The 113,595-nt window shown below is 66.0% G+C and carries 103 protein-coding genes and 1 riboswitch (1 of these 104 only partly in view); of the genes, 46 read left to right on the top strand and 57 right to left on the bottom strand.

The window, feature by feature from the left end:
- Both LMF57_RS02460 and LMF57_RS02455 read right to left on the bottom strand, forming a co-directional pair.
- A protein-coding gene (locus LMF57_RS02460; RefSeq protein ID WP_229290700.1) for a HAMP domain-containing sensor histidine kinase crosses the window boundary here: on the bottom strand, positions 1–616 show its 5' portion. Its footprint begins 857 nt before the window's first position; only the first 616 of its 1,473 coding nucleotides appear in the window; it begins with the start codon at positions 614–616; the stop codon falls past the left edge of the window.
- Entirely contained in the window at positions 613–1,332 is a 720-nt protein-coding gene (locus tag LMF57_RS02455) for a response regulator transcription factor (protein ID WP_229290699.1), read from the bottom strand. The genes LMF57_RS02460 and LMF57_RS02455 overlap by 4 nt, the downstream gene beginning before the upstream one ends.
- Positions 1,333–1,476: 144 nt before the next feature.
- Between LMF57_RS02455 and msrB (LMF57_RS02450) the strand changes: the two genes are divergently transcribed.
- From msrB (LMF57_RS02450) to LMF57_RS02435, 4 genes are all read left to right on the top strand, one after another.
- Complete coding sequence (msrB, locus tag LMF57_RS02450; RefSeq protein ID WP_229290698.1) at positions 1,477–2,052, top strand: peptide-methionine (R)-S-oxide reductase MsrB; 576 nt, start codon at positions 1,477–1,479, stop codon at positions 2,050–2,052.
- 2 nt (positions 2,053–2,054) lie between these two features.
- Positions 2,055–3,818, top strand: coding sequence for a cytochrome c biogenesis protein DipZ (locus LMF57_RS02445; protein ID WP_229290697.1), 1,764 nt, complete (start codon positions 2,055–2,057; stop codon positions 3,816–3,818).
- A gap of 14 nt (positions 3,819–3,832) precedes the next feature.
- Positions 3,833–4,570, top strand: coding sequence for a peptide-methionine (S)-S-oxide reductase MsrA (msrA, locus tag LMF57_RS02440; protein WP_229290695.1), 738 nt, complete (start codon positions 3,833–3,835; stop codon positions 4,568–4,570).
- A gap of 169 nt (positions 4,571–4,739) precedes the next feature.
- Entirely contained in the window at positions 4,740–6,188 is a 1,449-nt protein-coding gene (locus LMF57_RS02435; protein ID WP_117309444.1) for a PLP-dependent aminotransferase family protein, read from the top strand.
- Between the two features lie 65 nt (positions 6,189–6,253).
- Here LMF57_RS02435 and bioD read toward each other — a convergent pair whose 3' ends face one another.
- Complete coding sequence (gene bioD, locus LMF57_RS02430) at positions 6,254–6,946, bottom strand: dethiobiotin synthase (protein WP_229290691.1); 693 nt, start codon at positions 6,944–6,946, stop codon at positions 6,254–6,256.
- Between the two features lie 67 nt (positions 6,947–7,013).
- Here bioD and LMF57_RS02425 point away from each other — a divergent pair, with 67 nt between their 5' ends.
- Both LMF57_RS02425 and LMF57_RS02420 read left to right on the top strand, forming a co-directional pair.
- Positions 7,014–7,496, top strand: coding sequence for a GAF domain-containing protein (locus tag LMF57_RS02425; RefSeq protein WP_117309442.1), 483 nt, complete (start codon positions 7,014–7,016; stop codon positions 7,494–7,496).
- A complete protein-coding gene (locus LMF57_RS02420; RefSeq protein ID WP_025878429.1) occupies positions 7,493–7,855 on the top strand; it encodes a TfoX/Sxy family protein in 363 nt (120 codons plus the stop codon). The genes LMF57_RS02425 and LMF57_RS02420 overlap by 4 nt, the downstream gene beginning before the upstream one ends.
- Before the next feature lie 90 nt (positions 7,856–7,945).
- On the opposite strand, the gene LMF57_RS02415 is transcribed toward LMF57_RS02420, so the two are convergent.
- Positions 7,946–8,524, bottom strand: coding sequence for a histidine phosphatase family protein (locus LMF57_RS02415; RefSeq protein ID WP_117309440.1), 579 nt, complete (start codon positions 8,522–8,524; stop codon positions 7,946–7,948).
- A gap of 176 nt (positions 8,525–8,700) precedes the next feature.
- Positions 8,701–8,922: riboswitch (cobalamin riboswitch) on the top strand.
- Positions 8,923–9,038: 116 nt separating this feature from the next.
- On the opposite strand from LMF57_RS02415, the gene btuB reads away from it, so the two are divergent.
- Complete coding sequence (btuB, locus tag LMF57_RS02410) at positions 9,039–10,880, top strand: TonB-dependent vitamin B12 receptor (RefSeq protein ID WP_229290690.1); 1,842 nt, start codon at positions 9,039–9,041, stop codon at positions 10,878–10,880.
- Between the two features lie 78 nt (positions 10,881–10,958).
- Here btuB and gph read toward each other — a convergent pair whose 3' ends face one another.
- Genes gph through LMF57_RS02395 form a run of 3 tightly spaced genes read right to left on the bottom strand, consistent with a single transcriptional unit; the run spans position 10,959 to position 13,394 of the window.
- Positions 10,959–11,627, bottom strand: coding sequence for a phosphoglycolate phosphatase (gene gph, locus LMF57_RS02405; protein WP_093821394.1), 669 nt, complete (start codon positions 11,625–11,627; stop codon positions 10,959–10,961).
- Positions 11,628–11,676: 49 nt separating this feature from the next.
- The gene (locus LMF57_RS02400) at positions 11,677–12,468 is read right to left on the bottom strand and encodes a class I SAM-dependent methyltransferase (RefSeq protein ID WP_229290689.1); all 792 of its coding nucleotides are present in this window, start codon (positions 12,466–12,468) and stop codon (positions 11,677–11,679) included.
- Entirely contained in the window at positions 12,465–13,394 is a 930-nt protein-coding gene (locus tag LMF57_RS02395; RefSeq protein WP_025878424.1) for a LysR family transcriptional regulator, read from the bottom strand. The genes LMF57_RS02400 and LMF57_RS02395 overlap by 4 nt, the downstream gene beginning before the upstream one ends.
- Positions 13,395–13,500: 106 nt before the next feature.
- Between LMF57_RS02395 and LMF57_RS02390 the strand changes: the two genes are divergently transcribed.
- Both LMF57_RS02390 and LMF57_RS02385 read left to right on the top strand, forming a co-directional pair.
- A complete protein-coding gene (locus tag LMF57_RS02390) occupies positions 13,501–14,139 on the top strand; it encodes an NAD(P)H-binding protein (RefSeq protein WP_229290688.1) in 639 nt (212 codons plus the stop codon).
- A gap of 173 nt (positions 14,140–14,312) precedes the next feature.
- Positions 14,313–15,224: an MBL fold metallo-hydrolase gene (locus LMF57_RS02385; protein ID WP_229290687.1), complete on the top strand. Its 912-nt coding sequence runs from the start codon at positions 14,313–14,315 to the stop codon at positions 15,222–15,224.
- Between the two features lie 1,123 nt (positions 15,225–16,347).
- Here LMF57_RS02385 and dinB read toward each other — a convergent pair.
- Complete coding sequence (gene dinB, locus LMF57_RS02380; RefSeq protein WP_229290685.1) at positions 16,348–17,442, bottom strand: DNA polymerase IV; 1,095 nt, start codon at positions 17,440–17,442, stop codon at positions 16,348–16,350.
- Positions 17,443–17,633: 191 nt separating this feature from the next.
- Between dinB and fabA the strand changes: the two genes are divergently transcribed.
- Both fabA and fabB read left to right on the top strand, forming a co-directional pair.
- Positions 17,634–18,149, top strand: coding sequence for a 3-hydroxyacyl-[acyl-carrier-protein] dehydratase FabA (gene fabA, locus LMF57_RS02375; RefSeq protein ID WP_025878420.1), 516 nt, complete (start codon positions 17,634–17,636; stop codon positions 18,147–18,149).
- Positions 18,149–19,357 (top strand): beta-ketoacyl-ACP synthase I, encoded by a 1,209-nt coding sequence (fabB, locus tag LMF57_RS02370; RefSeq protein ID WP_025878419.1) that lies wholly within the window; start codon positions 18,149–18,151, stop codon positions 19,355–19,357. Before fabA ends, fabB begins: the two co-directional genes overlap by 1 nt.
- A 272-nt stretch (positions 19,358–19,629) precedes the next feature.
- Here fabB and LMF57_RS02365 read toward each other — a convergent pair whose 3' ends face one another.
- Genes LMF57_RS02365 through LMF57_RS02355 form a run of 3 tightly spaced genes read right to left on the bottom strand, consistent with a single transcriptional unit; the run spans position 19,630 to position 22,078 of the window.
- Positions 19,630–20,313 carry an HAD family phosphatase gene (locus LMF57_RS02365; RefSeq protein ID WP_117309434.1) on the bottom strand — a complete coding sequence of 228 codons (684 nt, stop codon included), beginning with the start codon at positions 20,311–20,313 and terminating at the stop codon, positions 19,630–19,632.
- Positions 20,310–21,011 (bottom strand): 16S rRNA pseudouridine(516) synthase, encoded by a 702-nt coding sequence (locus LMF57_RS02360; protein WP_117309433.1) that lies wholly within the window; start codon positions 21,009–21,011, stop codon positions 20,310–20,312. Before LMF57_RS02360 ends, LMF57_RS02365 begins: the two co-directional genes overlap by 4 nt.
- Positions 21,008–22,078 carry a class I SAM-dependent methyltransferase gene (locus LMF57_RS02355; protein WP_229290683.1) on the bottom strand — a complete coding sequence of 357 codons (1,071 nt, stop codon included), beginning with the start codon at positions 22,076–22,078 and terminating at the stop codon, positions 21,008–21,010. Before LMF57_RS02355 ends, LMF57_RS02360 begins: the two co-directional genes overlap by 4 nt.
- Positions 22,079–22,234: 156 nt before the next feature.
- Here LMF57_RS02355 and LMF57_RS02350 point away from each other — a divergent pair, with 156 nt between their 5' ends.
- Positions 22,235–22,498, top strand: a complete 264-nt coding sequence (locus LMF57_RS02350) for a hypothetical protein (RefSeq protein ID WP_080150143.1) — start codon at positions 22,235–22,237, stop codon at positions 22,496–22,498.
- A gap of 87 nt (positions 22,499–22,585) precedes the next feature.
- Here the strand turns inward: LMF57_RS02350 and LMF57_RS02345 are convergent, their stop codons facing one another.
- On the bottom strand, positions 22,586–22,876 hold the full coding sequence (locus LMF57_RS02345; protein WP_117309431.1) for a DUF3247 family protein: 291 nt from the start codon (positions 22,874–22,876) through the stop codon (positions 22,586–22,588).
- Between the two features lie 44 nt (positions 22,877–22,920).
- Complete coding sequence (locus tag LMF57_RS02340; protein WP_229290681.1) at positions 22,921–24,909, bottom strand: ATP-binding protein; 1,989 nt, start codon at positions 24,907–24,909, stop codon at positions 22,921–22,923.
- A gap of 247 nt (positions 24,910–25,156) precedes the next feature.
- Here LMF57_RS02340 and LMF57_RS02335 point away from each other — a divergent pair, with 247 nt between their 5' ends.
- Positions 25,157–25,723 carry a DUF3016 domain-containing protein gene (locus LMF57_RS02335; RefSeq protein WP_208081656.1) on the top strand — a complete coding sequence of 189 codons (567 nt, stop codon included), beginning with the start codon at positions 25,157–25,159 and terminating at the stop codon, positions 25,721–25,723.
- Here the strand turns inward: LMF57_RS02335 and LMF57_RS02330 are convergent.
- From LMF57_RS02330 to LMF57_RS02320, 3 genes are read right to left on the bottom strand one after another with little or no spacing between them, the layout of a single operon-like run.
- The gene (locus LMF57_RS02330; RefSeq protein WP_229290678.1) at positions 25,654–26,238 is read right to left on the bottom strand and encodes a hypothetical protein; all 585 of its coding nucleotides are present in this window, start codon (positions 26,236–26,238) and stop codon (positions 25,654–25,656) included. The two genes, LMF57_RS02335 and LMF57_RS02330, sit on opposite strands and share 70 nt — an antisense overlap.
- Before the next feature lie 42 nt (positions 26,239–26,280).
- Positions 26,281–27,351, bottom strand: a complete 1,071-nt coding sequence (gene alr, locus LMF57_RS02325; RefSeq protein WP_117309428.1) for an alanine racemase — start codon at positions 27,349–27,351, stop codon at positions 26,281–26,283.
- Positions 27,330–28,634: a D-amino acid dehydrogenase gene (locus LMF57_RS02320; protein WP_229290677.1), complete on the bottom strand. Its 1,305-nt coding sequence runs from the start codon at positions 28,632–28,634 to the stop codon at positions 27,330–27,332. The genes alr and LMF57_RS02320 overlap by 22 nt, the downstream gene beginning before the upstream one ends.
- Before the next feature lie 149 nt (positions 28,635–28,783).
- Here LMF57_RS02320 and LMF57_RS02315 point away from each other — a divergent pair, with 149 nt between their 5' ends.
- Positions 28,784–29,263 (top strand): AsnC family transcriptional regulator, encoded by a 480-nt coding sequence (locus LMF57_RS02315; RefSeq protein ID WP_025878409.1) that lies wholly within the window; start codon positions 28,784–28,786, stop codon positions 29,261–29,263.
- Positions 29,264–29,320: 57 nt separating this feature from the next.
- Here LMF57_RS02315 and LMF57_RS02310 read toward each other — a convergent pair whose 3' ends face one another.
- Both LMF57_RS02310 and LMF57_RS02305 read right to left on the bottom strand, forming a co-directional pair.
- Positions 29,321–29,479: a lana protein gene (locus LMF57_RS02310; RefSeq protein WP_229290676.1), complete on the bottom strand. Its 159-nt coding sequence runs from the start codon at positions 29,477–29,479 to the stop codon at positions 29,321–29,323.
- A 418-nt stretch (positions 29,480–29,897) separates the two neighbouring features.
- Positions 29,898–30,272, bottom strand: coding sequence for a hypothetical protein (locus LMF57_RS02305; RefSeq protein WP_032977053.1), 375 nt, complete (start codon positions 30,270–30,272; stop codon positions 29,898–29,900).
- A 138-nt stretch (positions 30,273–30,410) separates the two neighbouring features.
- On the opposite strand from LMF57_RS02305, the gene msrB (LMF57_RS02300) reads away from it, so the two are divergent.
- The 5 genes from msrB (LMF57_RS02300) to LMF57_RS02280 all read left to right on the top strand — a co-directional run bounded on the left by msrB (LMF57_RS02300) (position 30,411) and on the right by LMF57_RS02280 (position 33,883).
- Positions 30,411–30,878, top strand: coding sequence for a peptide-methionine (R)-S-oxide reductase MsrB (msrB, locus tag LMF57_RS02300; RefSeq protein WP_025878406.1), 468 nt, complete (start codon positions 30,411–30,413; stop codon positions 30,876–30,878).
- 101 nt (positions 30,879–30,979) lie between these two features.
- A complete protein-coding gene (motA, locus tag LMF57_RS02295) occupies positions 30,980–31,834 on the top strand; it encodes a flagellar motor stator protein MotA (RefSeq protein ID WP_012509934.1) in 855 nt (284 codons plus the stop codon).
- 3 nt (positions 31,835–31,837) lie between these two features.
- Positions 31,838–32,812 carry a flagellar motor protein MotB gene (gene motB / locus LMF57_RS02290; protein ID WP_229290675.1) on the top strand — a complete coding sequence of 325 codons (975 nt, stop codon included), beginning with the start codon at positions 31,838–31,840 and terminating at the stop codon, positions 32,810–32,812.
- A gap of 272 nt (positions 32,813–33,084) precedes the next feature.
- Complete coding sequence (locus LMF57_RS02285) at positions 33,085–33,594, top strand: hypothetical protein (protein ID WP_132826065.1); 510 nt, start codon at positions 33,085–33,087, stop codon at positions 33,592–33,594.
- Positions 33,595–33,607: 13 nt separating this feature from the next.
- The gene (locus tag LMF57_RS02280) at positions 33,608–33,883 is read left to right on the top strand and encodes a DUF4031 domain-containing protein (RefSeq protein ID WP_059065859.1); all 276 of its coding nucleotides are present in this window, start codon (positions 33,608–33,610) and stop codon (positions 33,881–33,883) included.
- A gap of 78 nt (positions 33,884–33,961) precedes the next feature.
- On the opposite strand, the gene LMF57_RS02275 is transcribed toward LMF57_RS02280, so the two are convergent.
- A complete protein-coding gene (locus LMF57_RS02275) occupies positions 33,962–34,504 on the bottom strand; it encodes a hypothetical protein (protein ID WP_093821360.1) in 543 nt (180 codons plus the stop codon).
- Between the two features lie 90 nt (positions 34,505–34,594).
- On the opposite strand from LMF57_RS02275, the gene LMF57_RS02270 reads away from it, so the two are divergent.
- Positions 34,595–34,843, top strand: coding sequence for a DUF3297 family protein (locus tag LMF57_RS02270; RefSeq protein WP_025878401.1), 249 nt, complete (start codon positions 34,595–34,597; stop codon positions 34,841–34,843).
- Between the two features lie 78 nt (positions 34,844–34,921).
- Here the strand turns inward: LMF57_RS02270 and LMF57_RS02265 are convergent, their stop codons facing one another.
- The 3 genes from LMF57_RS02265 to LMF57_RS02260 all read right to left on the bottom strand — a co-directional run bounded on the left by LMF57_RS02265 (position 34,922) and on the right by LMF57_RS02260 (position 37,613).
- A complete protein-coding gene (locus LMF57_RS02265) occupies positions 34,922–36,565 on the bottom strand; it encodes a Na+/H+ antiporter (RefSeq protein ID WP_025878400.1) in 1,644 nt (547 codons plus the stop codon).
- A gap of 110 nt (positions 36,566–36,675) precedes the next feature.
- Positions 36,676–36,807 carry a hypothetical protein gene (locus tag LMF57_RS20155; protein ID WP_267491784.1) on the bottom strand — a complete coding sequence of 44 codons (132 nt, stop codon included), beginning with the start codon at positions 36,805–36,807 and terminating at the stop codon, positions 36,676–36,678.
- On the bottom strand, positions 36,804–37,613 hold the full coding sequence (locus tag LMF57_RS02260) for a class III extradiol ring-cleavage dioxygenase (protein ID WP_025878399.1): 810 nt from the start codon (positions 37,611–37,613) through the stop codon (positions 36,804–36,806). Before LMF57_RS02260 ends, LMF57_RS20155 begins: the two co-directional genes overlap by 4 nt.
- Positions 37,614–37,755: 142 nt before the next feature.
- Here LMF57_RS02260 and LMF57_RS02255 point away from each other — a divergent pair, with 142 nt between their 5' ends.
- On the top strand, positions 37,756–38,637 hold the full coding sequence (locus tag LMF57_RS02255) for a LysR family transcriptional regulator (RefSeq protein ID WP_229290673.1): 882 nt from the start codon (positions 37,756–37,758) through the stop codon (positions 38,635–38,637).
- A 139-nt stretch (positions 38,638–38,776) separates the two neighbouring features.
- On the opposite strand, the gene LMF57_RS02250 is transcribed toward LMF57_RS02255, so the two are convergent.
- Positions 38,777–41,839, bottom strand: a complete 3,063-nt coding sequence (locus LMF57_RS02250) for an EAL domain-containing protein (protein WP_229290672.1) — start codon at positions 41,837–41,839, stop codon at positions 38,777–38,779.
- A 174-nt stretch (positions 41,840–42,013) separates the two neighbouring features.
- Between LMF57_RS02250 and LMF57_RS02245 the strand changes: the two genes are divergently transcribed.
- The gene (locus LMF57_RS02245; RefSeq protein WP_229290671.1) at positions 42,014–44,125 is read left to right on the top strand and encodes a M13 family metallopeptidase; all 2,112 of its coding nucleotides are present in this window, start codon (positions 42,014–42,016) and stop codon (positions 44,123–44,125) included.
- A gap of 134 nt (positions 44,126–44,259) precedes the next feature.
- Here the strand turns inward: LMF57_RS02245 and LMF57_RS02240 are convergent, their stop codons facing one another.
- Positions 44,260–45,189 (bottom strand): oxygenase MpaB family protein, encoded by a 930-nt coding sequence (locus tag LMF57_RS02240; RefSeq protein WP_229290669.1) that lies wholly within the window; start codon positions 45,187–45,189, stop codon positions 44,260–44,262.
- 309 nt (positions 45,190–45,498) lie between these two features.
- Here LMF57_RS02240 and LMF57_RS02235 point away from each other — a divergent pair, with 309 nt between their 5' ends.
- Entirely contained in the window at positions 45,499–46,113 is a 615-nt protein-coding gene (locus LMF57_RS02235) for a hypothetical protein (protein WP_117309421.1), read from the top strand.
- 39 nt (positions 46,114–46,152) lie between these two features.
- On the opposite strand, the gene LMF57_RS02230 is transcribed toward LMF57_RS02235, so the two are convergent.
- The 9 genes from LMF57_RS02230 to LMF57_RS02190 all read right to left on the bottom strand — a co-directional run bounded on the left by LMF57_RS02230 (position 46,153) and on the right by LMF57_RS02190 (position 53,574).
- Entirely contained in the window at positions 46,153–46,497 is a 345-nt protein-coding gene (locus LMF57_RS02230; protein ID WP_229290666.1) for a hypothetical protein, read from the bottom strand.
- Positions 46,498–46,529: 32 nt separating this feature from the next.
- Entirely contained in the window at positions 46,530–47,300 is a 771-nt protein-coding gene (locus LMF57_RS02225) for a LytTR family DNA-binding domain-containing protein (RefSeq protein WP_229290665.1), read from the bottom strand.
- Entirely contained in the window at positions 47,290–48,549 is a 1,260-nt protein-coding gene (locus LMF57_RS02220) for a histidine kinase (protein ID WP_132826077.1), read from the bottom strand. Before LMF57_RS02220 ends, LMF57_RS02225 begins: the two co-directional genes overlap by 11 nt.
- Before the next feature lie 208 nt (positions 48,550–48,757).
- Positions 48,758–50,407 carry a M28 family metallopeptidase gene (locus tag LMF57_RS02215; RefSeq protein WP_229290664.1) on the bottom strand — a complete coding sequence of 550 codons (1,650 nt, stop codon included), beginning with the start codon at positions 50,405–50,407 and terminating at the stop codon, positions 48,758–48,760.
- 152 nt (positions 50,408–50,559) lie between these two features.
- Positions 50,560–51,822, bottom strand: coding sequence for an RNA polymerase sigma factor (locus LMF57_RS02210; RefSeq protein WP_229290662.1), 1,263 nt, complete (start codon positions 51,820–51,822; stop codon positions 50,560–50,562).
- A 45-nt stretch (positions 51,823–51,867) separates the two neighbouring features.
- Complete coding sequence (locus LMF57_RS02205; protein ID WP_229290660.1) at positions 51,868–52,224, bottom strand: DUF1428 domain-containing protein; 357 nt, start codon at positions 52,222–52,224, stop codon at positions 51,868–51,870.
- A gap of 23 nt (positions 52,225–52,247) precedes the next feature.
- Positions 52,248–52,658 (bottom strand): VOC family protein, encoded by a 411-nt coding sequence (locus LMF57_RS02200; protein ID WP_025878382.1) that lies wholly within the window; start codon positions 52,656–52,658, stop codon positions 52,248–52,250.
- A gap of 37 nt (positions 52,659–52,695) precedes the next feature.
- Positions 52,696–53,118, bottom strand: coding sequence for a VOC family protein (locus tag LMF57_RS02195; protein ID WP_025878381.1), 423 nt, complete (start codon positions 53,116–53,118; stop codon positions 52,696–52,698).
- A 39-nt stretch (positions 53,119–53,157) separates the two neighbouring features.
- A complete protein-coding gene (locus LMF57_RS02190) occupies positions 53,158–53,574 on the bottom strand; it encodes a YciI family protein (RefSeq protein WP_117309414.1) in 417 nt (138 codons plus the stop codon).
- Positions 53,575–54,298: 724 nt separating this feature from the next.
- Here LMF57_RS02190 and LMF57_RS02185 point away from each other — a divergent pair.
- On the top strand, positions 54,299–54,706 hold the full coding sequence (locus LMF57_RS02185; protein WP_049464203.1) for a YciI family protein: 408 nt from the start codon (positions 54,299–54,301) through the stop codon (positions 54,704–54,706).
- Here the strand turns inward: LMF57_RS02185 and LMF57_RS02180 are convergent.
- A complete protein-coding gene (locus LMF57_RS02180) occupies positions 54,684–56,768 on the bottom strand; it encodes a gluconolaconase (protein WP_229290659.1) in 2,085 nt (694 codons plus the stop codon). The genes LMF57_RS02185 and LMF57_RS02180 overlap by 23 nt on opposite strands.
- A gap of 149 nt (positions 56,769–56,917) precedes the next feature.
- Between LMF57_RS02180 and LMF57_RS02175 the strand changes: the two genes are divergently transcribed.
- Complete coding sequence (locus tag LMF57_RS02175; RefSeq protein WP_229290658.1) at positions 56,918–58,405, top strand: hypothetical protein; 1,488 nt, start codon at positions 56,918–56,920, stop codon at positions 58,403–58,405.
- 7 nt (positions 58,406–58,412) lie between these two features.
- Here the strand turns inward: LMF57_RS02175 and LMF57_RS02170 are convergent, their stop codons facing one another.
- A complete protein-coding gene (locus LMF57_RS02170) occupies positions 58,413–59,189 on the bottom strand; it encodes a lytic transglycosylase domain-containing protein (RefSeq protein ID WP_180831602.1) in 777 nt (258 codons plus the stop codon).
- Positions 59,190–59,945: 756 nt separating this feature from the next.
- On the bottom strand, positions 59,946–61,319 hold the full coding sequence (cycA, locus tag LMF57_RS02165) for a D-serine/D-alanine/glycine transporter (protein ID WP_229290657.1): 1,374 nt from the start codon (positions 61,317–61,319) through the stop codon (positions 59,946–59,948).
- A 229-nt stretch (positions 61,320–61,548) separates the two neighbouring features.
- Between cycA and LMF57_RS02160 the strand changes: the two genes are divergently transcribed.
- Positions 61,549–63,168: an EAL domain-containing protein gene (locus tag LMF57_RS02160; protein ID WP_208082099.1), complete on the top strand. Its 1,620-nt coding sequence runs from the start codon at positions 61,549–61,551 to the stop codon at positions 63,166–63,168.
- Between the two features lie 201 nt (positions 63,169–63,369).
- On the opposite strand, the gene LMF57_RS02155 is transcribed toward LMF57_RS02160, so the two are convergent.
- Together LMF57_RS02155 and LMF57_RS02150 are read right to left on the bottom strand one after the other, a co-directional pair.
- Complete coding sequence (locus LMF57_RS02155; RefSeq protein ID WP_229290656.1) at positions 63,370–64,554, bottom strand: MFS transporter; 1,185 nt, start codon at positions 64,552–64,554, stop codon at positions 63,370–63,372.
- On the bottom strand, positions 64,551–65,729 hold the full coding sequence (locus LMF57_RS02150; RefSeq protein ID WP_229290655.1) for a serine hydrolase domain-containing protein: 1,179 nt from the start codon (positions 65,727–65,729) through the stop codon (positions 64,551–64,553). The genes LMF57_RS02155 and LMF57_RS02150 overlap by 4 nt, the downstream gene beginning before the upstream one ends.
- A gap of 229 nt (positions 65,730–65,958) precedes the next feature.
- On the opposite strand from LMF57_RS02150, the gene LMF57_RS02145 reads away from it, so the two are divergent.
- Together LMF57_RS02145 and LMF57_RS02140 are read left to right on the top strand one after the other, a co-directional pair.
- Positions 65,959–66,858, top strand: a complete 900-nt coding sequence (locus tag LMF57_RS02145; protein ID WP_229290653.1) for a LysR family transcriptional regulator — start codon at positions 65,959–65,961, stop codon at positions 66,856–66,858.
- A 166-nt stretch (positions 66,859–67,024) separates the two neighbouring features.
- Positions 67,025–68,632, top strand: coding sequence for an ATP-binding cassette domain-containing protein (locus LMF57_RS02140; protein WP_229290652.1), 1,608 nt, complete (start codon positions 67,025–67,027; stop codon positions 68,630–68,632).
- A 125-nt stretch (positions 68,633–68,757) separates the two neighbouring features.
- Here the strand turns inward: LMF57_RS02140 and LMF57_RS02135 are convergent, their stop codons facing one another.
- A complete protein-coding gene (locus LMF57_RS02135) occupies positions 68,758–70,083 on the bottom strand; it encodes a GTP-binding protein (protein ID WP_229290650.1) in 1,326 nt (441 codons plus the stop codon).
- Between the two features lie 69 nt (positions 70,084–70,152).
- On the opposite strand from LMF57_RS02135, the gene LMF57_RS02130 reads away from it, so the two are divergent.
- A complete protein-coding gene (locus tag LMF57_RS02130; RefSeq protein WP_117309405.1) occupies positions 70,153–70,530 on the top strand; it encodes a MerC domain-containing protein in 378 nt (125 codons plus the stop codon).
- A gap of 76 nt (positions 70,531–70,606) precedes the next feature.
- On the opposite strand, the gene LMF57_RS02125 is transcribed toward LMF57_RS02130, so the two are convergent.
- Positions 70,607–70,891 carry a metal-sensing transcriptional repressor gene (locus LMF57_RS02125; protein ID WP_229290648.1) on the bottom strand — a complete coding sequence of 95 codons (285 nt, stop codon included), beginning with the start codon at positions 70,889–70,891 and terminating at the stop codon, positions 70,607–70,609.
- Between the two features lie 50 nt (positions 70,892–70,941).
- On the opposite strand from LMF57_RS02125, the gene dmeF reads away from it, so the two are divergent.
- Positions 70,942–71,919: a CDF family Co(II)/Ni(II) efflux transporter DmeF gene (gene dmeF / locus LMF57_RS02120; RefSeq protein WP_229290647.1), complete on the top strand. Its 978-nt coding sequence runs from the start codon at positions 70,942–70,944 to the stop codon at positions 71,917–71,919.
- A gap of 83 nt (positions 71,920–72,002) precedes the next feature.
- On the opposite strand, the gene LMF57_RS02115 is transcribed toward dmeF, so the two are convergent.
- The gene (locus LMF57_RS02115) at positions 72,003–72,221 is read right to left on the bottom strand and encodes a hypothetical protein (protein ID WP_208082091.1); all 219 of its coding nucleotides are present in this window, start codon (positions 72,219–72,221) and stop codon (positions 72,003–72,005) included.
- A gap of 90 nt (positions 72,222–72,311) precedes the next feature.
- Here LMF57_RS02115 and LMF57_RS02110 point away from each other — a divergent pair, with 90 nt between their 5' ends.
- The 3 genes from LMF57_RS02110 to LMF57_RS02100 all read left to right on the top strand — a co-directional run bounded on the left by LMF57_RS02110 (position 72,312) and on the right by LMF57_RS02100 (position 74,047).
- A complete protein-coding gene (locus LMF57_RS02110; protein WP_229290646.1) occupies positions 72,312–72,728 on the top strand; it encodes a hypothetical protein in 417 nt (138 codons plus the stop codon).
- Between the two features lie 75 nt (positions 72,729–72,803).
- Entirely contained in the window at positions 72,804–73,127 is a 324-nt protein-coding gene (locus tag LMF57_RS02105; RefSeq protein WP_229290645.1) for a hypothetical protein, read from the top strand.
- A gap of 44 nt (positions 73,128–73,171) precedes the next feature.
- Positions 73,172–74,047: an MnmC family methyltransferase gene (locus LMF57_RS02100; protein WP_205420723.1), complete on the top strand. Its 876-nt coding sequence runs from the start codon at positions 73,172–73,174 to the stop codon at positions 74,045–74,047.
- Positions 74,048–74,050: 3 nt separating this feature from the next.
- Here the strand turns inward: LMF57_RS02100 and LMF57_RS02095 are convergent, their stop codons facing one another.
- The 3 genes from LMF57_RS02095 to LMF57_RS02085 form a co-directional block, all read right to left on the bottom strand.
- A complete protein-coding gene (locus tag LMF57_RS02095) occupies positions 74,051–75,019 on the bottom strand; it encodes a polysaccharide deacetylase family protein (RefSeq protein WP_229290643.1) in 969 nt (322 codons plus the stop codon).
- An 88-nt stretch (positions 75,020–75,107) separates the two neighbouring features.
- A complete protein-coding gene (locus LMF57_RS02090) occupies positions 75,108–75,653 on the bottom strand; it encodes an RNA 2'-phosphotransferase (RefSeq protein WP_117309397.1) in 546 nt (181 codons plus the stop codon).
- A 56-nt stretch (positions 75,654–75,709) separates the two neighbouring features.
- Positions 75,710–76,354 (bottom strand): hypothetical protein, encoded by a 645-nt coding sequence (locus LMF57_RS02085; protein ID WP_117309396.1) that lies wholly within the window; start codon positions 76,352–76,354, stop codon positions 75,710–75,712.
- Positions 76,355–76,496: 142 nt separating this feature from the next.
- Here LMF57_RS02085 and LMF57_RS02080 point away from each other — a divergent pair, with 142 nt between their 5' ends.
- Positions 76,497–77,165 (top strand): hypothetical protein, encoded by a 669-nt coding sequence (locus tag LMF57_RS02080; protein ID WP_229290641.1) that lies wholly within the window; start codon positions 76,497–76,499, stop codon positions 77,163–77,165.
- A gap of 3 nt (positions 77,166–77,168) precedes the next feature.
- On the opposite strand, the gene LMF57_RS02075 is transcribed toward LMF57_RS02080, so the two are convergent.
- From LMF57_RS02075 to LMF57_RS02055, 5 genes are all read right to left on the bottom strand, one after another.
- Entirely contained in the window at positions 77,169–77,339 is a 171-nt protein-coding gene (locus tag LMF57_RS02075; protein ID WP_093820944.1) for a hypothetical protein, read from the bottom strand.
- A gap of 24 nt (positions 77,340–77,363) precedes the next feature.
- On the bottom strand, positions 77,364–78,176 hold the full coding sequence (locus tag LMF57_RS02070) for an alpha/beta hydrolase (protein ID WP_229290640.1): 813 nt from the start codon (positions 78,174–78,176) through the stop codon (positions 77,364–77,366).
- Between the two features lie 192 nt (positions 78,177–78,368).
- Positions 78,369–79,517 carry a YncE family protein gene (locus tag LMF57_RS02065; protein ID WP_229290639.1) on the bottom strand — a complete coding sequence of 383 codons (1,149 nt, stop codon included), beginning with the start codon at positions 79,515–79,517 and terminating at the stop codon, positions 78,369–78,371.
- Between the two features lie 386 nt (positions 79,518–79,903).
- Positions 79,904–81,328, bottom strand: coding sequence for a GAD-like domain-containing protein (locus tag LMF57_RS02060; protein ID WP_229290638.1), 1,425 nt, complete (start codon positions 81,326–81,328; stop codon positions 79,904–79,906).
- Positions 81,329–81,338: 10 nt separating this feature from the next.
- The gene (locus tag LMF57_RS02055; RefSeq protein WP_229290637.1) at positions 81,339–82,040 is read right to left on the bottom strand and encodes an Imm52 family immunity protein; all 702 of its coding nucleotides are present in this window, start codon (positions 82,038–82,040) and stop codon (positions 81,339–81,341) included.
- Positions 82,041–82,416: 376 nt separating this feature from the next.
- On the opposite strand from LMF57_RS02055, the gene LMF57_RS02050 reads away from it, so the two are divergent.
- The 3 genes from LMF57_RS02050 to LMF57_RS02040 all read left to right on the top strand — a co-directional run bounded on the left by LMF57_RS02050 (position 82,417) and on the right by LMF57_RS02040 (position 84,673).
- The gene (locus tag LMF57_RS02050; protein ID WP_229290636.1) at positions 82,417–82,638 is read left to right on the top strand and encodes a hypothetical protein; all 222 of its coding nucleotides are present in this window, start codon (positions 82,417–82,419) and stop codon (positions 82,636–82,638) included.
- A gap of 478 nt (positions 82,639–83,116) precedes the next feature.
- Entirely contained in the window at positions 83,117–83,485 is a 369-nt protein-coding gene (locus LMF57_RS02045; RefSeq protein WP_229290635.1) for a hypothetical protein, read from the top strand.
- Between the two features lie 396 nt (positions 83,486–83,881).
- Positions 83,882–84,673, top strand: a complete 792-nt coding sequence (locus LMF57_RS02040) for an HNH endonuclease signature motif containing protein (RefSeq protein ID WP_229290634.1) — start codon at positions 83,882–83,884, stop codon at positions 84,671–84,673.
- A gap of 60 nt (positions 84,674–84,733) precedes the next feature.
- Here LMF57_RS02040 and LMF57_RS02035 read toward each other — a convergent pair whose 3' ends face one another.
- The 5 genes from LMF57_RS02035 to aceE all read right to left on the bottom strand — a co-directional run bounded on the left by LMF57_RS02035 (position 84,734) and on the right by aceE (position 100,306).
- Entirely contained in the window at positions 84,734–86,401 is a 1,668-nt protein-coding gene (locus LMF57_RS02035; RefSeq protein ID WP_229290632.1) for an NERD domain-containing protein, read from the bottom strand.
- Between the two features lie 3 nt (positions 86,402–86,404).
- Entirely contained in the window at positions 86,405–92,578 is a 6,174-nt protein-coding gene (locus tag LMF57_RS02030) for a DEAD/DEAH box helicase (RefSeq protein WP_229290631.1), read from the bottom strand.
- 15 nt (positions 92,579–92,593) lie between these two features.
- Positions 92,594–95,572 carry a hypothetical protein gene (locus LMF57_RS02025; protein WP_229290630.1) on the bottom strand — a complete coding sequence of 993 codons (2,979 nt, stop codon included), beginning with the start codon at positions 95,570–95,572 and terminating at the stop codon, positions 92,594–92,596.
- A gap of 99 nt (positions 95,573–95,671) precedes the next feature.
- Positions 95,672–96,964 carry a DNA cytosine methyltransferase gene (locus LMF57_RS02020; RefSeq protein WP_229290628.1) on the bottom strand — a complete coding sequence of 431 codons (1,293 nt, stop codon included), beginning with the start codon at positions 96,962–96,964 and terminating at the stop codon, positions 95,672–95,674.
- Between the two features lie 654 nt (positions 96,965–97,618).
- The gene (aceE, locus tag LMF57_RS02015; protein WP_229290627.1) at positions 97,619–100,306 is read right to left on the bottom strand and encodes a pyruvate dehydrogenase (acetyl-transferring), homodimeric type; all 2,688 of its coding nucleotides are present in this window, start codon (positions 100,304–100,306) and stop codon (positions 97,619–97,621) included.
- Positions 100,307–100,943: 637 nt separating this feature from the next.
- Between aceE and LMF57_RS02010 the strand changes: the two genes are divergently transcribed.
- The 3 genes from LMF57_RS02010 to LMF57_RS02000 all read left to right on the top strand — a co-directional run bounded on the left by LMF57_RS02010 (position 100,944) and on the right by LMF57_RS02000 (position 102,971).
- The gene (locus LMF57_RS02010; protein ID WP_229290626.1) at positions 100,944–101,504 is read left to right on the top strand and encodes a PadR family transcriptional regulator; all 561 of its coding nucleotides are present in this window, start codon (positions 100,944–100,946) and stop codon (positions 101,502–101,504) included.
- 59 nt (positions 101,505–101,563) lie between these two features.
- Positions 101,564–102,361, top strand: coding sequence for a siderophore-interacting protein (locus LMF57_RS02005; protein WP_229290624.1), 798 nt, complete (start codon positions 101,564–101,566; stop codon positions 102,359–102,361).
- A 208-nt stretch (positions 102,362–102,569) separates the two neighbouring features.
- Positions 102,570–102,971 carry a hypothetical protein gene (locus LMF57_RS02000; RefSeq protein ID WP_229290623.1) on the top strand — a complete coding sequence of 134 codons (402 nt, stop codon included), beginning with the start codon at positions 102,570–102,572 and terminating at the stop codon, positions 102,969–102,971.
- 283 nt (positions 102,972–103,254) lie between these two features.
- On the opposite strand, the gene LMF57_RS01995 is transcribed toward LMF57_RS02000, so the two are convergent.
- Together LMF57_RS01995 and LMF57_RS01990 are read right to left on the bottom strand one after the other, a co-directional pair.
- Complete coding sequence (locus tag LMF57_RS01995) at positions 103,255–103,965, bottom strand: YceI family protein (protein ID WP_229290620.1); 711 nt, start codon at positions 103,963–103,965, stop codon at positions 103,255–103,257.
- Between the two features lie 85 nt (positions 103,966–104,050).
- Entirely contained in the window at positions 104,051–104,641 is a 591-nt protein-coding gene (locus tag LMF57_RS01990; RefSeq protein WP_117309371.1) for a malonic semialdehyde reductase, read from the bottom strand.
- A 122-nt stretch (positions 104,642–104,763) separates the two neighbouring features.
- On the opposite strand from LMF57_RS01990, the gene LMF57_RS01985 reads away from it, so the two are divergent.
- The 5 genes from LMF57_RS01985 to LMF57_RS01965 all read left to right on the top strand — a co-directional run bounded on the left by LMF57_RS01985 (position 104,764) and on the right by LMF57_RS01965 (position 108,715).
- Entirely contained in the window at positions 104,764–105,723 is a 960-nt protein-coding gene (locus LMF57_RS01985; RefSeq protein ID WP_208081580.1) for a mitochondrial fission ELM1 family protein, read from the top strand.
- Between the two features lie 150 nt (positions 105,724–105,873).
- Positions 105,874–106,722 carry a DUF2145 domain-containing protein gene (locus LMF57_RS01980; RefSeq protein WP_208081581.1) on the top strand — a complete coding sequence of 283 codons (849 nt, stop codon included), beginning with the start codon at positions 105,874–105,876 and terminating at the stop codon, positions 106,720–106,722.
- 136 nt (positions 106,723–106,858) lie between these two features.
- Complete coding sequence (locus LMF57_RS01975) at positions 106,859–107,374, top strand: hypothetical protein (RefSeq protein ID WP_208081582.1); 516 nt, start codon at positions 106,859–106,861, stop codon at positions 107,372–107,374.
- 74 nt (positions 107,375–107,448) lie between these two features.
- Positions 107,449–108,009, top strand: coding sequence for a queuosine precursor transporter (locus LMF57_RS01970; protein ID WP_208081583.1), 561 nt, complete (start codon positions 107,449–107,451; stop codon positions 108,007–108,009).
- A 118-nt stretch (positions 108,010–108,127) separates the two neighbouring features.
- The gene (locus tag LMF57_RS01965; protein WP_162887603.1) at positions 108,128–108,715 is read left to right on the top strand and encodes a hypothetical protein; all 588 of its coding nucleotides are present in this window, start codon (positions 108,128–108,130) and stop codon (positions 108,713–108,715) included.
- 132 nt (positions 108,716–108,847) lie between these two features.
- Here LMF57_RS01965 and glnE read toward each other — a convergent pair whose 3' ends face one another.
- Positions 108,848–111,643 carry a bifunctional [glutamate--ammonia ligase]-adenylyl-L-tyrosine phosphorylase/[glutamate--ammonia-ligase] adenylyltransferase gene (gene glnE, locus LMF57_RS01960; protein ID WP_229290619.1) on the bottom strand — a complete coding sequence of 932 codons (2,796 nt, stop codon included), beginning with the start codon at positions 111,641–111,643 and terminating at the stop codon, positions 108,848–108,850.
- Between the two features lie 365 nt (positions 111,644–112,008).
- Here glnE and LMF57_RS01955 point away from each other — a divergent pair, with 365 nt between their 5' ends.
- Entirely contained in the window at positions 112,009–113,523 is a 1,515-nt protein-coding gene (locus LMF57_RS01955) for an acetyl-CoA hydrolase/transferase family protein (protein ID WP_229290617.1), read from the top strand.
- Positions 113,524–113,595: the final 72 nt, after the last annotated feature.

The raw sequence follows: 113,595 nt of genomic DNA, 5'->3' as shown, positions 1-113,595 counted from the left end.
GCAGGGGCCGGGTCACCCAGTAGAAGGCCACCAGGCCGGCAAGCAGGCCCAGCCCGCCGATCAGCAGCACCGACCAGAGCGTGGTGTGCCATTGGCTGCCGGCGGCCAGATCGTCGGCCAGCATCTGCCGGTGTTCGCCCACCAGCACCACGTACACGTAACCCGCCTGCCGCCCCTGCACCACCAGCGGCGCGACACTGAACACCTTGCGGCCATCGGCACTGCGGGGATCGTCACCGAGGATCGGCAGCGGAGCACCGGACAGCAGGCGCCGCAGCGGTGCCACGTCCACCCGGCTGCGCACCAGGTGGCCGCTGGGTGCATCGTGGCCGAGGATGCGACCCTGCTCATCCAGCAGGTACACCTCGACACTGGGATTGACCGCCATCAGCTGGCCGAACAATGCGCGCACCGCCGCATCGCGCATGCCGCTGGTATCCATCAGCTCGCTGCGCTGGGCGATGTGCTCGGCCAACCCAAGCGACAGGCGCTGCACCACTTCCTGCTCATGCCGGGTATTGGTGCGCATCTGCCAGGCCAGCAGCGCCATGCAGCACGTCAGCATCAGTGCCGACATCACCAGCGCCAGTTTCTGCCACAGGTTCGGCTTGATCATGTGGCCGCCCCGGCCGGGTCGACCAGTTTGTAACCGCGCCCCCACACCGTCAGCAGGCGCCGCGGGTTGCCCGGGTCGGTCTCGATCTTGCTGCGCAGGCGGTTGATGTGGGTGTTGACCGTGTGCTCGTAACCGTCGTGCTGGTAGCCCCAGACCTGGTTGAGCAGTTCCATCCGCGCAAACACCTGGTCCGGGTGGCGGGCGAAGAACAGCAGCAGTTCGAACTCACGCGGGGTCAGTTCCAGTGCATTGCCATCGACGGCGGCAGTACGCGCGACCGGGTCCAACCGCAGCCCGCCGAGTTCGATCGCCCCGGCATCGATGCGCGCGTTCTGTGCCATCGCTTCGGCGCGGCGCAGCAGCGCACGCACGCGCGCCACCAGCTCCGGCATCGAGAACGGCTTGGCCAGGTAGTCGTCCGCGCCCAGTTCCAGGCCGACGATGCGCTGGGTTTCGCTGCCACGTGCGCTGATGATGATGATCGGCACGTAGCGCGCCATCGCGCGTGCGCGCTGGCAGACCTGCAGGCCGTCCACGCCCGGCAGCATCACGTCCAGTACCAGCGCATCCCACGGACCTTCCTGTTCGATCAGGCGCAGGCCGGTATCGCCGCTGGCGGCGTGTGCGACTTCATAACCCTCATCACCCAGGTGCATGCGCAGCAGGTCGGCGATGTGGGCATCGTCTTCAACGATCAGGACACGTTTGGCGGACATCGGCAGCTTCGGGCCAGTGGGGAGGCTGCCCGCATTGTGGCGCGGGAGCGACGTGGATACCTCACGAAAAATTGAATCCTGCGTGAGGATTCGTTGACCGGAGGGGGCGCAGCATGGCCCCGTCGCCCCTTCCCGGAGTCCACCATGTCCCTCACCCGCCGCCATCTGCTGGGCCTGGGCGGCGCTGTCACCGCCGCCGGCCTGCTGGGCCTGGGCGCGTGCAGCCGCGCGGCCCCGGCCGCTGCCGAGGCACGGCCTGCGCGACAGTTCGAGGTGGTCCGCAGCGATGCCGAGTGGCGCCGGCTGCTGAGCCCGGCGCAGTACGCCGTGCTGCGCCAGCAGGCCACCGAGCGCCCCTGGAGCAGCCCGCTGAACAAGGAACATCGGCGGGGCACGTTCGCCTGTGCCGGCTGTGCGTTGCCGCTGTTCTCTTCGTCCACCAAGTTCGAAAGCCACACCGGCTGGCCCAGCTTCTGGGCGCCGCTGCACAACGCCATCGGCGAGGACCGTGACACCACCTTCGGCATGGTGCGGGTGGAAGCACATTGCCGCCGCTGTGGCGGACATCTCGGCCATGTGTTCAACGACGGCCCGCGGCCGACCGGACTGCGCTACTGCATGAACGGCGCCGCGATGACGTTCATGCCCGGGACTGCGCAACAGGACGCCGCTGGCGGCTGGCGCGTGCCGGTCGGTTCTTCCCCTGCTTCTGGAGCCTGATGATGCTGCTGTTGCTGCTTGCCTATCTCGGCGGCGTGCTGACCCTGCTCAGCCCGTGCATCCTGCCGGTGCTGCCGTTCGTGTTCGCACGCGCTGATCGTCCTTTCCTGCGCAGCACCCTGCCGCTGCTGCTGGGCATGGCACTGACCTTCACCGTGGTCGCCAGCTTTGCCGCGGTCGGCAGCCAGTGGGTGGCGCAGGCCAACCAGGTCGGCCGCTGGGTGGCACTGGTACTGATGGCGGTGTTCGCCATCGCGCTGCTGTGGCCGACCCTGGCCGACCACCTGCTGGCGCCGTTCCAGCGCATCGGCGCGCGCCTGAGCGCACGTGCCGACGCCGCGGATGCGGCTGGCCGCGGCGGCGCCTGGACCTCGCTGCTGATCGGCATCGCCACTGGCCTGCTGTGGGCCCCCTGCGCCGGTCCGATTCTCGGCCTGGTGCTGACCGGTGCCGCCCTGAACGGCGCCAGTGCCGGCACCAGTTCGCTGTTGCTGGCCTACGCGCTGGGCGCCGTCACCGCACTGGCACTGGCGGTGTGGGTGGGCGGCCGTGTGTTCCGCGCGCTGCAGGCCCGGCTCGGCCTGGGCAATGTGGTGCGCCGGGTGCTCGGCGTGGCAGCGTTGCTGGCGGTTGTGGCGATCGGCCTGGGCTGGGACACCGGCCTGCTGACCCGCCTGTCCGCGGTCAGTACCGCACGCATCGAACAGGGCCTGCTGGATGCCGTGCCCGGCACGCAGCCGGCAGCACCACCGATGATGATGATGGCAGCCGGCCAGGCAGACGCGCCGCTGCCGGTGGAAGGAACGCTGCCCACGCTGGATGGCGCCACCGGGTGGCTCAACAGCCCGCCGCTGAGCCGCGAGCAGCTGCATGGCAAGGTCGTGCTGATCGACTTCTGGACCTATTCCTGCATCAACTGCCTGCGTGCGATGCCGTTCGTGCACGAATGGGCGCAGCGCTACCGCGACCATGGCCTGGTGGTGATCGGCGTGCACACCCCGGAATTCGCGTTCGAGCGCGACCCGCGCAACGTGATGAAGGCCGTGCAGCAGCTGAAGGTCGAGTACCCGGTCGCACTCGACAACCAGTATGCGATCTGGCGCGCGTTCAACAACCGCTACTGGCCGGCGCACTACTTCGTCGATGCGCAGGGCAACATCCGCGGGCATCAGTTCGGCGAGGGCAACTACGCGCACTCCGAACAGGTGATCCGCCGCCTGCTGGTGGAAGCCGGGCAGACCGAGCTGCCGCCGCCTGCTGATCCGGCCGCGGCTGACCTGCAGGGCGTGGCCACGCAGGCCGACATGGGCAACCTGCGCTCGCCGGAAACCTACCTGGGCCACGCACGTGCCGAGCAGTTCGCCTCGCCGGGCGGGCAGCGCGCCGACGCAGCATTCGGCTACACGCTGCCGTCCACCCTGGCGCTGAACCAATGGGGCCTGTCTGGACAGTGGCGGGTCAACGATGAGGCTGCACAACTGCAGCAGGCCGGCGGCCGCATCGCGTTCCAGTTCCACGCCCGCGACCTGCATCTGGTGCTGGCACCGGGCGAGGACGGCAAGCCGGTGCGCTTCCGCGTGCTGCTCGATGGCAAGCCACTGCCTGCGGCCGATGCCGGCGCCGACGTGGCCGCCGATGGCACCGGCACCGTCAACGAGCACCGCCTGTACCAGCTGATCCGCCAGCGCGGCGCGATCGGTCCGCATCGTTTCGAGATCGAATTCCTCGACGCAGGCGTGCAGGCCTACGCCTTCACCTTCGGTTGAACCGGGAGCACACGATGAAACTCTCCTTCGAACAGGGCATTGCCGCCGGCGTCGCCGGCCTGGTCGCCACCGCGCTGGTCGCAGGTGTGCTGCTGGTCGACCACAGCGCGATCGCCGCCCCGGCCGAGCCCACCGCGCAGCGGCAGGCACTGCCTGCGCCCAGCGGCGATGCGGCCTTCCGCGATGACGCCAGCCACGCCAGCGTGGTCTTCGCCGGCGGTTGTTTCTGGGGCGTGCAGGGCGTGTTCCAGCATGTAAAAGGGGTGAGCAACGCGGTCTCCGGTTACATCGGAGGCAGTGCCGCCGACGCCCGCTATGAACGCGTCAGCAGTGGCCGCACCGGCCACGCCGAAGCGGTGAAGGTGGACTACGACCCGCGCCAGGTCAGCTATGGACAGCTGATGCAGGTGTTCTTCTCGGTGGTGCACGACCCGACCCAGCTCAACCGTCAGGGGCCCGATCATGGCAGCCAGTACCGATCGGCGATCTTCGTCGAAGACGCGCGCCAGCAGGCAGCAAGCCGTGCGTACATCAGCCAGCTTGGCCGGGCGGGGAGCTACCGCGCGCCGATCGTGACCCAGGTGAGCAGCGGCCAGCGCTTCTACCCGGCCGAGAGCTATCACCAGAACTACATGAGCAACTACCCGCAGGCCGCGTACATCCGCTACTACGACGCGCCCAAGCTGACCGCGCTGGGCAAGCAGTTCCCGGCGTTGTACCGCCGCGAACCCGCGTTGGTGCCGATGCGCTGACACCCCATGGTGGGGCCGGCCGCTGGCCGCCACCACGGCATGAAAAAGACGCACGGCCACAGGGCCGTGCGCTTGGGAAGTATCGACCCGGCCCCGATCAAGCCCGGCCGACAACGACATGCTAGGCTCGTCAGCATCATGGGTACAGAACCAGATGCGGGCCGGATCGATGGATACAGAAGACGCCACCACGATGATTCCTCCCCGCTACCAGCGGCTGTCGGACGAGCTGGCTGAAGCCATCCACGGCGGGCGCCTGCCGGTCGGCAGCCGGCTGCCGTCGCTGCGGCAGATGGCATCGCAGCGCCAGCTCAGCCTGAACACCGTGATCGCGGCCTACCGTCAGCTGGAAGACGCCGGTCTGGTCATTCCGCGGCCGAAGGCCGGCTTCGAAGTCGCGCCGCGACTGTCGGTTCCGCAGCGCTCGCTGCGCGATGCGCCGTCCGCGCCCACCGCCCCGCTGCAGCAGGTGCTGATGGCGCGGGTGCTGGAAGCGCAGCGGCGCCCCGGCGTGATCGATCTCGCCTTTGCCGGCCCGCGTGGGCGCCAGTTCTACCCGGGTGCGCAGCTGGCCCGGCACACCGCGCAGGTGCTGCGCCACGGCCAGCAGACCGTGGAGACCTACGCCCGTCCCAATGGTTCGCCACGCCTGCTGGCGCAGATCGTGCGGCGTGGCCCGCGGATGGGCCTGCATACCCACCCCGAACGCCTGCTGCTGACCCATGGTGCGATGGAGGCACTGCAACTGGCGCTGCGCGCGGTCACCCGGCCCGGCGATGCGGTGGGAATCGAAGCGCCCTCGTACTTCAACCTGTATCCCCTGCTGACCACGCTGGGCCTGCAGCCGATCGAACTGCCCACCCATCCGCAGCGCGGCCTGGACGTGGATGCGCTGGAAGCACTGCTGGAGCACACCCCTCTTGCGGCGCTGGTGGTGATGCCGACCGTGCACAACCCGCTGGGCTGCACGATGCCGATCGCCGACAAGCAGCGCCTGGCCGAACTGGTCAACGCACGCCAGCTGCCGCTGATCGAAGACGCAGTGTATGCCGAACTGCAGTTCAGCGAGCCGCCGGCGCCCTTGCTGAAGGCGTTCGACCGCGACGGTTGGGTGATGGTGGTCGGTGGATTCTCGAAGACGCTGGCACCGGACTACCGCATCGGCTGGCTCGATGGCGGCCGCTTCGCCGAACGCATCGCGCTGCTCAAATTCCAGTCCACCGGCGGCGAACCGCAGCTGCTCGGTGATGCGGTGGCGGCCTACCTGGAAGCAGGCAGCTACGAGCACCACCTGCATCGCATGCGCCGGTTGTACCGCGAACAGGTCGGTCGCCTGCGGCAGCTGGTGGCCGAACATTTCCCGGCCGGCACCCGCGCCACCGAGCCGCAGGGAGGGTTCCTGCTGTGGCTGGAGTTGCCTGGCGTAGACACCCGGGAGCTGTTCGAGCGCGCATTGGCAGAGGACATCGTGTTCATGCCGGGCCAGGTGTATTCGCGTGGCGCGCGCTACCGGCATTGCCTGCGGTTGTCGTGCTGCCAGACCCTGGACGCGCGCTTCATCGCGGCGGTGGAACGGTTGGGTGCGATCGCACGGGAGCTGGTGGCGGCAACACGGTAGTGCCGGCCGCTGGCCGGCAACCTCGAGGTGGTAAAACGCGTGCAGTTGCCGGCCAGCGGCCGGCACTACCTGTGGTCGCTGTGCAGATACGCGCTCAAGGCTTCGCCATCGGCGCCCGGCAGATGTGGCAGCCGGCCCCAGCAGGGCATCGGCAGGCGCTGCTGCAAGGTCGCGAAATTCTCATCCTGGCGCTGCATCGACGGATCGATGTGGTTGCCGATCCAGCCCAGGCACTCCACGCCACTGGCCTGCAGCGCGTGTGCGGTCAACCGCGCGTGGTTGACGCAGCCCAGGCGCATGCCGACCACCAGCACCACCGGCAGCCGCAGCGCACGCACCAGGTCAAGCTGGTCCAACTGCGCCGACAACGGCGCCAGCCAGCCGCCCACGCCTTCGACCACCACCACGTCGGCCTGTGCGCGCAGGCGTTCGAAGGCCGCCACGATCGGGGCCGGTTCGATGCACACGCCATCCTCTGCAGCCGCCAGTTCGGGCGCCAACGGCTGGCGCAATGCGTAGGGGTTCAGATCGGCGTAGTCAGGCACCGGCAGGCTGGCGGCCTGCAATGCCAGCGCGTCGTCGTTGCGCAGCCCCTGCCCCGCGTCGTGGCTGCCGCTGGCCACCGGCTTCATGCCCACCGCGCGCAGGCCGCGCCGGCGCAGCGCGTGCAGCAGCGCGGTACTGGCAGCGGTCTTGCCGATCTCGGTATCGGTGCCGGTGACGAACAGGGCCGTCGGCAACGTGGCAGGCAGGGACATCACAGGCTCCAGCAGGGCAACAGAGCCCCCATTATCGCTGGCCCGGCACGCTTGCTAGACTGCGGCCATGTTCGCCAACGCCTCGCTCACCGGCAGCAAGCCGGAACAATACGCCCAGCTGCTGGAACAGGCCCGTGGCCTGGTCTACGGCGAGTCCGACCGCATCGCCAATGCGGCCAACCTCGCTGCACTGGTCTACCACGCCCTGCCCGACCTGAACTGGGTGGGCTTCTACCTGTACGACGGCAAGGAACTGGTGGTCGGTCCGTTCCAGGGCCTGCCGGCCTGCGTACGCATTCCGCTGGACAAGGGCGTGTGCGGTGCGGCCGCCAGCCAGCGCGTTACCCAGCGGATCGAAGACGTGGACGCCTTCCCCGGCCATATCGCCTGCGACGCCGCATCGCGCTCGGAACTGGTGGTGCCGTTGCTCCGCGGTGAGGAGCTGATCGGCGTGTTCGATATCGACAGCCCCATCGTCGGCCGCTTCGATGCCGAGGACCAGGCCGGCCTGGAAGCCATCGCCGAGGTGTTCGTCGGGGCGTTGGCGTGAGCGCGGTCAAGCTGCGCAACATCGGCCCGAAGAGTGCGGCATGGCTGCGCCAGGTGGGCCTGCGCAGCCGTGAGGACCTGGTTGCCATCGGTGCCGTCGGTGCCTTCGTCAAGGTCAAGCGTGCCGGCTTCAAGCCCAGCCTCAACCTGCTGTATTCGCTGGAAGGTGCGCTGCTGGACTGCCACTGGCAGGAATTGAGCGAGCCGCAGCGTACGGCACTGGTGCAGGACTACGAAGCGCGGATTGCCGTGCATCCGCTGAAGGCGGCAGGTCCGGCATCGGGCCCGGTGCATGAGCAGCGCTTCGACGCCGAGGATGATGGCGAAGAAAGCACGGCTGAAAGCGCCGACGAGGATTGACTGTTTGGTAGTGCCGGCCGCTGGCCGGCAAGCTCAGGAACGTTGCGAAGATCGTGCAGTTGCCGGCCAGCGGCCGGCACTACCGTCCGATCAGGGTTGCTGCAGCTCCAGCAGCTCGCCCACCAGCCCCGCTTCACCGCGCTCGACCCACACGCGCAGGCGCGTGCCGTGGTCGATGCGCAGCGCCCAGCACAGCGACATCGGCAGGCCACACACCTGCGACAGCACCATGCGCAGCGGGCCGCCGTGGCTGACCACGACCGTCGGCGGCGGGTCGTCGTCATCCAGCAGGCGATCCAGCGCGCGTGCGATGCGCCGTTCGAAGTGGCCCCAGCTTTCGCCATGCGGCGGCGGAAACGCGTGCGGATCAGCGTGGAACGCGGCCAACGCCTCTTCCGGCAGGTCGAACAACGATTGGCCATCCCAGTCGCCGAAATCCAGCTCTTCCCACTCCTCGTCGGCCTCCACGTCCAGCGCGCGCGGTGTGGCCAGCGCCATCGCCGTATGCAGCGAGCGCAGGCGCGGCGAACTGATCACCCGTTCCCACGACTGCCCGGCATAGGCATCGACCAGCTCCTGCGGCAGGCGGGCCAGCTGCGGCGGATCGCTGCGGCCATCGAGGAACTCATCGCGGCCATTACCTGCATGGCGGACCAGGTCGAGGATCATGCGCGTGCCCAGTCAGGGCGGCGCGGGAACAGCGGAAAACAGACGGACATCGGCAACGGCACCACGATAATTCGAGCTGCATTCTAGGCGCTGGCGCAGGTCTGCTGCACCGTGCGGTTGCATCCGCGCCTCTCCAGTCGTGCAGGTTCACTGCTACGGGCCGGCCGCGATGCCGTAGACTGCGCGCACTTCCAGGTGACCTGCGGCCCTGCCGGCAGGTTGAAACGGGAAGCCGGTGACGCGTGACAACACGCCATGCCGGCGCTGCCCCCGCAACGGTAAGCACGTCAGTTCCAGGCAACCCGCCACTGTGCCGCAGGCATGGGAAGGCGCCTGGACGGTGGCCTTGGGCCACCCGGCGGCGAGCCCGGAGACCGGCCCGGAAGCCTCAGGTCGCGATGCGGTGGGCATGGCGCTGGTTGTCTGCGGCGATGGCTGCGGCATCGGCGCGTGCCTGCCTGTTGTGACTCCTCCCCTTCGCTGCGCGGGCGTGCGCGGCACCTGGAGTCCCCCAATGAAACTGCAGTCCCGAATGCTGTCCCTGGCCGTGCTGGCCGCGCTTCCTGCATTGGCCCTGGCCGATGATGGCGCCGCCGACCTCGACCAGGTGCTGGTCACCGCTACCCGTACTCCGATCGCCCTGCAGGACAGCATTGCGCCTGCGCAGGTGATCGACCGCGCGCAGATCGAATCCAGCCAGGCCACCTCCCTGCAGGAACTGCTGCAGGGCCGCGCCGGCATCAACCTGACCAATGCCGGTGGTCTGGGCAAGCAGAGCTCGCTGTTCCTGCGTGGCACCAATTCCTCGCACACCGTGGTGCTGGTCGATGGCGTGCGCATCAACAGCGCCGACCTCGGCCTGGCGATGTACCAGGATCTGCCGCTGGCACAGATCGAGCGCGTGGAAATCGTGCGCGGCCCGCAGTCCAGCCTGTACGGTGCCGACGCCATCGGCGGCGTGATCCAGATCTTCACCCGACGCAACCAGGGTGATTTCGCTCCGCACTTCCGGCTGGGAGGCGGCAGCAATGGCCTGCGTGAAGCCAGCGGTGGCATCGGTGGCGGCACCGAACGCGGCTGGTTCGGTGCCGACATCGCCTACCAGCATTCGGATGGCATCGATGCCTGCCGCGGTTCGGCCACGCTGTTTACCGGCTGCTTCGCCGATGAACCCGACCGCGATGGCTACCGCAACCTGTCCAAGAGCCTGCGCGGTGGTTACAACCTGGGCGATCAGTGGACCGTGGAAGGCAGCGCCCTGCGTGCCGACGGCAAGAACCACTACGACGGCTACTACAACTACTCCGAGACCCGCCAGCAGGTACTGGCCGGCAAGGTGCGCTACACCCCGTCCGAGCAGTTGACGCTGACCGCCAACGTCGGCCGCAGCGACAACGAGTCCGACAACTTCGGTGATTTCGGTGCACGCGGCAGCGCACAGACGCACCGCGACAGCGCTTCGCTGCAGGCCGACATCGGTGTTGCCGAAGGCCAGCTGCTCAGCGCCGGCGTGGACTGGAGCGAGGACAACCTGGATGGCAGCAGCGCCGGTTACCTGGTCGACAGCCGTCGCAACACCGGCGTATTCCTGCAGTACCAGGCGCGCTTCGGCCGTCACCAGCTGCAGGTCAGCGCACGCAATGATGACAACCAGCAGTTCGGCAACCATGCCACCGGCAGCTTCGGCTGGGCGATGGAGCTGGGCCACGGCCTGCGCGTCAACGCCAGCTACGGCACCGCGTTCAAGGCACCGACCTTCAGCGACCTGTACGACCCGTGGAGCGGCGTGTCGACGCTGGACCCGGAAAAGTCCAGGAGTGCCAACTTCGGCATCTCGCAGCAGGGCCAAGGCTGGCGCTGGGGCCTGGACGTGTACGAAACCCGCATCGATGACCTGATCACCTACGACGCGGCCACCTTCCGCATGCAGCAGGTCGAAAAGGCACGAATCCGCGGTGCGGAACTGACCGGCGGCGCCACCGTGGCCGGCTTCGACATCAACGCGCAGCTGAGTTTCACCGACCCGCGCAACCGCACCAACGGCAGCGCGCAGTTCGACAACTGGCTGGCACGCCGTGCGCAGCAGACCGCGCGCCTGGACATCGACCGCCGTTTCGGTGATTTCCGCACCGGCCTGACCGTGCAGGGCGCGGGCAAGCGCTACGACGATGCCGCCAACGCGGTGAAGGTCGGCGGCTACGGCACGCTGGATCTGCGCGCCGAATACGCGCTGACCCCGGCATGGTCGGTGCTGGCGCGGGTGGCCAATGTGTTCGACCGCGAGTACGAAACCGTGGCGTGGTTCAACCAGCCAGGCCGCGAGTATCAGCTGAGCGTGCGTTACCAGCCCAGGTAAGTGGTAGCGCCGGGCCATGCCCGGCGCCGGGGCGCCAGATCGAAGGGCCGCCGGGCATGGCCCGGCGCTACCGGCAGGTCAGATCGCCGATACCGCAGCCAATCCCGGCAGTTCACGCAGGTCGTCGATTACCGCGACGGCCTGCGCGTTGTCCAGGTCCAGTCCTCGCGGATAGCCGTAGCGCACCAGCGCGATCGGCATGCCGGCGTCCTCGGCAGCACGATAGTCGGTGAGCGAATCGCCGACCATCAGGCACGCATCGACGGGCAGTTCGAAGTGCGCGGCGATATGCCGCAACGGCTCACCACTGGGCTTGCGCTGCGGCAGCGAATCACCACCCAGCACCAGCGCAAAGGCATCGGCGATGCCCAGGTGCTGCAGCAACGGCGGCACCAGCGCGGCCGGCTTGTTGGTGCAGATGGCCAGCGGCACGTTCAACGCGCGCAACTGCGCCAGCGCGTCCACCACACCTGCGAACAGCTGCGGGCTGCGCAGCAGGCATTGGCGGTAATGGACCATGAAGGTCGGCATCACCGCTGCCAGATCGATCTGACGCCCGGCGGCCTGCACGGCCTGTTCGACCAGCCGGCGTACGCCGTCGCCGATCCAGCCCAGCACGGTGGCTTCGGGTACGCGCGCCAGGCCGATGTCTTCCAGCGTGCGGTTCAGTGCTTCGGCGATATCGGCGGCGCTGTCGACCAGCGTGCCATCAAGGTCGAACACGACCAGCGGATAGGGATACGACAAGGGACGGCTCACTCGTGCAACGTGGGGCGTCCATTGTACGCCCGCGTCTTCAGCCGATCCGGCGTGCGCGGGTGGCCAGGAAGGTCGGCAGGTAACGGTCGATCAGGAAGCGCGGCTGCGGCTGCCAGTCTTCCATGAAGCGGTCGATGACGAACCCGGCATCCAGCTGCCCGGCGATCAGATCCCCCAGGCTGTGGCCGAATGTCAGCGCTTCGCCACGGGCCAGCTTGGCCTCGCGCGCGGCGGGCTCCAGGTCTTCCAGGTCGGAATAGGGAATCGCGTACTGCGGGCGGATCAGGCCCTGCTCGCTCAGCTGTGCATCACGCGCAGCAACGAACACCACCGGATTGTAGAAGCTGGCCATCAGCAGGCCATCGCGTGCCAGCACCCGGCGGCACTCGGCCCACACCGGACGCACGTCGGGCACGTACAGGTTCGATATGGGATGGAACACCACGTCGAAGCTGACACTGGCAAAGGCCTGCAGATCACGCATGTCACCCTGAACGGTGCGCAGCGACAGACCGTCGCGGTCGGCCACGGCGCGGTCCTGCGCCAGCTGCCCGTCGGAAAGATCGAACACGGTCACCTCGGCGCCTGCCGCGGCAAGCACGGGTGCCTGTTGGCCACCGGCCGAGGCCAGGCACAGGATGCGCCTGCCACGCACATCGCCCAGCCAATCCAGCGGCAACGCACGCGGCGTCAGATGTACCTGCCAGCGTCCCTCGCGTGCGGCGGCAATCGTTTCGGCATCCACCGGTCGCGACCACTCACGCACCTCGCTGGCCTGGCGGTCCCAGGCAGCACGGTTGTGGTCGATCAACGCCTGTCCATGGTTCATGTGTTCTCCTTGCCCGAAGGCCGCCAGTCCAGATCCTGGAAGGCCGGGCTGGCGAAGCACTCGGCAAGGAAATCCAGGAATCGCCGCATGATAACGGGCTGTTGCCGGCGCGAGGCGTACACGGCATGAATGCCCAGCTCGTCCAGGCTGTACTCGGGCAGCAGTTCGATCAGTTCGCCGCTGCGCAGCAACGGTGCAACCTGGTAGGTCGGCAACATGGCGATGCCGGCATTGGCGCGCACCGCCTCCAGCAGCAGCGATGCTTCATTGGCACTGATGTTGCCGCCCACCGCCACCGACAACGAGCGCCCTTCGCGATGCAGCTGCCACAGGCTTTTGCCGACGTAGTGATGGGTCAGGCAGTTGTGCACGGCGAGGTGTTCGGGTGCGGTCGGCGTGCCACGCGCCTGCAGGTAGGCAGGCGTCGCGCACAGCACCGAACGGCAGATCGCCAAGCGACGTGCGATCAGGCTGGGATCGATCTGCCGCGCGATGCGCACGGCCAGGTCGACGCGCTCCTCCACCAGGTTGACCATGCGGTCGACCAGCAGCAGTTCGATGCGTGCGGCCGGATGGCGTTGCACGAAGGCGGCCACCGCACGCGCCAGATGGCTCTGCCCGAACGACACGCTGGCGGTGATGCGCAGCGTGCCGTGCGGCTCGGGATCGTCGCTGGCCAGCTCGCCCTGCAGTTCCTCGCCGATCGCCAGCATCTGCCGGAAACGCGCCAGCGCGGCTTCACCGGCCCCGGTCAGGCTCACCCGCCGCGTGGTCCGGTGCAGCAGCCGCGCACCCAGCCAGCCCTCCACCTCGGCCAGGTAGCGGCTGACCATCGCCCGCGACATGTCCAGCACCTCGGCGGCGGCGGTCAGGCTGCCGCGCTCGGCCACTTCGACGAATACGGTCATGGCGGTCAATCGGTCCATCTGCTCGATCCATGCAACAAACAAGCGCGTTATACGCTGTTTTTCGAGCGACTGCAGCGGCCTACAGTGGCCCCATTCCCAGCCACCACCCCCACGGAGTCCTGCCATGAAGATCGCCCTCGTCGGTGCCACCGGCAACATTGGCCGCCAGATCGCCCGCCACGCGCTGGCCAACGGCCATCAACTGACCGTCATCGTGCGCAACGCGCAGGACCTGCCGGCCGAGCTGGCCGGCGCCCATCCGGTCATCGCCTCGCTGGATGACCAGGACGCCCTGGTCGCCGCCATCGCCGGCCACGATGTGCTGGCCAGCGCCTACGGCCCGCGCCCGGGCGACGACATCGGTCGCGTCGGCGAGGTTGCCGCACAACTGGCCAACGCCGCCCGCAAGGCCAACGTGCCGCGCCTGGTCGTGGTCGGCGGCGCCGGCAGCCTGGAAGTCGCCCCCGGCGTGCAGCTGGTCGACACACCCACTTTCCCGGAGGCCTACAAGCCCTACGCGCTGGCCCACCGTGAAGCGTTCAACCGCCTGCAGGCGGTGGATGACCTGGACTGGACCTTCTTCTCGCCGGCCGCCGAAATCGGCCCAGGTGAAGAGCGTGGGCAGTACCGCGTGCAGCCCAAGGCCTTCCTCGCCGATGCCAGCGGCCACAGCCGCATCAGCTACGCCGACTACGGCGCCGCGTTCGTCGCCGAACTGGAAGCGCACAAGCACCCCAGGCAGATCATCACGGCGGCGTACTGATCGCGCACTCGCCGGCCTGACCGCCCGCCGGGCATGGCCCGGCGCTACCCCCCTGTAAAGCCGAAGGCAACGGCAGGAGCCGTTGCCAACGTTGCTTGCGACGGCCCGTAGGGGGCCGGGCAAGGAAGCCCGGCATAGCCAACGCTCGGCTCGACACTCCAAGGACACCTCCCATGCGTACTGCTGCCCTGCTGCTTCCTCTCGCGCTGGCTGCCAGCTTCACCAGCGCCCCACTGCTGGCCGCACCGGCCGCGCCTGCACCCGCCAGCGCTGCCAAATCCCAGCTGCGCCTGCAGACCTTCCATCCCGGCCCGCAGGCAATGTTCTCGGTGTCCTCGGTGCTGATCGAAGGGCGCAACGACGCGATCCTCGTCAACGCGCAATTTGCTGCCGGCGATGCACGCCGGCTGGTCGAGCAGATCCGTGCCAGCGGCAAGCGGCTGACCACCATCTACATCAGCCATGGCGATCCGGACTATTACTTCGGCCTGGCCACCGTGCAGGATGCGTTCCCGCAGGCGCGCATCGTTGCCACCGCGCAGACCGTGGCGCACATCCGTGAATCCCAGGCCGGCAAGCTGGCGTACTGGGGGCCGAAGATGGGCGCCAACGCTCCCGCACGCATCGTGGTGCCCGCCGTGCTGGAAGGCGATGCACTGCAGTTGGAAGGCCAGCGCCTGCCGTTGATCGGCCTGGATGGACCGACGCCGGACCGCAGCGTGCTGTGGGTGCCGTCGCTGCGCGCGATCGTCGGTGGCATTCCGGTGGTGGCCGGCGAGCACGTGTGGATGGCCGATACGCAGACGCCGCAGTCGCATGCCGATTGGCTGCGCACGCTGCAGCAGCTGCAGGCGCTGAAGCCGAAGGTGGTGGTGCCCGGTCATTACGCGGAGGGTGCGGCACTGGATGCCAGTGCGCTGCGCTTCACCGCGGATTACATCCGTGCCTTCGATGTTGAAACCGCCAAGGCCAAGGACAGCGCTGCGTTGGTGAAGGCGATGCAGGCGCGCTATCCGCAGCTGGCGGGTGTGGCGTCGCTGGAGTTGAGTGCGAAGGTGGCCAAGGGCGAGATGCAGTGGCCGTAAGGTAGGGGGGTTCTTTTGCAGGGCTGCGCCCTGCACCCGCAGAGGCAACTGCAACAGCCGAAGCAACAGCAGAAGCTGGTTTTCTGAGGGTTAGCGGGGTGGGTCCGGTTGCGGGGGACGCCGTGAATACGTCCATGTAGGCTCGGTCGCGCCATCCATGGCGCTCACGCCCCCGCAACCGGACCCACCCCGCCTTCGACAGGTTCCCGCTGCGGTTGGTGGGTGCTGGCCGCTGGTCGGCACGCGGCTGTTGGTAGGTGTCGACCTTGGTCGACACATGTATCAGGTCCGTGGGGAATCGTTCGTTGCGTGCTCGAACAATTCGCCCTGCACCACGGCTTCCTTTTCGCGGAAACCGCCAAGGCCGACGCTGAGCTGGAATTGAGTGCGAAGGTGGCCAAGGGCGAGATGCAGTGGCCATAAGGCAGGGGTTCTTTTGCAGGGCTGCGCCCTGCACCCGCAGAGGCAACTGCAACAGCCGAAGCAACAGCAGAAGCTGGTTTTCTGAGGGTTAGCGGGGCGGGTCCGGTTGCGGGGGACGCCGTGAATACGTCCATGTAGGCTCGGTCGCGCCATCCATGGCGCTCACGCCCCCGCAACCGGACCCACCCCGCCTTCGACAGGTTCCCGCTGCTGTTGGTGGGTGCTGACCGTTGGTCGGCACGCGGCAGTTGGTAGGTGTCGACCTTGGTCGACACATGTATCAGGTCCGTGGGGAATCGTTCGTTGCGTGCTCGAACAATTCGCCCTGCACCACGGCTTCCTTTTCGCGGAAACCGCCAAGGCCGACGCTGAGCTGGAGTTGAGTGCGAAGGTGGCCAAGGGCGAGATGCAGTGGCCATAAGGCAGGGGTTCTTTGCAGGGCTGCGCCCTGCACCCGCAGAGGCAACTGCAACAGCCGAAGCAACAGCAGAAGCTGGTTTTCTGAGGGTTAGCGGGGTGGGTCCGGTTGCGGGGGACGCCGTGAATACGTCCATGTAGGCTCGGTCGCGCCATCCATGGCGCTCACGCCCCCGCAACCGGACCCACCCCGCCTTCGACAGGTTCCCGCTGCGGTTGGTGGGTGCTGGCCGCTGGTCGGCACGCGGCTTTTGGTAGGTGTCGACCTTGGTCGACACATGCATCAGGTCCGTGGGGAATCGTTCGTTGCGTGCTCGAACAATTCGCCCTGCACCACGGCTTCCTTTTCGCGGAAACCGCCAAGGCCGACGCCGACCAGCCGATAGCGGGTGTCGACGGGCAGGTCGACGCGGGCGCGCAGGGCCAGTGCGATGTCGCGCAGTTCTTCCATCGACTCGGGCGGGCGTTCGGGGGTGAAGCTGCGGGTGAGGATGCGGAACTGCGCGGTCTTCAGTTTCAGTACCACCGTGTGGCCGATGCGTTCGGTCTTGCGCGTGGCCTGCCAGGTCTTCCCGGCCAGCTGCACGATCGCCTCGCCCAGGTCTTCCAGCAGCAGGTCCTCGGCGAAGGTGTCCTCCGAAGAAATCGACTGCACCTGCTGGTCCGGTTCGACCGGCCGCTCGTCGACACCACGTGCGCGGTTGTACAGGCTGCGGCCGAAGCTGCCGAAGGCGTCTTCCAGGTCCGGCAGCGTCCATTGCCGCAGGTCGCCGCAGGTGACGATGCCGCGCGCCGCCAGCTTGCCTTCCATCACCTTGCCCACGCCGGGCACGCGGTTCACCGGCAGCGGCAGCAGGAATGCGTCCACCCGCTGCGGCGGAATCACGAACTGGCCGTCGGGCTTGCGCCAGTCCGAGGCGATCTTGGCCAGGAACTTGTTCGGCGCGATCCCGGCTGAAGCGGTCAGGTTGGTTTCCTCGCGGATCTGCGCGCGGATGGTGCGGGCGATGTCGGTGGCCAGTTCGATGCCACTCTTCGGCTCGGTCACGTCCAGGTAGGCCTCGTCCAAGGACAACGGCTCGACCAGGTCGGTATGGCGCAGGAAGATCTCGCGCACGTGGCGCGACACCGCCTTGTAACGCGCGAAGTCCGGCGGCACGAAGACCGCGTCCGGGCACAGGCGCTCGGCGCGCAGTGCCGGCATTGCCGAACGCACGCCGAACACGCGCGCCTCGTACGAAGCGGCACACACCACTGAACGCGCGCCGCGCCATGCCACCACCACCGGCTTGCCGCGCAGTGACGGATCGTCACGCTGCTCCACCGACGCGTAGAAGGCGTCCATGTCGACGTGGATGATCTTGCGCAGTGCGTTCATGGTTGGCCCACATGATACCCGCACCGTACCGGTCCAGACGCCGAAGTATGGTCGTTCTGCATCAACGGGATGCGTGGTTTCAGCTGAAAACACTACGCACGCGTACGGAGACGCGGTTTGATATCCGCCTGATCCGTCGTGCATCCTCGGGAACTCGTTGCCTTGTTTTCGCTTCCAGGATTGCGCTTTCCATGACTCGTCTCCACGCGTTCAACCGCGACCAGCTGCTGGCCAGCGCACGCGGTGAACTGTTCGGCGCTGCCGCCGGCCGGTTGCCCAACGACCCGATGCTGATGTTCGACCGCATCACCGAAATCCGCGAGGACGGCGGACCGCATGGCAAGGGCATGGTACGCGCCGAACTGGATATCCGCCCGGACCTGTGGTTCTTCGGCTGCCACTTCATCGGCGACCCGGTGATGCCCGGCTGCCTGGGCCTGGATGCCATGTGGCAGCTGACCGGCTTCTTCCTGACCTGGCTGGGTGCCCCCGGCAAGGGCCGCGCCCTGGGCTGCGGCGAAGTGAAGTTCACCGGCCAGGTGCTGCCCGACGCCAAACTGGTGCGCTACGAGATCGACATCAGCCGCGTCATCAACCGCAAGCTGGTGATGGCCCAGTCCGACGCGCGCATGTACGTGGACGACCGCGAGATCTACAACGCCCGCGACCTGCGCGTGGGCCTGTTCACCGAAACCGGGAGCTTCTGATGCGTCGCGTCGTCATCACCGGCATGGGCATCACGTCCTGCCTCGGCAATGATCTGGATACCGTTTCGGCTGCCCTGCGTGAAAGCCGCGCCGGCATCACCGCGCTGGCCGACCACGCCGAAGCCGGCCTGCGCAGCCAGGTGGGTGGTCGCGTCGACCTCGATCTGGATGCGCTGATCGACCGCAAGCAGAAGCGCTTCATGAGCGATGCCGCTGCCTTCGCCTACCTGGCGATGGCCGATGCCATCACCGATGCGGGGCTGACCCCGGAGCAGGTCAGTGGCCTGCGCACCGGCCTGATCGCCGGTTCTGGCGGTGGCTCCAGCGAATGGCAGGTCGGTGCGGTGGATCTGCTGCGCAGCCGTGGCGTGCGCAAGGTGGGCCCGTACATGGTGCCGCGCACGATGTGCTCGACCGTGTCGGCCTGCCTGGCTACCGCATTCCAGATCAAGGGTGTCAGCTACTCGCTGTCGGCCGCCTGCGCGACCTCGGCGCACTGCATCGGTGCGGCTGCCGACCTCATCCGCCACGGCGCGCAGGACATCATGTTCGCCGGCGGCGGTGAAGACCTGCACTGGTCGATGAGCGTGATGTTCGATGCGATGGGCGCACTGTCCACCAGCTTCAACGACACCCCCGCCAGCGCCTCGCGCCCGTATGACAAGGACCGCGATGGCTTCGTCATCGCCGGCGGTGGCGGCATGCTGGTGCTGGAGGACTACGACCACGCGGTGGCACGTGGCGCGCACATCCATGCCGAGCTGATCGGCTATGGCGTGACCTCCGATGGCGCCGACATGGTCGCGCCGTCCGGCGAAGGCGCCGTGCGCTGCATGAAGATGGCGCTGCAGAACGTTGACCGTCCGCTGGATTACCTCAACACCCACGGCACCTCGACCCCGCTGGGCGATGTGACCGAGCTGGGTGCGATCCGCGAGGTGTTCGGCGATGCGATTCCGCCGCTGTCCTCGACCAAGGCGCTGTCGGGCCATTCGCTGGGCGCTGCCAGCGTGCATGAAGCGATTTACTGCCTGCTGATGATGCGCGATGGCTTCGTGGCCGGCTCGGCCAACATCGGCGAGCTGGACCCGAGGGTGGAAGGCTTCCCGATCCTGCGCGAAAGCCGCGAGCAGAAGCTGGATACGGTGATGTCCAACAGCTTCGGCTTCGGTGGCACCAACGCGGCGCTGGTGTTCGGCAGGGTGTGATCTGAAAACGTGCCAACCAAGGTTGGCACCTGCCAGGGCGGTAGCGCCGGGCCATGCCCGGCGAGAGCGGCGAAGCGTGCCGACCAACGGTCGGCACCCACCAGGTTCAAGGTGGCACCACCAGGTTCAAGGTGGCACCACCAGGTTCAAGGTGGCACCACCAGGTTCAAGGTGGCACCACCAGAGCGGTAGCGCCGGGCCATGCCCGGCGAGAGCAGTGAAGCGTGCCGGCCAACGGTCGGCACCCACCATCACCCACCATCCCCCAACCGTTACCTCGGCAACAGCGGCAGCAGCAGCGCGTGCGCGTCCACCAGCGAGCCGACGATGCGGTGGCCCAGCGCGCGCAGTTCTTCATCGGGATGCACCAGGTCCGGTACCTGGATCACGGTCATGCCGGCCGCCAGCGCGGCACGGGTTCCCGCCGGCGAATCCTCCAGCGCCAGGCAACGTTCCGGCGCCTGTCCCAGCCGCTGCGCGGCCAGCAGGTAGATGTCCGGCGCCGGCTTCGGCCGCGCCACATCGCCACTGGTGATCACCGCATCGAAGTAGGGCAGCAGCCCGGCTGCAGCCAGCTTGCGGTTGGCCCGCGGCTGCCGCGTGGTGGTCGCCACCGCGCGCGGCACCGCATGCGCCTTCAGCAGCTCCAGCAGTTCCAGGATGCCCGGCCGCAGCGGCAGCCCGGTCTGCGTGCGCTCCTCGTACAGATCATGGCAACGCGCGGCCATGGCCTCGATCATGCTGTCTTCGATGCCCTGCTGGCGCAACAGCGCCTGGCTGTCGCGGTCGCCAAGGCCGACCATGCGCACGAAGAAGCGGGCATCCAGGGGCAGGCCGAATTCCTCCGCCGCCTCGCTCCAGCATGCAAGCGACACACGCTCGCTGTCGATCATCAGGCCGTCCATGTCGAAGATGACGGCGTCGGGCAGGAACGGCAGCGCAGCGATGGAGGTCATGGAGCGAACAACGTATCCAGGTCGGTGGAGGTCAGCAGCCGCCATTGCCCTTCGGCCAGTCCCTGCAGGTCCAGGCCACCGACACGGCTGCGGTGCAGTGCCTGCACGTGGTTGCCTGTGGCAGCGAACATGCGGCGTACCTGATGGTAGCGGCCCTCGTGCAGTACCAGGCGCGCCCTGCGCGGGCCGAGCACCTGCAGTTCAGCCGGCAGCAGGGGCGTTTTCTCCGCTTCCAGCATCAGCGTGCCGCTGGCAAACAGCGCCACCTCGTCACCACGCAGGTCTTCGGCCAGCTCCACTTCGTAAACCTTGGGCAGCTTCGACTTCGGCGAAATGATCCGATGCAGCAGGTTGCCGTCGTCGGTCAGCAGCAACAGGCCGCTGGTCTCACGGTCCAGACGGCCGACGGTGGACAGCACCGGGTCGCGGTCGCGGAAGCGCGGCGGCAGCAGGTCGTAGATCAGGCGGCCCTTGTCCTTGGTCGAACAGGTGTAGCCGGCCGGCTTGTACATCGCCAGCGACAGGCCCACCGGCGGGTCCAGTGGCTCGCCGTCCACCCGCACCGCTTCATGCGGCACCTGGTCGTCGGCGTAGAGCACCTCGCCGTCGGCGTCGGTGACGCGGCCTTCGCGGAACATCCACTGCACCTGCTTGCGGCTGCCGTAGCCGAGGTTGGCGATGTGCTTGACCAGCTTCACCGGGCCTTCCCCTTGCCCTTCACCGCTTCTACCAGCTTGAAGCCATCGCGCTCGGCAACCACGCGCACCGCGCCGAAGCTCTCGTTGAGCGTGTATTCGTAGGGCAGGTGGCGGTTGGCCACCACGTACAGGCGTCCACCGGGGCGCAGCGCCTGCGCGGCCACGGCGATGAAGCGCTGGCCGATGTCCGGGCGGTCCGCACGCGAGGGCGTGTGGAACGGCGGGTTGCTGATGATGACGTCGTAGTCCGGCTCGATACCGGCGGTGACGTCGCGCCACAGGAAGCGCAGCGGCACGGGGCGCGGTGGCGGCGCCAGATTGAGTTCGGCCAGGTCCAGCGCGCGCTTCTCGGCCTCGTACAGGTCCAGCGCGGTGATCTTCGGGCAGCGCTCCAGCAGCTCGCGCGACAGGTAGCCATAGCCGGCACCGAGGTCTGCCGCACGCCCGGCCAGGTCGGCCGGCAGGTGTTCGGCCAGCAGCGCCGATGCCGGGTCGATGCGGTCCCAGGCGAACACGCCCGGACGGCTGAGGAAGCGGCCGCCGACGATCGGCCGCACCGCGTCCAGCGTGGCCCAGCGCTTGGCCAGGTCCGCATCGTGCTGGCCCTGCAGCGGTGCAGTCCAGAACACGCGGCAGTGGTTCTTGGTCAGGCTGCCGCCAAGGCCGGTCAACTGCTTCAGGTCGCCTTCGCCGGAACGTGCGCCTTCGTTGTTGTGCTGGCAGGCCACGATGCGGCCACCCTCGGCGACCAGCGCCAGGGCACGGGCGAACAGCGCGCGGGCTTCCTCGCGCTGGCGCGGCGGCAGCACCAGCACCAGCGGGTAACGGCCGCGGCCGGCAACATCATCCAGCAGGCCGCTGACGGTCCAGCCAGCGGCCTGCTGCAGCGGCTGCGCGAACGGGGCGAAGCTCTGCTCGCAATCCACCTGGCGGCCGCCGGCCTGCTCGCGCAGGGGCCAGCCGTCACGGGCGCGCAGGAAGGCCACCGGACCCTCCGGCCAGCGCAGGGCACCGCTGGAGAACGGCAGGAACAGGGTCTGCAGGGGGGCGTCGTCGCTGGATGCCATCGGCGCGGGTACTGGAAGCGTGAGGGCCGTCCATTGTACCGGCTTGTCCGGCCCGGCCCCGAACGCCGCTTTGCGAAACTTCAACGTTGCCTTGATGCCGCAGCAACATGCCAGCGCTCAGGGTAGAAGCTCCCCCGCAACCCATGGAGATCCTGCATGCGAGCCTTGTTCGTCGGAGGTGTCGTCGACAACAGTGAAATGGACCTGGAAGGCAGCCATCCCCCCGTGCATTACCCGGAGGACACCGGCGGCGGCCATTCCCGCTACCGCCTGCACCAGGTCGGCCACGGCGCCGATGGCAGCGTGGCCTACGCGGTCTACGGCGCGCCGGATCTGGCAGACGATGAAGTGGCGCGGGTGGCCGAGGAGCGCGCCTACGAGCGCAGGTTCGAAGCGACGGCAACGCTGTTCGAGCATTGACCATCGAATGATCATCGCAGCCACGCATGGCATGGCGTGGCTCTAGAGTAGATCCACGCCATGCGTGGATGCAGCAATCTGCTGCCGTCAGAGCCTCGGCGGCAGCTCGCGGATGCTGGCGATTTCATCCAGCCATACGTGATGCTGCTGCACCGGCGCATCAAGATCGTCCAGCCGCAGCTGGCCATTGCTGCCTTCGTCGCCGGCGTCGTTGCGGTACTGCTGCAGCGTCGGCTGCACTGCAACCGTGCCCAGCAGGCGTCGGCCATCGTGCAGGGTCAGCTGCACCTGGGTCTCCCCGCGCAGCTGCGGCAACAGGGCTTCCAGGTGCGCGATCTGCGCGGGATCGGTATGGATTCGTGGAGCAATACGGGACATCGGCGACCTCCTGAACTGCAGGGTCGCCGATCGTCCGTGAATGCTCAGTGCAGCAGGCTGTCCCCGCGCGTGGCCTGCACGCGCCGCACCACACCCACCAGCTGCGCCACCGAATACGGCTTGGCCACATGCTCCTGGAAGCCCGAGGCCAGCGCGCGGCGGCGGTCGTCGGCGCGCGCCAGCGCCGTCACCGCTACCGCCGGCAGCGCTGCCGCGTCCACGCCCAGGTCCTGCCGCAACGTGCTTACCAGGCCATAGCCATCCATGCCCGGCATGCCGATGTCGGTCAGCAGCACCTGGTACTGCAGGTGGCCATTGTCGGCCAGCAGCGCCAGCGCTTCGCCCGCCGAACTGGCGGCGGACACGCTGGCGCCCTGCTCTTCCAGCATGCGCCGCAGGTACTCCAGCACTTCAGGCTGGTCTTCCACCGCCAGCACATGCAGGCCACGCAGCGGGTACGGTTCGACCACCATCGGTTCCAGGATCGGACCGCTGACGACCTCGCGCAGCGGACGCCGTTCGGCATCGGGCAGATGCTGCGGCAGGCGCACGGTGAAGGTGGAGCCGTGACCATGGCCATCACTGGCCGCGCTGACCGAACCGCCGTGCAGTTCGACCAGCTGCTGCACGATGGCCAGGCCCAGGCCCAGACCGCCATGGCGGCGGGTGGTGGTGCCGTCGGCCTGGCGGAAGCGGCTGAACAGATGGTTCAGGAACTCCGGCGCGATGCCGTCGCCGGTATCGCGCACGGTGATCGTCCAGTAGTTGCCATCGGCCTGCAGCTGCACGTCGATGCGGCCTTCGGCCGGGGTGAACTTGATCGCGTTGGACAACAGGTTCCAGAACACCTGCTGCAGCCGGGTGGCATCGCCCAGCACCTGGCAGGGCTGTGCCGGCAACTGCAGGGTGACGTCCAGCGCCTTGCCCTCGGCCACGAGTTCCTGTGCGCCCATCGCTTCGTTCAACTGGTCGCGCAGGTCCAACACTTCCACTTCCAGCTGCACCTTGCCCAGCAACATGCTGCTGAGGTCGAGCATGTCCGAGATCAACCGCTTCTGCGCGGTCGCGCTGTTGGCGATCACGCCCAGGCCCTTGTACAGCGGGCTGGTGGAATCCACGCGCTGCAGCAGCAGTTCGCTCCAGCCCAGGATCGTGGTCAGCGGCGTGCGCAGCTCGTGCGACAGCGTGGCCAGGAACTCATCCTTCAGCCGCGCCATGTTTTCGGCCGCACTGCGCGCGGCACGCTCGGACTGCAGCAGTTCCTCGCGCGCCAGTTCGATCTCGCGACGCTCGGTGACATCCGGGCTGCTGCCGGCCAGGCCGATGAAACGGCCCATCCGCGAAAAGCGCGGACGTGCGTTCATTTCCAGCCAGCGCCACTGCCCATCGGCACGACGTGCACGCACCAGTGCATGCATCGAACGCTGCGCCTTCAGTGCTTCCTGCAGTTCGTATTCGAATACCGACGCATCGTCGGGATGCACCAGGCCGCGCCAGACATCTTCCGGCACCCGGTTCTCGTCGCCGCCGAAGAACTCGCTGAAGGCACTGTTGACAAAGCGAGCATGGCCGCGCTCGTCCAGCACCCACACCGGCATCGGCAGGCCGTCGGCCAACGCACTGAAACGGGCCTCGCTCTCGCCCAGCTCCACCTCCATCTGCTTGCGCGCGGTCACGTCGAAGAACAGGATGCCGACCTTGTCCTCGCCCGGCTGACCAACCCGCACAGCATCCACCGCGAACGTGCGCCCGAGTGCACGGGCATCCATCTCGAACTGCGCCGGCCGCCCGGTCCGGGCGACTTCGCCATAGATCCGGAACCAGTCACGTTCGTGGTGCGGCTCCAGCGCGCTCATGCGCTTGCCGCAGGCATCCTTCAGCCCGGTATGGCGCTCGAACGCCTCGTTGACCTCGAGAAAGCGGTAATCGACCGCCTCATCACCGTCGAACAGCACCTGGATCACACAGAAACCTGCGTGGATGCGCTCAAGCACGCCATGGTGCAGGTCGGTTTCGGGCGTCGGCACCAACAAGGGTGAGCGCTCCACAAGGGGCGGCAGTGTAGACAAGGGCGTGGGCAGGAAAAGACCGTATGGAGGTACAGCATCTTCCAGAGTGCGTATTCACAGCGTCAAGCGCCGTCAGTCACGGTTGACGACCATGAATTGGCGGCAACTGTTGACGCATTTGACGCTACTGACCATTGCTGCGGCCCTCCAGCGGGATCACACTCGATCCGAGATCATCATCCTCCCCGCTTCGGGGACGCAGGAGACTGCCATGAAAGGTTCGCTTTCAACCGCCCTGCTGCTGGCCGGCATGCTTGCCGTGGGCAGCGTGGCCGCCGCGCCGCGGACGGTAACCGCGCCCGATGCGCCGCGCGCACTGCAGGCTGATGGCCCGGTCAGCGTGCAATGGAATGATCCGGCGCAATTCACCGAGATCCGGCAGAGCACCAACCGCTTCGAGGCCGAACGCGGGGACTGGGTGCAGCAGCTGGCACGCTACGTACAGACCAGCGCCGCCAAGCCGCTGCAGCCCGGGCAGACGCTGGAGGTGACCCTGGTGGACGTCAAGCGCGCAGGCGACTATGAGCCCTGGCACGGCCCGCGTGGCCGCGACATCCGGATCATGCGCGATATCTACCCGCCGCGGATCACCCTGCAGTACACGCTGAAGGACGTCAGCGGGCGCATCATCGATGAAGGCGACGCCCGCCTGAGCGACAGCGGCTACCTGCACAACATCGGCCTGAAGAGCGATACCGATCCGCTGCGCTATGAGAAGCGCCTGATCGATGATTGGGTGAAGCGCCAGCTGACCTCGCGGGTTACCGCTGCCCGGTAGGTGTCGACCTTGGTCGACACGCAGCCACAGCGCCGACCAGGGTTTGATCCGATCCGGTAGGTGTCGACCTTGGTCGACACGCATTCACGGCGCCGACCAAGGTCGGCAGCTACCAGAGCCGCGCGCAGCGCTGATCCGATCCGGTAGGTGTCGACCTTGGTCGACACACATTCACGGCGCCGACCAAGGTCGGCAGCTACCAGAACCGTGCGCAGCGCTGATCCGATCCGGTAGGTGTCGACCTTGGTCGACACGCATTCACAGCGCCGACCAGGGTCGGCAGCTACCAGAGCCGTGCGCAGCGCTGATCCGATCCGGTAGGTGTCGACCTTGGTCGACACGCATTCACGGCGCCGACCAGGGTCGGCAGCTACCAGAGCCGTGCGCAGCGCTGATCCGATCCGGTAGGTGTCGACCTTGGTCGACACACAGGCACAGCGCCGACCAGGGTCGGCAGCTACCAGAACCGTGCGCAGCGCTGATCCGATCCGGTAGGTGTCGACCTTGGTCGACACACAGGCACAGCGCCGACCAGGGTCGGCAGCTACCAGAGCCGGTCAGTCCTGGTAGACGCGTGCCACGCGCTTGACGCCGCACGGCAGCTGGTAGGCACTGACACCGCAGCGCGGCGCCAGCTCGGACAGCGTCGGCGCCGTACCCCACAGTTCCACCACGCTGCCGACACCGGCCTGCGCATGCGCGGTCAGGTCCACGGTCAGCATGTCCATCGACACGCGGCCGATCAGCCCACCGGGTTGGCCATCGATCAGCACCGGGGTGCCATTGGGGGCGAACTGCGGATAACCATCGGCATAGCCCAGCGCGACCACGCCCACGCGTGTGCGCGCCTTGGCCACGAAGCGCGCACCGTAGCCGACCGGCTCGCCGGCTTCGATCCAGCGCTCGGCGAACACCTTGGACTGCATCGTCATCACCGGGCGCAGGCGCGCGGTGAGTTCACTGTTGTCCGGCAGCGGATTGGCGCCGTACAGCATCAGGCCCGGGCGTACCCAGTCACTGCGCACGTCCGGCCAGCCCAGCAGCGCCGGCGAATTGCAGATGCTGGTCTCGCCTTCAAGACCATCGATGGCCTCGACGAAGGTCGCGGCCTGCTCACGGGTACGCTCGCTGTCCAGTTCATCGGCGCGTGCCAAGTGGGTCATCATCACGATGCGCGCCACCTGCGGCAGTGCAGACAAACGCGCGTGCGCGGCGCGGAAACCAGGAACGTCCAGGCCCAGCCGGTGCATGCCGCTGTCCAGCTTCAGCCACACCGTCAGCGGCCGCGGGCTGTCGAACGCGACCAGCGCGTCCAGCTGCCACGGCGAACCGACCGAGAACCACAGGTCATGCTCGGCCACCAGCGCCATTTCGCTGGGCTCGAAGATGCCTTCCAGCAGCAGGATCGGCGCACGGATGCCGGCCTGGCGCAGTTCCAGCGCTTCTTCGATGGTGGCCACGCCAAAGCCGTCGGCCTCGCCTTCCAGTGCCTGCGCACAGCGCACCGCACCGTGGCCATAGGCATCGGCCTTGAGGATCGCCAACGCCTTGCCACCGCCCAGTTCACGGGCCAGGCGATAGTTGCTGCGCAGTGCGCCCAGGTCGATCAGCGCGCGGGCAGGACGCATGTGCGGTTCTCATGTTGCGGGGCGTGGCGGTACTGGCCGTAGCGGAAGATATCCAGGCCCTCGGTGCTGATCTGCGGCTGGCGCGCGCTCATCAGGTCGGCCAGGTAACGGCCCGAGCCGCAGGCCATGGTCCAACCCAGCGTGCCGTGGCCGGTGTTGAGGAACAGGTTGCGGAACGGCGTGGCGCCGATCACCGGCGTGCCGTCCGGCGTGGCCGGGCGCAGGCCGGTCCAGAACTCGGCCTTGGCCAGGTCACCGCCCTTCGGGTACAGGTCGCGCACCACCAGCTCCAGCGTCTCGCGGCGGCGCGGCGACAGCGACAGGTCGAAACCGGCCACCTCGGCCATGCCGCCGACGCGGATGCGGTTGTCGAAGCGGGTCACCGCCACCTTGTAGCTCTCATCGAGGATGGTCGAGGTGGGTGCCATCGCCGGATCGGTGATCGGCAGGGTCAGCGAGTAGCCCTTCAGCGGATACACCGGCAGGCGCATGCCCAGCGGCGCGACCAGTCCCGGCGAGTAGCTGCCCAGTGCGACCACGAAGCGGTCCGCGGTTTCCAGCGTGCCGCCGATGCGCACGCCGGTGATGCGGTCGCCGTCGAATTCAACGCCGGTGATGTCCTGGTCGTAACGGAACTCGACCCCCGCTTCGGCCGCCATCTGCGCCAGGCGGCGGGTGAACAGCTGGCAATCGCCGGTCTGGTCGCGCGGCAGGCGCAGCGCACCCACCAGACCATCGACGTGGGCCAGCGCAGGCTCGGCCTTGATGATGCCGGCGCGATCGAGCACTTCGTACGGCACACCGTACTGGGCCAGGATCTCGATGTCCTGCGCCGATGCATCCAGCTGCTGCTGGGTGCGGAACAGCTGGGTGGTGCCCAGGTCGCGCCCTTCGAAATCGATGCCGCTCTGCGCACGCAGCTCGTTCAGGCAGTCGCGGCTGTACTCGGACATGCGCACCATGCGCGCCTTGTTGATCGCGTAGCGCTCGTGGGTGCAGTTGCGCAGCATCTGCCACAGCCAGCGGTACTGGGCCAGGTCCATGCCCGGCTTGATCGCCAGCGGTGCGTGCTTTTCGAACAACCAGCCGATGGCCTTCTTCGGCACGCCCGGGGCAGCCCACGGCGAGGTGTAGCCGAAGGACAGCTGGCCGGCATTGGCGAAGCTGGTTTCCAGCGCGGGACCGGGCTGGCGGTCGACGACGGTGACTTCAAACCCGGCCTGTCGCAGGTACCAGGCACTGGTGGTGCCGATCACGCCGCTGCCGAGGACTAGGACTCGCATGGGAATTCTCCAACCCGATCATTCCCTGCATTTGCGTACGCAGGGGCCATAATCGGGGAAGTATATTCTTCCGTATCCAGATGATTTGCCTGATTTCAGCAATGCAGTCAGGATATTTCCCTGTGATTCATTCCCCGAGCTTGATGCCCATGGCCACCCGTCCCCGCGAGCTGGACAAGATCGACCGCAAGATCCTGCGCATCCTGCAGGCCGAAGGCCGCATTTCCTTCACCGAGCTGGGCGAACGGGTCGGCCTGTCGACCACCCCGTGCACCGAGCGGGTGCGCCGGCTGGAGCGCGAAGCGGTGATCACCGGCTACCACGCGCACCTGGACCCCAGCGCGCTGAAAGCGAGCCTGTTGGTATTCGTGGAGATCAGCCTGGCCTACAAATCCGGCGACATCTTCGAGGAGTTCCGGCGTTCGGCGCTGAAGCTGCCCAACGTGCTGGAATGCCATCTGGTGTCGGGCGATTTCGATTACCTGCTGAAGGCACGGATCAGCGAGATGGCGTCCTATCGCAAGCTGCTGGGCAGCACCCTGCTGACCCTGCCGCATGTGCGTGAGTCGAAGAGCTACATCGTGATGGAAGAGGTCAAGGAGACCTGGGCGCTGCCGATTCCGGATTGAACCGACCGGCGGCAGCGGGACCAGACCCCGCAACGCGGGCTCTGGTCCCTGGCTGCATCAGCGCTGCTGAGGGTTCTTCATGGAACCCTGTTGCGGATGCTTCTTCTGCTGCTCGTTCGGCTGCTGTTGCTGTTGCTGTTGCTGCTGGCGCTGCGGTTCCTGCGGTGTTTTGCCCTGCTGTTCCTTGCCGGGATGACGGTTCTGCTGGTTGGCCATGATCGTATTCCAAGGGGACGAGGGAAGCGCGGCGACAGGGATGCCGGCGCAGGTCCACCGTGGTCCTGGCGCGGTTAATCGCAGGCGAAAAACGGGTGATGCGGGGTGTGCAGGGCGGGGGCTGTTTTCCGGCGTTCATGTGGGTGGCCGGTTTCCTGCCAACGGCTGAGCCCCTCGTGGCTGGGGCCGGGTGCGGTGCTGCGAGTGGGCCGGGCGGGTGGGGTCAGGCGGGGACGCCGTGAACCCGTCCCTGGGGGCTTGGCCGCGGCATCCATGCCGCGGACACCCCGCCTGACCCCACCCGCCCGGCCTCTGACAGGTTCATGCGGGCGCCAGCCACGGAAAAAGAAAAAGAAAAAGAGCGACAGCGGGTCGCTGCGCTCTCTTTGGGTTGCGCGATCGGTTGCGGGCGCTGGGGTCAGCGCTTGATCTGCTGGCCGTCGCCGGTCGGTACGCTGTCGTAGTAGCGGCCGGTGCGCGAGTCGAACACGCGGTTGGGGCCGACCGGTTTGACGCCGGGAACGATGCGGCCGTTGCGGTCGTAGACCTTGTCCGGCAGCGCCGGCGCGGGCGTGGGGGTCACCTGGGCCGGGCCGGTCGAGCGGATCGGCTGTGCCGGCTGTGGCGAGGGCAGCACCTGCGGCTGCGGGCGCGACGCCTGTGGTGGCGGGGCGACAGGCGGCGGTGCCACCGTCGCGCTGCTGCGGGTGGCGGTCGGACTGCCGGTGGGAACCTGCGCCTGGGCAAGCAGAGGCAACAGGGCCGACAGCAACAGGACAAGGCGGGGTTTCATCGCGCGCTCCAGGGTGGGCCCCCCTTACCCTGCGCCTGCCCCTGTGTGCCGGCCATGAACGGCCATCACACTTGCAAGGGTGTGCCGACACCCCCACGTCTGCTGGCATCCCAGGCCACAACCCCACGGAGAGCCGGCATGAGCGCTTTCGATCTGACGCCCCCCACCGCCACCCAGACCGACGCCCTGGTCGCCGGGCTCAGCGCCGAGGAGCGCCGCGTGCTGCTGCAGCACGGCACCGAGGCACCGTTCTGCGGGGTGTTCCTCGACAACAAGCGCGAGGGCGTCTACTGCTGCCGGCTGTGCGCCCTGCCCTTGTTCCGCTCCAGCACCAAGTTCGATTCGGGCACCGGCTGGCCCAGTTTCTTCGCCCCGTTCGACCCGTCGCACGTGCGCGAGATCCGCGACACCAGCCATGGCATGGTCCGCACCGAGATCACCTGCGCCCGCTGTGGCAGCCATCTGGGCCACGTGTTCCCGGACGGTCCGCCGCCCACCTACGAGCGCCACTGCCTGAACTCGGTCTCACTTTCGTTCACCGGCAACGGCGAGCCCTGGCCCGATCCGCTGCAGCGTGGCGGCGCGGAGGCCGGTGTGGCGGGCTGACACGCGCCGCAATGCCCCGCTGACCGACTTCACAGAATTCCCTCTTCAGAAACACCGGTGTCAGGCCGACAAGGAGATATCCCCCCTCCTTGCGTCGCGCCATGCTCATCATCGTTGGATTCCTGGTCGTCATCATCAGCGTGCTGGGCGGCTACCTCGGCGCACACGGCCGCCTTGGGGCGCTGTGGCAGCCCTACGAACTGGTCATCATCGGCGGTGCCGCGCTGGGTGCGTTCCTGGTCGGCACCCCGGCCAAGACGGTCAAGCAGACGCTGCAGGCCATGGTCGGCGTGTTCAAGGGCCCGCGCTACAAGCAGCAGGACTACATCGATGTCCTCAGCCTGGTCTACGAACTGCTCAACAAGGCCCGCCGTGAAGGCTTCATGGCGCTGGAAGACCACGTCGAGCGCCCGGCCGAAAGCGCGCTGTTCGGCAACTATCCGAAGGTGCAGGCCGACCACCACCTGATCGACTTCATCACCGACTGCCTGCGCCTGATGATCGGCAGCAACATCGAGCCGCATGAGCTGGAGCCGCTGCTGGAGCTGGAGCTGGAAAAGCACCACGCCGAAGCGATGGCGCCGTCGCAGGTGCTGACCAAGGTCGCCGACGGCCTACCCGGTTTCGGCATCGTGGCGGCAGTGCTGGGCATCGTCATCACCATGGGCTCGATCGGCGGCGACATCGTCGAAGTGGGTGGCCACGTGGCCGGCGCGCTGGTCGGCACCTTCCTCGGCATCCTGCTGGGCTATGGCTTCGTCGGCCCGATGGCCTCGGCGATGGAAGCCCGTGCCGAGCAGGACAGCCGCATCTACGAGTCGGTGAAGACCGCCCTGCTGGCCTGCCTGCGCGGCTACAACCCGAAGATCGCGCTGGAGTTCGCCCGCAAGACGCTGCCGTCGAACGTGCGCCCGGCGTTCTCCGACTTCGAGCAGCACCTGAAGACGGTCAAGTAAGCCATGGCCGAGACCAAGCCCACCGTCATCGTCCGCCGGGTCAAGAAGGCCGGCCACGCTGCCCACCATGGCGGTTCGTGGAAGGTGGCCTATGCCGACTTCGTGACCGCGATGATGGCCTTCTTCCTGGTGCTGTGGCTGATGGCCAGCACCAGCAAGCCCGAGCGCGCAGCCATTTCCGAGTACTTCCGCAACCCCAGCCCGCTGGTCGGCTCCAGCGCGACGCCGGCGCCGGGCATGGCCGGGCCGGGCGGTGCCAGCACCTCGATGATCAAGCTCGGCGGCGCCACCGATGTTTCGCGCGGCAACAGCAACGATCCCTTCCAGAACCAGCAGAAGTCGATACCGCAGCCGGTGGACGAGCAGCAGCGCGACAAGCAGCAGCTGGAAGCGCTGATGAAGGAACTGCAGGAAGCGATCAGCCGCAGCCAGGCGCTGGAACCGTTCAAGGACCAGCTGCTGCTGGACCTGACCCCGGAAGGCCTGCGCATCCAGATCGTGGACAAGCAGAACCGGCCGATGTTCGACCTCGGCAGCGCCACCCTGAAGCCGTACACGCAGCAGATCCTGCATGAGCTGGCCGAGTACCTGAACCACGTGCCGAACCGGATCAGCCTGACCGGCCACACCGACATCACTGCCTATTCGGCCGCGCGCGGTTACGGCAACTGGGAACTGAGCGCCGACCGTGCCAATGCCGCGCGCCGCGCGCTGATCGATGGCGGCCTGGAAGACAGCAAGATCACCCGCGTGGTCGGCCTGTCTTCGTCGGTGCTGTTTGACAAGGCAGATCCGCAGAACCCGATCAACCGCCGCATCAGCATCGTGGTGATGACCAAGGCCGCCGAGGAAGCTGCGCTGGCCGGCGCCGGGCCGCAGGTGGGCCTGTCGGCAACCACCGTGGACCCGGACGTGCAGGCCGCGCAGGGTGAGGCCGGGGTTGGAGCCCGTTCCGCAGGAAAGGGCGCTGCCCCCTGACCCGTCTTCGCCGGGCATGGCCCGGCGCTACCGCATCCGGACACACCAAGGTAGCGCCGGGCCATGCCCGGCGAGCACGCATCCGGACACACCAGGGTAGCGCCGGGCCATGCCCGGCGAGCGCGCATCCGGACACACCGAGGTAGCGCCGGGCCATGCCCGGCGAGCGCGCATCCGGACGCACCAGGGTAGCGCCGGGCCATGCCCGGCGAGCGCGCCGCGCGGCACCCAGTACAATGGCGGTCTTTCCGACTCCAGGTGATCACACCCCCATGTCCAAGTTGTCCAAGGCCAAGCGCGACAAGCGCAAGAAGCAGCAGACCAAGCGTCCGTTCCTCCGTCTGAACGCCCAGCAGCAGGTGCAGAACCATGCCGTGCTGGTCAACGAAGACGGCCAGGCCGTGGCCGCCATCGGCCTGCAGGGCCGCGAGTGGCTGCTGGCCATCGGCGGCCAGACCATGGGCAACGCCGACAACCCGGTGCCGATGCTGGCCATGCTCAAGCACCTGTCCAACGTGCAGGAAGCCGAAGGCCGCAAGGTCACCCTGGAATATTCCGAGCTGATGCAGAAGCTGCTCGACACCCTGGCCGAAGAAGCGGGCCAGACCGCCGAGGAATACCTGGACAAGCTGGTGGCCGAGTTCGCCAGCGAGCAGGCTGAAGACGCAGCCGCTGAAGGCGACGCGTCGGATGAAGCGGCTGCAGACACTGCCGGCGCCGAAGGCGCTGCCGACGCCGAGGCCACTCCGGCCGCCGACGCCGACGGCAAGCCGCAGGCCTGATCCGGCGGCGGCGGTGTCGGTCTACGTCGATGACGCGGTGCATCCCTGGCGCGGTCAGCGCTGGGCGCACCTGATGGCCGATACCCTGGCCGAGCTGCACGCAATGGCGGCGCAGCTCGGCATTCCTCCACGGGCCTTCCAGAACAAGGCCAGCGGGGCACACTACGATGTCACCGCCGAACTGCGTGCGCAGGCACTCGCGCTGGGCGCGGTCGCCATCTCCCGGCACGTGGACCGGGCACAGGTGAAGGCGGTGATCGCCAACGCCAGGGCGCAATACCGGCCCTAGGCTGGCGCCGGGCCGCGCCCGGCGAGCGCGCAGCGCGGCGGGGAGCCGCCGGGCATGGCCCGGCGCTACCGGTGAATCTCAGAACGGGTCACTGCCCAGGCGCACTTCCACGTTCAGCAGCGAGCACAGCGCCAGCAGGGCGTCGTCATCGCGGGTCAGCGCCATCCAGCCACTGAAACCGTCGTTGCCGGCATCCACGCTCCACAGCGTGTAGTTGTGCTCGCGCAGGCGGTCGAAGGCGGTGCTCATCAGCTGCACCCCATCCAGGTCCGCGGCGAAATCCTCGTCGTCCAGGTCGCCGCCCCAGTCCAGCTGCAGGTTGAAGCGCGCCGACAGCTCGTTCACCGCCGACTGCAGCGAATCGAAATCATCACGCTCGACCTCGAAGCCCGACTGCCAGGCGATGGCCGTGAACAGCGCCGGCAGCCAGTCGCTGTCGGCTTCCAGCGGCTGGCCGTCCTCGGCCAGATGCTCGCGCCAGCGGTTGAACTGCTGCAGGGCCAGCTCTTCGTCACCGGGGTTGATCAGCACGAGCAGGTTCCAGACCCGCGCCTCGAAGTCGTCCTCGTCGAAATCGTGGGCGTCTTCCTCGAAGTCGAAATAGTCGCTGTTGTCAGGCATGGCGGAACGTCCTCGGGAGCAGGGGGGCATTCTACGGTTTATCCTGTACCGCTGAAGCCGGCCGTGGTGGCCGTCACTGTGAATGAAGCGATGAGCGATACCCCTCCCGACCACCTGGCGATCAACCCGGCCAGCCCCTTCCACGATGCGCAGGCCCTGGAGCGCGGCGTCGGCGTGCGCTTCAACGATGTCGAGCGCGACAACGTCGAGGAATACTCGGTCAGCGAAGGCTGGATCCGCGTGCAGGCCGGCAAGGCCCGTGACCGTCGCGGCAACCCGATGACCATCAAGGTCAAGGGCAAGGTCGAGGCGTATTTCCTGGAACAGAAGCCGGAGTAAGGGCTGAAAGGTGTGCGGACCAAGGTCCGCACCCACCGGCAGCCGCCGCCGGGCTGATCCGGCACTGCCGCTGTACGGTCACTCGCGCTTGCGCGATTCCAGCAGGTCGAGGTTGCGGATCAGCCGCCGTGCGATCTCGTCCGACACCACGCCGCGGCGGGTCAGCCGGAACAGTTCCTCGCGTTCGGCATTGAGGCCGGCGCTGCGCAGCTGGCGATAGCCCATCTCCATCCGGTTCACCTTCTCCGGGTCCACGTCGGGGTTGTCGCGGTCCAGATGCCGCTGATACAGCAGGCTCACCCGCGATGCGGCGTCGTTGTACAGCTGCACGTTCTCGGTGTTCTGGTTCAGCACCAGCTGCTGGCGCATGCGCTCCACGCCCGCCAACGCGGCCTTCGAGGACAGCTTGCGGGCGAGATCCTCTTCCTTGCGCTCACCCGAATCGGCCGGCAGCTGCAGGCCCTTCAACAGCTGCGGCAGCGCCACGCTGGCGCCGACCAGCGAGCACAGGATCACCGCAGCAGCCAGGAAGATCACCAGGTCGCGTGCCGGGAACGGGCTGCCATCGGGCAGGAACAATGGCAGCGTCAACACGCCGGCCAGGGTGATCGCACCACGCACACCCGCCACCGAGGTGGCCACCACGATGCGCCAGTTCGGTGCCTCGCCACGCTCCAGGCCGCGGCGACGCGCACGCAGCAGGTTCCAGCGCAGCGACAGCCACACCCACAGCAGGCGCAGCGCGATCAGCGTCGCGTTGATCACCAGCACGTACACCAGCAGCCACCATGCGCTCTGGTGGCCGCTCTCGTTCATGGTGGTGGTGGCGCGTTCGACGATGCCCGGCAGCTGCTCGCCCAGCAGCACGAACATGATGCCGTTGAAGCTGAACTGCAGCATGTTCCAGACGCCGGCGCGCTGCACGCGCATGCTGCCGGAGACACGGCCGGTCATTTCCACGTAGCTCATCGAAATACCCGCTGCGACCGCAGCGAGGATGCCCGAAGCATTGATCTCTTCGGCCAGCAGGTACGCCGCGAACGGGATCAGCAGGTTGACCAGCATCGCCGCGCCCGGCTCTTCGCCGAAACGGCGCCACAGCCAGCGCTGGAACGTGGACACGCCCAGGGTGACCGCCACGCCGACGGCCAGGCCGGCCACCGCCACCCACACGAAGGTCAGCGAGGCGGTCGCCAACGAGAAGGTACCGGTCATCACCGCCGCCACCGCGAAGCGGAAGCAGACCAGGCCGGAGGCATCGTTGAGCAGCGACTCGCCTTCCAGGATGTGCATCAGGCGCTTGGGAATCGGTGCCTTGGCAGCGATCGCGCCGACCGCCACAGGATCGGTCGGTGACACGATCGCGGCCAGCGCGAAACACACCGCCAGTGGCATCACCGGAATCATCCAGTGGATCAGCAGGCCCGCGCCGATCACGGTGAACACCACCAGCCCGAACGCCAGTTCGAGGATCGCGCCCTTGTCGCGGAACAGGCCCTGCTTGGGAATGCGCCAGCCATCGAGGAACAGCAGTGGCGGCAGGAACAGCAGGAAGAACACTTCCGGTTCCAGTGCATGGCCACGGTTGAATACCCCGGCGATCACCGCGCCGAGGCCGATCTGCACCAGCGGCAGCGGCAACGAGAATGGCAGGACGCGAACCAGGTAACCGCTGGCGACAACGGCCACCAGCATCGCCAGGACGACTTCGATGGTGTGCATGCTTCTTCCACAGGAGCGGCGCGTGGGGCCGGAAAAACCGGAGTGCGCCGGGGGACGGGAAAAAACTTAACACAGCAGGCCGCCACTGCGGCCAGCCATCTGAATGCGCGTCAGGACCGCGACAGCAAGCGCCGCCCGATCCAGGCCGGCGTGCTGGCCACGTCGTCATGCAGCACTGCCCACCGGCCCTGCACGCGTCCTTGTGCAGGGCGTTCCAGCCCTGGCAGCAGCGACGGGGTCATGCCGCGTCCTGAGCGCGGTCGGCACCATCGAAGCGGTAGAGGTCCATCGCCAGGAAGCCGGCATCGACACCCGCATCGATGCGCTTGGCACCGAAGCCACCCTCCCCCGCCGCACCCATCGCAAAGTACAGCGGCAGCAGATGCTCATCGGTGGGATGCGCACGCTCGGCAAACGGTGCCTGTCGGCGGTAGTCGAACAGGGCATCGCGGTCATTTGCGGCCAGCCGCTGCTCCACCCAGTCGATGAAGGGGCGCACGTAGGGCGCTTGCTTGCCGTCCTGGTAGTGGCCCCAGTCGTGCAGGTTGTGGGTGATGCTGCCCGAGCCGATCAGCAGCACGCCCTGTTCGCGCAGCGGCGCCAGCGCACGGCCCAGCGCGAACTGATGCTGCGGGCCCAGCATCGGCTGGATCGATACCGGCACCACCGGGATGTCGGCCTGCGGGTGCAGCAGGCGCAGCGGCACCCACGCGCCGTGGTCGAGGCCACGTTGCGGATCGAGTGCCACCGGCAGGCCGGCGGCGGCGATGCGGCCCGCCACCTCTTCAGCCAACGCCGGATCACCGGGCGCCGGGTACTGCAGCGCGAACAGTTCGCGTGGGAAGCCGCCGAAATCGTGGAGGGTGGGCGGCTGCGGATGGTTGCCGACCAGCGGCTGCCGGGCCAGCCAATGCGCCGAGGCGATGACGATTGCACGCGGGGTCGGCAGGTCGCGGGCCAGCTCGGCCAGCCGCACGCCGACCTGGCCCGGATGCAGGGCGGTCATCGGCGAGCCATGGGAGATGTACAGCGAAGGCAGGCGGGACATGATCTTCTCCAAAGACAGGAATCCACAGGGGGCCAGCGCAGCGGGGCCGACGCAGCTCGCAAGGGACGGGCCACAGGTTATTGCGTCCCCACCAGCCGATAAATACGATGAATCGACCGTATTTATTTCAGAAGGCGCAACAATGGACACCCTGGATGCCATGCGCGTGTTCGTCGCGGTGGTCGAACGCAACGGCTTCAGCGCCGCCGCGCAGGCGCTGGACATGTCCACGGCCGGTGTCACCCGCCAGGTCGCCGCACTGGAAAAGCGCCTGTCCACCCGCCTGCTCCACCGCACCACCCGCCGGGTCAGCCCGACCAGCGCCGGTGCCGCCTACTACGCGCAGTGCGTGCGCCTGCTGGCCGAGTTCGATGCGCTTGAGGCCAGCATCGGCGCACAGGCGCTGGAGCCGTCCGGCACGCTGCGCATCAACGCACCGGTCAGCTGGGGCATCGCCCGCCTCGGTCCGTTGCTGGCCGGCTACCGCGAGCGCTTCCCACAGGTCGAACTGGACCTGGCGCTGTCCGACCGCCTGGTGGACATGGTCGAAGAAGGCTACGACGTGGCCATCCGCATCACCCGCGAACCGGGCCCGAGCCTGATCGCGCGGCGCCTGGGCCAATCGCGGATCAGCCTGTGTGCCGCACCGGCCTACCTGGCCGCACACGGAACACCGCAGGCCCCCGAGGATCTGCAGACCCATGCCTGCCTCGGCTACAGCTACTGGGCCACCGGCGACCACTGGCCCCTGCAGGGACCGGGTGGCGAAGTGAAGGTTGCAGTGACCACCCTGCTGCGTGCCAACAATGGCGACGTCCTGCGCGAAGCCGCGATTGCCGGCATGGGCGTGATCCTGCAGCCGGACTTCCTGTTGCACGAGGCGCTGGCCGATGGCCGCCTGGTGCGCATCCTGCCCGGATGGGAAGCTGAGCCGATCGGCATCTTCGCCGTCTACACCAGCCGCAGCCATCTCGCCCCCAAGGTGCGCAGCTTCATCGACTACCTGGTGGAAACCGGGGTGTAAGCGTGCGTCCGCCGGGCATGGCCCGGCGCTACCAGCGGCGCGCCCATGACACGGTAATGCCGGGCCATGCCCGGCGAAGCGCGAAGCACGCCCATGACACGGTAGCGCCGGGCCATGCCCGGCGAGCGCGAAGCGCGGCCTAGGCGACAACCTCATCCAGCTGCGCGATGATCTTTTCCAGCGGTGCCGGCCGCCCCAGCAGGTAGCCCTGCACCTGGTCGCAGCCATGTGCGGCCAGCCAGTCCAGCTGTCCCGGCGTTTCCACGCCCTCGGCGATGATCGTCAGCCCCATGCTGTGGCCCAGCGACAGCAGTGCCCGGCAGATCGACGCGTTGCGCGGATTGGTCTCCACGTCGGCGACGAAACTGCGATCGATCTTCAGGACGTCCAGCGGCAGGTGCTGCAGGTAGGACATGCTCGAGTAGCCGGTACCGAAATCGTCCAGCGACACGCGGATGCCCTGCTCGTGCAAGCGCTGCATGGTCTGCATCGCCTGTGCCGGCTTGCGCATCAGGCTGCTCTCGGTCAGCTCCACGTGCAGTGCACCACGGGCCAGGCCGAAATCCTGCTGCGCGCGGGCAAACTCGGCCACCAGATCGCTGTTGAAGAACTGCACCGCCGACACATTGACTGCGATCGACAGCTCGCCCCAGCCGGCTTCGACCAGACGCCGCTGCGCCTGTGCCGCCGCGCGGATCACCCAGCGCCCCAACGCCAGGATCAGGCCGGTGTCCTCGCACAACTGGATGAACTCGCTGGGCGGGATGAAGCTGCCGTCGGCCTGCGGCCAGCGCAGCAGGGCTTCCAGTGACGCCGGGCTGCCATCGCTGGCGTGCCGGATCGGTTGGAAGTACAGCTGGAATTCGTTGTCGATGGCCGCGTGGATGCGCCCGGCCAGGCGCAGGCGGTCGGCCAGGCGGATGGTCACCGCCGCATCGAACCAGGCCACCACGTTGCCTTCGGCGCGGGCCGCGTGCGCCGCCTGCGCCGCCATGCCGATCGCCTGTTCGGCACTGTGGCCTGCATCGGCGTCATGTACGGCCACACCAATGCGGGGTTCGAACTGGTGCAGCGAATCCTGGCCGCGCATCGGTGCCGAGACGATCTGCAGCAGATCGTCCAGCACGCGCTGGGTGTTGTGTTCCGGCGCGATCGCCAGCACGAAATCCTCCGCCGGCTGGAACGCCAGCAGGCCGAAGCGCGCGCCCAGCCCACCCAGTCGCGAGGCCATCGACTGCAGGACCGCATCACCGATCTCGCGGCCCAGCGTATCGGCCACCAGCTGCAGCCCGCGCAGCTGCACATAGGCGATGGTGTAGGCGCCGGCCTGCTCGTCCAGCTGTTCGCTCAGGGCGCGCACGTTGAGCAGGCCCGTGGCCGGGTTGTGGCGTGCGTGATAGGCCAGGTCGCGTTCGTAGGCCAGCCGTTCGCTGACATCCTCGGCCAGTACCAGGCACGCGGGCTGGCCATCGAAATCCAGCTGCGACAGGTGCACGCGCACTTCGAACACCGTGCCATCCTTGCGCTGGTGCAGGCGCACCGCAGCGTCCTGCAGTTCACCACTGCGCACCTGCGCGATCGCGCCCTTGACCTCGTCCCAGCCCTCGCGCGGGCGGATGTCGAGGATGCTCATCGCCAGGAATTCATCGCGGCTGTAGCCGTACTGCTGCACCGCCGCCTCGTTGACCTCGATGAAGCGCAGGGTGTCCGGATCGAACACCCAGAACGGCGCGGGGTTGCGATCGAACAGCAGGCGGAAGCGGCGTTCCACCTGGCGCATCTGTTCGTGCGCCTGGTAGCGCTCGCTGAGGTCGGTCAGTGCGCCGATCATGCGCCGCTGCCGGTCGGCCACCGCCACCCGCTGGCCGCGCGCGGCAACCCAGCGCACGGCACCACCGGGCAGCACCAAGCGGAATTCTTCGTCGAGTACTGCGCTGCCGGCGAAGGCCTGGTCGAAGGCCCGCTGCATGCGTGCGCTGTCATCGTGGTGCACGCGGGCGAAGAATTCGGCCACCGGCAGCGCGTCGGTCTGCACGCCGAAGATCTCGCGCGCCAGCGGTGACCAGCGCAGCAGCGCAGCGTCTTCGTCGACATACCAGGTGCATACCCGGCCCACCTGATGGGCCAGGCGCAGCTCGGCGTGGCCGGTGCGCAGTTCTTCGGCCATCGACTGTTGCCGGTGCGTGCTGCGGCGCACGGCATACAGCAGCACCAGCAGCAGCGCCACGTAGGCCAGCATGATGGCGATCGCCGCCTGCAGATACGGCCACCACGGCGCCAGCACGTCGTCGTCGGCCAGGCCGACCTGCACCGCCAACGGGCTGTGCTCGAGGGTGCTGATGGTGGAGATGCGCGGTATCTGGTCCACCGCGCCGGGGATGCTGCCCAGCTCGACCACTGCCTGCCGGCCCAGCAGCGTGCGTGCCGGCAGCGGGTAACGGCGGCCGACGGTGCCATGCGGGTCTGGCACACGGGCCAGCATGTAGCCGTCGGCGTCGCTGATCGAGGCCAGGCCACTGGGCCCCACATCCAGCCCGCCCACGATCCGCTGCAGTTCACCGCAGCGCAGCCGCGCCAGCAGCCAGCGATCGCCGGCCATCGGCAGCGCCAGCGGCACCACCCAGCCACCGTCGCTGGCACGCTGCGGCGGCCCGATGTACAGCGCGCTTCCCTGCCCCCGTCGCTGCGGATCGGTCCACAGTGGCAGCTGCAGGTCGCCCTTGTCGGCGGTCAGGGCGCGGCCATAGGTATCGAGCACGACGATGCTGTGCAGTTCGGCGTGCCGGCGCAGCACGCCGGCCATGGCGGCGTCCACCAGCGCAGGCGCCTGCGCAGGCACCGTGCGGAACAGCTCGGCCGCATCGGCGGCGATGCCGGCCATCGCCCGTTCCAGGTTGCGCAGCTCCAGTGCCAGCAGGCGTTCGCTGCCTACCGCCAACGCCCGGCTCTGCCGCTGCGCGGCTTCCAGCCGGCGCTGATAATCGTTGGCCAGCATCGCGGCCAGGCCTGCCGCCAGCAGCACGCCCAGCACCACGCCGCCCCAGGTAATGGCACGCAACGGCCGGGCCAGCGCGTGTCTCAGCGCCGGCATCGGTCGGTCTTCCCTGTGCAGTCGGCTGGCTTCATGCGCGAACGATTCCTCCACATCCCCGACCTCAACGGCCGGCGGACGCCATTCTTGACGCCTCGACCCGTCCTGCATGCGCCCTCCCCCAGGTGCTGCAGACATCCAGCCCGCAGCATGCACCACGCCAGTGACCGCGTGAAGATCGCTGCGGCGTGTTCAGCCAGATCACGCACAATGCTGGCCTTGCCGAGCACGTCCAGCCGGCCCGCAGCGGATTAGACTTGGAGTTTTCCGCCGCAAGAGAAGTCCATGTCCAAGCTGCGCCGCCCCACCCTGGCACTGGCCATCGTTGCCAGCCTGTCCCTGGCCGCCTGCGACCGCCCGGCCGATCCGGCCGCCGGCACCGCCGCACCGGCCGAGGCGCCCCCTGCTGCCGCCAAGCCGATGCTGGGCAGCTTCGGTTTCGATGCCAGTGGCATGGACCGCAGCATCGCCGCCGGTGACGACTTCTTTGGTTTCGCCAACGGCAGCTGGGTGAAGAACACCGAAATTCCGGCCGACCGCTCGCGCTTCGGCAGCTTCAACGTGATTGCCGAGAAGACCCAGGCCGACACCCGCGCGATCCTGGAAGGCGCTGCCGGCAACGCCCAGGCCAGCGGCGAAGACAAGCTGATCGGCGACTACTACGCCGCCTACATGGACGAGGCCGGCATCGAGCAGCGCGGTCTGGCACCGGTGCAGCCGCAGCTGAAGAACATCGATGCGATCGCCGACAAGGCCGGCCTGGCCCGCGCCCTCGGCGGCGACGTGCGCGCCGACGTCGACCTGCTCAATGCCACCAACTTCTACACCGACCGCCTGTTCGGCCTGTGGGTGTCGGTGGACCTGCTGCAGCCGGACCGTACCGCGCCGTACCTGGTGCAGGGCGGCCTGGGCATGCCCGACCGCGATTTCTACCTGGGCGGTGGCCGCATGGCCGAGCTGCGCAAGCAGTACCAGGCCTACATCGCGCAGGTACTGCAGCTGGCCGGCGTGGCCGACCCGGCCGGCAAGGCGCAGCGCATCCTGGCGCTGGAAACGAAGATCGCCCAGGCGCATGCCACGCAGGAAGAAACCAATGACGTGACCAAGGGCGCCAACCCCTGGACCCAGGCCGACTTCAACGCCAAGGCCCCAGGCATGGACTGGGCCGCGTTCCTGGACGCTGCCAGGCTTGGCCAGCAGCAGGACTTCATCGTGTGGCAGCCCAAGGCTGTGGCCGGCCTGTCCAAGCTGGTGGCCACCGAGCCGCTGGATGCCTGGAAGGACTACATGACCTTCCACGCGCTGGACCGCGCCGCTGCCTACCTGCCGAAGAAGTTCGCCGACGCGCGCTTCGCCTTCCACGGCACCGCGCTGAGCGGTACGCCGCAGCAGAGCGACCGCTGGAAGCGTGCCGTGGATGACGCCAACCATGCCGTCGGCGAGGCCATCGGCAAGCGTTACGTCGAAAAGCACTTCGATGCCAGGACCAAGGAACGTGCCGACGAGATGGCCAAGAACATCATCGCCGCCTTCGCCAAGCGCATCGATGCACTGGCCTGGATGTCACCGCAGACCAAGGCCAGCGCCAAGGCCAAGGTGGCCGGCCTGACCGTGGGCATGGGCTATCCGGACAAGTGGCGCGACTACAGTGGCCTGGACATCCGTCGTGATGATCCGCTGGGCAATGCGCAGCGCGCCGAGCTGTTCGAGTACCAGCGCAACATCGCCAAGCTGGGCAAGCCGGTCGACCACAGCGAGTGGGCGATGCTGCCGCAGACCATCAACGCGATGAACGTGCCGCTGGAAAACCGCCTGGTGTTCCCGGCGGCGATCCTGCAGCCGCCGTTCTTCGACGGTGCCGCCGACGACGCAGTGAACTACGGTGCGATCGGCGCGGTGATCGGCCACGAAATCAGCCATGGCTTCGACAACGCCGGTGCGTTGTTCGACGACACCGGCAAGCTGCACAACTGGTGGACGGCCGAAGACCTCAAGCAGTTCAACGCGGCCGGCGATGCACTGGCCGCGCAGTTCAGCAGCTACGAGCCGTTCCCGGGTGTACATGTGAACGGCAAGCTGACGCTGGGCGAGAACATCGCCGATGTCGCCGGCCTGGGTACCGCCTACGACGCCTACCAGCTGTCGCTACAGGGCAAGCCGGGCCAGACCCTGGAAGGTTTCACCCCGGACCAGCGCTTCTTCCTCGGCTTCGCCCAGGCCTGGCGCAGCAAGAGCCGCGAGCAGGCGCTGCGCAATTCGCTGTTGACCGACGTGCATGCACCGGGCCAGTTCCGCGCGTTGACGGTGCGCAACATCGACGCCTGGTACCCGGCGTTTGAAGTGAAGGAAGGCCAGAAGCTGTACCTGGCCCCGGACAAGCGGGTCAAGGTGTGGTGATGTAACGCAGACGGGCGCCGAAAGGCGCCCGTTTTATTTCCATGGGTAGACGCCAACCTTGGTTGGCAGTTTTTCGCCATCCACACGTGGCGTGGATGGGCACCGCGGCAAGGCGCGCCGACCAAGGTCGGCGCCTACCGGGGCAATGCCGGCCACTCGCGCAACGATTCCACCGGCACACCCACGCGGGCGCAGGCGCGGCTCGCCAAGCCGTCGGGCAGCGCGCGGCGGAACAGCGGCGCCATGCCCTGCATCAGCTTCGCCGAAGCTGCGGCCTGCGCACGCTGGCGCGTGCTGCGCTCGAGCATGCCCTCGGCCCAGTCCGGCAGCAGCGCGGCACCGGCCCCGAGGAAGATCTCGCGCGACAGGCCGGGCACCGGCACCGGCAGGCGCACGGCTGACAGCACCTGCAGCACTTCGCGTGAGCGTTCGTCCACCACCAGCTCCGGCTGCCGTGCACAGAAATACGCATCCACTTCCGCTGCGCTGCGTGGTACGTCCACCGCGCCCAGCGCTTCGGCCACGCAGCGGTACTCGTCGTAATAGCGGTCGGCGATCGCGGCAGGCACCTCGCGCCCGTAGCGGCGATAGCCCTGCAGGAAGCCGTAGGCCTCGGTCACGTGCACCCACGTCAGCAGGTGCGGATCATCGGCGGCATACGGCTCGCCCTGCGCGGTATGCCCGCGGATCTGCGCGTGGATGTGCCGCACCTTGGCCACCAGCGCTTCCACCTCGCGCGCCGGCGCGTAGCTGGTGCCTGCCACGAAGGCCGTGGTGCGGCGCAGGCGGCCGACCAGGTCCTGGCGGAAATTGGAATGATCGTAGACACCGGCCAGCGCGCGCGGATGCAGCGTCTGCAGCATCAGGGCACACAGACCGCCGGCCAGCATCGACGGCAGCTCTGCGTGCATCCGCCAGGTCACGCTGTCCGGCCCGAACCAGCCGGGATCGCCCAGTGGATGGTCGTAGTCGATGCCGCTCTGGCCGCGCGGAAACGCATCCAGGACCCAGCGCCGGATCGGCGCGGTAACGGGGCGGGAAAGACGGTGCAGCAACGGCGGCATCACAGGTCCAGATCGGCGGAGGGACGGACCGCGTCCTGCGCGGTTCCCCCCGATTCTGGTCGATCACGACCGGCACAGCGAGCCCATCCGCTCAGCGTCGGTTTCATGTGCGCGCGCAGCACATTTCACCCTGCGACATCCTGTCGCAGGCCACGCGAGCAATGCTGCGTCGCAACAATATTCACCTGTTCAGGCTGAGCCCTTGTGCCGCGTGGCCTTGAGGCCATTGCACCGCTCGCTGGAAGTGCTAGAACTGAACCCGCCACACCGTCCACTGCAGATCGCCGCACGTTCCACAAGGAGCCAGCCATGATTGCTTTGTTCAAGGGTTTGGGATTACTGCTTCGCGACAACGAGCTCTACAGCAGCCCGTTCGAAAAACAGGTCGCGCACTGGCGCAGCCTCAGCGAACAGCAGATCCGCGATGAAGTGGCGGTGCTGGCCCAGGCCAAGTGCCAGTGGCTGATTGCTTCGATCGTCGGATGGCAGGCAGCTTCACTGCTGATCCTCGGCCTGATCACCAATTACCTGTGGCGCGACGATTACCACATCACCTTCACCCGCGTGGTCGTGGTGTTCGGCTCGTGGATCTCGATCCTGTTCGTGATCTGGTTCATGGCCAACATGTTCGACCGCACAGCGGGCTTCGAACGCTGGATGAAGGCCTTCAACAGCCGCGCCCGCATCACCTCCAAGGCCGACAGCGTCGAGCACGTGGCCGAAGCGCTGGACCTGGCTGAACATTATCCGGAAGTGCTGGACTACAAGCAGGCGGTCACCTCCAGGCGCGAGCTGCGCCATGAGGACATCCGCATCATGACCGAGATCGGGCGCATGAAGCAGCACTCCGAACTGGTAGGTCGCCTGAATCATGTCGGTGAAACCGAACACCATCACGACATGACGCTGCAGCCGGCCTACTGAGCCGGACCCAATCCGGGGGGAGCCACAATGCCACCGTGCTCAGTCACGGTGGCATTGTTCTTTCTGCACGTTGCTGACGCACTGGCGGAAGTCCTTCGGCAGGCCGCTGACCTGTTCGGTCTTGCCTGTGGCCACCGCGAACCGGCGCAGCGGCGGCGTCGCGCAGGCGGTGTCGGTGCTGCAGCCCGGCGCCAGCACCTGGTAATGGCATTGGCCACTGCTGCTGGCGATGCATTCGAAATGCGCCACGCCATCGACCACCGTGCTCTTGCTGTACAGCGTGTCCACGCCATTGGCATTGGTGCGGGTGATGGAGGTGCTGCTGGACTTCTCGCAGCCGGCGATGGCCAGCACGGCGACACCTGCAAGCAGGATACGGCGCATGTTCGTTCCTCGGTGGATGGCAATGGCTGCGGCTACATGCCGCGGAACAGGCTCATGAACGGTTGGCTGACCACCAGGGTTTCGGCACGCTGGCGCAGGCGCAGCACGCCACGCCCGGTGTCGTCGCGGCTGACCGCTGCCACCGCCTTCATGTTGACGATGGTCGAGCGATGCACCTGGCGGAAGTGCAGCGGATCAAGCACTTCCAGCAGTTCGCGCAGCGGTGTACGCAACAGGCTTTCGCCGGCGGCAGTGACCACGGTGGTGTACTTGTTGTCAGCACGGAAATAGATCACATCGTCGAGCATGATCAGCTGCGTATCGCGGCCGTTGCTGGCGGTGATCCAGGCCAGGGGCGGCCGATCGTTGACGACCGGGCCTGCACCCAGGCGCTGCAGCAGGCGCTCCAGCACCGCATCGTCCTGCCGCGCGGATGGCAGCCGCGAAAGAATGCGATCGCGCGTGGCCAGCAGCCGTTCGTCACTGACCGGCTTGAGCAGGTAATCCATCGCGCCCTGCTCGAAGGCATCGATGGCGTACTGGTCGTAGGCAGTGACGAACACCACCTGCGTGCGCGGGCTCAGTTCGGCCAATGACCGCGCCACTTCGATGCCGCTGATGCCGGGCATGCGGATGTCGAGGAAGGCGATGTCCGGCTGCTTCTCGGCCAGCTGTTCCAGCGCACTGGCACCGTCCTCGCATTCGGCTACCAGCTTCAGCTCCGGCCACAGGCGTCCGAGCTGCTCGACCAGCGAGTGCCGCAGCAGCTCCTCGTCTTCGGCGATCAGCGCTTCAAGCGGCATGGCTGGGCTCCTTGGCCGACTGCGGCAGGGTCATGGTAGCGGCTACGCCACTGGGGAAATTGGCCACGATCGCTACCCCGGCCTGCTCGCCGCAGGTCAGCCGCAAGCGCTCGCGCAGGTTCTTCAGGCCGATGCCGGTGCCGCTGGTGCCCTGTCCGAAACCCAGCCCATCGTCGGCGACCGTCACGGTGACATGGTCATCGAAACCCCGCGCGAGGATCCAGATCGTGCCGCCGCCGGGCTTGGGCTCCAGGCCGTGCTTGATCGCGTTCTCGACCAGGGTCTGCAGCGCCATCGCCGGCAGCTTCACTTCGTGCAGTTCGGTGGGCACCTGCACTTCCACTGCCAGCCGTGCACCCATGCGGATGCGTAGGATTTCCAGATAGGCGCGGGTACGTTCCAGCTCCACGCCCAGCGTGGAAACCGATTCGTCCACCTGCGGCAGCGAACTGCGCAGGTACTGGATCAGGTGGCCAAGCATCTGCTCGGCGCGCGCCGGGTCGGTGCGGGTCAGCACCTGTGCATTGGCCAGCGAGTTGTACAGGAAGTGCGGCTCGACCTGCGCGTGCAGCAGGTTCAAGCGCGCGACCGACAGTTCCTTTTCCACCTGGGTCTGTTCGGCAGCGGCCTGCTCGTCGCGGCGCTGGTCGGCCACGCGGCGGCTGATCGCACGGGTCACCGCCTCGGCGTTCTCATAGTTGCTGCCTTCATCCAGTGCCAGCAGATCGGCCCACCAGCCGGCGTCCGGTTCGAACAGCAGGGTGACGGTGCTGGTGCCCTGCCCCGGCGTTACCGTGGCCAGCACGCTGTTGCGTTTGATCGCCAGCCGCGCCGGCAGGTTCCAGCGCGACGGTTGCCTGCCGTTCCACAGGTCGACGCGCCGCACATAGGCACGCACCTGCAGACTGCCGGCAGAGCTCTCCACCTCTTCCACCCGCGGCAGTTCGCCGACGGCAGCCTCGACCACGGCGAAGGCCTGGCCGGCATCCATCGGCAGTTCGATCTGCCGGCGCTGGCGGCCCGACAACGTGGCGCCATCGAGGCGACCGGCCACCAGCCAGACCCGGCGCACGTGGGTGATCGCGCTGCCCAGCGCGGAGATCATCAGGAACATCACCAGCAGCCCGAACACCCAGCCCGGGCCGTCGTTCATGCCGCTGAAGATGCCACTCCAGACCATGCCGGCAACGAACAGTGCCGCGGCCCAGGCCAGCAGATGACGGATGATGAGGGAGAAGCTGGCGATCACGGCGGCGCCTTGGTGGAAGGGGTGAGCCGAGCATAGAGCGGCCCTTCGGGCAAACAAGCGATGTGCGACGAAGACCGGGAAAGGGTGGATGGAACCGGTTCTGGTAGTGCCGGCCGCTGGCCGGCTCCCCATCGCTTCCGGAAGCATCCCCGGTTGCCGGCCAGCGGCCGGCAACCGGGGAGGCGCCGGGTGAGCCCGGCGCATTCCCTTATCTGCGCTGGTCGGCGCTGGCGTCACGCACGGCGCGGAACGCCTCGTCCCTGCTCCAGTTCGGCCAGCTGCGCGAATTGGCCAGCTGGTTGCCCAGGGTGTACAGCACTTCCAGGTCGCGCGCAGCGCCTGCAAACACCCAGTCCGGCTGCCACTCGTCGCCCTGCTGGTGGTAACGCTTGGCGGTGTAGTCCTCGGACGCCTTCCTGCCCGCCGCGACGCCACCGTCCACCCAGTCCTGCCCGGCCGACCACGACAGCGCGGGCACGCCACGCTTGGCGAACGGGAAGTGGTCGGAGCGGAAGAACAGGCCGGCTTCCGGCTTCGGGTCCGGCGTGTAGCGGATGTCCCAGCCCTTGGCCACGTCCTTCAGCTGGTCCAGCAGCTCGAAGCGCGCAGCGCCGTAGATGCCGAAATCGCGCGACGGGCCGAACGGCGCCATGCCGTCCATGTTGATCATCGCCACGGTCTTTTCCAGCGGGTACAGCGGGTGCGTTGCGTAGTACTCCGAACCCAGCAGGCCCTTCTCCTCGGCGGTTACCGCCAGGAACACGAGCGAACGCTGCGGACGCGGTGCCTTGGCGAAGCCACGCGCCAGTTCGATCAGCGAGGCGGTGCCGCTGGCGTTGTCCAGCGCGCCGTTGAAGATGCGGTCGCCGCGTGCGTCGGGCTCGCCCACGCCGATGTGGTCCCAATGCGCGCTGTAGATGACGGTCTCGTCCGGATGCGTGCTGCCTTCCAGGCGCGCGGCCACGTTGTGCGAGGTGATCACTTCGGTCTTCACCGCGTACTTCGCATCCAGGCTGGCGCCGGTCAGCGGCACCGGGGTGAAGTCGCGCTGCTGCGCCTTCTTCTTCAGTGCCTCGAAATCCTGCCCGGCCGAGCGGAACAGTTCCACTGCCAGATCGCGCTGGATCCAGCCTTCCAGCAGCGGATGACTGTCAGCCGGATTGTCGCGCACCACGTCGAACATGGTGTTGGTGTTGGAGCCGGCCACCGTGGCCCAGCCATACGACGCCGGGGCGGTCTCATGCACGATCAGCACACCGAGTGCGCCCTGGCGTGCGCCTTCTTCGTACTTGTACGGCCAACGGCCATACCAGGTCATGCCCTTGCCGTCGAAGTCGCCCTTGCCGGTTTCGAAGTCCGGGTCGTTGATCAGCACGACGGCGATCTTGCCTTTCAGGTCCACGCCCTTGAAGTCGTCCCAGTTGCGCTCCGGCGCCTTTACGCCATAGCCGAGGAACACCAGCGGTGCCTTGCTGATATCCACGTTGGTGGCGCCGTTCATGGCTGCACGCACGGCGATCTGCTTGCCCTGCTCCAGCGCGATGGTCTTGCCGCCCTGCTGCAGCAACAGCTGCGGGGTGCCGACGATGTCGCCCTTGCGCAGCGGTACGGCCTGGGTCCACAGGCGCTTGCCGTCCTTCAGGTCACCGCCGGGCTGCAGGCCGGCATCGGCGAACTGCTTGCTGAGGAAGGCGATGGTCTTCTGCTCGCCGGCGGTGGCCGGGGAGCGCCCTTCATAGGCGTCGGAGGCCAGTTCCTTGACGTCGGCGGAGATCCGCGCGCCATCGAATTTCGGGGTGGCCGCCATCAGTGCGCTCGACACCGACAGGGCCAGCACGCCCAGTACTACTCGCTTCATTGCTCTCTCCAGCAGGGAAATCGTTCTGGAGTGTAAGGGGTTCGGCCGCATGGCGCGCGACGCACGCCGCGGCCCGGCAACTGCCGGAACAGCGTCCTCAGGCAGCACGCTGGTGCTCACCGACCACGATCACGTGCCGGATCCCGATCGCTTCAATTGCTTGAGGGCAGGCCGGCCCGGTGCAGCAGCAGGGTCCGCTCTGCCTGGTTCTGGCTCAACGCCGCCGCCGAGGCGAACGCATCCCGCGCATCCTGCTCCCGGCCCAGCTGCTGCAGCAGTTCGCCGCGCACCACCATCAGCGGTGCGTAGCCCTGCAGGCGTGGCTCATCCAGCAGCGGCTGCAACAGTGCCCATGCAGCGAACGCGCCTTCGCTGCGCGACACCGCCACCACCCGGTTCAATGCCACCACCGGCGATGGCGTCACCTGCAGCAGCTGCGCATACAGTGCAGCGATGCGCGCCCAGTCGGTGTCTTCGGCACGCCGCGCACTGGCATGGCAGAAAGCGATCCGCGCCTGCAGTACATAGGGGTCATCGCCACCGCCCGCCGACACCGCACGCGCCAGTGCCTGCTGCCCGCGTTCGATCTGCAGCCAGTCCCAGCGCGCCCGGTTCTGCTGGTCCAGCAGGATCGGCGCACCCTGCGCATCCACCCGTGCCGCCGCGCGCGAGGCCTGCAGTTCCATCAGCGCCAACAGACCCAGTACCGGCGGCACCGGCATGCGATGGGCGAGGATGCGCGCCAGCCGCAGCGCCTCGGCGCACAGCGCCGGTCGCATCCAGTCGTCGCCTGCACTGGCTGCATAGCCTTCGTTGAACACCAGGTAGATCGCCTCCAGCACCGAGGCCAGTCGCTCCGGCAATGCATCGGCACGCGGCACTTCATAGGGGATCTGCTTCTGCGCCAACGTGCGCTTGGCACGCACGATGCGCTGGGCGATGGTCGGCTCCGGCTGCAGGAACGCGCGGGCGATCTCGGTCGTGGTCAGCCCGCCCAGCAGGCGCAGGCTCAGCGCTACCCGCGCGTCGGCAGGCAGGACTGGATGGCAGGCCACGAACATCAGCCGCAGCAGGTCATCGCCGATGTCGTCTTCCAGTGCCTGGCTGTCGTCGGGCGCGGGCAATGCGGCCGGATGCAGTTCCTCTCCCCATTGCGCATGCTGCTGCGCCACCCGACGGTGCTGGCGCAGCACATCGATGGCACGGTTGCGCGCGGTGGTCATCAGCCAGGCTCCAGGATTGTCCGGGATGCCCTGCACCGGCCAACGCTCCAGCGCGGCCAGCCAGGTGTCCTGGGCCAGCTCTTCGGCACGACCGACATCGCCGCCGAGCAGGCGCGCCAGGCGCGCGATCAACACTGGCGATTCCATCCGCCAGAGGGTGTCCAGGCGCTGGCTCAGGGCGGGCTCGTGCATGCGCCGATCACAGCATGCGGGCCCGGCCCGCACAAGCGCCGGCGTTCACGCTTCCACGATCGGCTTGAAGCCGCCCCAGAACATGCGCTTGGTATCGAACGGCATGTCCTTCGGGCCGATATGCGCCAGCCGCGGGTCGGCCATCACCTTCTTGTTGATGCGGTCGCGCGCGGCACGCGTGCGGAACACCACGAAGGCCACGATCACCGTTTCGCCCGGCTTGAGCTTCACTGCCTGCGGGAACGAGGTCGATTTGCCGGATTGCACGTCATCGGCCACGCATTCCATGTACTGCAGCGCGCCATGGTCCTTCCACACTGCGCCGGCCTGGCGGGCAAGGCGGCGATAGGCCGCCACCTTGTCCTGCGGGCACGGCAATACGTAAGCATCCACGTAAGCCATGGGGATTCTCCCTGCGGCGGCCGTCAGCCCGGCTCGCCGTCCATGTGTGCGATTTCCCAGAGATGCCCATCCAGGTCCTGGAAGCCGCGCTGGTACATGAAACCGTAGTCGCGCGCCGGTTGCGGTTCGCTGGCACCGGCGGCCAGCGCCTTGTCCACCATGGCGTCCACCGCCTTGCGGCTGTCAGCCGACAGGCAGGTGATCACCTCGGTCTGCGCATGCGCATCGGCGATGCCCTTGGTGGTGAACTGCTGGAAGAACGGCTTGACCAGCAGCATCACGAAGATGCTCTCGCTGACCACCATGCAGGCGGCGTTCTCGTCGGTGAAGGCCGGGTTGAAGCTGTAGCCCAGCGCGGCGAAGAACGCCTTGGCTTTTTCCAGATCCTGCACGGGCAGGTTGACGAAGATCATCTGCGGTTGCGGTGTACTCATCGGTGCGGTTCCCTGCGATGGATGGAGAAAAGGAAGATCAGGGCTGCTTCATGCAGTTGACCATCCACGGCTTGCCGTAGCGGTCGGTCAACATGCCCCAGCGGTGCGCCCAGAACGTTTCGGCGATCGGCATCTGCACCTGGCCACCCTCGGCCAGCGCCGCGAAAACGCGCTCGGCTTCTTCGATGCTGTCCACGTCGACGTTGATGGTGGTCGAACCGCCCTCGCCGCCACCGGGACCATCGGCCGCCATCAGGATCGCTGCGCCGATCTCCAGCTGGCTGTGGGCCACATGGTCGAGGGTGTCGGCCGGCATTTCATTGCAGCCCGGCGAACCGTCGGACGGCGGCATGTCGCGGTACTTCATCTCCGACGTGACCTGGCCGCCAAGTGCCTTGGCATAGAACGCCATTGCGTCGTGGGCCTGGCCGCTGAAGCCGAGGAAGGGAATCAGTTTCATGGGAATGCTCCGTAGGATGGGATGAATGCGCGGCCACGCTCAGGCACGGTCGAGCTGCTCACGCAGACGCTGTTCCTGCTGCTGTAATTCAGGGGTGAAGGCTTCGCCGAAGTCTTCGGCCGAGATCAGCGGGCGCAGTTCGAGGGCACCGCCCGCGCCGAAGGGCGCACGGCTGGCCCATTCGGTGGCCTCGTCCAGCGAGCGCACCTCCCACAGCCAGAACCCGGCGATCTGCTCGCCGGCCGGGCCGAACGGGCCGCTCTCGACCCGGGGCGTACCACCGCCGAAATGGACGCGCCGGCCGCGCTGGGTGGCATGCAGGCCTTCCCCGGCGAGCATGATGCCGGCGGCCACCAGTTGTTCGTTGTAGGCGCCCATGGTGGCCAGTTCCTGTTCGCTGGGCATGCGCCCGGCTTCGGAATCGGCGTTGGCTTTGACGATCACCATCACTTTCATTGCGGTCTCCGCTGGGCTGCGGGTGCGTGCCCTTCCCTCTTACAACGAACCAGGGGTGCGGGAATCGACACCGTCGTGCGAATTATTTTTCCTGCGGAGAGCGCGCCTTCGGCGGGGATCGGCGAACGGCGGGGCCCCTCCGTGGTGGGGTGGGGTTGGTCGCTGAAAGCTGGGTTTCCGAGTGAAGGCTGGGCGGGTGGGATTGGCGGGGACGCCGTGAATCCGTCCCTGGAGGCTTAGCCGCGCCATCCATGGCGCGGATACCCCGCCAACCCCACCCGCCCAGCCCCAGACAGATTCCGGTGGCCGATCCACCACGGGAAGATCAAGAAAAAAGGCAGAAGCAACAGCAACAGCAAAAGCGGTTGGCTGGCAACCTTCGCTTTGCGAGCGAAGCGACCCGCGTTTTCCTTTTCCTGTGATTTCCCGTGGTGGACGCCGCAGGAACCTGTCCGTGGCCGGGCGGGTGGGTTGCGCAGGGGCGTAAGCGCCATGGATGGCGCGCCCGAGCCTACAAGGACGTATTCACGGCGTCCCCTGCGCAGCCCACCCGCCCGGCCAACCCGCAGAGATGCAGCTCTTCACGACCAACCCCACCACGGAGGGGCCCCGCCGTTCGCCGATCCCCGCCGAAGGCGCGCTTCCCGCTCTGCCTTTCGCAGTGCAGCATGCCCCCGCGCAAACCTGCGCGATCATGGACCCCCGCCCCCGCCAGGACTCCGTCATGCAGCAGTATCTGCTTCTGATCTACATCGACCCATCCCTGCTGCGCACACTGCCCATCGACGACTTCAATACGTTGATGCGCGACTGCCTCGCCCATGCCGACAAACTGCAGGCCGAAGGCACCTTGCTGGCCGCGCAGAAACTGCAGCCGATCGAATCGGCGCAGACCCTGCGCGTGCGCGATGGCCACAGCCGGGTACTCGATGGCCCCTTCGCCGAAACCCGCGAACTGCTGGCCGGCTTCAACCTGATCGTCGCCCGTGACCGCGATGAGGCCATGCGTATCGCCCAGGGCTTTCCGTGGGCCCGCTTCGGCAGCATCGAGGTGCGGCCGCTGGAAGACATGGACGCCGAGCGCGAACGCTGCGGCGCCCCGGCCGCGGCTATGGCAGCAGCCGTACCCTGATGTCGCGCGGGCCGACCCCTTCGTTGCCGCTGTAGTCGCGCGCACTGGCACGCACGATGTACTCGCCCGGTGGCAACGCCGCCGGCTGCCAGCGGCCGGTTTCCATCAGCCCATCGCGCACGGTGTTGGTCACCAGATAACGGAAGCGGGTGACCGCGCTGCCATGCACGGTGATGCCGCTGTCGGGTGCGTAAGCCACTTTCACCGCCTGCTTCTGCGGTGGCATGCGGTTGAAGACGATGTTCCAGCGCGGCTGCTCGTAGCCCTGCAGCGGCTGCCCGGCGGCATCGAGGATCTGGTAACCCACCTGGTACGGCCCCAGCCGGCGACGCGGCAGGTTGTTGTCCACCTGGTCCCAGGCCTCCACCACGATCTGCACGCCGCGTCCCTGCCGGGCCAGCATCATCACGCCATCGCTGCCGGCGGCCAGTGGCTGGTCGTTGTCGTCCAGCAGCGCCACATCGGTGATGCGCGGCGCGAAGTGGTCGGCATAGCCCTTGAACCCCAACGCCACCGCATTGGTCTCGAAACCGCCATTGCCCACGGCCAAGTGCACGTGCGCCTGGTTGTTGATGCTGCCCAGGCGGTCGCCGACGTGGATGCGTGTACCACGGCGCACGCGGATGCGCTCCAGCATGCCGTCTTCGGCGTACAGCGGCTGCCAGCGCGCGTCGAACGGTTCGCCGCGTGGCGTGCGACCGACCCGCATGTGGATGTATTTCAACCGGTCCACGGCCAGGCCCTCAGCCTGCCCACCGAGGCTCCAGGCGGCAATCGGGCTGCTGATCTTGCCCTCGGCGATCGCCAGTACGGTCTGGCCGACATCGCCGCGCACATCGAAGCCGCCGTGCAGGTGGTGGCGGCTCTCACCCTGGAAGGTGCCGCGCACCTCGCCGAGCGTGCCCACCACTTCGTGCCAGCCATCCTGCGGTGCCAGTGGCCAGCGCCCGCCACTGTCCGGCAGCGCCGCATCCGAGGCCGGGCCCACCAGCGCCGGTGCGGGCAGTTCACCCACCGGCAACGGGCGCAGGCGATGCAGGCGATAAGCCGCGGAATCGGCCACCAGCAGGGTGCCGTCGGCTTCTACCGCCAGACCGCTGGGGCGCGCCAGGCGTGGCAGGCGGTCATTGCCCAGCAGTGCCAGCTGATGCCCCTGCGGGGTCACCTGCACGATGCGTCCATCCAGGTCACCCACGTACAGCACGCCGTCATGCGTGGTGGCCAGTGACAGCGGGCCATTGATGACCTCCCCGCGGCCAACGACGGTGCTGACCATGCCGTCGGCGCCGACGCTACGCACCGCGTTGTTGAACAGATCGGCCACCAGCAGTGCGCCGTGCGCATCGAACGCCAGCGCCACCGGTGTATCGAAACGAGCGTCAGTGCCAAGCGCATCGGCGAAGCCCGGGCGATCACCGCCGGCCAGCGTACGCACGTTGCCATCGGTACCGATCACCCGGATGCGGTCGTTCCAGGTATCGGCCACATAGACCTGTCCCTGCACATCCACGGCAATGCCCATCGGCCCATCGAAACGCGCCTGGGCAGCAGGACCATCGGCGAAGCCCTGCTGGCCGCCGGCCAGCGTCGTCACCTGGCCGTCGGTGCTGATGCGGCGGATCGCATGATTGCCGGTGTCGGCCACATACAGGTTGCCCTGCGCATCGGCGGCAATACCCGAAGGGGTATTGAAACTGGCCTGCAGCGCAGGTCCGTCGACACGTCCCTCACCCTGCCCCGCCAAGGTTTCGATACGGCCATCGGCCAGCCGGCGGCGGATGCGGTTGTTGTCACCGGCATCAGTGAAATAGACGCTGCCGTCAGCACTGCCCAGCAGCGCGTAGGGATCGGCGAAGCGTGCCTGCGCCGAGGCGCCATCGCGATCACCCGGATGGCCGTCGCCGGCCAGCAGCTCGATCTGTGCGGTCCACCCCAGCGGCGTGGGTACTGGGCCTGTCGGCGCCTGCGGGCTGGAGGTGGGAAATTCCCACCACGTGGCCGCCAGGGCCAGCGCTGTTGCCACCACCACTCCACCCACCGCCATCCCTTGCCACCGCGCCATCGTCCCGTTTGCCTGTGCTTGCATGTAGAGCCACGCACGATAATCGCTGCGCCTACGCAGCGCCACGGCCGATGGTCAGGGCCGTGTCACGGTGCTTGTCCTGCGCTGCCGCAGCGGGTTCAATGTCCGCTCCATGGACGGAGGCCCCCATGCCCCGCTGCACCCTACTCCTCGTGCTGCTGCTTGCCGCACTGACCAGCGTGACCGCCTCGGCAAATGCGCCGCTGACGCCCGCTGCCTACGCGCAGCAGTGGGATACGGCCATCGAGCAGTCCCGCCGCGGCAATACGCTGGCCGCGCTGATCGCCATGGAACGGCTGATGGACAGCCCGTTGCTGGCCGACTTCGATGCCGAGCGCCGCGGCCGCGCCGCGCAGTTTGCCGGCTGGACAGCAGCAAAACAGAAGCAGCCGGCGCTGGCACGGCGCTATCTGCAGCAGGCGCTGCAGGCATTGCCGGGCGATGCGTACATCCTGTCCACACTGGTGTCGCTGGACCTCAACGATGACCAGCCGGCAGCGGCGGTCGAGCATCTGACACAAGCGCTGGCGCACGCCGACGGCCCGCTGCCGATCGACCATCACGCCATCAGCTACCTGCAGTTCCACCTGCGTGAACAGCCTGTACAGCGCATGGCGCTGCTGCAGGCGCTGTTCGACAACGGCTGGAAGATCGCAGGCACCGAACCCACCGGGCTGTGGCTGGATCTGGCCACGCTGCAGGCCGACAACGGTCGCGGCAACGCCATCCCGACCACGCTGGCACGCATCGACACTCCGGCCGAACTGATCCGCCTGCGCAGCGACAAGCGCTTCGACCGCTATGTGGACCGAGCCGATGCACGCTTCGATCCGGTCAAGGCCGCACAGCGCCATCTGGATGCCCTGCGTCTATCGGGCCTGCTGGATGATGACCTCGATGCACGCCTGGTGGATTTCAGCAGCACGCTGCTGATGCTGGACCGAAACGAGGAAGTCCTGGCGCTGACCGATGATCTGGCCGAGGCCGTTGCGGAAGGACAGTCGCCGTCCGCTGCCAGAGCGGAGTGGTTGGCGTGGCTGCTCAACAGCCGCGTCGCGGCACTGCGTCGTCTGGGGCGTACCGATGAAGTGCTGGCGACGGCGAAACTCGCCGCCCGCATCGGCGCGCTTGGGCCGGATGGCCTGGAGCACCAGATGAACGTCGCCTTCGTGCTCAGTTCACTGGGCCAGGCGCAGGAAGCGGGCGCCGCGATGGCCGTGTTGACCGACCTGAGCGGCTACGGCCAGGCCGCACAGGCAGTGATCCAATTCGCCGCTGCCCGCCAGCGCGGTGATACCGCCGCTGCCGCCGCAGCACGTGCGGTCATCGTCGACCAGCGGCAGGACGCGCGCCTGTTCCATCGCGAGATGCTGCTGGAAGAAGGCGATCTGGACGGGGCCGCAGCCGTGCTGATCGAACAACTGCGCTCGCCGCTGGAACGCAGCGATGCCCTGGCCAGCCTGCAGGACATGCGCGTGTATCCCCCGTTGCCGGGCGATGTACGCATCGATGCCGCGTGGCGCGAGCTCAAACAGCGTGCCGACGTACAGGCCGAAGTCTCGCGCGTCGGTCGCATCGAGCGCTACGACCTGGTGGGCAGCGCCACATCGCGCTGAGCACCGGCTACTTCGCCGGTACTTCGATGCGGATGCCCATCGCCTCGCGATAGCGGGTGTACAGGGCCATCACCTTGTCCACATAGGCCAGGGTTTCGGCATACGGTGGCACGCCCTTGTAGCGCGCCACCGCACCGATGCCGGCGTTGTAGGCCGCCGCTGCCAGCGGACGGTCGCCGTTGTAGCGGCGCAGCAGCGCGCGCATATAGCGGGCGCCGCCGTCGATGGACTGCTGCGGCGAGAACGGGTCGCGCACGCCGTATTCCAGCGCGGTGTCCGGCATCAGCTGCATCACGCCCTGCGCGCCCTTGCTGGACACCGCCAGCGCGTCGAAATTGCTTTCGGCGTGGGCGATCGCCCGCAACCAGGCATCGTCCACGCCGGTGGCCTTGGCCGCCGCCTTGAACTGTTTTGCGTGCTGGGCCAGCTGCGGCTTGCCGACCTTGCCCAGGCCTTCATGCGCCGGTTCGCCCGGCGGTGTGGCCACGGTGAACTTCAGGAACACCCGCGAGCCGGGCAGGTTGCGGGTGGAGTAGACAAGCTTGCCGTCCTGCTCGCGCTCGTACAGCACGCCACTGAACACGCCCATGTTGCCCCACAGGTTGGGGGCCTGCACGGCGCTGTCGTCGATCTCCTTCGGCGTGCAGCGCGAGCCGGGCTCCGGTGCGGTGGCCAGGCTGACGGTGTTGCCCTGCACGCAGCGGTAGACCGTGCGCGCAGCGGCCAGCCCTGGCCACAGGCCAGACAGCAGCAACAGCGCGACGAGGGCGGGACGGAGGGGCATGGCGGCGGGATGATCCGGCTGCGGCCGCTAACACTGAGTGAATGGGGGTTCGGCCGGGCGGCGCCCGGCACCCGCAGAAGCAACGGCAACGGCAACAGCAACGGCAACAGCAACGGCAACAGCAACGGCAACAGCAACAGCAACAGCAACGGCAACAGCGGGCTATCCGTGGGATGGCGGGGTGGGTCCGGTTGCGGGGGACGCCGTGAATACGTCCATGTAGGCTCGGTCGCCGCATCCATGCGGCTCACGCCCCCGCAACCGGACCCACCCCGCCTTCGACAGATTTCCGCGATCTGGGAACGGTGTTCTGTGCTGCTGTTGGTGGGTGTCGACCATGCTGCTGTTGGTGGGTGTCGACCACGCGGCTTCTGGTGGGTGTCGACCTTGGTCGACACGTGTAGATCCACGCCATGCGTGGATGGGACTCACCGGGGCCTTTGGATCTGTTGGCGAGGGTTTCTGACTACTGCGCCATCTCCCGCGGCGGCTGAAGGATGTCGACCACGCGGCTGTTGGTGGGTGTCGACCTTGGTCGACACGTGTAGATCCACGCCATGCGTGGATGGGACTCACCGGGGCCGTTGGATCTGTTGGCGAGGGTCTTGCTGACTACTGCGCCATCTCCCGCGGCGGCTGAAGGATGTCGACCACGCAGCTGTTGGTGGGTGTCGACCTTGGTCGACACGTAGATCCACGCCATGCGTGGATGGGACTCACCGGGACCGTTGGATCTGTTGGCGAGGATCTTCCTGACTACCGCGCCATCTTCCGCCGCAGCCAATAGCCGGCGCCCAGCAGCACGAACCACGCTGGGCTGGCCATCAGGGCCTGGCGGGTGTCGGCCTGCAGGCTCAGCAGCACCAGCACGGCGGCGAAGAACAGCAGGCAGCCCCAGCACATCGCCACGCCGCCGGGCATCTTGAAGATCGAGGCCGCGTGGCGCTCGGGATAGCGGCGGCGGTAGACCATGTAGGCCACCAGGATCAGCGACCAGACGAAGATGAACAACACCGTCGCCAGGGTCGTCACCAGGGTGAAGGCGGTCACCAGGTTGGGGATCAGGTAGATCAGCAGGGTGCCGCCCAGCAGGCACAGGCAGGAAAACAGCAGGCCCCGTGCCGGTACCGCTGCGCGCGAGAGCTTGGACAGGCCACGTGGCGCATGGCCTTCCTCGGCCAGGCCGTACAGCATGCGGCTGGTGGAGAAGATGCCGCTGTTGGCCGAGGACGTGGCCGAGGTCAGCACCACGAAGTTGATCAGGCTGGCGGCGGCGGGAATGCCGGCCAGCACGAACAGCTGCACGAACGGGCTCTTGTCCGGCACCACTTGGCGCCACGGGGTGACCGCCATGATCGCGATCAGCGCCAGCACGTAGAAGATGATGATGCGCACGGGAATCGAGTTGATCGCCTTGGGCAGGTTGCGCTCGGGGTCAGCCGTTTCCGCAGCGGTGGTACCCACCAGTTCGATGCCGACGAAAGCGAATACCGCGATCTGGAAACCGGCGAAGAAGCCCACCAGGCCCATCGGGAACATGCCGCCGTCATTCCACAGGTTCGACAGCGATGCGGTGTGGCCGCTGGGCGAGGTGAAGCCCCAGGCCACCAGCCCGGCACCGGTGATGATCAGCGCGCAGATCGCCACGATCTTGATCAGCGCGAACCAGAACTCCATTTCGCCGAACAGCTTCACCGTCACCAGGTTCAACGACAACAGCAGCATCACGCAGGCCAGCGCCGGTTTCCACGCTTCCAGCCCCGGGAACCAGAACTGCGCATAGGCAGCGATGGCGATCACGTCGGCGATGGCGGTGACGATCCAGCAGAACCAGTACGTCCATCCGCAGAAGAACCCGGCCCATGGGCCAAGCAGATCGGTGGAGAAATCGATGAAGGATTTGTACTGCAGGTTGGACAGCAGCAGCTCGCCCATCGCCCGCATCACGAAGAACAGCATCGCGCCGATGATCAGGTAGACGAAGACGATGGATGGGCCGGCCAGGCTGATGGTCTTGCCCGAGCCCATGAACAGGCCGGTGCCGATGGCACCGCCGATGGCGATCAGTTGCAGGTGGCGGTTGGACAGGCTGCGGCGCAGGTGCTCGGGGGACGTGGCGGGCTCGGTCATGGACGCGGGAAAGGGGCGGGCGAAGCGTTCGACGTTAGTCCTCCCGCTGCCACAACGCCAGCGCCGGACGGCTCAGACCCGTCAACAACTGTCACTTTCCCCACAATGTGACCCGTTACCGCCTTTCTCCCATTCCGCCCAGCCCGGCGCCGTGTTCATATACCGCCATCGTCCAAGGACCGGCCCCGCCCATGTGTCCAACCCTGCACACTTCTCTCGAGTCCCGGTCATGAGCCGACTGCGGGTCATCATCGGCGGCACCGTCCTGGCCGTGCTGGCCGCTGCCGTGCCGATCGCGGTCATGGTCTACGCCACCTGGGACCGTGCCGTAAGCGTCGAGCAACAGCGGCTGCATGCCATCGCCGAGCGCAGCCTGCGCCGCGCCGAAGTCTCCTACCAGGAAGCGCTGGCGGCATTGAAGTCGGCCGAGGCCACGGTGCTGCCGCCCTGCGGGGCTGAACACATCCAGCGCATGCAGACCCTGGTGATGACCACGCCGTCGTCGGACCAGATGGGCTACTTCGAGGGCGGCAAGCTGCGCTGCACGTCGTGGGGGCCGTTCCAGCAGGATGTGGACCAGCCCACGCCGGACCACGTCACCAGCGATGGGGCCGGCATCACCGTCAACGTGCGCCCCGAGGCCGCCGGCCGGCGGCCGATGCTGTCCATGATGTACGGGTCCCACGACGTGCTGGTCGACCCTCGGCGCTTCGTCGACGTCATCGTCGATCCGGACGTGCGGCTGGCCTTGGCAAGTCCGGATGGACGGTTGCTGACCCACCAGGATGGCATGGACCCTGCCCTGCTGCAGCGCCTGCTGCGTGAGCCCGGCGAGGGCCTGGACCGCGACACCCTGTATGCCAGCGCGCGCAGCGGTGAATGGCTGGCGATCGCCACGGCGCCCCGCACCGCGCTGGCGGCCACGTTCCGGCAGCAGGCGTGGCTGTTCGTGCCATTGGGTCTGCTGATGGCTGCCGCCGCTGTCGGGTTGGTGATCTGGTTGTCACGGCGGCGGCTGTCGATGCGCGGCGAACTGGGCATCGCCATCCGCCGCCGCGAACTCTACCTGCACTACCAGCCGATCATCGAACTGGATACCGGCATCTGCGTCGGCGCCGAGGCGCTGGTGCGCTGGCAGCGCCCCGACGGTACCCAGGTGCGTCCGGACCTGTTCATTCCCCTGGCCGAAGAAGCCGGGATGATCGCCGCCATCACCGATCTGGTGATCGAGAACGTGGTTGCCGACATGCGTGAGCTGCTGGCCGAGGATCGCACTGCGCACATCGCGATCAATCTGGCCGCGGAGGACATCAGCAGCGGACGTGCGCTGAAGGTGATCTCCCAGCGCATGGCCGGCAGCGGCATCCTGCCGCAGCAGATCTGGCTGGAGGCCACCGAACATGGCTTCCTCGATATCGACCGTGCCCGCACCATGCTGGCCGCGGCGCGGCGCGCCGGCCACAGCGTGGCCATCGATGATTTCGGCGTCGGCTATTCCAGCCTGCAGTACCTGCAGCAGCTGCCGCTGGATGCACTGAAGATCGACAAGTCCTTCGTCGATGCGATCGGCACCGAAAGCGCGACCAGCCCGGTCACGCCGCACATCATCGGCATGGCCCGCGAGCTGGGCCTGTGGGTGGTGGCTGAAGGCGTGGAAACCGAAGCGCAGCTGGCCTACCTGCACAGCCAGCACGTGCAGTTCGGCCAGGGCTGGCTGTTCTCGCGGCCGTTGCCGCGCGATGAGTTCATCGCCTTCCACCGCAAGCGCCAGCAGCAGTACGGCGCGGCGCGGGAGCACATGCAGAATCCGCGCAGCGTGCCGTTCGAACGCGAGCAGGCGGGGGAGTAGCCGGCGAACGGCGCCGCCCCTCGTGGTGGGTCGCTAAGAGCGGTTCGTGGGCTGGCCGGGCGGAACAGATCTCTGCGGCGTTCCACCACGTAAAAGAGAAGAGAAAAGCAATAGCGGGTCGCTGCGCTCGCGCGCGCTGTTGAGCTTCGGCTGGGGTAGTGCCGGCCGCTGGCCGGCAACCCCGTCATCCTCGATCGACGCCTACGCCCAGGCCTTCGGCCGCGCCCACACCCACAGGCCGCACACCACCAGCAGCAGCAACGGCAGCCAGGCCAGGTGCTGGGCGCCGCTGGCCTGCAGCATCAGGCCGCCGCCCACGCCGCCGGCGGCGATGGCCAGGTTCCAGCCGGTCACCAGCATCGACTGCGCCAGGTCGGCGGCGGCACCGGCGCGGCGGGCCAGGGCGGTCTGGAACAGGGTGGGTACGGCACCGAACGCGACGCCCCACAGGATCGTCACCAGCAGCAGCACGCCCGGTACGCCTGGCCACAGCAGCAGCGAAGCCACCGCCATCACGAAGCCGATCACGCTGGCCCACACCAGCGCGCGCAGGTGGCGGTCCACGCCCCAGCCGGCGATGGCGATGCCCACGATCGCGGCGACGCCGAATGCCAGCAGCAGCCGGTCCAGCCAGGCCCCGGCGCCGGCCTGCACTGCCAACGGCTCGATGTAGGTGTACAGCACGTTGTGCGCCAGCACGTACAGCACCATCACCAGCAGCGTGCTGCGGATGCCGGGCATGCGCCAGACCGAGCCCAGCGACATGCGCCGGCCTGCACCGGCCGCCGGCAACGCGGGCAGCGCCCATCGGGCGTAGCCGAGCAGCAGCACCGCCAGCACGCTCATCAACGCGAACGCCCAGCGCCACCCGATCTGCTGGCCCAGCAAGGTGCCGGCCGGCACCCCCAGCGACAGCGCCAGCGGCGAGCCGATCATCGCTACCGCAATCGCCCTTCCCTGCAGCTCCGGCACCACCATGCGCGCGGCATAGCCGGCCACCAGCGACCACAGCAGGCCCGCGCCCACACCCGCCAGGAAGCGCGCCACCAGGGTCAGCACGTAGTCGTGGCTCAGCGCGGTCACCGTGTTGACCACCATGAAGCCGGCAATCGCCGCCAGCAGCAGCGGACGGCGCGGCAGGCGCTGGGTCAGCGCGGTCATCGGCAATGCAGCCAGCACCGAGCCCAGTGCATACACGCTCACCAGCTGCCCTGCGGCCGCATCGCTGACGCCGAGGCTCTCGCCCATCGGCCGCAGCACGCCCGCTGGCAGCGTTTCGGTCAGCAGGGTGATGAAGCCACCACCGGCCAGTGCCAGCAGCCCGCGCCACGGCAGGCGCGTTGCTTCACCCGCCGGAGCCGCTGCATCAATAGCGTGGCCGCTCATCGCACCGTCTCCAGATCGGCGTACACCGCATCGCGCAGTTCATCGACAAACGCGCCATGCATGCCTTCGTACAGCGTGTTGGTCAGCGCGACCACGCTCAGGCCACGCGCCGGGTCCACGAACCAGCTGTGGCCGTAAGCACCGCCCCACCGCCATGTCCCTGCGGTCTGCGGTGTACCACTGGCCGCTGCATCACGCAGCACCGCAAAGCCGAGGCCGAAGCCCCAACCCGGCGGATCAACCGGTCCCAGCTCGCCGACCTGTGGTGTTCCCATCTGCGCCGCCAGCCGTTCCGGCAGCAGTTGCGAGGCGCGCACATCGCGCAACGCTTCCAGCACCGCCATCACCTCATCGGCGCTGCCCACCAGCCCCGCGCCTGACGACGGGTAGCGGTGTGGATCGGTCGCCCGCGCCACGCTGTATTCGATGCCCACCGAGCCCTCGAACGCAGGCACCATCTCGCCCTCCCGCAACCGATGCGGCTGCGGCAGGTCACTGACATACGGCGTGGCCAGACGAGCGCTCTCGGCGGTGGCGAACGCGGTGTCGCGCAGGCCCAGCGGTTGCGCCAACAGCCGGTCGAACAACACCTGCAACCTTTCGCCGGTGGCCGCTTCAGCCACGGCGCCCGCTACATCCACGCCCAGCGAGTACAGCCACTGGCTGCCCGGCGCGAACAACAGCGGCGCCTGCGCGATGCGCTGCACGTTCTGCTGCAGCGTCACCGGGTTCGCGTCCATGCCATCGCTCACACCCGCCTGCGCATAAGGCCCCTGAGCATCGGCTTCCAGGAAGCGGTAGCCGAGCCCACTGCTGTGGCTAAGCAGCTGGCGCAGGCTGATCGGCGGGCGGCTGCCATCGGCCAGTGCCGGGCGGAACGCCGGCAACCAGCGCTGCACCGGCGCGTCCAGGTCCAGCACCCCGTCTGCTACCAGGCGCAGGATCACCGTGGTCAGCAGCGGTTTGCTCACCGAGGCCAGCCGGAACAGGTGGTCGCGGCGCATCGGCGTGTTCGATTCACGGTCGGCCAGGCCACTGGCGCTGGCGTGGCGCAGCACGCCGTGCTCGCGCACCAGTACCACCGCACCGACCAGGCGCTGCGGATGCACGGCCCGCAGTAGCGCGTTCACCGCAGGCAGTGCCGGTGCGGTATCAACAGGAAGGGCGAGTGTCATCGGGGCGATCCGTGGGGAGAGGCCCGCCACGGTAGGCAGCTCCGGCGCCGGCAAAAAGCGGGGCGGGGCTCCGTGCATCATGGACCGCAAGGTCCGCAATCGGCATGATGCCCGGAACCACTGGGCCGCACCGCCCCGCCAGGCCCGCGCACCGCAGTGTTGCGCGGGCCACGTCAGCGGGCCGGACTGCCGCGCCCTACCCTGCCCACTTTCGCAGCGACCTTCCCCCATGTCTGTCCTCGACAACCTGGCCAACCTGCAGACCTTCGTCCACGCCGCGGACACCCGCAGCTTCGTCGACACCGGCCGCGTGCAGGGCATCTCCGCCTCGGCCGCCGGCAAGTGCGTGGCCCGGCTTGAACACGCACTCGGCGTGCGCCTGTTCCACCGCAGCACGCGCAGCATCACCCTCACGGCCGAGGGCCAGCTGTTCCTGGCACGCTGCCGCCGCATCCTCGACGAACGCGATGCCGCACGCACCGAACTGGCCCAGCAACATGCGACCCCCAGCGGCACCCTGCGCATCAGCCTGCCGCTGGTGGGCGACCTGACCTTGCCGTTGATGGCCGAGTTCATGGCGGCCTACCCGGACATCCGGCTGGAGCTGGATTTCTGCGATCGCCTGGTCGATGTCATCGAGGAAGGCTTCGACGCCGTGCTGCGCGTTGGCGAGCCCAGCGATTCACGCCTCACCGCACGCCGCCTCGGTGTTTTCCCCCGCCGCGTGGTTGCATCGCCGGCGTACCTGCAACGGCATGGCGTTCCACGCACGCCGGCCGACCTGCTGCAGCACCGCCTGCTGCACTACCGCTTCCCCAGCACCGGCAAGCTCGAGCCATGGCCGATCCTCTGGCCCGAAGGCGAAACGGCACAGGATCTGCCCGTGCACCTGGTCGCCAACACCATCGAAGCACGGGTGGCACTGGCCCTGCGCGACGGGGGCCTGGCGTTCGTGCCGGTGCATTCGGTGCGCGATGCACTGGCCGATGGCCGGCTGGTCACCGTGCTCGATGAGCACGTGCATTCCTGCGGCACCTTCCACCTGCTGTGGCCCTCCGGCCGCCACGTGCTGCCGAAGCTGCGGGTGTTCATCGAATTCGTCGGCGCGCGGCTGGATACGGTGCCGTAAGCCCGCGCCACGGCCGCGACCATTCAGCTCACGGCGCTATACTGGCACCTCATTCCTGCAAGAGGCCCGCGACCAATGCGCCAGTGATGCCGCCGTCTTCGCACTAGACGGCCCGACTCTTCCCGCCCCTGCGCGCAGGGGAGAACCAGGCATCCATGGAGGTCGCATGACTTCGCATTCCCTCACGCTCGATCGCGTGTCGTATCGGCTGGCCGATGGCCGCCCGCTGTTTTCCGATCTGTCCTTTTCCTTCGAACCGGTGGCCACCGGGCTGGTCGGCGCCAATGGCGCCGGCAAGAGCGTGCTCGCGCGCCTGCTCGCCGGCCAACTGCCGCCCGACGATGGCCGCGTGCACCGCAGTGGCCAGGTGTTCCTGTTGCCTACGCCGGGCTATCCGCCGCGTGGCACGGTGGGTGAACTGGCCGGCGTCGGCGCCGAACTGGCGGCACTGGCACGCATCGAAGCAGGCAGCATCGATGAAGCGGATTTCGCCTGCGTGGGCGACCACTGGGACCTGCGCGAACGCCTGCAGCAGCAGTGGCAGGCGATGCAGCTGCCGGCCGACCTTGATCCGGCGCAGCCCGCCTCCCGGCTCAGTGGCGGCCAGGCGATGCAGGTGGCGCTGTCCGGTGCGTGGGCCAGCGGCGCGGACTGGCTGATCCTCGACGAGCCGAGCAATCATCTCGACGCCCGGCATCGCCACCAGCTGTACGCACAGCTGCGGCAGTGGCAGGGCGGCCTGCTGGTCATCAGCCACGACCGTAGCCTGCTCGCGCAGATGGCGCAGATCGTCGAACTGGACGCGCACGGCCTGCATCGTTACGGCGGACCGTGGCAGCACTATGCCGACACACGCGCCGCCGAACGCGAGGCCGCCGCCGCCCAGCTGGAGCACGCCCGTGCCCAGCACCGGCAGCAGCAACGCAGCGCGCGCGAACAGAACGAGCGCCAGCAGCAGCGGCAGGCCCGTGGCAACCGCGACGCGCGCGAGGCCAACCAGGCACCGATCCTGCTCGGTCGGCAGAAGCAGCGCGCCGAAGCCAGCCACGGCCGTGCGCAGCAGATCCAGAGTGATCGCCTGCAGGCCAGCGCGGCGCAGGTGCGCGCCGCCGCTGCGGCGGTACACGTGACGCCAGAACTGGCGTTGTTCAGTGGCGAAGGCGAGCGTGGCCAGGCCCGCCTGCTGCAGGCGCACGATCTGGTGCTGCCGCATGGCTGCAACGCGGCGCTGCGGCTGGAGATCCGGCGCGGCCAGCGCATCGCCGTCGTGGGCGACAACGGCAGCGGCAAGTCGACGCTGCTGCGCGTGCTGGCCGGGCAGCTGGCGGCACGCAGCGGTCAGGTGCAGCGGCATGCGCCGCTGGCCCTGCTCGATCAGCAACTGCTGGGGCTTGCAGGTGAACAGAGCATCCTCGATGCCGTGCGCGCTGCGAATCCCGCGGCCGATGCGGGTGATCTGCGTACGCGTCTTGCCCTGTTGGGCCTGGACGCGCAGCGCGTCCAACGCCCGGCCAGCAGCCTCAGCGATGGCGAGCGGGTGAAAGGGGCACTGGCCAGCGTGCTGTACGCCGACCCTGCCCCGCAGCTGCTGTTGCTGGACGAACCCGGCAACGCGCTGGACCTTGCCGCGCTGCAGGCGCTGGAAGAACTGCTGGCGGCGTGGCCGGGGGCGTTGCTGATGGTCAGCCATGACAGCCACCTGCTGCAGGCGTTGCGGCCAACGCAGGTGCTGCAGGTGGGGGACGCAGGTTGGCGGTGGCGCGATGCGTTGTAGGGCCGGGCACGTGTTCGGCTCCTGCAGGCATTCATCCACGCATGGCGTGGATCTACCGCCAGCCTGTCATCCACGCATGGCGTGGATCTACTACCAGCCTCTCATCCACGCGTGGCGCAGACGCATCAGCGCTTCCACACCGGGAATGCCTGCGGCATCTGCTGCCACAGCAGTGGCCCGGCCTGCAGCTCGGCATCGTTGAGCAGGCACGCATCCAGCGTGGCACGCACCACACGCTCGTCCATGTGCACGCCGATCACCACCAGTTCCTGCCGGCGGTCACCCCACAGCGGATGCCACAGGCGTGCCATCGCCGAGTGCGCGGCCGCGTCCGGGAATTCCCCTGCATCCGGCAGCGGCGCGCTCCAGCAGTCGGCCTGCTGCCGCGCCCAGCCCAGATCGCTGTAGGGCACCGGCGTTGGCGGCAGCAGCGGCGTGGTGTCCTCCTGGCCGGCCCGCACCCGCTCGCGCGCCGCATACCAGAAGCCCGCCGCCTGGGTACGTGTGGCCGCGCCCACACTGTTCAACTCACCCACCCAGTCCATGCGGTTGGCCAGCCAGAACCAGCCCTTGCTGCGGATCACCCCGGGCATGCCGTGCTGCAATGTGCGCGCGAAACGGGCGGGATGGAACGGCCGCCGTGAGCGATAGACGAAGCTGCCGATGCCGTACTCCTCGGTTTCCGGCGTGTGCTCGCCACGCAGTTCCTTCACCCAACCGGGGGCCTGCTGCGCGCGCTCGAAATCGAAGCGGCCGGTATCCAGCAGCTCGGCAAGCGGTACATCGCCGAAACTGGACAGCAGCAGCTTCGCGTCGCGGTTCAACCCGCGCAGCACGGCCAGCGTGTCCTGCAGCACTTCGTCGTCCACCTGGTCCACCTTGCTGACCACGATCACATCGGCGAATTCCACCTGCTCGCACAGCAGGTCGACCACGCCACGATCATCATCCGGCCCCGCCTGCTGGCCACGCTCGGCCAGGCGCAGTGTCGAACCGAAATCGGCCAGGAAGGCACTGCCATCCACCACCGTCACCATCGTGTCCAGCCGTGCGATATCGCTCAGGCTGAAGCCGTGTTCGTCGCGCACCGCGAAGGTGGCCGCCACCGGCATCGGCTCGCCGATCCCGGTCGATTCGATCAGCAGGTAGTCGTAGCGGCCGCTGTCGGCCAGGCGCCGCACCTCCTGCAGCAGATCGTCGCGCAGCGTGCAGCAGATGCAGCCGTTGCTGAACTCCACAAGCGTCTCTTCGGTGCGACGCAGCTCGGCGCCGCCATCGCGCACCAGCTGCGCATCAATGTTGACCTCGCTCATGTCGTTGACGATCACCGCCACCCGCAGGCCATCGCGGTTGCGCAGGATCTGGTTGAGCAGGGTGGTCTTGCCGGCACCGAGGAAGCCGGAAAGCACGGTGACCGGAAGGCGGCGGTCGGCGCTGGAAACAGTGTTCATGTCGGAGCGGGCTGGCTGCGGAGTAGAAGTGTTACTGTATAACAATTGTCGCGCAAGGAATCTCCCCGAATGAAGTCGCCCTCTGCCGCCCTGCTTGATGCCGGCGCCGTCGCCCTGTCCAGCCTGTGCCTGCTGCATTGCCTGGCGCTGCCCCTGCTGGCGGCCGCGCTGCCGCTGTTCGGCGTCTGGGCCGAAGCGGAGTGGGTGCACCTGGTCTTCGTGGCCATCGCGCTGCCAATCACCGGCTTGGCCCTGTGGCGCGCCGAACGCCGCCAACCGCTGCCTGCGCTGGCATGGCTGAGCGCGGGCCTGGGCCTGGCGCTGTTGATGGCCGGGGCGCTGGCACTGCCCTCGCACGCCTGGGAGACCCCGCTGACGGTCACCGGCAGCCTGCTGCTGGCCGCCACGCACCTGTGGAACGCGCAGCACCGGCACCGCAGAAGGTAGTGCCGGCCGCTGGCCGGCAACTGCAGGCTACGTCCGCAGGTCATGAGGTTGCCGGCCAGCGGCCGGCACTACCCAGCTATCTGCCGTAACGCCGCAGCAGTTCCACCAGTACCTCGGCTTCGGCCGCCCGTTGCGCCGGGTCGTCCGCGCCCACCACGTGTTCCTGCAGATGCTCGTGCAGCAGTTCCATCAGCAGGCTGTGGGCAGCGCCACGCACGGCCGCCACCTGCACCAGCACATCGGCGCAGTCGCCTGCCTCGCCCTCGGGCGTGTTCAATGCCTGTTCCAGCGCCGCCACCTGCCCGCCGATGCGGCGCACCCGGGTCAGCAGCTGCTTTCGATTTCCGTGTACATGGGCCATGGCGGGATCATATACCCTATGGGGGTATCCGCCCACACTTGACCGCCGCCATGCACCTGGACGCCCTCGCCGCCGCCCGCCGCCACGAGCACCGCTTCGACGACGGCAATCCGCTGGCCGAACGCAACACCCGCCGCGCGATGTGGCTCACCGTCGGCATGATGCTGGTGGAGATCGTCGGTGGCTGGTGGTTCAACTCCATGGCCGTGCTGGCCGACGGCTGGCACATGAGCTCGCACGCGCTGGCACTGGGCCTGTCGGTGTTCGCCTACCGCTGCGCACGGCGCTACGCGCACGATCCGCGCTTCGCCTTCGGCACCTGGAAGATCGAGATCCTGGCCGGCTATACCAGCGCCATCGCCCTGCTCGGCGTCGCCGCGCTGATGGCCGTGCAATCGCTGGAACGCCTGTGGGTGCCCGCGCCCATCCACTACAACGAAGCCATCGCCATCGCCGCGGTCGGCCTGGGTGTGAACCTGCTGTGCGCGTGGTGGCTGCACGACAGTCCGGGCCACGCCCATCATCACCATGGACACGGGCATGACCATGGCGATCATCATGGTCATCACCACGATCGCGGCCACGACCATTCCCACGGCCACGACCTCAACCTGCGTTCGGCCTACGTGCACGTGCTGGCCGACGCCGCCACCTCGGTGCTGGCCATCGTCGCCCTGCTGGGCGGCAAGCTGCTCGGCCTGACCTGGCTGGATCCGGTGATGGGCCTGGTCGGGGCGGTGCTGGTCACCGTATGGGCAATCGGCCTGCTGCGCGACAGCGGCCGCATCCTGCTTGACGCGCAGATGGATGCGCCGGTGGTGGCCGAGGTACGCGAAGTGATCGAGCAGGGTCCGTGGCCGGCACGCCTGGCCGACCTGCACGTGTGGCAGGTGGGGCGCGGCAGGTACGCCGTCGCCGCCAGCGTGGTCACCCGTGATGCCACGCTCGATCCGGATACCGTGCGCCAGGCGCTGGCGATCCACGAGGAACTGGTGCACATCACCGTGGAGATCCACCACAGCGCGTGACCCGCATCCGGTAGTGCCGGCCGCTGGCCGGCAACTGCAGAATGATTGCGGACACCATGCGGTCGCCGGCCAGCGGCCCGGCACTACCCCTGGCGCTTCAACATCATCCGCAGCAGGCACATCAGAAGCGGCAACGCGATCAGCACCGCACCGCCAAGACCGATCCACGGCCAGCGCTCGCGGCGCACGCGCGGAGCCACCGTCAGGCCAACGCCCGCCAGCCCTGCGGACTGCGCCGCCAAACCCACGGCGCCCCCTGACCAACTGGCCGTGCCGGACCACCGTGCCTTGCTCTGCGCCATCGGAAAACCCCTGTGTTCTTGCCGAATTTCTGTACGGGCCACGGCTGCGTGCTGCCTACACTGGCCGCACCTGCCCCGTCGGGACATCCCATGCGCGCGCTCCGCCTGCTGCTGCCCGGTGCCCTCCTGCTGCTGGTGGCCTGTTCCGGCGACACCCAGCTGCCGTTCTCCTCCGACCCGATGCTCGGCTGCTTCGCCACCAGCCCGCGCAAGTCCGCCGAGTTCCGCATCGAAAAGGAAGCAAGCCAGTACTTCGTCTCGTTCGAACGCGATGGCCACTGGCAGCGCGAACCCAATGCGCTGTACAAGGCCAGCCGCAGCGACATCCAGCAGTACTTCCGCGATGACGCCGACCAGATCGACAGTGCGCTGATCCGCATGGCTGGCGGCTTCGGCATCTTCCGCGTCAAGGACGGCGCCACGCTGAAGGCCCGGGCACGCGACAGCGACTACATGGCACTGCTGCTGATCGGGGCCGGGCCGGTGTACGCGGTGAAGTGCCCGTAGCGGCCACATTGCAATTCTTCCCATGGCCTCAGCGATGCCGCTGGCACACGCTGCCGGTTTCGAGGAGGGATTCCGATGACCGTTCTTCTGCTGCTGGCCGCAATCGTTGCAAAGACCCAGGGTGCTTACGACGAGGTGCGTGAGACCGCTGATGGCGACATCGTGCTGATGCGTACCTTCGACTGGGAGATCGAGGGCCAACGCGCCGAGCGCGTAACCGTGCACTGGCTGCTGCAGGAAGACGGCAGCATGCACTACGACTTCGACCGGCAACCACCCGCCACCCAGGATGTCCATCGCCGTTCGTGCGCGTTGCAGGGCATGCAGCCCTCACGAGGCGTCGGCCTGATCTCGGGAGAAGGAACCATCCACGGATTCAGCTGCACCGACCTGCGGTAGCGCCGCGCCCCTGCCCGGCTCGGCTGCACGGCGCCTGCGGTACCATGCCCTCCCCCGAGCCACCTACCCTACCCGCCGTGCCCCACTACTCCGGCCCCCTGCTGACCCGCGACAGCGCTGACACCCTGCGCCGTGCCCACGACAAGGGCGCCACCGCGTGGCGGGGCTCGCTCGATCTGGGCCGCAGCGAAGAAGGGGTACCGCTGGATGCCGAGGGTTTCACCTTCCGCGGCCAGCACTACCCGTGGCCGGGCAAGCTGAAGGACCGCACGCTGTACTACTGGGATGGCGAGGCGTTCGCCTCGATCTCCCGCTACAGCGGCTCGCTGATCAAGCTGGTGCCGACCGAGTGGGGCGCACCGACCTTCGAGATCGACGGCATCAAGATGCTGCCGACCGCCAAGCTGTCGCCGTTCGAGGACGCGCGCCGCAAGGTCGAGCTGGTTGCCCCGGCGGGCAAGAGCCTCCTCGATACCTGCGGTGGGCTTGGCTACTTCGCCGCCTGCGCACTGGAGGCCGGCGTCGGCCAGATCCGTTCGTTCGAAAAGAACGCCGACGTGATGTGGCTGCGCACGCTCAATCCGTGGTCGCCCGATCCTGACTCAACCGCGGCGGGCGGCCGCCTGCACTTCAGCCACGGCGACGTCTCGCAGCAGATCGAACAGGTCGCCAGCAACAGCGTCGATGCGATCCTGCACGACCCGCCGCGCTTCGGCATTGCCGGCGAACTGTACTCACAGGTGTTCTACGACCATCTCGCCCGCGTCATCCGCAAGGGCGGCCGCCTGTTCCACTACACCGGCGCGCCGAACAAGCTGACCAGCGGCCGCGACGTGCCGCGCGAAGTGGCCAAGCGCCTGGAAAAGGCCGGCTTCAAGGCAGAGCTGGCGCTCGATGGCGTGCTGGCCGTCAAGCGCTGAGGCTCACTCGCCGTCCACCTTGGCCAGCTTCATCACCCACTTCGGCACTACCGGCTCGCCGGCATAGAAGTCCTTGGGCTTGTTTTCGGCCATCGCCCAGCGGTGCAGCCAGCTCGGCCCATAGCGACCGCTGTAGCCCTCGGCGCCGCGCGCATAGGCGGGGTCGCGCACAGCTTCTTCCAGCGACACGAAGCGATAGCCACGGCGCCTGGTGGCCGCCACCAGCTCGGCGAACGTCGCCGCGTTGAGTTCGTTGGCATGCATCAGCCACACCTGCGGCACCGCATAGCCCAGCAGCGCCTGCGACTGCTTCTCGTAGTAATCCACCTTGTTCAGCATGTACGGCACATAGCCCTTGCGCAGGCTCGCCAGCGTCGCCTCGCGCTGCGGTGAATCGGGCTGCTCGTTCATCACGTTGGCATAGGCGAAGGCCCACACCCACTCACCGTTGTCGACCGTCACCGGCGCAACGCGGTAGCCGTGCTGCTTGAAGAACACGTCCATCGCCACGCGGTCTTCCGGCGTACGGCCCGCGCGCAGATACGGGTGACGCATCCATTGCGGCGTCTGCCCACGCTCGGCCAGCAGTGGCCGCAGCACCTGCTCACCGCGCAGGAAGTCCTGCTGGAACGCCGGCACGCCTTTGGCGTTGAGGTCCATGTGCGACCAGGTGTGGTTGCCGAGTTCGTAGCCGGCGTCCAACCAGTCGCGCAGCATCTGCACGCGCGCCGGCTGCACCCGGCCATCCACTTCCAGCTTGTTTTCGTTGACGAAGCCCACCACCGGAACATCGGCCTGGCGCAGCTGCGCCATCAGCGCGGCATGGCGTGCCTGCAGATCGACCGGCACGATCTCATCCAGGCGCGCCCACGGCAGATCATCGATGGTCACCGCGATGCGGCGATCGACTTCGGCAGCGTGGACGGTCAATGACAACAACAGCAACGGCAATGCACGCAGGAACAGATGCATCGGTACATCCATGGGACCAGGATGCAGCGACTGTAACGCGATTGGGCCTTGCCGCCGAGTGTGGACTCGGCCGCAGCGCCAGAGCGGGTCAGTCGGCGATGTACTGCGGTGGCACGTGGTCGGTCAACCAGACACCATTGGCCGAGCGGTGGAATACGTGCCCATCGGCATGCATGCGACCTGCGTGCACGCTGAGGATCACCGGCGCACCGCGGCGAGCACCGACCTGGTGGGCCGTCTCCCGGTCCAGTGACAGATGCACGTGATGGCGCTCGCCCGCACGCAGGCCCTGCTCGCGGATCGAGCCGACGAAGCGCGGCACCGTGCCGTGGTACAGCCACTGCGGCGGCGCCACCGGCACCAGTCCAAGATCGACCGCGACCGAATGCCCCTGGTTTGCGCGGATACGCTGGCCATCATCGCTCAGTGCAAAGCGTTGCTTGTTGCAGCTCGCCACGATGTGCTGCAGTCCGCCACGGTCGAGCGCCTGCCCGTGTGCAGCCAGCTTCTGCAGCAGTTCGTCGACATTGGCCCAGCCTTGGCCGTCCAGGGTCAACCCGATTTTCCCGGGTTCATGGCGCAGCACCAGGCTGAGGAACTTGCTGGTCTGCTTGGTTGAAGTTTCCGTGTTCATCCGCATAGCGTGCCGCAGAAGCGCCGGTCGATGCCAGTCAGCGGCCCGCGCTGGCGTCAGAACCGGGTCAGCCGCGACGTGGTGCGCCACAACCACAGACCGATGACCATGCCCGCCAGCAGCACTGCGCACAGCGCGATGGCCAGCCCATCAGGCAGGTGCGGCGGCATCAGGTCGGCCTTGGCAAACAGCTGCAGCAACCATCGCCGCGTCGAAAGCGGAGCCTGATGACCCTCCGGCAGCTGATCGGTCATGCAAGCGGCAGGCAGCGCGGTGATGACCCCCGCCCAAACGTGTTCGTACAGCCGCAGCATCGCACTGGCCAGCAGCAGCGCCGCCGCGTGCAGGGCAGACAGGCACCAAGCACTGCAGCGCAGCGATGCATCCACATGGCGCAGCCAGTGCACGCAGACCGACAGCGTACCCAGCAGCGCGAGCAGCAGCGTTGCCATCGGTATCCAGCACAGCGGCTGCCAGTCGTCCAGCGCGCCCGCACGCGCCAGCAGATGCTCGGCCACGTGCAGGCGCGCGGCCGGATCGGCGCCACCGCAGGACAACGTCAGTGGCTCCAGCAGCAGGTCCACGCGGTGGTGAAAGTAGCCCGCAGCCAGGCCGACCGAGAGCAGTGCCACCAGCTGCAGCAGGAACAGCATCAGGCCAGCGCCGAAGAAGCGCCCAAGGCGGGCAGTGAAAGCGGTCACGGCATATTCCCCAGCAAGTGGACGCGCATGCTAGCCAAGCGGATGCTCGCTGTCGGCTGGCAGATGCGACATCACCTTGGGCGATGCGCGATCATGTCCCCTCCCTTCAGGAGAGTTGGCGATGGTGGGGTTGTATCTGCTCGTGCGTATGCTGCTTCCGGCCCTGCTGGGCGGGGCAGTTGCGGTGCTTGGCGCACGCGTGATCAATGCGCGGCTGGCCCGCCTTCCGCCGCGCGTGATTGCGCTGCCGGATGACAGCCTGCTGCCCAGCCCCGCCGCACAGCGACGCTATCGCCGCCTGCGTCGCCGCAGACCGCATCTGCAGAGCTTCACCGCGCCACCCAAGGTACCGCGCAGCTGGGTCCTGCTCGCGGCGATGGCGTTCATCGGCACGGTGGGCGTAACGGTCTACCTGATGCCCGACGGCCCACGCTTCCAGGTCATGGTCGAGAGCACCCTGGGTTATCCCTCCACCGTCATCGAGGTCCGGGCGCCGGCAGAGCAGCAGCTGCGCCTGCTGGACGCCTGTGCACCGGTGCTGCAGCAGACTGCCCGCCCCATCACCATGCGCTACCGCAGAACCCGCACCGGCAATCCGGTGGACGTGCACGGTGTGCTGCCGGTGCAGGTGCGCCGCAGGGGCACACTGCTGCAGGTGGCCACGGCGCAACCGGTGGATGCGGTCGTGCTGCGTGATGCCCTGCGCGCATGCAGCGCATCGGCCGACGTCACGCTGACCCTACAGCCGCGCAACGTCGCGCCATGGCGGGAATGGGGTTGGCAGCCATGGGCGGGCGCCGATGGCCGGTAACGCTTAACCCCGTGGCAGTTTCGCCGCCCACATGTTGTCCACCAGGTTCGGGTAGCGGCGCCCGTTCTCCTCTGCCCGCTGCCGCGCCGCCGCCTTCTGCGTCTCCGTCAGCGGCTGCGTCTTCTGGCCCTTCGGGTTGGGCTTCTTCCAGGGCGGGGTGCGGGCAGTGGGCATGTGCGGATGATGCCGTAGTGGGTGTTACTTCTTCAGGAATTCCAGCAACGCCAGATTGAAGTCATCGGCGTGGCTGGTGTTGCAGCCATGTGGCGCATTCTGCAGCACCACCACCTCGCTGCCGGCGATGGCCGCGTGCGTGCGCTTGCCTGAACCTTCGAACGGCACCGTCGCATCGCTGTCGCCGTGCAGCACCAGCGTCGGTACGGTCACTTTCTTCAGGTCCGCACGGAAGTCGGTGGTGGCAAACGCCTTCATGCACCCCAGCGCGGCCGTCTGGTCGGACTGGTGGGCAAGCGCGATGGCGGCCTGGCGCTCGTTCTCGGTAACCATCAGCTTGCCGTCGGCACTGAAGAAATCGCGGGTAAAGCCATCAAAGAACGACTCCCGGTCCTTCTCCAGTCCCTGGCGCATCTCATCGGCCTTTTCCTGGCTCAGCGGCCCTTCGGGATTGTCCGCGCCCTTCAACAGGTACGGCGGTACGGCCGCAGCGAACACCACGCTGTGCAGGCGGTCTTCACCATGGTTGGCGATGTAGCGGGCCACTTCGCCGCCGCCCATCGAGAAGCCGACCAGGGTGACATCGCGCAGGTCGCGTTCGTCGATCAGGGCGGCCAGGTCTGCGGCAAGGGTGTCGTAGTCATAACCATCGGCGGGCTTGTCCGAGCGGCCGAAGCCACGACGGTCATAGCTGATCACGCGGTAACCGGCATCGCGCAGCAGCGGCACCTGTGCCTTCCAGGATTCGGCCGACAGCGGCCAGCCGTGGATCAGGATGACCGGGCGGCCGGTGCCGCCGGTGTCTTCAATGTGCAGTCGGACGGAGGAGGTAGGCATGGGGGCTCCCGGGGAGAAAGAGGCCCCAGCCTAGGCACTCGCAGCGGAGCCGCCCGTGATGGAATCGGCCCACGCCATGACATCGCGTACACGGGCGGCACCCCGCACTACGGTGCCCACCGGCGACTGCGAGCCCCGTGGGTCGGCTACGGCCAGCCGGGACGGATGCCCCGGTGGCCATTCCTCCTGCCCTTACAGCTGGATCCGCGCCACGCTCTCGTCAGCGTCCTTTGCATCCTTCTCGCCGTTCTTGATGCTCACGAACAACACGTTGTTCTTCGCATCCAGCGCCAGACTGTTCGGATGGGTCGGCACCGGGTAGGTGGCCACCTTCTGGTAGCTGTCACTGTTGTAGGCCGTCACCGTGCCCGCTTCGCGGTTGGTCACGTACAGGCGCTTGCGCGGTGCATCCAGCAGGATGCCCAGCGGGCCGGCATCGGTGGGGATGCTGGCCAGTTCCTTGCCGTTGCTGCGGTCGAGCACCAGCACGCGCTGGCCCGGGTGCTTGCTGACCAAGCCGCTGCTCTTGGCCTGGTAGCCACGCAGCATTTCCGAGCCTTGGTCGGTCACGAACAGGCGCTTGCCGGCCGGGTCCAGCGCGATGTTCATCGGCTGCTCGGCGGCGATCTTGTGCTGGGCCTCCACCTTGTGCGAATCGGTGCCGACCACCACCAGATCGGCCAGCAGGTTGCTGGTGTACACGCGCTTGTTGGCGGCATCCAGCGCCAGACCCGGCGCCTTGGCATTGCCCAGGCCCGGGATGGTGTTGATCACCTTCAACGTGGTGGTATCGACCACGAACAGCACGCTGCTCACATTCGGCTGGCTGCTGTGGCCGGTCACGTACAGGCGGTTGGCGGCGCTGTCGACCACCAGTTCGCGCAGGTCGTGGGTGTAGGCGGCCTTGCCGTCCTTGCCGGTCTTCTTCTCCATCAGCTGCACGGTGCCGATGGCCTTGTTCTGCGCGGTGTCGACCACGGTTACCGACAGGTCCACGGTGTTGCCCACGTACAGGCGGTCGTGGGCGTCATCCAGCACCACGCCGAACGCCTTGCGCTGCAGCGGAATGCGGGTTTCCACGGCCAACGTGGTCGGGTTCAGGCGCAGCACCTGGGCCGGGCCAGCGGCATCGCCGAAGCCGCCGGACGAGGCGACGAACACGGCGTTCTGTTTCGGGCTGTAAGCCAGCTCGTACAGGCCTTGGGCGATGGCCTGGCGCTGCACGGCGGTGGTGGCGCTGGCCGCAGCAGGCGCGTTATCGGCGAAGGCGGACGGCGCGCCGAGGCTGAGCGAGACAGCAAGAGCCAGGGCGGCCGAGCGAAGAGCGGAATGACGGAACATGCGAGCATCCTTGAAAGGGCACGGGAGGGTGTCCTGGCTCGCTGGGCCGTACGGAGACGGCCGTTCCGGCGTGTGCGCACGGAAAGGCTGGCTGGGTTGCGGGGGCAATGGTAGCAGGAGACAGAGATGTGGGGTGGGCCCACGTGCCGTGCGCCCGCGTCATCCCTGCGCAACGCCATGTGCACCCGCGTGGTGCCAGCGGTGGGGCGCTTCCGGTGCGCGAGAGGCCGAGTGGAATTCACGGCGCCCGCGCCCGGCTGAAGTTCTGTCCGTTACTGTCGGCTGGCACCAGGTGCTGCAACCACAACTAGCGGGCCTCCCACACGGAAGCGATGAATCTGTCCGACTTCTGGGATCGCCGCGAAGCGAATGTTCAGTGGCACGGGTCACCTATCCGGAGCGCGGGTAGTCAACACATCCCCGACCATGGGTCCATGTTCAATGGCACCGTCTTCTCCGCGCCGGTACGTGATGCCCGCCTTGCAGGCGCGCGGTGCCATATCCCAGACCCATCCCTTGAGTTGGCGATTGGCATTTTCAGGTGAATAGAGCGGCATGTTCATGCGCAACCCGTCATCCTCGCCCAGATCGAGCGTGCACATGACGGTTCCTTCACCCTCATCCTCTTCGTCGGGATCTGGATCGTCAACATGAGTGATGGTCGCAAGGAGGGGTTCGACATGTATCAACATCTGTAGCGCACGTGGCAAATTCGCGAATGGTGGTGCTGCGCGGCCATCGCTTGGCTCCTCCACGAAGGGGGCATCCAACGTAACGCGACGAAAATAGTATTCACTCCGCCCCATTACGTCGCGACCGCCGATGGCGGTTGCCATATCCTCCAACTCGCCGGTACGCAGCAGGAAGGTCGTTCCATCTGCGTGCATCGCCACCAGCTCATCATCATTGGCGTCACTGCCCAGCGAATCGTTGCGCAGGGTGACGTCGAGGGCGACGATGTCATCCCCCGCGGAATTCCTGGAGATCTCGTAGGAGCCGCTGTAAACACGCATCTCGGCGCGCTCGAACGTCTGGTGATCAATGCGCCAGAACAGCAAACGATACTGGCCGCTCGGCTGCAGTGCCAACAGCCGATGCCAGTCGATGTAGGAGGACAGATACAGGCCAGCGAGCCCCGGGCCTGTTGCAATGCCCTCGAACATGGAGCGATGCTCGGCCGGCAGCGCGTTGGCTACTGTCGTCGGCTCTTCGGCCTTCGGCGTAGGCGGATCAACGGCATCGCGAAGGCGGCGATGCATGTCGAGCGCATTGACTTTCGCAACCCGTAGCATCTGCATGGAAAGCAGCATCTGGTCGACTTCGTAGACTTCGCCGAAGGCCAGTGCTTCGCACTCTTCTCTTGCGGACCGAACCAACGCCGGTGAAATGAGCGATTCGAGTGCTTCTCGCTCGCAAAGGAATGTGTTGAAGAAGTCATCGAGACCCCACGCCAGATCGCCCGTCTTTTTCGACACGGGATCGATGTAAGCCACATCCTCGGCAGTTTCCGCCAGATTTCGGTAGTAGAGGAGTGTGCCGAAAGGCGTCAGCGCGATGGGAACGCGCCGTACGGTGTCAGGCGCCGAGACGATCCACCGATCAAGCACGGATTGCCATGGCCGGGGATCGATCAGGGCGAGTTGAAGATCGCCATAGAATCCGAGACCTTTTCGGCGCCACAGATCGAGGAGGCTGGCAGGAAGAACGCCCTCATAGGCGGAAACAAGCTCACGGGAAGCCGGCGCAACCTGCCGTGATGGAGGGTGCGTCTTGACGAAGCGATGTAGGGTGAGGCGGCGACGAAAGAGCATGCAAGTACCTTTAGAACGTTGAATCAGTGACGGCCAGCAAGCCCAGGTCATTCATCTCCATTTCGACTTCGTTGGCGCGCTGGATGTGTTCCTTGTTTGAAAGATCAAACGCCTCATCAACGGACACCACGATGGAGCCGCCAGGTGCAGGCAGAACGTCTGCGGCCAGAGGGAGCTGCTGCCGGCTCACCGCCTGGCGCACGTACGCCATCCAGCCGACGCACTGCCGATGCGGGAACGTAGCGTACGTGGTCTTGTAGAACTGAAACTCACCATCCACCTTTTCGTAGATGTCAGCAAAGGCAAACGTCGTTCCCGACTCTCCCTCAAGCACTGAAAGCAAGGTCTCCGCAACCAACCGGGTCGGGTTGGCGTGCAACTGATCTGGTCGATACAAGGAAATGGTCATGTACCCCATTGCGGGAATGTAGTCGATTTCGATCAGCCCTGGCCGGCGCTTGGTTCCGTTGTCGTTGACCACGGACGCAGTGAATGACGTTGACCCCATTCGATCGGCACGCTCCCGCAGCCTGTCCACAACGGCGTCCTCATCCTCGAATGGAATGAGCGTCTGCTTGGGTGTGTTTTCCCCGCAGAACCACTGGTTGTCACCGGGGATGCGCCGTAGCGTTGCCAACAGTTGACGGTAAGCGCTACGAAAGTCGGTCTCGTCTCGTCGACCGATATTGACGCGGAGGATCGTGAGTATCATGCGTGGACAACCTGAAGGGTGCAGGGGGCCCTGGACGCAGACAACCGGTGGCGGAACGCCGGATGAGGCCCTCTAAAGACCTCAGCTTCGATGAAATTCCATTGCAATGTGCCTTGCGGCGTGGCGGTGTTGATGACCGACATCTGGCGTCCAGCCTCCTCAATCATGCCCGGAAAGACGAATCGACTTGGGAACCCCCGTGGGCAACGATCTTTTCATCTAATGAATCTTGCCAGATGAATGAAGGGGAAGAAGACGCTCTGATTTCAACCCCGGCAGTTGCACTCGATGGACCGTTTCACCTCGTTTGGCCAGCTGAATCCAACGTCATGAGACGAAGGCGCGTCATTCTCCCCCACCCTACGGGAGGATGACCATGACCAGGATCGATGCCGTGTGGCTGGAAGCCTTCGACACAGAGCTTCTCCACCTGTTTGCCATCGACCATGGCGATGCCGGCATAGATGAGTACCTGCTGGGCTGCTACGCAGACCTGCCGCCGCGCGAGGCGGCACTGGCGTTCGGCAACGACTACGATCTGGAGCGCGACGATGCGCTGTGGCCACGGCCGGGATCGGCGCCGCAAAGCGAGCGGTGACGCATTCGCCACTCTTTGCATCGCGGCCCTGATAGCGAGGTGTCGCAATTGGAACAGCACCCCACCGAAACCGTGCAGCGTGATGCCCATACGAGCGGCGGCTTAACATCGCTCGAAAGCCCTGCGCCGCAGGAGATGTGCCGCTTCCGTGCTATGCGACAATGCCGTAAGCGTCAGCATTTGCAGCCTCAGTAGTCGGTGACTTCTTGGCATTCCGCACCAGTGCGGGTACACCTTGGCATGCCACCGAAAAAGGGTGGCGCGGGCGTCGAAAACCCGTTTTTTCAGAGTCAAGTGTTTACGCTTGTCAGCCGGCGTCACCTCTGCGTGGCGCCGGCTGGCAATCCGTTCGCGTTCCATGGCGGGCGGTGCGTGGGGGCCTTCGGGTCCGCCGACTGACTCTGATCGGTTTTCGAGCCACGCATCGTCCGCCGCCTCTATCGGTGGCGCTGCTGTCTGTCCTGTACGGAGCATTGCCATGAACGCATCGGAATTCCGTCCCCTGCACGCGCAGTACGATCCCGCCAATGCCGAGCCGGAGCGCGAACCGCCCGCCGATCCCAACGCCTTTGTCGCAACGCTGCGACGTATCGGGACGGGGGCGGCCTCAGATGGCCAGCCCTGGCCGGAGCGTCATCAACTGCCTGGGCGGTGCCTGCAGCTGGCAGATGCGGACTGTGCGCTAGCCGGTCTGCGCGTGGTGGCGGAACTGATGCTGGCTGCGGAGCGGACGCGGCAGAACGGCGCGCCCGAGGAGTACCTGGGAGACCGGGTGATGGAAGGGTTGAAGATGGCTTGTGTGGCGTTGACTGCGCAGGTGGCTGAGCGGTTGCGGGTGCCGGAGTAGCGCTGGCGGCTCGCAGCACCAATCGCAATGAGGAGCGCCGATGATGGAGCATCGCGGCCAACAGCGCTTCTCCGTTCGTCATCGGCCCCGTTCTAGCGTGAATGGTCGCAATGCCTGTACATCCCCGCGCGCCAAGTACGGCGCTGGATCTTCGAATTCACCGGGAGGTCTCCAGCACTGAGTTCGCAGATGTGCGCGCGTTCCGTCTAGCTTACTGCGGTCTACCTCTTGTCCGGCCTACGCCTGCAGGACAAGAAACTCTTGGGCGAGATACCTGAACATGTGAACCGCCCATTTCATCACGTCCTGCGGGTGGCGCTGACGGTACAACACATCTACGAGCCAGGCCATTAATGACGCCGCATGTCGTTTACGGCACACTTTCCCCGAGACATCATGAACGGTCAGGGGGACGGTGTGATTGGATGGACCGAGGAGGAGCTGGCCGCCGCTGTTGAGGCCTATCGTGGCATGGAAGAGCGTCTTGCCAGCGGATCAGACATTGGTAAGGCCAAAGTCTATCGAGAACTGGCTACCCGATTTGGGCGCTCGGTCAAGGCGTGGGAGTACCGGATGCAGAACATCTCGCATGTACTGGATCAGGCTGGTGAACCCTGGTTACCGGGTCTCCGTCCCGCTGCCAACGTTGGGACGAAGGTTGAGCTGCAGCTGGCGAAGCTGCTAGCGGTCTCTGGTGATGCGACTACATTCGTGGCCGACCCCACGAGAGATTTGTTGCAAAGGACGGCCAGGGATGTCGAAGTTGCAGGTGAATTCGCTCCAGCGGATGAGGCCGACGAACGGCGCCGGGTAGTCGCCGCGATCATACGGCGACGTGGCCAACCAGCGTTCCGCAGTTCTCTGTTGGCCGCGTATGGCAGTCGCTGCGCAATGACAGGTTGTGATGTGGCGGATGCGCTCGAGGCGGCCCATATTCGGCCTTACTCTGGCCAATCCAGTAACGTCGTTAGCAACGGGCTATTGCTGCGCGCTGACGTCCACACGCTGTTTGATCTATATCTCATTTCGGTAGATCCCGCCTCACTCCGGATGTGTCTGGCCCCCGAGTTGCAACGCTCGAGCTATGGCGAGCTTGAGGGCAAAGCTCTAGCTGCCCCGGCGTCGGTATGCCACACCGCTAACCCGGACTGTCTGGCTTGGCATCATTCGCAGTGCTCGTGGGCTTAGGGGCAGGCCCTTCAGTGGCTTGAGAGGCCAGAACTGCAACATGCGCATGGCGTACCGGCCTCAACTTGACCGAACCTTCCCCAGCTTTTTTTCGAAGTACGCGAATGACTGTTCGTCGGATACAAGTATCACCAGACGTGTCCTTGCCCTCGTGCACGCAACGTAAAGATCTTCTAACGTGAAGTATCTTTCACCTACTTCCGGCGAAATAGCATCCACGACAACCACGCAGTCGGCCTCAATTCCCTTGAACGCCTTGACCGTGGAGAAAAGTGCCTTCCGGGGATGCTGAAGCTCTCCTATATCCTCAGTCAAGCTGATACCGTGGCCGATCCAACTACCAGACATCGCCGAATCTTCCATCACTCTCGGGCTAAGGATAGCAACGCTGTTATTGGAACTTTCCTTCCACTCCTTTGCGAACTGGAAAGCGCGATTGGCCATTTGCTGCTTTCCGATCTTCTCTACGACAACCGCAACTCCTTCTGGCATGCCGGGCATCGACGCAACTTCACTTCCGACACAGGCATTCGTCGCCTTGTTGATAGCCACGGTATTCCGGCAATTGTGCGACAGCCTGTACAAGACATCCGCATCAACATGCTCTTCCGCATTCCGCTTGTACAAATCCTGCTGCATATCCATAAATGCCGCCCACCCTCCCTTGTTCTTCTTGAAGGTCTGAAGGGCAATAAGCTGATCCTCACTGAGATCTTGCGCTTCGTCCACGATCACGGCATCGAACTTTTCATCGTCGTTCCATGCCGAAACCTGATCAAATACTGCATTCGGAAGTGTCGTTCGGAAGAACTCGCTTAGAGACCCATTCCCTCTCGTAACACCTGGGCAGGTCTTGCCAAAAAAGCTATCGACACTCTGGATATTCTCCTTGAGGCCTGGATTCTTTATCCGCAATGATTCAGCTAGGTTTTTGTTGTAACAGGCGTAAAACCCTCTCCCGCCAGCATCGATTACCGACTGCAGATGCCACATGGCCAGAATGGTCTTCCCGGAACCGGCGGGTCCAGCCACAGCGACGGAAGGCAACTCAAATAGCCCCTTCAGGGCGCTGAACTGCTGGTGGGTCAAGCGCTCGATGGCATCCTTGTCTTCGCTTACCTCCTTGGCGCCATCGGCAGGCACGATACGGAACTCCGAGCTGGTCAGCACCTTCGCCGCGGTTTCTTGTACGCCTACGGTGAAGTTCTCGCCAATGCCCTCGCTTCCCTTGGCAAGCAAGGCGCTCTTGACCTTAGCCTGAAGCCGCCCCATGTCTTGCCTCGTGGCTAGCGTAGTGGCGTCAACCAAACCCGGCACGACGTTGGCGTGGCCATTGGGATAAATCACTAGCCAACCAAACAAGCCAGGGAACGAGTCCTTCCATCCGTTGGCATCACAAAGTAGGCGCTTGAGCTCATGTGCATTCGAAGTTGCTTGCTCCACCGGCGAACGCCCAAGGTCCAGCCATCGCCCAGCTTCAAGGCGTTGCCAACCCGACTCGGTCACCCTTATCTCGCGCGAGCCTTTCACCTCAACAATTAGCATGCCGAGGTTAGGTACCAGGACGACGACGTCAGCCTCCCCGTCCATGACTGGGCCATTTCCCCTGCGTTTGGCCCACCGAACACCGGGTATAACTAACCAATCTGCCGGAGCCTGCTCCTTTAAGGCGACTACGACTTCCTTCTCGGCGAAATTCAAGGGCAACTTGCCAAATACCTTTGCCACTCGTTAGCTCCCATCTTTCTTTCTAGCGACGACGGCAATGCCATGGACAGCAGCTTCGACCAACTTCAAATGTCCGTCATCCACGCCAATGCGCTTGATCCGGCGGTTCGAGCCGGCAACCGTCACCTGCAGGCGATAGACGCCACCATAACCTTCCTGAGTAGCCAACCAAGTACCGGTTTCACCGCTAACTGAATTGACGTCCTGCGGACCTGTTTTCTCCCACGACATGCCTCCCCATTGAAAACCATCGCCGGGTGCCAAGGCCATGATTTCTTCGAAATTCCTGCGCGCCTGCGTGGGCACCGCAGGCTTGGCCACCCTCGCCGTCGTTGAAGATGCATCAGTCAAGCCAAATGTCATATCGACCAGAAACGGGGGCCTCTCGCCCAAAAGCTGGGAGCGCACCCATGCCATGCGCCTCGACAGGTTGAAGGTGTCCACCAGGCAAACCTGCTTGCTCCCCTTCACTCCGGCCGCAGCGATGAGTTCGGCCACGCCATTCAGCCGCCCTGGGAGGCTCGCCCACAGCGGATGGATGATGCCAACGAACATGTCACCCGTAGTCCATCCTGCAATCTTGCCCTCTTCTTCAAGTCGCGCATCCGGGAACGCGCTGCAATAGCCGCGCGCCAATGCCAAAGCTTGCGTCATAAATGCAGGCTCCATGCCAGGAGCATGATTTTCGTTCTTCAAGCAACGGAGCAAATCCAGACCAAGCTCGCAATCCAACAAGCCGTGTATGTGCCGATTGCGGAAACCCTTCAGTAATCGGTCCGGTGATCGCCAACTGTCACCCGACTCATTCGCCTTCCTCTCCTCTACGACTCGGCGACCGAATTCACCAGCCTCGGTCAAGCAATCATCCAGCAACTCCATCCAGTGTTCTCTAGCCCAAGCAACGATGCCAGCACCATTGGCGTGGGCATCGGCAAGATATAGCTCGCCATCGCCTGGCTGCAAACCATGAATAGACGCGATCTCGATGTCCATGGAATCCACGTCAAGCTTCAGGGCAATAGCCCGCTGCAGAATCGTCGCAGCGGAGTACCAAGCCGCGCGATGGCGCGTCGAGGCATGAGGCATGTCCAAATTCCAATTAAAGAACTCGATGCCATCACGTGCTTTCGAGCTAATCGCCAATATGTCCGTGATCTTCGGCGATGACAAGGCCACCCTGTACCCACCAGAATTCCCAGACTCATCAAGCTTGAGGATGGATTCCACATCATCAGCTCGATTCAACCATTCGCCTCTGGATGACGGAATACCTCTAGCCAACTCAAAGGAAAAAAGTCGATTCCCGCTCGCTTTGCTCTTCCCGTTCGTGTTGATGCGCATGACCTGCTGCTGTGGTCCGAACGAAATGTATGCTCCAGCAACTTTCTCTATCTCGGGATCTGAGAGCGCAGGTGACGCTATCGTGGTTCTGCCAGATCGACCGGAGAAATCTCCTTTCCTTGGCTCATGGAATTTCAGGTCGGTGGCGTACGCCCTTGGCACCACGGCGGCATATCGCCACGCAACTCCACCACATGCGGAGTTTTGACAATCAACCTGGCCAGGATTTAGGTTTCCTTGCAGATCATCCCGGATGCGCTCAACGAACAAAACCTTGCACTTCTCGCAATGAATGTACTCATATACGCCGAGTATGGCCTGATTGACAGCCTTCCAATCCCTGCCTCGTTTCTGAATATCTCCAACAAGCGCCAGTGGCCGCAGGGTCCTTTTGTCCCAAGTGCGCTCGGAACCCGGAGCAAAATCAGCCACGGCTTGATCAGCCTGCCTATCCAAGGCCATGGCCTTTTCGCTGGCCCGGTCCAGATCAAAATACAAGGGCTTGACGGTTGTTGGCATACCAAACATGGGAAGGATGCCTGCCTCGGCCAAGCGTGCCGCCAAAGTTGTTGCCGTGAAGACCGGATCCTTGCATGCCTTACCAACCCTATCTGGCAAATCTAGTACGCGCCTTGACAGGTCTTCCGAGCTGATATTGCTCGCAGCGCTCAATACGCTCGCAATGCTCTGGATTCGCTCCATCTCCTTGCTCATCCAGACCGCGATCTCTTGCACCAAAGCAGACGGATCATCGGGAACCATGCCCATCTCGCCATGCGTATCCGGGTCTTCAGCCGTATCTACCCAAGCGGCCCTATCCTCGTCGAGGAAAAATTGCCGCAACAGTTCCTTGGCCATCAGGCGGTCAGCTAGAACCTGCTGCCCCTTAGTCATCGCTAGACCGGGCTGCGGCGGCACCCCCCCCGTCATCTCCCCTGGATGATCAAAATGCAGGCGATCGTGCGTCTGTCCACGAGAATAGGTCAGCACCACGGCAAAGGGCTGACCTGCACGACCAGCACGACCAGCACGCTGTTGGTAATTGAAACGCTCTGGAGGCATGTTCGCTTGCAGCACTGCTTGTAGAGAGCCGATATCCACGCCGACTTCCATTGTCGTAGTCACCGACAAGAAGTCGATCTCATCCACCAGCGGCATGACATCGCGCTCGCCAATGTCGCGGACCTTTTCGCGATCAAGAAAGATGCCACGGAAATGCCGCTGGCGCTGGGCCTGGTCTTGTGTTTGACCAGTCAACTCTTCCGCGTGTAGACGGAAAAGCTCACCCTCGCCACCGTAGTAGTGGCCCGACCGAACTTCGTCGCTGATTGGTCCTTTTGCCTCCGCTGCCAGGTCATGGCAACAGCGGGAGCAGATGCCGGCAGACGCGTGCCAATGGATCTGCATGCAGCGCTCGCACTGCCAACTACCATCATCACCGCCGACAACCTTAACGTACGTCGACATCAAAGTGACTACGCCCCACTGATGACCGGTACTCTTGAATGCCACACGCACCGCGTCCCGGATGGTCTCGAATCCAGTCCCAGACTTCTTGGAGACAGCTTCAAGATAGGTGCGAACCCGCTTCTTTGCCGCACCCCAAGACTTGTCATTCGGAGAGTCTTCTTTCCACTCCTCGTCAGGCTGGTTGCCCCAAGGGCTTGGGTCGATTTTGTACTGCTCAGTCAGAATACGAAGTACGGAATGACACGCCTGAGCGAAGGTCTCGGCCTTCATCCCGGAAGGTGCCTTGCTTCCAACGTCCGGCCTCAGGCCCAAATGACCAATGCCACGCGCTTCCAAGTCGTAAAGCAAGCGACCTGACAATGCACCCCAAGCCCGCTTCTTGAGCCGGCGATTCAACTCCTTCGCCTCTTCCTCCTGGGTTTGCGATCCTCCGATACGGCGTACATTGCCCGCCATATCAAAGACAGTCGTCCAATCACGCGGCTTGTTCCTGTCCCCAACGATGCGATCGTGATATGAGGCGCCTCCTGGATTTGTCCCAAGTCCCGCGAAGACTTTCCACAGAACAGGCAATATCTCATCGCGATTTGGCTGCGCGAACAAGAAATCGAGAGGCACCCAACCCGGCTTCGCACTTGCCAAGCGGTCTAACTCCGACTGGAAAGCGGGATCAATACCCCGACTCTTCTTCCGCCCAGCAATCGCAATGAAGTTGTCAAGCGTGCTTCGAACATCCTGCGGAACTTCCAGTTCCGCGAGGATTTCGTCGGCCCTTTCAGCACGGCCCTCGTCGATCAAATCCCAGATTTTCTTTTTTAGAAGATCCAAGCTCAAGGATGATTTTCGCCTCAACTCGGAGTGCAACATGCTGCGGAGCAAGTGGCCCCAGTGCTCTGTCTCTACGTCCAAGGCTAGCTTCGCTGCTGATTCGCGACTATCCGAAAATGCCACTAGCTTCCGCCTATCCCCTGCCGGAAGCTGGCCAACCAGCGAGGTCGCCAACATGTGCGAGACCTTCGACAAGCCAGTCGCGAACGCACGAATCGGAGCTGGGCGTCCGCCACGTTTCTCGGAATAGTCGATGCCGCAATTTGGACATCGCTGCGGCATGGCAGGAATGAGATCGTGATCCCCAGCCTTCATATCAAGCCAATAGCAAGGCAACCCATCTGCCTCGCCTCCATCCAGAGTGACGACGCCAGAATCCTGCTGGATTCTAGCCATCCTCCACTCCGCCTTCCGCTTGATACCGGAGCCTCTTTCGAAGCCGACTTGGTCCCAGGCCCCATCGATACCTGAGCCATCCTTGCCCATCCATACAACTCCTAGGGAGTCATACGCTTTGGCATCGGTACGCCCATCAGTAGAGCGTTCCGGCAGGTCATCAAGATCCGAGGGCAACGCCGTTAGCTCGAATCGCGTCCTGGTTTTCCTCGCCGGGCCTTTCGTTGTCTCCCGGAATTCGGTCTTGTTTCCGCAAAGCAGCTGGGTTCCGCAGCATTCGCAGTACAGGACCTCTAGTACCCGGCCCATTCCTTGGCTGCCGGCGTTCAGGCTTGGCTCCGGGGAAAGCGTGCCGACCAACCGACGCGGGTCCTCCGGGGTGGCTACTGGCCTGATCGTTGCCCACAGCCCGTCGATGTTGCGCGCCATCCAATGGAACCGGAAGCGCGGCAGGGCGCTTTTGAAAGTGTCCTTCTCCGAAACCTCGGCCAGCATCAGGAAAAGACCCTCAGCGGCCTTGGACCTGTCCCCCTCCCCCAAGCGCGGAAACCAGAATCCCGCCGCGTTGACCAACGAAGTCGCTATCAGCCTGTTGCCGTGAGAAAACGGGGCAAGCAATCGCTCTTGCCATTCCCAATCTTTAAGCAATGCACTGGCAGCAAGCGCTGGCTCCTTCCATTTCCCAGCGTCGTATGCGGATACAAGGCCAATCAATTCCCGTGCGACTTCGTCACCAAGATCAGCCGAGCTACCAGGATCAAACTTGGCCTCCCCCTTTTCGATGTGGAAAACTGCCTTAGCCTTATTGCCGCGACCAATACCGAAGAACTGCCCGAGAAAATCGTAAGCCTCCTCGCCTTCAAGTGATGCACTGGACGCAAGAATGCGCAGTTGCTTATGGCCAGGCGAAAGCCCCAGCCTACACAATAGCAACCTAACTAAATAAGCTACTTCCGTGCCCGCGGATTCACGATACAAATGGAGTTCGTCGACGACGAGTTGGAATACGTGTCGCTCGTCCGCGGCGAGCCAGGCCTTGGTTTTCTCGAAAATATCTGCATCGGCCGTATCGTTGGCATAGTCCGGATGCTTATGGCGCATCAGCATGATGGAAAGCATGCTGGTGTTTGTGACCAGGATATCCGGAGGGTTCTGCTGCATCTCCCAGCGGTGGAACATCTCCCCGGAATCGATCGAGAGGTTCGGCACAAATAGTCGAGCTTGGAGTGCCTTCTCGTATTTGGACTTGGCCTCCTTCACCTCACCCTCAGCAGGCCTGTCTTGATGACCAACGGGGAGTGCAGCCAGCTTCTCGGCCAACGAGTCATATTCGGCCTTCCTTCGGGCGACCAAGGCGTCGATTGCCTCGCTTTCCTCAATCGCCCTGTCTATGGCGCCGTTGCACTCGTCGATCTTGCTTCTATTCCTCTTTCCGCTTGTGTCGATCGGATGGCCGGAAACCGGTGTACTTCCGTTGTATCGACCAAAACGTATCCGGTTGCCTCCCAAAACCTCGTCCAATGCCGCGCGGACCGGTGAAGAGTCCAGAGCTTTTCGCAATCTGGACACTTGATCCTCTACCAATGCGTTCATTGGGTACAGCACAAGTGCTCGCACGGCAGCTGCGCGCGACTCGCGGCGCAGGCAGTTTCTTTTTACCTGATGCCGCAGACTTCTTTCCGGCCATGGACTGGCAAATGATTTACAACCAGCCCAAACGTCGACCCCCTCCCGAATGATCGTGCCCAGCACTGGCAACAGGAAGGATTCGGTCTTACCCGAGCCAGTACCGGTCACCACCACGCAGTGTTTTCCCGTCATGGATTCCATGAGCATGCGCTGCTGGTGTTTGTACAATGGAAAATCACTGTCGAAGAGCCCGGCACCGACGATACGCTTGAAAGCATCGACACCTGCTTCGTCCATGCCCGGAAGATCTCCAGTCTCAAGATCCTTCAGATTCTTTCCGGAGGCATATGCGGGGACGGGTTCCAAATAGGCGTCCTGAAACAGGACGCCACTCTTCTTAAGCAGTGTCTCGCGATCCGTCTCGAAGCTTCGAGAATTGGTCTTGAACGCGCTCTGGATATAGAGGCGAATGCCTTCCTTGATTCTCTCGTATGCCTTGACTGGATTTTCCATTGCATTGTCCTTGTCTTATTTGCCTTTCGAAGAAATTGCCTTCATGACGGGAGCCGGCACGTTGTCATAACGCAACCAGACTCCATCTCCAACGCCCTGACAAAGGCGTTCGTCAAACTGAAAAAGCACCGTGTCAGCGTGCTTTATTCCGAACTTGATGTCCTTTCCGTCTTCCCAGGCATCTAGGTGATATTCGACGGGAGGAGAGCCACTGCACAGCAGAAGCGCGCGATCAATCACGATGGGAAATCGCAACTTGGCTGGCACATACAAGTACCTCTTTTCTTGATCATGGAAGATAGGGGCGCGACCAAAGCCTCGGGCGGCATAACCCAACGCGACCCATTTCGACCATTGTTCGTCAAGTGCGAATGACGCCCCTTGCCGCGAGACAAACATACTTCTGTGCCATCCCTTGCGCCGCGCATCCTCGAACTTGTAAAGAACAGCCTCCTCTCGGCCCTCAGGAGGGGAAGGATGCCAGGACTTGACATCTATGTAGCGAATGGCAAGTGGATCGAACCGCCTGAGCCCCATGAATTGAATAGATTCACGGAGCTCCTTGGTCTCGGCCAGCATCGCGGAGCGGACGTCGCGTTCCGTGGCAGCCCAATCAGCAATGGCTAAGCCTTGCATTGGCAGCAGCCCCAGGCCGATCGGATCCAGCCGTTGCTTTAGCAAGGTCGCCGCCATCTTGCTCCTAAGCCTCAAGACCGGGAGTGTGCCCTCTTCACTCAGGCCGAAATCGTTCTTGAGAATTTCCCAAGCCAGAGATTCCTCGCAGAGCCCCCCCCATTGGCTTAGGTTTAACGTACCAAGCAGTCCCAGGACATCCCATCCATCGACCTTCAGGGGTATTAGGTAGGCTTTTGCGGGCACGGAATGTACATACTCGATTCCGCCGTCCTTGCCACGTTCAAGTTCAACATAGCCACGCCCCCAAAGATCGAGAAGCACCTTCCACGGTGCCTGATTGCTCCCCGCCCTTGCTAAAAGCCTGTTGAGCTTTGACTTGGCACGCCCGTATGAATAGCCGCCCGTGCTGGCGACTGAATCCAGGAACCGCACAGCTGGGTTGTTCCTAACTTCTTCAAAGGTCACCGGCTTCCCTACATCCAGACGCGACCTTGAACTCGCCATTACTTCGTTACCTCGCCCCCTCTCGTGCACGCGAACGAGATGTTCTGGTAGCCCACCACGCAGCCCCTCTACTCCCTTCACGATCCTTCCGAATCGATCCATGTAAATTTCGCCACTCTCCGCTGTGGATGCAGCAGCTTGACTGCGGACACCCAACGAGCAGCTGCCTATCTCCTTACCTGTTCCATCCAGTACGAAAAACTTGAATTCCCCGCCGCTCTCAAACGCAGGCGGAAGTCCGTAGCATCTGGTAACGACAGCATTCCCGCGACGTCCTGACGGCCCGGCTCTTGTTAAGGGTGTGTAGGAATCTTGCTCCAACTCAAGATCGTCACGCCCTACAACTCCAACCCGCCACTCAGGTGGCCCTCTATAGACAACATTGGGTAGGTCGTAGTGCAAGTACCCCCCCTCGCCCCTGCTCCCACCCTGCAGCACCAGCAACCTGACTCGCCTCTCACTAGGCTCCACGATCGCGCGCTGCTCTTCCGTAAGGCGCTCGCAAGCTTCCACGTAATACATCGCCCAGCGAGATGGCAAACCTTCCATCTCGTCAGGCTTGTACCGACTAGCGTCGGGGCAAGCAGAGATGAACAGTGCATGCGATTCATCGCTCGGGTCCGGAAACAAAACAACCGCCGCGCCATACTCGGGCCATCCGCTATCCCACAACTCGTAGTTCTCGTCGCCGTTCTCCGTGAGCACTCTGGGTTTCCTGGCCCGCTCGACAGAGAACGATCCGCGCAGAGTCCTCAGAGTCCACGAATCCTGCATTAGGAAGGATTTCGACTCTTCGACGGAAAGCGGCAAGGCCCATCCACCTAGCCGGTGACGCCGCATCGACACGCTCGTCGGCGTCGCCTTGTCGCCCGGCTCGCCCAATGACTGGGAGTCTTCAACCTCGGCAAGATCGATTGCCTCGTCTTCAATACCGATAATGACCCGCCACGGAAGTGACTCACCGGGACCGAGCGTGAGCCCGAATCTCACTCCACTTCTTTTCTCAGCGCGCTTGCCTGCCCGACTCCTCCTTGCTTCGTCGAGACTAATCTCGGGCCCCTTCCACTCACCATGGACATCAACCAGCCGCGCCTCGAGTACGTCCTTATAGTCAGGATCAGATGCCGCCTGGCGTAGCCCCCTCGATAAGCCCGAGCTGTCTGCGCGAACCCCTTCCAGAACATCCCCGAGTCTGGTGGCAGCTTTCCCCCGCCCAACCTCCAGCCCAAGTCGTTCGAATATTTCGTGCAACACCACGATGTCACGTGCGGCAATCATGACCTGGGACTTCGCCAGACCAACGAACTGGTGCGCTCCTAGACTACGAAAAGTGAACTTTCCGTAACGCCCGCCGGTGTCCTTTGTCCACTTCTCCAGATCTGCCCAAGCAACTTCGGTGCGGCTCATCTGGCTAGAACTCCAGTTCGGAGGAAGCGCTAGGTCTTTCCGCAAACGCGCGTAATAGCCAGCCACGTCGGCGACAGCAGCACCTCTTGCTAGTGCTGCCAGATACGGCAGGTAGGTCGGGGCGGAATTTTCAATCGCCCCACCTGGCATGAACTCGCAATTGTGTTTGCCCGGGTCCGTGTATCCCAACGCTCGAGGCGCGCTCTTTTTGCGTCGCTCCACGAGCTCCTGCAATCTCGACTCAATTGTCGGCGGTTTATGCTTCCACCTCCAATCCGGCCCTGCCTTGACTGCTTCAAGGAATCCCACATCCCCGCCCAAGCCATCACCTATTTCATCCAGCACTTCAGGCGGAGTACCAATGAAAATTTCCTTGCCTATCCGCCCCGGCCAGAAGAAGTGCTCCAAAAGCCGCAGGTTCCAAGCTTCGAATGCATTCATATCCATGATTTAGCAATCCCCCTCCCCCCAGATTGCGGAGCATCGCCCCGCATCCCTGAGCGAAACAACCAAACAAGCGGATCCATATCCACACTACTTGGCTACCTACGATCTATTTCCACGGAGAATCTTGGCTAGGTGTTCGCCGATTGCCCGTCCCATTGGCACGGGAACGGCGTTCCCAATCTGCGTGTACTTCGGCAGTTCCCGAAAGTGGATTCCTTCAAGCGGGTTACCTGCGCGACGAAGCCCACCCGTAGTTCGCTTGCCCTTGAATTGGTACCAGTCAGGAAACCCTTGCAGGCGAGCCCATTCACGGACAGTCAATGTGCGGGGTTGCTCATAATGCACGTAATCATCCGGTAACGAAGTTGCCGTGATCGACGGACCAGTCGCCCCCCACTCTCGCGGAAGCACACGTTGTGAAAACTTCCTTGTCGCCTCGAAATCCATGCCATCGATCATGGCTTTGAACTTCTTGACCACCTTGGGGTGGTGTTTGCTGTATTCGTGCTCGGTTACCGGCGACCCTTTTCCGGCCACGCTCTTACCATCGGCAGACGTCCTGAACTTTCGCTGCGTTTCGCACATGACTCTTGAGGGATATTCGGTCGTCTTCCCACCACTTTCTTGATGATCTGGATCGGCGAGGTCCCCCAACAAATCAACGATTGACGGCCACGATCCAGGTCGCCCGGCCGGCAGGAAGCCACTTGATATGCCAGTCCCATCGATCAAGTCGATTTCGTCCTTTCGAGTAACGGACCCGGCTATGTCCTCACGAATCCCAACGAGCATAATCCTAGGCCTATTTTGCGCGACGCCATAGTTCTTGGCGTAAACCAACTCCGCAGCGAGCTTATATCCACCTATATTGACGAAGGCCCTCTTTACATCCCTCCATATCTCTCCATTTTCACCATCAAAAGTCCAACGCCCAGTCAACAGGCCACGGACGTTTTCAAAAACGAAGGCTCGCGGCCGAAGGCGGCTGATGATACGTGCCATATCTTTGAACAGGTGATTCGACGGCAAGTCTTCCTTGGCTACAGAATACGAGCGCCGATGCCCAATGCCTGAGAAGCCCTGACACGGCGGCCCTCCGACTACGAGGTCAATCTCACCGTGGGAAATCCCGAATTCGGACTTGAAACTACTTTCGAGTCTTTCAAGGTAGTCTCCCTTCGTCATCTTCCTCGCATCGGTCGAACAAAATGGGTTTATCCATTTTTCTTCATCCAGCCCGCGAGCGAAGTGTGGATGCCGATCTTTTCTGTTGAAGACATACGTACCGCGCGCGTCGATGTTTATTTCATTGACGAATATCGGGGTAAAGCCCGCCTGTTCCAACCCAAGGCCAAAGCCGCCGCAACCCGCAAACAAATCCACGACGCTCATGAAGTTCTTACGCAAGAAAATCCCCCAGAGTATCAATTCCTAGCCACGAATCGTGCAAGCCAGAATTCGCGAAACCAGGCTGGCTAAGGCCACATTCCACGCCCTACTGTTAGCCAACCGGCATTCCCATATACGGATGACCCACCAACCCCACCGCCTCAACGAGCGATGATTCTTCTTATCGCAAGCCCTATTGACGACCGGCTTGGTTTGCCAGAAGCCCGAATTCGTGCCAGATATCCGCCCCTTCTGGCACGAGGGGCCATACCAGAAGCACCCCTCCACGAAAACTACCGAACCGTATTTTCGGCAGAGCCAGATCTGGTCTGCCAGGCAGGTCGCGGACATGCAAGCGAAATCTAGATCCCTTCCCATGTAGAAAACGCCGGACCAGCATCTCCGGTTTCGCATCTCGGCTGCGGATGCGCGACATTCTTTCGCTCCGTTGTGCTGGCGTCATGATGTCAGCCATTGCCGTGTTCTTTTCAGGATACCCCTTAGACTCAACTTCCGAGTGCAACACCCGCTGTCACATAGGGAGCTCGCATGAGAAAACAGTACAGTCATTTGAGTTCCGAGGGTAACCCCCCTCAGGCTATAACGGCCTGCGATAAAGTGAGGGCGGCCATTTGGCCGCCCTCATGCAAATCCTAATCAAACCCCAACAGGATTAGCCTTCTCCGGATCAATCTTGTACTGCTTGATCGCTCTTGCCACATCCTTCGCCGTCATCTTCCCGTCCTTCGCCAGCGCCGCAATCGCGGCATGCGCGATGTAGTACCGGTCAACCTCAAAGAACCGACGCAGGTTCGCACGCGTATCCGAACGGCCGAAACCATCGGTACCCAGCACGGTGTACGACATCGGCACGAACGCGCGGATCTGGTCCGCATACGCACGCACGTAGTCGGTAGCGGCAATCGCCGGGCCCTGGCGGCCTTCCAGCAGCTCGGTCACGTAGGCCTTGCGCTGCTCACCTTCCGGATGCAGGCGGTTGGCACGTTCCACGTCGAAACCATCGCGACGCAGTTCGTTGAAGCTCGGGCAGCTCCAGATGTCGGCAGTCACGCCGAAGTCCTTGTCCAGCAGTTCAGCCGCGGCAATGGCTTCGCGCAGGATGGTGCCCGAACCCAGCAGCTGCACGCGCAGCTCGCCCTTCTTCGGCTTGCCGGCGTCGGTCAGCAGGTACATGCCCTTGACGATGCCTTCGGCCGCGCCTTCCGGCATTTCCGGGTGGGTGTAGTTCTCGTTCATCAGGGTGACGTAGTAGTACTCGTCCACCTGGTCTTCCATCATGCGCTTGGTGCCGTGCTGCAGGATCACCGTCACTTCGAAGCCGAAGGTCGGGTCGTAGCTGCGCACGTTCGGAATGCCACCGGCCACCAGATGGCTGAAGCCATCTTCGTGCTGCAGGCCTTCACCGTTCAGCGTGGTGCGGCCGGCGGTGCCACCCAGCAGGAAGCCGCGGGTACGCATGTCCGCTGCCTGCCAGGCGATGTCGCCCACGCGCTGGAAGCCGAACATCGAGTAGTAGATGTAGAACGGCAGCATCGGCACGTTGCTGACCGAGTAGCTGGTACCGGCGGCCATCCACGAGCTGATCGCACCCGGCTCGCTGATGCCCTGCTGCAGCACCTGGCCGCTCTGGTCTTCGCGGTAGAACATCAGCTGGTCGGCGTCGACCGGCTTGTACTTCTGGCCGAACGGCGCGTAGATGCCGATCTGGCGGAACAGGCCTTCCATGCCGAAGGTACGGGCTTCGTCGGCCACGATCGGCACGATGTGCGGGCCCAGTTCCTTGTCGCGCAGGGTGATGTTCAGGCTCTGCACGAAGGCCATGGTGGTGGAGTAGCTGCGCTCGCCGCTGCTCTTGAGCAGGCGCTCGTAGGCCTCCAGCTTCGGCGCCACGAAGGTCTTGTCGGCCTTGCGGCGGCGCTGCGGCAGGTAACCGCCCAGTGCGGCACGGCGTTCCTGCAGGTACTGCACTTCCGGCGAATCCGGGCCCGGGTGGTAGAACGGCACCTGGCCGTCGGCCAGCTGCGCGTCGGTCACCGGAATGTTGAAGCGGTCGCGGAAGTGGCGCACCGCTTCGTCGTCCAGCTTCTTGGTCTGGTGGGTCGGGTTCAGTGCCTCACCGGCGCTGCCCATGCCGTAACCCTTCACGGTCTTGGCCAGGATGACGGTCGGCATGCCCTTGGTGTTCACGGCCTGGTGGTAGGCGGCGTACACCTTGTGCGGGTCGTGGCCGCCACGGTTCAGGCGCCAGATGTCGTCGTCGGAAAGACCGGCCACCATCGCCGCGGTTTCCGGGTACTTGCCGAAGAAATGCTCGCGGGTGTACGCGCCGCCGAAGGCCTTGCAGTTCTGGTATTCGCCGTCGACGGTTTCCATCATCAGCTTCTTCAGGACGCCGTTGGTGTCCTTGGCCAGCAGGGCATCCCAGTAGCCGCCCCACAGCAGCTTGATGACATTCCAGCCGCCGCCACGGAACACGCCTTCCAGTTCCTGGATGATCTTGCCGTTGCCGCGCACCGGGCCGTCCAGGCGCTGCAGGTTGCAGTTCACCACGAAGATCAGGTTGTCCAGGCCTTCACGGCCGGCCAGCGCGATGGCACCCAGGGTTTCCGGTTCGTCGCTCTCGCCGTCGCCGATGAAGCACCACACCTTGCGGTCGGACTTCTCGATCAGGCCACGGTTTTCCAGGTAGCGCATGAACTGCGCCTGGTAGATCGCGGCCAGCGGGCCCAGGCCCATCGACACGGTCGGCGTCTGCCAGTACTCCGGCATCAGCCACGGGTGCGGGTACGACGACAGGCCGCCGCCGTCCACTTCCATGCGGAACTTGTCCAGCTGCTCTTCGCTGATGCGGCCTTCCAGGAAGGAACGCGCGTAGATGCCCGGGGCGCTGTGGCCCTGGATGAACAGCAGGTCGCCCGGATGGTTTTCGCTGGGGGCGCGCCAGAAGTGGTTGAAGCCCACGTCGTACAGCGTTGCACCGGAGGCGAACGAGGCGATGTGGCCGCCCAGGTCACCCGGCTTGCGGTTGGCGCGCACCACCGTGGCCATCGCATTCCAGCGGATGATCGAACGGATGCGCCATTCCAGTTCGGCGTTGCCCGGGCTCTTGGCCTCCAGCTGCGGCTCGATGGTGTTGACGTATTCGGTAGTGGGAGAGAACGGCAGATAGGCACCCGAACGACGGGTCAGTTCCACCATGCCTTCCAGCAGCTGATGCGCGCGCTCGGGGCCCTCGACATCAATAACGGCCTTCAACGACTCGATCCACTCCTGGGTTTCCACAGGATTCGGGTCGTTGTTCAGCACCTCGTTCAACCAGTTCATTAGCGCTCCCATTACCGCACGCACGCGCGCGACTGTTGATAGATTTCTAGACCGCAAAGTGTAGCGCACCAAGGGCTTTCGTCACTTGGCTACGCTGCCGTATGGATGCAGACCACCCATGTCTGCAAGGCCTGTCCCGGGACGTCCACCGGCGGGACAATGCGCTGCGGCAGGCCGCTGTGGCTGCCTGCAAGGGCTGCGCCAGCTGTCGCTTGCGGCCTGCTGCGCCCATGCGCAGGACGCAGTGTTACCGCAGTGGATGACCGTTGTGGGGCAAGGCGGGTGCCGTGTCGGCGTTGTCTGACGGGGCGCCGCTGAACCCGCGACAACGTGTCGCGCGCGCCTCTCGACGCGGACCGAGCCGCTGCGCACGGTTGGGGGCGAGCAGGCCCCTTCCCGCGGTTCGCCGCTCGTCTGCTGCGCCCCTGCTGGGGCGGAAACCCGCAGCGCCGTTGCGCGGCCCGATACGGATGTCAGGCCGCGCAACGGTGGCCTGCGCCGCGCGCAACTTTCCCCCTGCATCCCTTGCGGCACTTGGCTGCGTGGCCCGATCCGGCAAGCGTTGTGGCCGGAATCCAGCTTGCCGGGCCCAGCGTATCGATATATCGTTTGCAGTACACGTTACCGATATATCGAAATGGGCCGATCCCCCTCCCCTCGCAGCCGCACCGACGATGCCGCGGTACCCCGCCGCAACGGCCAGCCGCGCGTGCTCAGCCGCGGCGACCTGCGCCTGCTGGTGCTGGCGCTGATCGGCGAGCAGCCGCGCCACGGCTACGAGTTGATGCAGCACATCAGCGCTCTGTTCATGCAGGCCTACACCCCCAGCGCCGGCACCATGTACCCGCTGCTGGCCAGCTTCGAGCAGGCCGGCTGGGTGGTGTCGGAAGAGGTGGACGGCCGCCGCGTGTTCCGCATCACCACCGCCGGCGAGTTCGAGCTGAAGGTGCAGCGCCCCCAGGTGCGATTGGCGCAGCGACGCGCGTTCGACCGCGCCCGCGAGATCACCAAGGCCTCGCTGCCGGCGCCGCTGGCCGCTGCGCTGCGCGAGTTCAAGCGGGCGCTGGTGCACCACCACGGGCGCTGGGCCGACGGCGAAGCCGAGCAGGTGGCGGCGCTGCTGTCGCGTGCCTCGGCGCTGATCAACGGCCAGGGCGACAACGCGCCTGCTCCCTTTTCAACGACCCAGCCAGACTGATTCCAGCCAGGTCTCCCCCCTGCCGCGCGCCCCCGCGCGACCTTCCAACAGGTACCCCCATGACCGAACATCACAACTCGCGCCTGCGCCTGGATGTGCGCTTCCGTGAACTGACGGTGCTGCGCACCGAGACTGTTACCCCGCACATGCGCCGCATCGTGCTGGGCGGCGACGACCTGGCCGGCTTCGATTCGCCCGGCGCCGACGACCACATCAAGCTGTTCTTCCCCAACGCCAGCGGCGAGATGGTGCTGCCGGTGCTGACCGCCGAGGGCCGCAGCTACCCCGAGGGCAAGCAGCCTTCGCCGGCACGCGACTACACCCCGCGCTGGTGGGACCACGAAACCGGTGAGCTGGCCATCGACTTCGTGCTGCACGACCAGGGCGTTGCCGGGCCGTGGGCCGAGCGCGCACAGGCCGGCGACATGCTGGTGATCGGCGGCCCACGCGGCTCGTTCGTGGTGGCCGACAGCTATGACGCCTACGTGCTGATTGGCGATGAGACCGCGCTGCCCGCCATCGCCCGCTGGCTGGACGTGCTGCCCGAAGGTGCGGAGGTGCAGGCGTACATCGAGGTGGCCGACGAGGACGAGCGCCAGGACCTGCCGCAGTACGAGAACGTGCGCATCCACTGGCTGGAACGCAACGGCTTCCCGGCGGCGAGCAGCACGCTGCTGGAAGACATGCTGACCGACTTCGAGGTGCCCGAGGGCGATACGTTCTACTGGATCGCCACCGAATCGCGCCGCGCGCGGATGATGCGCAAGTTCATCGAAGGCCACCTGGGCGTGCCGCGCGACTGGATCCGCTCGACCGGTTACTGGAAGGCGCACCCGGACGAACAGGACGGCGATTGACCGGCTGAAGGGTAGTGCCGGCCGCTGGCCGGCAACTGCAATGCTCCCTTCCGCAGGTCGACAGGGCTGCCGGCCAGCGGCCGGCACTACCACGCCGGGCCCGGCCCCACGCGCCCAGCCGATGCGTGCGCGCCCCCTATCTCCGGCGCCACCAGCGCGATGATCGCGTGCGACAATCGCCCTCCTTTCCTGCAGCAACGAGGCCCACATGGCCAAACTGACCCTGGCCAGCGTGGACACGCTGCGTACCCGCTTCACTGATGACGCCGCCTGCGATGCAGCGCTGTCCGCCTTTGCCGACCCGGCTGCGGCGCGCGCACCGCTACGTGAGCTGGTCGAAGCACAGCACCGCTACCTGCAGGCCGAACATGAAGTGGCACAGGTGGCCGATATCCTGCGCCGCGACCAGAAGTACGCGCCGGTCGGTCGCCCGTCGGTGCATATCGTGCAGCTGCGCAAGCAGCAGGCAACGACCAAGCAGGCCGCGCTGATCGCCCGCCAGGTGGTAGCGCAGGCGGCGCAGACGTTCGTGCGCGTGAGCGGGTTGGTGGTGAAGGCCAAGCAGAGCCCGAGCGAAGCGTCGGCGGCGTGGCTGGGCGCGTTGCGCTGAGCGCCCGTACCCGGTAGTGGCCAACCTTGGTTGGCATGCGGAGTGCTCGTGCGCCAACCGAGGTTGGCACCTACCGGGTAGTGCCGGCCGCTGGCCGGCAACCTCGGTGTAGTTGTATGCATGCAGTTGCCGGCCAGCGGCCGGCACTACCAGACGAACGGGCCACCGGGTGATTGGGCAATCGGCCAATCAGACAATCGAGCGACCGGCGAGGACGCCGCCAAAAAGAAGGCCCGCTTTCCAGCGGGCCTTCTGCCTTCTCACGACGAGTGAGCGGGAGGGATCAAGCCGCCGGCTTCTCGCCGGTGGCTTCGGTGGTGATGCGGATCTTCACTTCATCGCTGACGTTCGGGGCGTAGGCGCCGACGCCGAAATCGCTGCGCTTGATCGTGGTGGTGGCATCGAAGCCGGCGGCCGGAACCTTGGCCATCGGGTGCTCGCCGCCGCCGTTGACGGTGACGTCCAGGGTGACCGGCTTGGTGATGTCCTTGATGGTCAGATCGCCAGTGACGGTCAGCTTGTTGGTGCCGGCCGATTCAACCTTGGTGCTCTTGAAGCTGGCAGCCGGGAACTTGGCAGCGTCGAAGAAATCGGCGCTCTTCAGGTGCTCGTCGAACTTGGCGGTGAAGCTGTTCAGGCCGCTCAGCGGCAGCTTCACTTCCACGGTGGACTTGGTGACGTCGGCGGCGTCGTACACCAGGGTGCCTTCGGCGTTGCCGAAGTGCGCGCTCGGGTTGGAGAAGCCGAAGTGGCTCCACTGCGCCAGCACGTCGGTGTGGGTCGGGTCGAGCTTGTAGGTGCCCGAGGCGATGGTGATGGCGGCAGCGGCCGGGGCGGCAGCAGCGGCATCGGCGGCCGGGGTGGTGGCAGCCTGCTCGGTGGCGGCCGGGGCAGCAGCATCGGCGGCCGGGGCAGCGGTGTCGGCCGGCTTGGAGCAGGCGGCAATGGCCAGGGTCAGGGCCAGCGGCAGCAGCAGTTTACGGGTGGCGCTCATCTCAGGAACTCTCCGGATCGTAGGGTGGGAACACAGTGCAGCAATGGACCGCCACGGCGGGCGGGCCCGAAACCGATACAGCGACTTACGCGATGCGCGCCGCTTCGTCGAAGGACAGACGCGGCAGACGGGGGAACAGGCCCGAATCGTCACCGTACCCCAGGTTGACCAGGAAATTCGACTTGATGCTGGTGCCGGCGAAGAAGGCTTCGTCGACCTTGGCGTTGTCGAAGCCGGACATCGGGCCGGCATCCAGGCCCAGCGCGCGTGCGGCCAGGATCAGGTAGGCGCCCTGCAGGCTGCCGTTGCGGAACGCGCCTTCATGGCGGCCTTCGCGCGGGCCGTCGAACCAGGCCTTGGCATCGGTGTGCGGGAACAGGTAGGGCAGCTTCTCGTGGAAGTCCTGGTCGAAGGCCACGATGACGGTGACCGGGGCAGCCAGGGTCTTGTTGTGGTTGCCTTCGGACAGGGCCGGGGCCAGCTTGGCCTTGGCTTCGGCCGACTTCACGAACACGAAGCGCGCCGGGCTGCCGTTGGCGGCGGTCGGGCCCCACTTCAGCAGGTCGTACAGGGCGTGCAGCTGGGCGTCTTCGACCGGCGTGTCGAGGAAGGCATTCTGGGTACGGGCGGTACGGAACAACTGGTCCAGTGCTGCAGCGTCGAGCGCGTGGGACATCGGTGGATCTCCAGGGCGGCTAAGGTCAGTGCCCGCGGGCGGCGCGGGGCGAAACAGTGAGCCGCAGTGTAGAGTGTCGCGACTGTTGCAACACCCAGCAGGGCTGAAACGAATTAATGCCAATGGTGAAACGATCGAGCGCGCCGTGGACGATCACCGACGGCCGTGCCGGCAATGTCCGGCAGGCGGTCGCGCTGGCCTCGGCGCTGCGCCAGGGCACCCACCGCCCCCTGATCCTGCAGCCCCGGGCGCCATGGCGCTGGCTGGCACCGCGGCGCTTGCCCGGTGATGTGCACGGTTACGGCCAAGCCCTGGCAACCCTCGCCGCCGATGCGCCCGCGCTGGCGATCGGCTGTGGCCGCCAGGCCGCCGGCGCGCTGCGCGTATTGCGTGCGCGCGGCAGCCAGGTGGTGCAGATCCTCGACCCGCGCATCGGCTCGCGTCACTGGGACGTGGTGGTGGTGCCCGAACATGACGCGCTGCGCGGCAGCAACGTGCTGACGCTGATCGGCAGCCTGAACCCGGTGGACGATGACTGGCTGGCCTGGGGCCGCGCCGCGTTTGCCAGCTTCAGCACCCTGCCCGGCCCGCGCACTGCCCTGCTGGTGGGCGGCCCCACGCCGCTGGCGCCGTGGGACGAAACCGCGATGGTGCATGTATTCCAGGCGCTGGCCGAGCAGATCCGCAGCGAGGGCGGCAGCCTGCTGGCGACGACCTCGCGGCGCACGCCGCCGGCACTGGCCGAGATCCTGCGCGCGAAGTTCGCCGATCTGCCGCATGTGATCTGGGGCGATGGCGGCGATGGCGTGAACCCGTATGCCGGCCTGCTCGGCTGGGCCAACCGGGTGGTGGTGTCGCCCGATTCGGTGAACCTGCTGTCCGAGGCCAGCGCCACCCGCATGCCGGTGATGGTGGCACTGGCCGATACCGCACAGGGACGGTTGGCGCGCTTCCAGCAGCAGCTGCGCGAGCGCGGGCGCCTGCAGCCGCGTTGGCTGGACTGGCAGTACGACCGCATTGAACCGCTGCGCGAAACCACGCGGATTGCCGCCGAGGTCAAAGCACGCCTGGCATCACGGTAGTGCCGGCCGCTGGCCGGCAACTCATGATCTTCGGCGACGTACATGCGGATGCCGGCCAGCGGCCGGCACTACCTCCCCGCCGTGGGGCGCTGATTCCAGCGATGCGGGTATGATCGGCGCGCGGGCCTGCCCGCGTCTGGAGCGATATACATGGAACGTCTGCATCGCCTGCGCTGCGCCCTGCTGCTGTCGATGGGCCTGCTGGCCACGGCGCCGGCATGGGCCGACAGCGGCACCTGTCGCGAGCGCTACCCCAGCGTGGCCGCGCAGGCGGCGATGTTCGATGTGGCGTGGACCACGGCCGAGCGCCTGGATGCGCTGCCCGACGTGGATGTGGTGATCGCCGCGCGTGGCGGCCAGGACCTGAGCCGCTACGGCCTGCGCCACAGCCACCTGGCCTTCCTGCTGCGCGAGGACGACGGCCGCTGGCGCGCGGTGCACCTGCTCAACCGCTGCAAGACCGACAGCTCGCAGCTGTACCGGGAGGGCCTGGGCAATTTCATCGGTGAAAGCGGCACCCATACCGACCTGCGCATCGGCGTGCCGCCGCCGGCATTGCAGTTGGTACTGAAGCGGATGCTGGCAGCGCCGGCGATCCAGCCCAAGGCGCTGCACGAATCGAACTACAACGTCGTGGCCTATCCGTTCGCCACCGACTTCCAGAATTCCAACCAGTGGCTCCTGGAAGTGCTGGCCGCAGCGATGGCGCAGGCCGAAGGTGGCCCGGTCATCGTCAAGCGCGAACAGGCACAGCAATGGCTGCGCGCGCAGAAGTACCAGCCCAGCGTGCTGCATATCGGCCTGGGCAAGCGCGTGGGTGCGCGCTTGTTCGTGGCCAACGCCACCACCACCGACCATCCGGCCAGCGAACGCATCTCCGGCAACTACTCGGTGGTGACGGTGGAATCGGTATTCGACTTCCTGCACCAGCGCAGCCAGCTGCAGCAGGAACTGACCATTGCGCATGCAACGCCCGACAGCGCCGCCGCTGCACCCTGACCCTGCAAGGCGAAGGTCCCCCGTACCCTGCACCTTTCCGCGCTCGCTGGTGGCTACCTGCCCGCAGCCACCGGCCCGCGCGATCTTTTCGACACGCAGCGCTGAGCGCTGCCTCCATCCCGACCAGGAGGTCACCATGCTTCGTTCCCTGCGCGCCCCCGCTGCCGCCCTGCTGCTCTCGGCCCTGACGGTGCCGACCGTGCACGCTGGTGCGCCCCCTCAGCTCAACAGCGGCCAGGCCAGTGTGCTGGTCACGTCGCTGATCGTGGTGTCGGTTCCGCTGGCCACCTCGATGGGCCTGGCCGCGCTGTCCAAGGCGCCGTTCAAGGCCAGCGAGCGCAATGGCAAGGTCGCCGAGCGCACCCCGGCGGTACCGCTGCCGCCGATGGAAGTGAAGCAGGTCGTGACCACCGCCGCTGGCGAGCGTCAAGTGCAGCTGCAGGTGCCGGACAAGGCCGACCAGACCGCCACCCTGCAGTGGCCGGCGATCGAGGGCGAAGACCCGGTGGCCGGCTTCGTGGTGGGCCAGCAGGTACGCTTCGACCCGACCGATGCCGGTGCCGGCTGGACAGTGAAGAACAGTGACGGCAAGTCCCTGGCCTATGTGCCGACCGCCTATGCCGCCGGCGATGCGCTGAGCGAGCAGCTGTAAAACTGAACGTCCGTTTTTGGCTTTGCGGCGGGCCGGGCGGATAATGGGCGATCCCCTTTGTCCCCTGGCTCGCCATGTCCGTGCGTCCTGCGCCTGTGTTTGACCCGTTGACCGCCCGCGCCCTGGTGCTGGCGGTGCTGGCCATGGGCGCGGTGGTGCTGCTGTCCAACGTGCTGGTGCAGTACCCGATCAATGACTGGCTGACCTGGGGTGCTTTCAGCTACCCGGTGGCCTTTCTGGTCAGCAACCTGATCAACCGCCGCTTCGGCCCGGGCCCGGCCCGCCGCGTGGCGTGGATCGGGTTTGCGGTGGCGGTGCTGCTGTCGGTGTGGGTGGCCACACCGCGCATTGCGATCGCCTCGTGCTCGGCCTTCATCGTGGCGCAGCTGCTGGACATCACCGTATTCGATCGCCTGCGCCGCGGCAGCTGGTGGCGCGCACCGATGGTGGCCACCACCTGCAGCGCCACGGTGGACACCACGATCTTCTGGTCGATCGCCTTCGCCGGTTCCACCCTGCCGTGGGTGAGCTGGGCGGCGGGCGACCTGGCGGTGAAGCTGGCGATCGGCGTGTGCCTGCTGGCCCCGTTCCGCGCGCTGCTGTGGAAGATGGCGCCGCTGCGAACAGCGGGCTGACCACCATTGATCCGGTAGCTGCCAACCTTGGTTGGCACGCTGGACACTCCCGCATCACCTGCGTCACGCTACGCCGATGGAAACGGACGCCACGTACAGGATCGCCGTGGAACGGCAGGTGCGTGAATACCTGGCCGCCGCCGCCGCAGGACACGATGGACTGCGCGCTCGCGGGCTGGGCTGGGTATTGCGCGAAGGCCGCACGGAAATCGCCAGCCTGTCGCTGTGTCCGCTGCGCAATGCGGGCGGTTGGTCAGCCATGATGGAGGTGGCCTGCCCGCAGGCGCTGGCCTTCTGCCAACAGTGGGCTGATGGCACGCCTTCTGCGCTGTTCAACCCGCAGACAGTGATGGCCACCACCTCATCTGCCGGCGGCCTGCCGGGCTTCGCAGGCCAGAGCGGCGTCATCGTACGCGCCGGCACACACGATGCCGATGCCCTGGCCCAGCACTTGGTCGAGCGACTTTCGGCCAGCGGCCTGGCACACATGCTGGCATGGCGCAGCGTATCGGCGTCGCTGATCGACGATGTGGTGGCCCGCGCCGAGTTTCATGCGTGGCCGCTGCAGACGGTGCTGTATATCGCGCACCACAACGGCATGCGCGCCGAAGACCCGCGCTTGCGCGACGCCCTGCAGCGCCGCGCGATCATGCGCCGTGGCCAACGCGACCGCGTGTTGGTGGAACAGGTGCTGGCCTCCGGGTAGCTTCGGTATGTCGCTGCCAACCTTGGTTGGCACAATCCTTCAACGTTGATGGCGCCGGCAACAGCGTGCCAACCAAGGTTGGCACCTACCAGCAGCGCATCCCCAGCGGCGGCGCATCCTGCCTTCTGCTGGTCAGGCGAACGGCAGCGATGCGGCGCTACACGCCGCCGTGATCGCCACACACGCCTCTTCGATGGCCGGCGTGGTCGGTGCCAAGCGCGGCCGGCGATCCAGCGTGCAGGCCAGCCCGACCTCCAGCAGCGTGGCGTGCGCGCGATGCAGCGCCTGTGCGGTGGCTTCGGGCAGGAACTCCGCCGCGGCCAGCGCGTCGATCAACGCCGGCGTGGCACGCGGCTGCAGCACTGCAGGGGTTTGCGCACTGCATGCCAGCACGCCGGTCTGCAGCAGGAATTCCAGGTCGACCACGCCACCCGCACCCTGCTTCAGGTCGAGTCGCGCGGCATCGCTGCGGTCCAGTTCGGTGCGCATGCGCCCGCGCATCTTCACCACATCGGCATACAGCGTTGCGCGATCACGTTCGCGGCCCAGGGTCTGCGCACGTACCTGTTCGAAATCCTGCAGCAGGCTGGCATCGCCGGCCACGCCGCGCGCGCGCACCAGCGCCTGGTGCTCCCAGGTCCATGCACGATCGCGCTGGTACTCGGTGTAGCTGGCCAAGGAAGACACCAACGAGCCCTTGCCACCATCCGGGCGCAGGCGCACGTCGATGTCGTACAGGCGGCCTGCGGCGGTGACCGCGCCCAGCAGCGCCATCACCTTCTGCGCCAGGCGTGCATACCAGCGGCCCGGCTCCAGCGGGCGCGCGCCGTCACTGGCTTCCACGCCCGGCGGGTGATCGTGCAGGAACACCAGGTCCAGATCCGAGCCGAAACCCAGCTCCAGGCCGCCCAGGCTGCCGTACCCGATGATCGCGAAACGGCCGCCGGCAATCACACCGTGCGCGGCGTGCATATCGGCCTCGGCCATCGCCAGGACGGTGATGACCACCGCCTGCGCCAGTTCGGCCAGTTGCCGGGTGCTGTCGACCGCACCCTGGCGGCCGTCCAGCGTGGCCATGGCCATGCGGAAGCTCAGCGCCAGGCGCGTTTCATTGAGCCAGCGCAGCTGCGATTCGGGATCTTCCACCGGCAGCACCTGCCGGCATTCGGCCAGCATGCCGGCGGCATCGGGCATCGGCCCGGACACGCGTACGTCCAGCAGTTCGTCGAGCAGCAGCGGGTACGCGGCCAGGCGTTCGGCCAGCAATGCACTGCGCGCCAGCACGTCGACCAGGCGCGCGAGCGCGCTGGGCTGTTCGTCCAGCAACGCCAGGTAGCTGGTACGACGCAGCACTGCCTGCAGCAGGCCGAGCACGCGCTTGAGTGCGGCATCGGGCTGCGGTGAACGGGTGGCGGCGTGCAGTAGTGCCGGCAGTACGCGGTCCAGGCGCGCACGCGCGGCATCGGACAGCGACTTCACACCCGTGCCCTGGGCGAAATCGCGCAGTGACTGGTCTGCACCATTGGCATCGAGGAAACCGGCCTCGGCCAGCAGCGGCGCGTTGCTGCCTTCGGGCAGGCTGCGCCAGTAGTTGGCCAGCGCATCCGGTGCTGCCTGGCCCTTGCGTGGTGCCAGCAGCGCACCGAACTCGGTACTGACGCGCTGCTGCTGTACACGCAGCGCGTCGCGCAGCGCATCCCAATCGGCATAGCCGAGGCCGACGGCAATCCGCTGGCGATCCAGCGCATCGCTGGGCAGCACATGGGTCTGCGCATCGCGCAGCATCTGCAGGCGGTTTTCCAGCCGGCGCAGGAACAGATAGGCCTCGCGCAGCGCGGCGCCATCATCGCGGGCGATCTGCCCGGCAGCGACCAGCGCGTCCAGCGCGACCAGCAACCGCCGCTCACGCAGCACCGGCTCGCGGCCACCGCGGATGAGCTGCAGCGCCTGGCACAGGAATTCGATTTCGCGGATGCCACCGGCGCCGCGCTTGATGTCGTCGTGCATCTCGCGCCGGGCGACTTCAGCGGTGATCGCCGCTTTCATCTCGCGCAGGCCGTCGAGCGCGGTGAAATCCAGGTAGCGGCGGTACACGAACGGACGCAGGGTCTGCAGCCAGGCCTCGCCAGCGGCGATATCGCCCGCCACCGCACGCGCCTTCAACCAGGCATAGCGCTCCCAGTCGCGGCCTTCGCGCTGGAAGTACTGATCCATTGCGGCAAATGACAGCGCGACGCGGCCCGCGCTGCCGAACGGGCGCAGTCGCAGGTCGACGCGATGGCTGAAGCCATCGACGGTGGTTTCATCCAGCAGCTTGGCCAGGCGCTGGCCGAGGCGGGCGAAGTACTCCTCGGCCGCCAGCGCGCGCGGACCGTCGGATTCACCGCCCTGCACATAGGCGTAGACCAGATCGACATCGGAACTGAAGTTGAGCTCGCCACCGCCCAGCTTGCCCAGCCCGAACACCACCAGCTGCTGCGGTTGACCGTTGTCATCGGCGATCACCCCGTGGCGCTGGGCGAACTCCTGCTGCAGGGCGTCCAGCGCCAAGCGCAGGCAGTCCTCGGCCAGCGCGGTGGCGCCCGCCAGGGTCTGCGGCACGTCGTCCAGCCCGGCCAGGTCGCGCCAGATCAAGCGGGTGGACATCGCCGTGCGCCAGCGTCGCAGTTGTGCCGGCCAATCGCTGGGCTGCAGCGGGTCGAGCACCGGCGCCGGCAGCGGCGGGCAGCCCGGCGTGGCCAGCTGCGCCAGCAGGCCGGGCTGGCGCACCAGGGTGTCTAGGGCAAAGTCGCTGCTGATGGCCAGCTGCACCAGCATCGGCTGCAGGTCGGCCGGGATGGGATCGGGCACTGCCTGGGCCAGGCGCGCCAGCGCGCGGTGGACGAGGGGCTGCAGGGTGGCGGGCAATTCGGCGGGGGCGAGGGTCATGCGGGGGATTGTATCGACCGCTCATACCGGCTGCGGGCTGGCAACGGTGATGACCCTGCCGGAGGTTGCTGGGGTTGCCGGCCAGCGGCCGGCACTACCAGATAATGCAGACTGCGCATTCATCTTGGGCGACAGGCAATAAAAAAGCCCGCTTGCAGCGAACTGCCAGCGGGCTCTGCTCCCTCCCCCACGTCGGGATGCAGGGCCATCGTGCGGTGTCCGAAAGTACTTTGCACGCTGCACTGCAAAACAGAACCGGTGGGTATGGGAGAGGCGTTGCCGGAAACACCATTCCACGAAGGTAGAACCCCCCGTACGGCAGGGGATGGCCGATAATCGGTATTCCCCCCAGAAATGCTGTCGTCATGACTGTTGATCGCATCGCCAACGCGCGTCTTCGTGACCGCGTGGTCTCCGCCGAGGCCGCAGCCGCGCTGATCCAGCCCGGTGAAACCGTGGCCATGAGCGGCTTTACCGGCTCCGGTTACCCCAAGGCCGTTCCCGTTGAGCTGGCCCGCCGCATCGAATCGGTGCATGCCCAGGGCCTGCCCTTCCAGATCAGCCTGATGACCGGCGCCTCCACCGCACCGGAACTCGATGGCGCGCTGGCCAAGGCCGATGGCATCGCCATGCGCATGCCGTTCCAGAGCGACCCGGATGCGCGCAACCGCATCAACGAGGGCAAGCTGGATTACATCGACATCCACCTCAGCCACGTCGCCCAGCACGTCTGGTTCGGCTTCTACGGTGAGATCGATACCGCCGTGGTCGAGGTCTCGGCGATCCGCGAGGATGGCTCGCTGGTGCCGTCCACCTCGGTGGGCAACAACAAGACCTGGCTGGACCTGGCCAAGAAGGTGATCGTCGAGGTCAACGAGTGGCAGCCGGCCGGCGTGGACGGCATGCATGACATCTACTACGGCACCGCGCTGCCGCCGCACCGCAAGCCGATTCCGCTGGTCAATGCCAACGACCGCATCGGCGAGACCGCGCTGCGCTGCGACCCGGACAAGATCGTGGCCGTGGTGCGCACCAATGGCCCGGACCGCAACAGCCCGTTCAGCCCGATCGATGCGACCAGCGAGCAGATCGCCGCGCACCTGATCGAGTTCCTGCAGCACGAAGTGAAGCGCGGCCGACTGCCGGCCAACCTGCTGCCGCTGCAGTCGGGCGTGGGCAACATCCCCAACGCCGTGCTGGCCGGCCTGGCCAAGAGTGGTTTCCGCGATCTGGCCGCGTTCACCGAAGTGATCCAGGACGGCATGCTCGACCTGCTGCGCGACGGCGTGCTGAGCTATGCCTCGTGCACCGGCTTCGCACTGAGCCCGCAGGCCAACGAGACGTTCAAGCAGAACATCGATTTCTACCGCGAGCGCATCATCATGCGCACGCAGGAGATCTCCAACCATCCGGAACTGGTGCGCCGCCTGGGCTGCATCGGCATGAACGGCATGATCGAGGTCGACATCTACGGCAACGTCAATTCGACGCACGTGATGGGCACGCGGATCATGAACGGCATCGGCGGTTCGGGCGACTTCGCGCGCAATGGTTTCCTGTCTGCGTTCCTGAGCCCGTCGACGGCGAAGAACGGCACCATTTCGGCGATCGTGCCGATGGCCAGCCATGTCGACCATACCGAGCACGACGTGTCGGTGATCGTGACCGAACAGGGCCTGGCCGATCTGCGTGGCCTGACCCCGCGCAAGCGCGCGCAGGTGCTGATCGACAACTGCGCGCACCCGGATTTCCGCGCGCAGCTGCAGGACTACTTCGACCGCGCCAGCCGCGAGAGCTACGGCAAGCACACCCCGCACCTGCTGCCGGAGGCGCTGTCGTGGCACCAGCGGTGGCTGGATACGGGCACCATGAAGGCCTGAGTATTGCCGGTTCGCCGGGCGTGGCCCGGCGCTACCCCGCATCGGACCTTGGTAGCGCCGGGCCATGCCCGG

It is taken from the genome of Stenotrophomonas sp. SI-NJAU-1 (assembly GCF_020883215.1).
Classification (GTDB): Bacteria; Pseudomonadota; Gammaproteobacteria; order Xanthomonadales; family Xanthomonadaceae; genus Stenotrophomonas; species Stenotrophomonas indicatrix.
The sequence above is the reverse complement of the archived record's forward strand: the minus strand, read 5'-3'. Positions and strand labels throughout refer to the sequence as shown.

Coding starts and splice junctions, on each gene's coding strand:
- LMF57_RS02455 (WP_229290699.1), bottom strand. CDS start 1,332: ATGTCCGCCAAACGTGTCCTGATCGTTGAAGACGATGCCCACATCGCC.
- msrB (WP_229290698.1), top strand. CDS start 1,477: ATGTCCCTCACCCGCCGCCATCTGCTGGGCCTGGGCGGCGCTGTCACC.
- LMF57_RS02445 (WP_229290697.1), top strand. CDS start 2,055: ATGCTGCTGTTGCTGCTTGCCTATCTCGGCGGCGTGCTGACCCTGCTC.
- msrA (WP_229290695.1), top strand. CDS start 3,833: ATGAAACTCTCCTTCGAACAGGGCATTGCCGCCGGCGTCGCCGGCCTG.
- LMF57_RS02435 (WP_117309444.1), top strand. CDS start 4,740: ATGGATACAGAAGACGCCACCACGATGATTCCTCCCCGCTACCAGCGG.
- bioD (WP_229290691.1), bottom strand. CDS start 6,946: ATGTCCCTGCCTGCCACGTTGCCGACGGCCCTGTTCGTCACCGGCACC.
- LMF57_RS02425 (WP_117309442.1), top strand. CDS start 7,014: ATGTTCGCCAACGCCTCGCTCACCGGCAGCAAGCCGGAACAATACGCC.
- LMF57_RS02415 (WP_117309440.1), bottom strand. CDS start 8,524: ATGATCCTCGACCTGGTCCGCCATGCAGGTAATGGCCGCGATGAGTTC.
- btuB (WP_229290690.1), top strand. CDS start 9,039: ATGAAACTGCAGTCCCGAATGCTGTCCCTGGCCGTGCTGGCCGCGCTT.
- LMF57_RS02400 (WP_229290689.1), bottom strand. CDS start 12,468: ATGAACCATGGACAGGCGTTGATCGACCACAACCGTGCTGCCTGGGAC.
- LMF57_RS02395 (WP_025878424.1), bottom strand. CDS start 13,394: ATGGACCGATTGACCGCCATGACCGTATTCGTCGAAGTGGCCGAGCGC.
- LMF57_RS02390 (WP_229290688.1), top strand. CDS start 13,501: ATGAAGATCGCCCTCGTCGGTGCCACCGGCAACATTGGCCGCCAGATC.
- LMF57_RS02385 (WP_229290687.1), top strand. CDS start 14,313: ATGCGTACTGCTGCCCTGCTGCTTCCTCTCGCGCTGGCTGCCAGCTTC.
- dinB (WP_229290685.1), bottom strand. CDS start 17,442: ATGAACGCACTGCGCAAGATCATCCACGTCGACATGGACGCCTTCTAC.
- fabA (WP_025878420.1), top strand. CDS start 17,634: ATGACTCGTCTCCACGCGTTCAACCGCGACCAGCTGCTGGCCAGCGCA.
- fabB (WP_025878419.1), top strand. CDS start 18,149: ATGCGTCGCGTCGTCATCACCGGCATGGGCATCACGTCCTGCCTCGGC.
- LMF57_RS02365 (WP_117309434.1), bottom strand. CDS start 20,313: ATGACCTCCATCGCTGCGCTGCCGTTCCTGCCCGACGCCGTCATCTTC.
- LMF57_RS02355 (WP_229290683.1), bottom strand. CDS start 22,078: ATGGCATCCAGCGACGACGCCCCCCTGCAGACCCTGTTCCTGCCGTTC.
- LMF57_RS02350 (WP_080150143.1), top strand. CDS start 22,235: ATGCGAGCCTTGTTCGTCGGAGGTGTCGTCGACAACAGTGAAATGGAC.
- LMF57_RS02345 (WP_117309431.1), bottom strand. CDS start 22,876: ATGTCCCGTATTGCTCCACGAATCCATACCGATCCCGCGCAGATCGCG.
- LMF57_RS02335 (WP_208081656.1), top strand. CDS start 25,157: ATGAAAGGTTCGCTTTCAACCGCCCTGCTGCTGGCCGGCATGCTTGCC.
- alr (WP_117309428.1), bottom strand. CDS start 27,351: ATGCGTCCTGCCCGCGCGCTGATCGACCTGGGCGCACTGCGCAGCAAC.
- LMF57_RS02320 (WP_229290677.1), bottom strand. CDS start 28,634: ATGCGAGTCCTAGTCCTCGGCAGCGGCGTGATCGGCACCACCAGTGCC.
- LMF57_RS02315 (WP_025878409.1), top strand. CDS start 28,784: ATGGCCACCCGTCCCCGCGAGCTGGACAAGATCGACCGCAAGATCCTG.
- LMF57_RS02310 (WP_229290676.1), bottom strand. CDS start 29,479: ATGGCCAACCAGCAGAACCGTCATCCCGGCAAGGAACAGCAGGGCAAA.
- LMF57_RS02305 (WP_032977053.1), bottom strand. CDS start 30,272: ATGAAACCCCGCCTTGTCCTGTTGCTGTCGGCCCTGTTGCCTCTGCTT.
- msrB (WP_025878406.1), top strand. CDS start 30,411: ATGAGCGCTTTCGATCTGACGCCCCCCACCGCCACCCAGACCGACGCC.
- motA (WP_012509934.1), top strand. CDS start 30,980: ATGCTCATCATCGTTGGATTCCTGGTCGTCATCATCAGCGTGCTGGGC.
- motB (WP_229290675.1), top strand. CDS start 31,838: ATGGCCGAGACCAAGCCCACCGTCATCGTCCGCCGGGTCAAGAAGGCC.
- LMF57_RS02285 (WP_132826065.1), top strand. CDS start 33,085: ATGTCCAAGTTGTCCAAGGCCAAGCGCGACAAGCGCAAGAAGCAGCAG.
- LMF57_RS02275 (WP_093821360.1), bottom strand. CDS start 34,504: ATGCCTGACAACAGCGACTATTTCGACTTCGAGGAAGACGCCCACGAT.
- LMF57_RS02270 (WP_025878401.1), top strand. CDS start 34,595: ATGAGCGATACCCCTCCCGACCACCTGGCGATCAACCCGGCCAGCCCC.
- LMF57_RS02265 (WP_025878400.1), bottom strand. CDS start 36,565: ATGCACACCATCGAAGTCGTCCTGGCGATGCTGGTGGCCGTTGTCGCC.
- LMF57_RS20155 (WP_267491784.1), bottom strand. CDS start 36,807: ATGACCCCGTCGCTGCTGCCAGGGCTGGAACGCCCTGCACAAGGACGC.
- LMF57_RS02260 (WP_025878399.1), bottom strand. CDS start 37,613: ATGTCCCGCCTGCCTTCGCTGTACATCTCCCATGGCTCGCCGATGACC.
- LMF57_RS02255 (WP_229290673.1), top strand. CDS start 37,756: ATGGACACCCTGGATGCCATGCGCGTGTTCGTCGCGGTGGTCGAACGC.
- LMF57_RS02250 (WP_229290672.1), bottom strand. CDS start 41,839: ATGCAGGACGGGTCGAGGCGTCAAGAATGGCGTCCGCCGGCCGTTGAG.
- LMF57_RS02245 (WP_229290671.1), top strand. CDS start 42,014: ATGTCCAAGCTGCGCCGCCCCACCCTGGCACTGGCCATCGTTGCCAGC.
- LMF57_RS02240 (WP_229290669.1), bottom strand. CDS start 45,189: ATGCCGCCGTTGCTGCACCGTCTTTCCCGCCCCGTTACCGCGCCGATC.
- LMF57_RS02235 (WP_117309421.1), top strand. CDS start 45,499: ATGATTGCTTTGTTCAAGGGTTTGGGATTACTGCTTCGCGACAACGAG.
- LMF57_RS02230 (WP_229290666.1), bottom strand. CDS start 46,497: ATGCGCCGTATCCTGCTTGCAGGTGTCGCCGTGCTGGCCATCGCCGGC.
- LMF57_RS02225 (WP_229290665.1), bottom strand. CDS start 47,300: ATGCCGCTTGAAGCGCTGATCGCCGAAGACGAGGAGCTGCTGCGGCAC.
- LMF57_RS02215 (WP_229290664.1), bottom strand. CDS start 50,407: ATGAAGCGAGTAGTACTGGGCGTGCTGGCCCTGTCGGTGTCGAGCGCA.
- LMF57_RS02210 (WP_229290662.1), bottom strand. CDS start 51,822: ATGCACGAGCCCGCCCTGAGCCAGCGCCTGGACACCCTCTGGCGGATG.
- LMF57_RS02205 (WP_229290660.1), bottom strand. CDS start 52,224: ATGGCTTACGTGGATGCTTACGTATTGCCGTGCCCGCAGGACAAGGTG.
- LMF57_RS02200 (WP_025878382.1), bottom strand. CDS start 52,658: ATGAGTACACCGCAACCGCAGATGATCTTCGTCAACCTGCCCGTGCAG.
- LMF57_RS02195 (WP_025878381.1), bottom strand. CDS start 53,118: ATGAAACTGATTCCCTTCCTCGGCTTCAGCGGCCAGGCCCACGACGCA.
- LMF57_RS02190 (WP_117309414.1), bottom strand. CDS start 53,574: ATGAAAGTGATGGTGATCGTCAAAGCCAACGCCGATTCCGAAGCCGGG.
- LMF57_RS02185 (WP_049464203.1), top strand. CDS start 54,299: ATGCAGCAGTATCTGCTTCTGATCTACATCGACCCATCCCTGCTGCGC.
- LMF57_RS02180 (WP_229290659.1), bottom strand. CDS start 56,768: ATGGCGCGGTGGCAAGGGATGGCGGTGGGTGGAGTGGTGGTGGCAACA.
- LMF57_RS02175 (WP_229290658.1), top strand. CDS start 56,918: ATGCCCCGCTGCACCCTACTCCTCGTGCTGCTGCTTGCCGCACTGACC.
- LMF57_RS02170 (WP_180831602.1), bottom strand. CDS start 59,189: ATGCCCCTCCGTCCCGCCCTCGTCGCGCTGTTGCTGCTGTCTGGCCTG.
- cycA (WP_229290657.1), bottom strand. CDS start 61,319: ATGACCGAGCCCGCCACGTCCCCCGAGCACCTGCGCCGCAGCCTGTCC.
- LMF57_RS02160 (WP_208082099.1), top strand. CDS start 61,549: ATGAGCCGACTGCGGGTCATCATCGGCGGCACCGTCCTGGCCGTGCTG.
- LMF57_RS02155 (WP_229290656.1), bottom strand. CDS start 64,554: ATGAGCGGCCACGCTATTGATGCAGCGGCTCCGGCGGGTGAAGCAACG.
- LMF57_RS02150 (WP_229290655.1), bottom strand. CDS start 65,729: ATGACACTCGCCCTTCCTGTTGATACCGCACCGGCACTGCCTGCGGTG.
- LMF57_RS02145 (WP_229290653.1), top strand. CDS start 65,959: ATGTCTGTCCTCGACAACCTGGCCAACCTGCAGACCTTCGTCCACGCC.
- LMF57_RS02140 (WP_229290652.1), top strand. CDS start 67,025: ATGACTTCGCATTCCCTCACGCTCGATCGCGTGTCGTATCGGCTGGCC.
- LMF57_RS02135 (WP_229290650.1), bottom strand. CDS start 70,083: ATGAACACTGTTTCCAGCGCCGACCGCCGCCTTCCGGTCACCGTGCTT.
- LMF57_RS02130 (WP_117309405.1), top strand. CDS start 70,153: ATGAAGTCGCCCTCTGCCGCCCTGCTTGATGCCGGCGCCGTCGCCCTG.
- LMF57_RS02125 (WP_229290648.1), bottom strand. CDS start 70,891: ATGGCCCATGTACACGGAAATCGAAAGCAGCTGCTGACCCGGGTGCGC.
- dmeF (WP_229290647.1), top strand. CDS start 70,942: ATGCACCTGGACGCCCTCGCCGCCGCCCGCCGCCACGAGCACCGCTTC.
- LMF57_RS02115 (WP_208082091.1), bottom strand. CDS start 72,221: ATGGCGCAGAGCAAGGCACGGTGGTCCGGCACGGCCAGTTGGTCAGGG.
- LMF57_RS02110 (WP_229290646.1), top strand. CDS start 72,312: ATGCGCGCGCTCCGCCTGCTGCTGCCCGGTGCCCTCCTGCTGCTGGTG.
- LMF57_RS02105 (WP_229290645.1), top strand. CDS start 72,804: ATGACCGTTCTTCTGCTGCTGGCCGCAATCGTTGCAAAGACCCAGGGT.
- LMF57_RS02100 (WP_205420723.1), top strand. CDS start 73,172: ATGCCCTCCCCCGAGCCACCTACCCTACCCGCCGTGCCCCACTACTCC.
- LMF57_RS02095 (WP_229290643.1), bottom strand. CDS start 75,019: ATGCATCTGTTCCTGCGTGCATTGCCGTTGCTGTTGTTGTCATTGACC.
- LMF57_RS02090 (WP_117309397.1), bottom strand. CDS start 75,653: ATGAACACGGAAACTTCAACCAAGCAGACCAGCAAGTTCCTCAGCCTG.
- LMF57_RS02075 (WP_093820944.1), bottom strand. CDS start 77,339: ATGCCCACTGCCCGCACCCCGCCCTGGAAGAAGCCCAACCCGAAGGGC.
- LMF57_RS02070 (WP_229290640.1), bottom strand. CDS start 78,176: ATGCCTACCTCCTCCGTCCGACTGCACATTGAAGACACCGGCGGCACC.
- LMF57_RS02065 (WP_229290639.1), bottom strand. CDS start 79,517: ATGTTCCGTCATTCCGCTCTTCGCTCGGCCGCCCTGGCTCTTGCTGTC.
- LMF57_RS02060 (WP_229290638.1), bottom strand. CDS start 81,328: ATGCTCTTTCGTCGCCGCCTCACCCTACATCGCTTCGTCAAGACGCAC.
- LMF57_RS02055 (WP_229290637.1), bottom strand. CDS start 82,040: ATGATACTCACGATCCTCCGCGTCAATATCGGTCGACGAGACGAGACC.
- LMF57_RS02050 (WP_229290636.1), top strand. CDS start 82,417: ATGACCAGGATCGATGCCGTGTGGCTGGAAGCCTTCGACACAGAGCTT.
- LMF57_RS02045 (WP_229290635.1), top strand. CDS start 83,117: ATGAACGCATCGGAATTCCGTCCCCTGCACGCGCAGTACGATCCCGCC.
- LMF57_RS02040 (WP_229290634.1), top strand. CDS start 83,882: ATGAACGGTCAGGGGGACGGTGTGATTGGATGGACCGAGGAGGAGCTG.
- LMF57_RS02030 (WP_229290631.1), bottom strand. CDS start 92,578: ATGGAAAATCCAGTCAAGGCATACGAGAGAATCAAGGAAGGCATTCGC.
- LMF57_RS02025 (WP_229290630.1), bottom strand. CDS start 95,572: ATGGATATGAATGCATTCGAAGCTTGGAACCTGCGGCTTTTGGAGCAC.
- LMF57_RS02020 (WP_229290628.1), bottom strand. CDS start 96,964: ATGAGCGTCGTGGATTTGTTTGCGGGTTGCGGCGGCTTTGGCCTTGGG.
- aceE (WP_229290627.1), bottom strand. CDS start 100,306: ATGAACTGGTTGAACGAGGTGCTGAACAACGACCCGAATCCTGTGGAA.
- LMF57_RS02010 (WP_229290626.1), top strand. CDS start 100,944: ATGGGCCGATCCCCCTCCCCTCGCAGCCGCACCGACGATGCCGCGGTA.
- LMF57_RS02005 (WP_229290624.1), top strand. CDS start 101,564: ATGACCGAACATCACAACTCGCGCCTGCGCCTGGATGTGCGCTTCCGT.
- LMF57_RS02000 (WP_229290623.1), top strand. CDS start 102,570: ATGGCCAAACTGACCCTGGCCAGCGTGGACACGCTGCGTACCCGCTTC.
- LMF57_RS01995 (WP_229290620.1), bottom strand. CDS start 103,965: ATGAGCGCCACCCGTAAACTGCTGCTGCCGCTGGCCCTGACCCTGGCC.
- LMF57_RS01990 (WP_117309371.1), bottom strand. CDS start 104,641: ATGTCCCACGCGCTCGACGCTGCAGCACTGGACCAGTTGTTCCGTACC.
- LMF57_RS01985 (WP_208081580.1), top strand. CDS start 104,764: ATGGTGAAACGATCGAGCGCGCCGTGGACGATCACCGACGGCCGTGCC.
- LMF57_RS01980 (WP_208081581.1), top strand. CDS start 105,874: ATGGAACGTCTGCATCGCCTGCGCTGCGCCCTGCTGCTGTCGATGGGC.
- LMF57_RS01975 (WP_208081582.1), top strand. CDS start 106,859: ATGCTTCGTTCCCTGCGCGCCCCCGCTGCCGCCCTGCTGCTCTCGGCC.
- LMF57_RS01970 (WP_208081583.1), top strand. CDS start 107,449: ATGTCCGTGCGTCCTGCGCCTGTGTTTGACCCGTTGACCGCCCGCGCC.
- glnE (WP_229290619.1), bottom strand. CDS start 111,643: ATGACCCTCGCCCCCGCCGAATTGCCCGCCACCCTGCAGCCCCTCGTC.
- LMF57_RS01955 (WP_229290617.1), top strand. CDS start 112,009: ATGACTGTTGATCGCATCGCCAACGCGCGTCTTCGTGACCGCGTGGTC.